Annotated in this window: 56 protein-coding genes and 1 pseudogene; 14 read left to right on the forward strand and 43 right to left on the reverse strand. The window is 67.6% G+C overall.

The window, feature by feature from the left end; translation table 11 throughout:
- Both GFY24_RS33765 and GFY24_RS33770 read right to left on the reverse strand, forming a co-directional pair.
- The coding region (locus tag GFY24_RS33765; RefSeq protein WP_153809183.1) for an acyl-CoA dehydrogenase family protein at positions 1-1405 on the reverse strand (1405 nt) is incomplete at its 3' end.
- A 34-nt stretch (positions 1406-1439) separates the two neighbouring features.
- A complete protein-coding gene (locus tag GFY24_RS33770) occupies positions 1440-6881 on the reverse strand; it encodes a type I polyketide synthase (protein WP_153809184.1) in 5442 nt (1813 codons plus the stop codon).
- Between the two features lie 179 nt (positions 6882-7060).
- Here GFY24_RS33770 and GFY24_RS33775 point away from each other — a divergent pair, with 179 nt between their 5' ends.
- Positions 7061-7759 (forward strand): TetR/AcrR family transcriptional regulator, encoded by a 699-nt coding sequence (locus GFY24_RS33775; RefSeq protein WP_153809185.1) that lies wholly within the window; start codon positions 7061-7063, stop codon positions 7757-7759.
- A 67-nt stretch (positions 7760-7826) separates the two neighbouring features.
- Positions 7827-8186, forward strand: coding sequence for a hypothetical protein (locus GFY24_RS33780; RefSeq protein WP_309231653.1), 360 nt, complete (start codon positions 7827-7829; stop codon positions 8184-8186).
- A 3-nt stretch (positions 8187-8189) separates the two neighbouring features.
- Here the strand turns inward: GFY24_RS33780 and GFY24_RS33785 are convergent, their stop codons facing one another.
- The 6 genes from GFY24_RS33785 to GFY24_RS33810 form a co-directional block, all read right to left on the reverse strand.
- The gene (locus GFY24_RS33785; protein WP_153809186.1) at positions 8190-9437 is read right to left on the reverse strand and encodes an FAD-dependent oxidoreductase; all 1248 of its coding nucleotides are present in this window, start codon (positions 9435-9437) and stop codon (positions 8190-8192) included.
- Complete coding sequence (locus GFY24_RS33790; RefSeq protein WP_153809187.1) at positions 9438-14717, reverse strand: type I polyketide synthase; 5280 nt, start codon at positions 14715-14717, stop codon at positions 9438-9440.
- Positions 14718-14738: 21 nt separating this feature from the next.
- The gene (locus tag GFY24_RS33795; protein WP_153809188.1) at positions 14739-16775 is read right to left on the reverse strand and encodes an AMP-binding protein; all 2037 of its coding nucleotides are present in this window, start codon (positions 16773-16775) and stop codon (positions 14739-14741) included.
- Positions 16772-17713: a menaquinone biosynthetic enzyme MqnA/MqnD family protein gene (locus tag GFY24_RS33800; protein ID WP_228566909.1), complete on the reverse strand. Its 942-nt coding sequence runs from the start codon at positions 17711-17713 to the stop codon at positions 16772-16774. The genes GFY24_RS33795 and GFY24_RS33800 overlap by 4 nt, the downstream gene beginning before the upstream one ends.
- Before the next feature lies 1 nt (position 17714).
- Complete coding sequence (gene ccrA, locus GFY24_RS33805) at positions 17715-18998, reverse strand: crotonyl-CoA carboxylase/reductase (RefSeq protein WP_228566910.1); 1284 nt, start codon at positions 18996-18998, stop codon at positions 17715-17717.
- Between the two features lie 204 nt (positions 18999-19202).
- On the reverse strand, positions 19203-19760 hold the full coding sequence (locus GFY24_RS33810; RefSeq protein ID WP_153809190.1) for a TetR/AcrR family transcriptional regulator: 558 nt from the start codon (positions 19758-19760) through the stop codon (positions 19203-19205).
- Positions 19761-20000: 240 nt separating this feature from the next.
- Here GFY24_RS33810 and GFY24_RS33815 point away from each other — a divergent pair, with 240 nt between their 5' ends.
- From GFY24_RS33815 to GFY24_RS33830, 4 genes are all read left to right on the forward strand, one after another.
- Positions 20001-20792, forward strand: coding sequence for an AfsR/SARP family transcriptional regulator (locus GFY24_RS33815; RefSeq protein ID WP_309231654.1), 792 nt, complete (start codon positions 20001-20003; stop codon positions 20790-20792).
- An 18-nt stretch (positions 20793-20810) separates the two neighbouring features.
- A complete protein-coding gene (locus tag GFY24_RS33820) occupies positions 20811-21563 on the forward strand; it encodes an alpha/beta fold hydrolase (protein ID WP_309231655.1) in 753 nt (250 codons plus the stop codon).
- A gap of 128 nt (positions 21564-21691) precedes the next feature.
- Positions 21692-22570 (forward strand): SDR family NAD(P)-dependent oxidoreductase, encoded by an 879-nt coding sequence (locus tag GFY24_RS33825; RefSeq protein ID WP_194853122.1) that lies wholly within the window; start codon positions 21692-21694, stop codon positions 22568-22570.
- Complete coding sequence (locus GFY24_RS33830) at positions 22567-23592, forward strand: alpha/beta fold hydrolase (RefSeq protein ID WP_153809192.1); 1026 nt, start codon at positions 22567-22569, stop codon at positions 23590-23592. Before GFY24_RS33825 ends, GFY24_RS33830 begins: the two co-directional genes overlap by 4 nt.
- A 191-nt stretch (positions 23593-23783) precedes the next feature.
- Here the strand turns inward: GFY24_RS33830 and GFY24_RS33835 are convergent, their stop codons facing one another.
- The 6 genes from GFY24_RS33835 to GFY24_RS33860 form a co-directional block, all read right to left on the reverse strand.
- Positions 23784-24665, reverse strand: coding sequence for an SGNH/GDSL hydrolase family protein (locus tag GFY24_RS33835; protein WP_153809193.1), 882 nt, complete (start codon positions 24663-24665; stop codon positions 23784-23786).
- 53 nt (positions 24666-24718) lie between these two features.
- Positions 24719-25021: a DUF202 domain-containing protein gene (locus GFY24_RS43895; RefSeq protein ID WP_194853123.1), complete on the reverse strand. Its 303-nt coding sequence runs from the start codon at positions 25019-25021 to the stop codon at positions 24719-24721.
- Entirely contained in the window at positions 25018-25371 is a 354-nt protein-coding gene (locus GFY24_RS33845; RefSeq protein WP_153809194.1) for a YidH family protein, read from the reverse strand. Before GFY24_RS33845 ends, GFY24_RS43895 begins: the two co-directional genes overlap by 4 nt.
- 119 nt (positions 25372-25490) lie before the next feature.
- The gene (locus GFY24_RS33850) at positions 25491-26192 is read right to left on the reverse strand and encodes a hypothetical protein (protein ID WP_153809195.1); all 702 of its coding nucleotides are present in this window, start codon (positions 26190-26192) and stop codon (positions 25491-25493) included.
- A gap of 106 nt (positions 26193-26298) precedes the next feature.
- The gene (locus GFY24_RS33855; RefSeq protein ID WP_153809196.1) at positions 26299-27774 is read right to left on the reverse strand and encodes an MFS transporter; all 1476 of its coding nucleotides are present in this window, start codon (positions 27772-27774) and stop codon (positions 26299-26301) included.
- A 30-nt stretch (positions 27775-27804) separates the two neighbouring features.
- Entirely contained in the window at positions 27805-29007 is a 1203-nt protein-coding gene (locus GFY24_RS33860; protein ID WP_194853124.1) for a DUF1214 domain-containing protein, read from the reverse strand.
- A 79-nt stretch (positions 29008-29086) separates the two neighbouring features.
- On the opposite strand from GFY24_RS33860, the gene GFY24_RS33865 reads away from it, so the two are divergent.
- Entirely contained in the window at positions 29087-29830 is a 744-nt protein-coding gene (locus GFY24_RS33865; RefSeq protein ID WP_153809198.1) for a TetR/AcrR family transcriptional regulator, read from the forward strand.
- 58 nt (positions 29831-29888) lie between these two features.
- Here GFY24_RS33865 and GFY24_RS42485 read toward each other — a convergent pair whose 3' ends face one another.
- The 5 genes from GFY24_RS42485 to GFY24_RS41340 all read right to left on the reverse strand — a co-directional run bounded on the left by GFY24_RS42485 (position 29889) and on the right by GFY24_RS41340 (position 32643).
- A complete protein-coding gene (locus tag GFY24_RS42485) occupies positions 29889-30734 on the reverse strand; it encodes a hypothetical protein (RefSeq protein ID WP_228566911.1) in 846 nt (281 codons plus the stop codon).
- Positions 30735-30770: 36 nt separating this feature from the next.
- Positions 30771-31184: a hypothetical protein gene (locus GFY24_RS42490; protein WP_228566912.1), complete on the reverse strand. Its 414-nt coding sequence runs from the start codon at positions 31182-31184 to the stop codon at positions 30771-30773.
- Positions 31185-31850: 666 nt separating this feature from the next.
- Positions 31851-32168 carry a hypothetical protein gene (locus GFY24_RS42495; RefSeq protein WP_228566913.1) on the reverse strand — a complete coding sequence of 106 codons (318 nt, stop codon included), beginning with the start codon at positions 32166-32168 and terminating at the stop codon, positions 31851-31853.
- Positions 32165-32491, reverse strand: a complete 327-nt coding sequence (locus GFY24_RS33875; protein ID WP_309231656.1) for a helix-turn-helix transcriptional regulator — start codon at positions 32489-32491, stop codon at positions 32165-32167. The genes GFY24_RS42495 and GFY24_RS33875 overlap by 4 nt, the downstream gene beginning before the upstream one ends.
- Entirely contained in the window at positions 32488-32643 is a 156-nt protein-coding gene (locus GFY24_RS41340) for a hypothetical protein (RefSeq protein WP_194853125.1), read from the reverse strand. The genes GFY24_RS33875 and GFY24_RS41340 overlap by 4 nt, the downstream gene beginning before the upstream one ends.
- Positions 32644-32865: 222 nt before the next feature.
- Between GFY24_RS41340 and GFY24_RS33880 the strand changes: the two genes are divergently transcribed.
- Positions 32866-33099 carry a hypothetical protein gene (locus GFY24_RS33880; RefSeq protein ID WP_153809199.1) on the forward strand — a complete coding sequence of 78 codons (234 nt, stop codon included), beginning with the start codon at positions 32866-32868 and terminating at the stop codon, positions 33097-33099.
- On the opposite strand, the gene GFY24_RS33885 is transcribed toward GFY24_RS33880, so the two are convergent.
- The 10 genes from GFY24_RS33885 to GFY24_RS33920 form a co-directional block, all read right to left on the reverse strand.
- The gene (locus tag GFY24_RS33885; RefSeq protein WP_153809200.1) at positions 33068-33511 is read right to left on the reverse strand and encodes a DUF6262 family protein; all 444 of its coding nucleotides are present in this window, start codon (positions 33509-33511) and stop codon (positions 33068-33070) included. The genes GFY24_RS33880 and GFY24_RS33885 overlap by 32 nt on opposite strands.
- Positions 33501-34352 carry a tyrosine-type recombinase/integrase gene (locus GFY24_RS42500; protein ID WP_228566923.1) on the reverse strand — a complete coding sequence of 284 codons (852 nt, stop codon included), beginning with the start codon at positions 34350-34352 and terminating at the stop codon, positions 33501-33503. Before GFY24_RS42500 ends, GFY24_RS33885 begins: the two co-directional genes overlap by 11 nt.
- Positions 34259-34657 carry a hypothetical protein gene (locus GFY24_RS42505; protein ID WP_228566914.1) on the reverse strand — a complete coding sequence of 133 codons (399 nt, stop codon included), beginning with the start codon at positions 34655-34657 and terminating at the stop codon, positions 34259-34261. The genes GFY24_RS42500 and GFY24_RS42505 overlap by 94 nt, the downstream gene beginning before the upstream one ends.
- Positions 34658-34954: 297 nt before the next feature.
- Complete coding sequence (locus tag GFY24_RS42510; protein WP_228566915.1) at positions 34955-35743, reverse strand: hypothetical protein; 789 nt, start codon at positions 35741-35743, stop codon at positions 34955-34957.
- Positions 35740-36846 carry a tyrosine-type recombinase/integrase gene (locus GFY24_RS33895; RefSeq protein WP_153809201.1) on the reverse strand — a complete coding sequence of 369 codons (1107 nt, stop codon included), beginning with the start codon at positions 36844-36846 and terminating at the stop codon, positions 35740-35742. Before GFY24_RS33895 ends, GFY24_RS42510 begins: the two co-directional genes overlap by 4 nt.
- Positions 36806-37966: a tyrosine-type recombinase/integrase gene (locus GFY24_RS33900; RefSeq protein WP_153809202.1), complete on the reverse strand. Its 1161-nt coding sequence runs from the start codon at positions 37964-37966 to the stop codon at positions 36806-36808. Before GFY24_RS33900 ends, GFY24_RS33895 begins: the two co-directional genes overlap by 41 nt.
- Positions 37967-38144: 178 nt before the next feature.
- Positions 38145-38372: an acyl carrier protein gene (locus GFY24_RS33905; protein ID WP_194853126.1), complete on the reverse strand. Its 228-nt coding sequence runs from the start codon at positions 38370-38372 to the stop codon at positions 38145-38147.
- Complete coding sequence (locus tag GFY24_RS33910) at positions 38369-40279, reverse strand: HAD family hydrolase (protein ID WP_153809203.1); 1911 nt, start codon at positions 40277-40279, stop codon at positions 38369-38371. Before GFY24_RS33910 ends, GFY24_RS33905 begins: the two co-directional genes overlap by 4 nt.
- The gene (locus tag GFY24_RS33915; RefSeq protein WP_153809204.1) at positions 40276-41316 is read right to left on the reverse strand and encodes a 3-oxoacyl-ACP synthase III family protein; all 1041 of its coding nucleotides are present in this window, start codon (positions 41314-41316) and stop codon (positions 40276-40278) included. The genes GFY24_RS33910 and GFY24_RS33915 overlap by 4 nt, the downstream gene beginning before the upstream one ends.
- Before the next feature lie 106 nt (positions 41317-41422).
- A complete protein-coding gene (locus tag GFY24_RS33920) occupies positions 41423-41896 on the reverse strand; it encodes a MarR family winged helix-turn-helix transcriptional regulator (protein ID WP_309231657.1) in 474 nt (157 codons plus the stop codon).
- 382 nt (positions 41897-42278) lie between these two features.
- On the opposite strand from GFY24_RS33920, the gene GFY24_RS33925 reads away from it, so the two are divergent.
- The 6 genes from GFY24_RS33925 to GFY24_RS33950 are packed head-to-tail and all read left to right on the forward strand — an operon-like array spanning position 42279 to position 48931.
- A complete protein-coding gene (locus GFY24_RS33925; protein ID WP_194853127.1) occupies positions 42279-43265 on the forward strand; it encodes a ScbA/BarX family gamma-butyrolactone biosynthesis protein in 987 nt (328 codons plus the stop codon).
- Positions 43256-43930, forward strand: a complete 675-nt coding sequence (locus GFY24_RS42515; protein ID WP_309231658.1) for an HAD family phosphatase — start codon at positions 43256-43258, stop codon at positions 43928-43930. Before GFY24_RS33925 ends, GFY24_RS42515 begins: the two co-directional genes overlap by 10 nt.
- Positions 43927-45588: an MFS transporter gene (locus GFY24_RS33935; RefSeq protein WP_153809207.1), complete on the forward strand. Its 1662-nt coding sequence runs from the start codon at positions 43927-43929 to the stop codon at positions 45586-45588. The genes GFY24_RS42515 and GFY24_RS33935 overlap by 4 nt, the downstream gene beginning before the upstream one ends.
- Positions 45585-47204 carry an NAD(P)/FAD-dependent oxidoreductase gene (locus tag GFY24_RS33940; protein ID WP_153809208.1) on the forward strand — a complete coding sequence of 540 codons (1620 nt, stop codon included), beginning with the start codon at positions 45585-45587 and terminating at the stop codon, positions 47202-47204. The genes GFY24_RS33935 and GFY24_RS33940 overlap by 4 nt, the downstream gene beginning before the upstream one ends.
- A 29-nt stretch (positions 47205-47233) precedes the next feature.
- Positions 47234-48121, forward strand: coding sequence for an SDR family oxidoreductase (locus GFY24_RS33945; protein ID WP_153809209.1), 888 nt, complete (start codon positions 47234-47236; stop codon positions 48119-48121).
- 3 nt (positions 48122-48124) lie between these two features.
- Positions 48125-48931, forward strand: a complete 807-nt coding sequence (locus GFY24_RS33950; RefSeq protein ID WP_153809210.1) for an SDR family oxidoreductase — start codon at positions 48125-48127, stop codon at positions 48929-48931.
- Positions 48932-48987: 56 nt separating this feature from the next.
- Here GFY24_RS33950 and GFY24_RS33955 read toward each other — a convergent pair whose 3' ends face one another.
- From GFY24_RS33955 to GFY24_RS34050, 14 genes and pseudogenes are all read right to left on the reverse strand, one after another.
- Entirely contained in the window at positions 48988-49233 is a 246-nt protein-coding gene (locus tag GFY24_RS33955) for a DUF6059 family protein (RefSeq protein WP_153809211.1), read from the reverse strand.
- A 13-nt stretch (positions 49234-49246) separates the two neighbouring features.
- Positions 49247-50095: a 2-oxo acid dehydrogenase subunit E2 gene (locus GFY24_RS33960; protein ID WP_153809212.1), complete on the reverse strand. Its 849-nt coding sequence runs from the start codon at positions 50093-50095 to the stop codon at positions 49247-49249.
- Positions 50096-50123: 28 nt separating this feature from the next.
- Positions 50124-54740 (reverse strand): type I polyketide synthase, encoded by a 4617-nt coding sequence (locus GFY24_RS33965; RefSeq protein ID WP_153809213.1) that lies wholly within the window; start codon positions 54738-54740, stop codon positions 50124-50126.
- 54 nt (positions 54741-54794) lie between these two features.
- On the reverse strand, positions 54795-63824 hold the full coding sequence (locus tag GFY24_RS42520) for an SDR family NAD(P)-dependent oxidoreductase (protein ID WP_375336137.1): 9030 nt from the start codon (positions 63822-63824) through the stop codon (positions 54795-54797).
- Positions 63807-66479 (reverse strand): annotated as a pseudogene (locus GFY24_RS43900) (type I polyketide synthase); the annotation flags it as partial. The gene GFY24_RS42520 and the pseudogene GFY24_RS43900, both read right to left, overlap by 18 nt.
- On the reverse strand, positions 66476-74851 hold the full coding sequence (locus GFY24_RS34010) for a type I polyketide synthase (protein WP_153809214.1): 8376 nt from the start codon (positions 74849-74851) through the stop codon (positions 66476-66478). The gene GFY24_RS34010 and the pseudogene GFY24_RS43900, both read right to left, overlap by 4 nt.
- A gap of 97 nt (positions 74852-74948) precedes the next feature.
- Complete coding sequence (locus GFY24_RS34015; protein ID WP_153809215.1) at positions 74949-75941, reverse strand: 3-oxoacyl-ACP synthase III family protein; 993 nt, start codon at positions 75939-75941, stop codon at positions 74949-74951.
- Between the two features lie 126 nt (positions 75942-76067).
- Positions 76068-77318, reverse strand: coding sequence for an FAD-dependent oxidoreductase (locus GFY24_RS34020; RefSeq protein ID WP_153809216.1), 1251 nt, complete (start codon positions 77316-77318; stop codon positions 76068-76070).
- Between the two features lie 46 nt (positions 77319-77364).
- On the reverse strand, positions 77365-77598 hold the full coding sequence (locus tag GFY24_RS42525; protein WP_153809217.1) for a hypothetical protein: 234 nt from the start codon (positions 77596-77598) through the stop codon (positions 77365-77367).
- A gap of 82 nt (positions 77599-77680) precedes the next feature.
- Positions 77681-79060, reverse strand: a complete 1380-nt coding sequence (locus GFY24_RS34030; RefSeq protein WP_153809218.1) for a cytochrome P450 — start codon at positions 79058-79060, stop codon at positions 77681-77683.
- 12 nt (positions 79061-79072) lie between these two features.
- Positions 79073-80188 carry an alpha/beta fold hydrolase gene (locus tag GFY24_RS34035; protein ID WP_228566917.1) on the reverse strand — a complete coding sequence of 372 codons (1116 nt, stop codon included), beginning with the start codon at positions 80186-80188 and terminating at the stop codon, positions 79073-79075.
- Positions 80185-82455 (reverse strand): thioester reductase domain-containing protein, encoded by a 2271-nt coding sequence (locus GFY24_RS34040; RefSeq protein WP_153809219.1) that lies wholly within the window; start codon positions 82453-82455, stop codon positions 80185-80187. Before GFY24_RS34040 ends, GFY24_RS34035 begins: the two co-directional genes overlap by 4 nt.
- Positions 82456-82467: 12 nt before the next feature.
- On the reverse strand, positions 82468-97602 hold the full coding sequence (locus GFY24_RS34045) for a type I polyketide synthase (RefSeq protein WP_153809220.1): 15135 nt from the start codon (positions 97600-97602) through the stop codon (positions 82468-82470).
- Positions 97603-97844: 242 nt separating this feature from the next.
- A complete protein-coding gene (locus tag GFY24_RS34050; RefSeq protein WP_153809221.1) occupies positions 97845-98237 on the reverse strand; it encodes a DUF4260 family protein in 393 nt (130 codons plus the stop codon).
- Positions 98238-98349: the final 112 nt, after the last annotated feature.

The following is a 98349-nucleotide window of genomic DNA, read 5'->3' on the forward strand; positions in this document are numbered from 1 at the left end:
CACCGCGGTCGCGGGCGATCTTGCGGAAGAAGAAGTCCTGCGCCTGGATGGCGGTGGTGCCCTCGTACAGCGAGTCGATCTTGGCGTCGCGGATGTACTGCTCGATCGGGTAGTCCTGCAGGAAGCCCGAGCCGCCGAAGGTCTGCAGCGAATCGGTCAGGTACTGGTAGGCGCGCTCGGAGCCGACACCCTTGACGATCGGCAGCAGCAGATCGTTCAACCGCGCCGCCATCTCCGGATCGGCACCCGAAACCTGTTCGGCCACAAGGGGATCCTGATGGGCAGCGGTGTAGAGGTAGATGGCGCGCAGGCCCTCGGCGTACGCCTTCTGCATGGCCAGCGAGCGGCGCACGTCCGGGTGGTGGGTGATGGTCACGCGGGGCGCGGCCTTATCGGTCATCCGGGTCAGGTCGGCGCCCTGGACGCGGGTCCTGGCGTAGTCCAGCGCGTTCAGGTAACCGGTCGACAGGGTGGCGATGGCCTTGGTGCCCACCATCATTCGAGCGTTCTCGATGACGTCGAACATCTGCGCGATGCCGTTGTGCACCTCGCCGACCAGCCAACCCTTGGCCGGAACACCGTGACCGCCGAAGGTCAGCTCACACGTCGCCGACACCTTCAAACCCATCTTGTGCTCGACAGCGGTGACGAAGACACCGTTGCGTTCGCCCAATTCACCTGTCTCGGTGTTGAAGTGGAACTTCGGCACGAAGAACAGCGACAGGCCCTTGGTGCCCGGTCCCGCGCCTTCGGGGCGAGCCAGCACCAAGTGCATGATGTTCGGAAACAGGTCATCGGAGTCACCCCCGGTGATGAACCGCTTCACACCCTCGAGATGCCAGGAGCCGTCCTGCTGCTCGACGGCCCTGGTGCGGCCCGCGCCGACATCGGATCCGGCATCCGGCTCGGTGAGCACCATGGTGGCACCCCAGCCCTGTGCGATGGCGATCCTGGCCCACTGCCGCTGCTCCGCGGTGGCATTGTCGTAGAAGATTCTGGCGAACTGCGTCCCGGCCATGCCGTACATGAACGCGGCCGGCTGCGCGCCCAGGACCAGCTCGGCGATCGCCCAGAACGCGGCGCGCGGTATCGGCGCGCCGCCGAGCTCGGCGGGGAGTCCGAGCTTGTCCCACCCGCCGTCGGACAGTGCGCGACAACTCTTCTTGAACGACTCCGGCAGCAGCACGCTGTGCGTATCGGGGTGGAACACCGGCGGATTGCGGTCGGCATCGGCGAACGACTCACCCAGTGGGCCCTCGGCCAGTCGGCGGACCTCGTCGATCATCGCCCGGACGGTGTCCGCGTCGAGATCACCGAACGCACCGGAGTCGAGAATCCGGTCCAGGCCCAGCACCTCGAAGAGATTGAATTCCAGGTCGCCGACATTGCTTTTGAAGTGTGACATTCGAGCTATCCGTTCAAAAGTGCGGGTAGGTCCGTTATTGCGGAATCCGGCCGAGCTCGTGATCGATGAAATCGAAGACATCGTCGACCGATGCGGCCTCGATCTGATCGATGACCTCGGACTGCGGACTGTGCCCGGCCTCCCACGAGGTGACCAGCGACTTGAGCCGCCGCAGGATCCGCGCCCGCTCCTCAGCACCGTCCGGCGCGTCCGCCAGAATGAGCTCCAGCTTGCCGATCTCATCGATAACCTGCTGTGCCACATCGGATTCCGCGGGGGCAGCCTGCGCCAGCAGATACCCGGCGATCGCATCGAGCGTCGGATAGTCGAAGACGAGGGTCGCGGGCAGGCGCAGACCGGTCGCCGCGTTGAGCCGGTTGCGCAGCTCGACCGCGATCACCGAATCGAAGCCCATATCCTTGAACGGCAGGCTCGCGTCGATACTCTCGGGATTCGGCGCCGCGAGCACCGCCGCGATATGCGAGCGGACGGTCCGCGAAACCAGCACGCGCTGATCCTCCGGCGCCAAACCGGCCAATTGCGCGGTGAGATTCCCGCCGGTCGCGGATTTGGTCCGGGCCGCGGGCAGCAGCGACAGCAGCAACGGATCGAGCGTGCCGGTATGTTGCTGATCGCGGAGTGTGCCGATATTGATCGGTGTCGCCAACAGGGCCGGGCGCGTCGTGGCAAGCGCCGCGTCGAACAGCGCGAGACCCGCGTCCGTGGACATCGGTTCCAGACCGCTACGGACGATACGATCCTTGTCTATCTCGCTGAGAGTCCCTGTCAGAGCACTCGTTTCGGCCCAATAGCCCCAGGCGAGGCTGGTCCCCGCCAAATCCTGATCGCGGCGATGAGACGCCAGCGCGTCCAGGAAGGTATTCGCGGCCGCGTAATTGGCCTGCCCCGCATTGCCCAGCATTCCGCTCGCGGACGAGTACAGCGCGAATATCGCCAGATCCAGGTCCGCCGTCGCCTCGTGCAGATGCCACGCGCCGTCGACCTTCGGCGCCAGCACCCGATCCAACTGCTCGACCGTCATCGCGGTCGCCACGGTGTCGTCGAGAACACCCGCCGCGTGCACCACGCCGGTCAATCCGTCGATCCCCCGGACCAGGGCATGCACCGCCTCGGCATCGCTCATATCGCAGGCCAGGATCGATACCTGCGCACCCAGCCCGGTCAACTCCGCCCGCACCCGCTCGGCCTCCGGCGTCTCCGGACCCCGGCGACTGGTCAGCACCAACCGGCGCACGCCGTATTCGGTGATCAGATGCCGCGCCGTCAACGCGCCCAAAGTGCCGGTGCCACCGGTGATCAGCACCGCCCCCGTCGGCTCCGGTACCCGGCCGCCCGCACTCGGCACCCGAGCAAGCCGCGGTGCCAGTAGCGCTCCCGACCGCACCGCCACCTGTGCCGCCGCACCGGCCACCGCCCGAGCCACCACTCCGGTATCGACCGGGCCATCGAGGTCCAGCAGCACGAACCGATCCGGATGCTCGGCCTGCACCGACCGAAGCAATCCCCACACCGCCGCACCGGCGAGATCCGTGATGCGATCGGCACTGTTCGCGGCAACCGCGCCCCGGGTCACCACCACCAACCGCGACTCCGCGAAGCCCGGCTCCCCCAAGAACGTCTGGACCAAACCCAATACCCGTGCCGCCACCGTATGGACCTCGATCGGCACCGCACCCGCACCCGCGGCGATCGGCACCACGACCAGCCCCGGCTGCTGCGCGGCACACGCCACCAAATCCGCCACCTCCGATCCGGGCAGCACCAGCGGCACCGCGCCCGACCGGCCCACCGTGACAGGGACGGGAGCCCATTCCACGCCGTAGAGCTGCCGCGGTCCGCCGGCGCGCAACGCCGCCAGTTGATCGGGCGAGATCGGCCGCACCACAAGCGATTCCACACTTGCCACGGGCGTGCCGAGCGAATCCGCGAACTGCACCTTGACCGCATCGGATCCGGTGGTGCCCAGGCGCACCCGCAGCGTCGTGGCACCGGTGTCGTACAGGCGGACACCAGACCACGCGAACGGCAGCCGCACACCGGCATCGTCATTACCCATGATCGCGAGAATCAGCGGGTGCATGGCCGCGTCGAGCAAGGCGGGATGGACTCCGTACCCGGTCGCGTCGGCCCCCTCGGGCAGGGCAACCTCGGCATAGGTGACCCCGTCGGCCCGCCAGGCCGCCCGCAGGCCCTGGAACATCGGTCCGTACTCGTACCCCTGTGCGGCGAGTGTGTCGTAGAGCCCGTTCACTTCCAGCGGTTCCGCGCCCCGCGGTGGCCAGGTACGGGCCCAACTCGGGTCCGCGCCCGATCCGTCCGCCGGGACCAGGACGGCCGTCGCGTGCCGGGTCCATTCGCCGTCGGCGAGCCGCGAGTGCAGGCTCAGCGCGCGGTGACCGGAGTCGGCGTCGGTAATCCTGACCTGGATCTGGACCTGTTCCCCCGGTTGCAGCGGCAGCGGAGCCTCCAGCATCAACTCCTCGACCTGCGCCGTATCGGTGCGGGCCGCGGCGTGCAGGGCGAGATCGAGAAACGCGGTGCCCGGCAACAGCACCGTGCCGAAGACGGCGTGGTCGGCAATCCAAGGCTGGTCGGTCAGTGACAGCCTGCCGGTGAACAGCCAGCCGTGCCCATCGGGTAGATCGGTGGCGGCACCGAGCAGCGGATGATCCGCCGCGACAATGCCCAACGCGGACGCGTCACCACCCTCGTCCGGCGTCGCCAGCCAATAGTGCCGATGGTCGAACGCATAGGTGGGTAGATCGATAATCCCGCCACCGGGGATGACACCGTCCCACTCCGGACTGTGGCCATAAAGATGAGCCTGTGCCAGGGCGATCATGAACTGATCGAGGCTGCCGTTGTCCCGGCGCAGCGAGCCGATCGCCACGCCGTTCTCGGTACTCGCCGCAGTGTCCGCGACAGCCCCGGTCAGGATGGGATGCGGACTGATCTCGATGAATACGGAGTGCCCGGCCTCGACCAATGTGCTGGTGGCCTGCTCGAACAGTACGGGGCCGGCCAAATTGTCGAACCAGTACCGTGCATCCAGACCCCCGGTATCGAACCGTCCACCGGTCAAGGTCGAGTAGAAGGGCACCTGCCCCGACCGCGGCCGCACCGGCGCCAGCTCGGCCAGAATCCGCTCCTCGAGCCGAACCATATGTGGGCAGTGCGAGGCGTAATCCACCGCGATCATCCGCGCCCGCACCCCGTCGGCCTCGCACCCGGCCACGAAACCCTCCACCTGTCCGGAATCACCCGCGATCACCGTCAGAGCCGGTCCGTTCACCGCCGCCACATGCAGATCCCGCTCGGGCAACGCGTCCAGCCGCTCGCGAACCATGGCCTCGGACAACGAGATCGACGCCATCCTGCCCGTCCCGGCCAGCTCCTTGATCGTTCGCGACCGCAATGCCACCACCCGCGCCGAATCCTCCAGCGACAGCGCCCCGGCCACGAACGCGGCGGCGATCTCACCTTGCGAATGCCCCACCACCGCAGCGGGTTCGATCCCGTACGACCGCCACAGCGCGGCCAAGCCGATCATCACCGCCCACAGCACCGGCTGCACCACATCGACCTGTGCCAGCAACGCCTCATCGTCAGAATTCAAGACCTCCAACAGGTCCCATTCCACGAACGGCGACAACGCCTGCGCACATGCCCGCACCTGGATCTCGAACGCCGGGGCCGACGCGAACAATTCGCGGGCCATCCCCATCCATTGCGAACCCTGTCCGGGAAAAACGAATACGCATTTGCCGGCGCGCTTGGCGGCCGGGCCGTCGGACCGGTGCACGAACGCCGACGGGACCCCGTCGGCGAGCGCGTCGAGCGCGGCGATCACCTCGTCGCGACCGGCCGCGACCACCGCGGCCCGATACTCGAACGCGGCACGCGTGGTCACCAGGGAGTACGCGATATCACGCAGACTCGGTTCGGGATGGGTCAGCAGATGGTCCCGCAACCGCGCGGCCTGGCCGAGCAAAGCCTGTTCCGTCTTGGCCGACAACACGATCGGCAGCACGGCGGGTGCCGGCTCGGGTTCCGCCGCGGCAGGCAGATCCGGCGCCTGCTCCAGGATCACGTGCGCGTTGGTGCCGGAGATACCGAACGAGGACACCCCGGACCTGCGTGGCCGCTCGGCCGATACGGGCCAGCCGCGTTCCTCGAGCAGCAGTGACACCGCGCCGGAATCCCAGTCGATCTCGTCATTGGGCACACCCACATGCAAGGTCTTCGGCATCACGCCGTTCCGCATCGCCTGCACCATCTTGATCACGCCACCGACACCCGCGGCCGCTTGCGCATGCCCGATATTGGACTTCAGGGACCCCAGCCACAGTGGCGAACGCGGATCGCGTCCCTGCCCGTAGGTCGCCAGCAGCGCCTGCGCCTCGATGGGATCACCCAGCGGGGTGCCTGTCCCGTGTGCCTCGACGACATCCACGTCGTCGGTGTTCAACCCGGCGTCGGCCAGCGCCTGGCGGATCACCCGTTCCTGCGACGGTCCGTTGGGTGCGCTCAAGCCATTGCTCGCACCGTCCTGGTTCACCGCACTGCCGCGCACGACCGCCAGCACCCGATGGCCGCGCGCCTTCGCGTCCGAAAGCCGTTCGAGCGCAAGCATTCCGACACCTTCGGCCAGTCCGGTGCCGTCGGCGTCCGAGCTGAACGCCTTGCAGCGGCCGTTCGGTGCCAAACCACGCTGTCGGCTCATACCGAACAGCACATTCGGCCCCGCCATGATCGTCGTTCCACCGGCCAGCGCGAGCGAGCATTCATTGCTCCGCAGCGCCTGCACCGCCAGGTGCAATGCCACCAGCGACGAGGAACACGCGGTATCGACGGTCATCGCGGGACCCTCGAAGCCGAGGGCGTACGACACTCGACCCGACGCGACACTGCCGGTGCTGCCGGTGAGCTGATACGCCTCGGTGTCCGTGGTCCGAGCGCGGCCCCACCCGTAACCGTGCATGATCACGCCCGCGAACATGCCGGTCCGGCTGCCCCGCAGAGCGCGCGGATCGAGACCGGCGCGCTCGAGCGCCTCCCACGAACATTCGAGCAACAGCCGCTGCTGCGGATCGGTGGAGACCGCTTCACGCGGGCTCATCCCGAAGAATTCGGCGTCGAACTCGGCCGCGTCGAGCAGGAACCCGATATCCCGGCAGTAGACCTTGTTCAACGCGTCGGGGTCGGAGTCGAACATCCCGTCCAGATCCCAGCCGCGGTCGGTGGGGAACTCCGTGGAGATGGCGTCGCGGCCGTTGGCGACCAGCTCCCAGAGATCCTCCGGCGAGGCCACTCCGCCGGGGAACCGGCAGGCCATTCCGACGATCGCGATCGGTTCATGGCGCTTGTATTCGGCGTCCTGCAACCGCTTCTTCGCCTGGCGCAAATCGACCGTCGCGCGCTTGAGGTAATCACGGAGTTTGTCTTCGTTGTTCATGCGCAGCGCACTTTCTACTATTCAAACCCGCTGTTGTGTCTCGGATAGTCCCCCGCACCTTTCGAACAAGAATGACTCCCCGGGCTAAAGCCTTGCTAACTGAATTCTTGACTTCGACTGTGCGAGAGCGGGACTCGCGGTGATTGACAGTGCGCGCGTCGCGATGGCACCCTCACGTGATGGCCGGAAGTCCCAGAGAGCGTGCGCGAGCCCGGACCATGGCCGAGATAACACAGATCGGGCGCGACCATCTGACCAAATACGGTGCCGCGGCACTGTCGGTGCGGGCGGTCGCACGCGATCTCGGCGTCGTATCGTCGGCGATCTACCGGTACGTCAAGAGCCGCGACGATTTGCTCACCCTGCTCGTCGTCGAGGCCTACGACGAACTCGGCGACGAAGTCGACGCCGCACTCGCGCTCGCACCCGCCGATGACGCACGCGCGCGATTCCAGGCCATCTGCTGGGCGGTGCGCGCCTGGGCACTGCGCGAACCCGCAAGGTACGCACTACTTTTCGGTTCACCTGTGCCCGGCTATCACGCGCCGCGCGAGCAGACCGTCGGCCCGGGGACCCGGGTGATCGGCGCGCTCATCGCCGTCTATCAGCAGGCGTGGGCCTCGGGTGCGGTGACATTGCCGGCGACCGTCACGGTCCCGCCCGCACTGCGCGCGAACTTCGACGCGATCCGTTCCTCGTTCGACATCGACACCCCGGACCCACTCATCGCGCGCGGCGTCCTCGTCTGGGCCGCGCTGTTCGCCGTGGTGAACTTCGAGGTCTTCGAACAGTACGGGCCCACCACATTCGGCGACCTCGAGGCGCTGTTCGCCCATCATCTCGACGTACTCACCGAAACCCTCGGATTCCCGCTTTAGCCGCGCTTAAGCAGTGCGATCGAGAATGGATCCGGCATCTGATCGGCAGTCGAAAGAAGGAGTCTTCGTGGTGGTGCGGAAGCAGTTCTATCGTGTAGTCGAAGGAGCGCTGAACAAGGGGGTGCGCGCGCTGTCCGACTCGGGCCGGTGGAGCCATCTCGTCGACTGGGGCATCGTGGTGATCACCTACACGGGCCGCCGGTCGGGACGGTCATTCAGCACACCGGTCGGATATCTGGCCGGACCCGGCGCCGACCAGATCACCATCGGTGTCGAACGCCCCGGCGACAAGACCTGGTGGCGCAATTTCGTCGGGGCGGGTGGCCCGCTCTCGGTGCGTTTGAAGGGGACCGAGCGGGCCGCGCACGCGGTGGCCCACCAGGACGGCGGCAAAGTCACCGTGACCGTCCAGCTCGCACAACCCTGACCGTCACCGTCCCAGAAAAGCTCCCTGCCGCCGGAGCTCCCGCTGTACCGCGGCCGGATCGGGGCCGCGGTACAGCAGTGCGGCGGCCACACCCGCGGCGTGACCGGTGGCGAACGCGGTACCCATCGCCCGCAGCGATCCACCGGCGCCCTGATCCCCGTCGACGACGCGACCCGCCGCCAGCAGGTTGACCACGTCCGCGCTCTGCAGGATCCGCAGCGGAATGTCGTAATAGCCGTCATCGGTGACGAATTGCCACTCCGGCGGTTTGCCCCGTCCCGGATGGTATTCGATGGGCCAGGCGCCGAGGGCCACCACATCGTGGAATCGCGCCGAGCCCAGCACCTCGGCGCTGGAAAGGCGATAGCGGCCCGTGATGTGCCTGGATTCGCGGGTCCCGAATTCCGGACCCGTCCCGACGATGTACGCGTCCGCGCAGCCGGGAATCGTCCGCAGCACCTCCAGATACGCCGCGGCCTGCCGGCCGGAGCTGGTGACGGCCCGGCCGTACGACACCGGATCGCGCACGTCATAATCCTCGTCCACGACATAGGCGATGACGTCGCCGGATATCGGCAACCGGGCGACCAGACCCCGGTCGGCGTACAACGGCCCGGCCGCACCGCGCAGTTTCGCGGTGGTGATGGCCGCCGTCATACTCGCCCTCGTCACCTCCGCGCCGGCGGCGATGCCGCCGAAACGCACACCCAGGGTACCGTTCTGCACGCGGCCCGCATTGCCGTAGCGCACCTGCGCACCGGCGAAGGCCGCGAGGTCCGCCTCACCGGTCGCGTCCACGAACGCCGCACCCGAATAATGGTGTACGCCACGATGATCGGCGACATCGATCGCGGTGATGACATCGCCGTCGCGCCGCGCGCCGACCACCTGGCTGAGCAGACGCACGTCCACACCGGCGGACGCGCACAGTGCATCGAGTACCCACTTGACCGACTCCGGATCGAAAACGACTGCGACAGAAGTGAATCGGGTCGGATCCGAGATCGCCGAAACCTTGCGCAGCTGCTGGATCACCTCCTCCGCGACGCCGTACACGACCTGCCTCGGCGGATCCTCGCGCGTATAGATGCCGCAGTACGTCAGGACATTTCGCAATGTCGCCGCACCACCGAGACATGGACCACGTTCGAGCAGTAGCGTCCGGGCGCCGGCACGCGCGGCACCGATGGCCGCCGCCACCCCCGCGGAGCCGCCACCGGCGACTATGACGTCATATCGTTGCGAACTCATTCAGCTCACCGGCTCGACATCGTTCCAGAAGCCCTCGGACAGCGTGCCCGCCGTCTCGCGCCCGAGCGCCATATTCACCAGATCCTCGGCTCGCATCGCCACGATCGTGGCCTCGTCCACGTCCTCGAATCGGTCCACGCTCGGCATGACCGGTGCGTTGGCATCGAGCGGCACGCGCTCCCGCGGTTCGAGCTCCGCGGTGAGATGGGTGGCGAGCGCCACCACCGTCGGATGATCGAAGACCAGCGTCGCGGCCAGCCGCAACCCGGTGGCGGTGGCGAGCCGATTGCGCAGGTCCACGGCGGTGAGGGAGTCGAATCCCAGCTCGTTGAAGGCCCGCTCGGCCGGGACATCGCCGGCCCCGTGATGGCCCAGCACGATGGCCACCTGCTCGGACACCAGGTCCAGTACCGTCCGGTGCCGATCCCGCTCGCTCAGCGCGGCGAGCCGCTCGGCGAGCGCGGGTTCGGTGCCGGATGTTCGGCCGGAGTTCCGCCGGGGAGCACGCACCAGGGTCCGCAACAGCGGCGCCGCGGCTGCCGAACCCAGCACCCGGCGATCGATCCGCAGGGCCGCCACGACGGGTGTTTCGACCGCGCACGCGGCGTCGAACAGGGCCAATCCCTGTTCGTCCGAGAGCGGCAGGACGCCGGTCCGGGCGATTCTCGCCATATCGCCGTCGTCCAGGTCGCGCGTCATGGCGCCGCGCCGAGCCCAGATGCCCCAGGCAATCGACACCGCGGGCAACCGATGCGCGCGCCGGTATCGCGCCAGACCATCCAGGAAACCGTTCGCGGCAGCGTAATTGGCCTGACCCGCCGCGCCCAGAGTGGCGGTCGCGGAGGAGAACAGGACGAATCGCGTCACGGGTAGGTCCGCGGTCAGCTCGTGCAGATTCCACGCGCCGTCCACCTTCGGGCGCAGCACCCGATCGACCTGTTCGGGCGTGAGCGACTCCAGCAATCCGTCCTCGACAATGCCCGCGGCGTGCACCACCGCGGTCAGCGGATGCGCGGTGGGGATGGACCGCAGGGCCGCCGCCAGCGCGGTTCGGTCTGCGACATCGCAGGCGACGACCGAAACCTCGGCAGCCAGGCCGGTGACCCACTGGGGTGCCACCGCCGTGCGTCCGACCAGCATCAGGTGCCGCACACCGCGATTCACCAGATGTTCGGTGAGCAACCGTCCGATCGTGCCGCCCGCGCCGGTCACCAATACCGTTCCGGTCACATCCCAGTCGGCGAGACCGGTGGGCGCGGCCGTCACCAGGCCCGGGGTCCAGGCTCGGCCCGCCCGCACCGCGACCTCCGCATGGCCGCTCGGCATCGGATCACCCACGGCCCCATCGGTATCCACCAGGACGAACCTGCCCGGGTGTTCGGCCTGCGCCGCCCGGACCAGACCGCACACCGCTGCCGCGGCCGGGTCCGCCGTCTCCGCCGCACCCGGAACCGCCAGCCCACCGTGGGTCACGATCGTCAATGGCGGATCGCCCATCCCGGCCGTTGCCAGGCGTGCGCGCAGGCGGTCGAGGGTCGCGGTGACCGCCTGCCGCACACAATCGGCGCCCGCCTGCCGCGGGCGTACATCGAACCGTTCGCCGACCAGTAGATCGGTGTACTCCAATGGTTTCCACTCGACGTGGAACAGGGCGGCACCGTCCGAACGGTGGCCGCGCAGCTGGTCGGCGGCGATCTCCCGCAGGGTCAGTGATCCGATCGACAGGACCGGCCTACCGTGTTCGTCCGTCGCGGCGATCGAGACCGACTCCGGGCCGATCCGGGTGATCCGCACGCGCAGCACGCCGGCCGCGCGGCCCCACATCCTGACATCCGACCAGGCGAATGGCAGCCGAGTCCGCGGTGTGGCCCCGGTATCGACGGTCAGGATGGCATGCAGTGCCGCGTCGAGCAGGGCCGGGTGCATCTCGAAGTCGCCGACCTCGCCCTCCTGCTCGGGCCGCAGCACCTCGGCGAAGATCTCGTCGCCGAGCTGCCATGTCGCGCGCAGTCCTTGGAAGGCTGGGCCGTACCACAGCCCGGAGTCGCCGGGCCCGGGATAGAACCCCGTCGGTGTCGACGGCTCGCCACCCGGCGGCGGCCATACCCCGATCGGCTCCGCCGTTGGTATGCCTGCGCGCTCGGCCAACCAGCCGGTCGCGTACTCGGTCCACTCATACTCCGGCGACTCCGGAGACCGCCCGTGTATGCCGACCGGTCGGCGGCCATCCGGATCGGGACCGCCCACCCGCAGCTGTATCCGCACCACGCCGGTATCGGGCAGGACCAGCGGCGCGACCACGGTCAGCTCGTCCAGGACGGCGCAGCCCACCTCGACACCCGCACGCAATGCCAGCTCGACGAAGACCGCCGCCGGGACCACCGGGCTGTCGAAGACCGTGTGATCGAACAGCCACGATTGTTCCCCGTGCCCCAACTCTCCGGTCAGCAGCAACTCGTCACCGGCCAGTCGCAATGCCATTCCGAGGAAGGGATGGTCCAGGCCCGCCGCACCCGGGGCGGCGGCCGCGTCGCTCCGGGCGTCGAGCCAATACCGTTGCCGCTGAAAGGGATACGTCGGCAGGTCGAGGTAGCGTGCACCAGTCCCGGCAAACAGCACGGCCCAGTCCACCGGGACACCCGCGGTGAACACCGCGGCGACGGCGGCGACCGCGGACCGCACCTCGTCCACTCGCCGGCGCAGCATCGGCACAGCGCACAGCGGGGGCTGCCCATCCGCACCCGACTCGCGGGCCGCTCCGGTGAGCGCCGATCCCGGCCCCACCTCGATCACCGTATCGACGCCCGCGGCCCGCAACCACCGCATTCCGTCCGCGAATCGGACCGTGGCGCGCACGTGCCGCACCCAATACTCCGGAGTGCGCAGCAGGTCCGGATCCGCCGGTTCACCGGTCACATTGGACAGGATCGCCAGGACCGGCGCGTAGTAGGTGAGACCGGCGCAGACCCGGGCGAACTCGCCGAGCATGGGCTCCATCAAGGGGGAATGGAAGGCGTGACTCACCGTCAGCCAGGTGGTCCGCGCGCCCGCGGCCGTCGCCGCCGCGGCGAAATCGGTGAGCGCCCCCGCCGCACCGGAGACCACCACCGACCGGGGTCCGTTCACCGCGGCCACCGTCGCGACGCCGGCGACCTCGGTCAACCACTCCGACACATCGGCCTCGCCCGCCTCCACGGCCAGCATCGCGCCGCCCTCGTCGAGCGCGTCCATCAGCCGGCCTCGCGCGGCGACCAAGGTGGTGGCATCGCCGAGGTTCCACACACCTGCCAGATGGGCCGCGCTGATCTCACCGATCGAGTGACCTATCAGGAAATCCGGTGTCACACCCCAGGATTCGAGCAGGCGATACGAGGCCACCTCCACCGCGAACAGCGCGGCCTGGGCATATCCGGTCCGGTCGAGCAGACGAGCCGCGCCAGTGCCGGGTTCGGCCAGCACGACCTCGGCCAGCGACCGCGGCAGCTTCCCCTCGAAATGCGCGCAGACCTCGTGGAATGCGGTGGCATAGGCCGGGAAGGCGGCGATCAGCCCGGCGCCCATACCGACCTGTTGGGCGCCCTGCCCGGGAAACATCATCGCCAGCGCGGGGGCCGCCGCCGCTTCCCCGGACACCACGAGCGGCGATTCCCGGCCGTCGATCAGGGCGGCCAGCCCGGCCGCCAACTCGTGACCGTTCGCGCCCAGCACCACGGCCCGATGCGAGAGGCGAGCGCGCGTGCCGACCAGTGAATGACCGATATCGAGGGCGGACGGTTCGTCGGGTGCCGTGCTGCGATCCCGCAGGCGAGCGGCCTGGGCCGTCAGCGCCGCGGCGTTCCGCGCCGAGAGCACCCACGGGATCAAGGCCGGCGCCGACACGGTCGCCGCCGGTTCCTCGGGTATCGGCGCCTGCTCCAGCACGATATGCGCGTTGGTGCCGCTCACCCCGAAGGACGAGACCGCGGCGCGCCGCGGTCGGCCGGATGACGGCCACGGGTGCGGCTCGGTCACCAACCGCACCTTGCCCGCCGACCAATCCACATGCGGGGACGGTGCGTCCACATGCAGCGTCGCGGGCACCCGGCCTGCCCGCATGGCCTGCACCATCTTGATGATGCCCGCCACCCCCGCCGCCGCCTGGGTGTGACCGATATTCGATTTGATCGAGCCCAGCAGCAATGGCGCCTCCCGGTCCCGGCCGTAGGTCGCCAGCAATGCCTGCGCCTCGATCGGGTCGCCCAGCGGTGTCCCCGTCCCGTGGCCGTCGACCACGTCGATATCCGCGCCAGCCAACCCGGAACGGCCGAGCGCGTCCCGGATCATGCGCTGATGCGCCGCTCCGCTGGGAGCCGTCAGGCCGTTCGACGCACCGTCGGAGTTGACCGCCGACCCGCGAAGCAGCGCCAGGATTCGATGCCCATTGCGCTTCGCATCGGAAAGCCGTTCCAGCACAACCATTCCCGCGCCCTCACCGAAGGCGGTGCCATCGGCCGCCGCGGCATAGGACTTGCATCGGCCGTCCGCGGCCAAGCCACGTAGCCGGGAGAACTGGGCGAACGATCTCGGTGTCGGCATGATGGTCACGCCTCCGGCCAGCGCCAGATCACACTCCCCCGCGGTCAGTGAGCGAGCCGCGAGATGGACCGCGACCAGCGAGGAGGAGCAGGCCGTGTCGACCGTGATGGCCGGCCCGTGCAGTCCGAGCGCGTAGGCCACCCGCCCGGAAATCACACTGGCGTCGCTTCCCGTGCCCAGGTGCCCCTCCAACTCCGAGGGGAACGCGCGCAGCCGTGCGGCGTATTCGTGGTACATCGCACCCGCGAAGACCCCGACCTGGGAGCCGCGCACCTCCTGCGGGTTGATGCGCGCGTATTCCAGTGCCTCCCAGGCGATTTCCAGCAGCAACCGCTGTTGCGGGTCCATCGCCAGCGCCTCGCGCGGACTGATACCGAAGAACGCGGCGTCGAAATCCGCCGCGCCGTGCAGGAATCCGCCCTGGCGCGCATAACTGCGCCCCGGCCGGTCGGCGTCGCCATCGAACAGGGTATCCAGGTCCCAGCCGCGGTCGACCGGGAAGTCGCCGATCACATCTCGGCCCTGGTCCACCACCTGCCACAGCTCCTCGGGGGAGTTCACATTCCCCGGGTACCGGCAGCTCATCCCGATCACGGCCACCGGCTCGCACCGCGCGTCCTCGAGTTCGGTCACGCGCCGGCGCAACTCCAGCAGTTCCACGGTGGCACGCTCGAGATAGTGCCGAAGCCGCTCCTCGTCCGACATGCGGATCGCCTCCTCAGCGAATCAGAAAGGGTGTCGACGATCCTCGAGATGGCGGTCGAGCAGCGCGAAGAGATCGTCATTGGTGGCCGATTCGATATATGCCGGGATCGGCGATCCGGTCGTCGACTCGATCCGCGGTGCGACCGCGTCGAGGTGATTCGGCGCGGTGGGGTTCACCGCGGTGACCTGTGCCCATACGGTCCGGGCGAGGGCGAGCAGGGTCGGTGCGTCGAATACGGCGGTGGCCGGCAGCCGGGTGCCGAATTCGGCGTTGATCCGCCTGCTCAGTTCCACCGCGCCGAGCGAGCCCAGTCCGATATCGCGTAACGACACCTCGGGCGGCACCGAGCCGACGCGGACGCCGACGATATCCGCCACCTGTGCGGCGACTGCGGCGGTCACCCGCGATCGCGCGACCTCGGGCGGCGGCCCGGACAGGTCCGCGCGGATCGGGCGTGCGGTGACACCGGCCGGATCCGGCGCGGTGGCCGGGGAATTCCCGGACTCGCGCACCTGCGGACGCTCCGGTCGCAGGGCCGCACGGAGCTGAGTTTTGTCGATCTTGCCCATGGCGTTGCGCGGTAGCGCCGGTAACCCGAGGATCCGGGTGGGCAGCTTGTACTCGGCCAGCCGCCGAACGCCGAACCGCCGCAGTTCCGCGAGTTCGGGCGTCATCTCGTCCGCGCAGACGACCACCGCGGCGACGCCCTCCCCCGCCATCGGATCGGGCACACCCACCACCGCGATCTCGATCAGTCCGGGGAACCCCGCCAAGGCCTGCTCGACCTCCGCCGAGTACACATTGTCGCCACCGACGATGATCATGTCCTTGAGGCGGTCCACCAGGAACAGTCGCCCACCGCCATCCAGATAACCGACATCGCCGGTATGAAACCAGCCGTCGGCATCGACCGCGGGGGCCGCCGAGTGCGGGTATCGCCAATATCCGGCGCAGACATTCGGGCCTCGGACGCATACCTCGCCGGTTGCTCCCGGCACCGTCAACGGCAGTCCGGACCGAATATCGACCACGCGAACTTCGGTGTGCGGCAAGGGCATTCCCACCGATCCCGGAGACACCGACGTTTGCCCGGCCGGATCACAGGTCAAGAAAAGGGTTTCCGTCAGCCCATACCCGTTCCGGAGATCGACATCGCGCTCGAGAAACCGTTCGATCAGCTCGGCCGACGCCGACGCGCCCGCGATCACGGCCACGCGCAACCGCGACAGATCCGCAGTGGCGAACCGGGGTGAACGCGTAATGCTCTGCATCATCGCGGGTACCGCGAACACCGTGGTGACCTGGTGCGCCACCAGATCCTCGAGCATCCGCTCGGGATCGAAGGCCCGGCTCACCACGGTCGTACCACCGCACAGCAGGGTGCGCAGGACGAAACAACCGAATGGCGCGGTATGGAACAGGGGCGCCACCACCAGTGTGCAATCGGTGGCCGCCGTCGGCACCACCGCATCGAGATTCGCGCAATTCCACGCGTAGTTGCCGTGACTGAGCAGTACGCCCTTCGGGCGGCCGGTGGTGCCGGAGGTGTACGCGAGCATGGCCGCGTCGGCGGCGGCGCGCGGCACCGCATCGGGCACCGGAACACCCCGCACTCGCGGGGACAACAGCCGACCGTCGGCGGCATCGACGAGAGCGCAGTCCAGAGCGGGCGCCACCTCGGCGGCCACCTCGCGGCGCTGCGGCTCGGTGACCGCGGCACGGGGTGCGCAGTCGGCGAGGATGTACCCCAGTTCCGCCGCGGTGAGGCGCGGATTCACCGGGACGAAGATCGCGCCCAGCCAAGCGGTGGCCAGGTAGGCGACGAAGAAGGCGACGCTATTGCCTCCGAGATAGGGCACCCGGTCGCCGGGGCGCACCCCGTGCGCGTCCAGATAGCCCACCAAATCCTGTGCGCGGGTGAGGAGCTCGCGATAGGTGCAGGTACTATCCAAGTAACGCAACGCGATTCGGTCGCCATCGGTACGCGCAATAGCGGCCACCCGCCGTATCGGACCGAAATCCACTCCATCGGAAGAAGTTTCGATCGCGGTGCTCATTGCGCCTCGAAGAGTCGCGGACTCGGTCCGGCAGGGAATTCCGCACCCTGCCCAGCCAACCGGCGGGCGAACTCGGCGATACCGTCCAGTTGCCGACCACCGAGGGTGAAATCCAATGCGCGGGTGTAATACTCGAACAGCAGCTCCTCGCTGAACTCCTCCCATTGCGCCACCTCACGGCAGATGGTCCGGATCTGTGCCGAACCCAGATCGCGAGCCGTCACCAGCGCGCGATGGGTGCGGGAGACGTCCTCGGGCCGCCGTTCGGCGAAATCACGACGCGCTGCCAGTACGGCGAAGACGAACGGCAAATCGGTCCAGTCCCGCCACAGCTCACCCAGGTCGTACACTCGTAAACCGAGTTCCGCGGCCTGTTGACCGGCTCGCAGAGCGACATCACCGATGACGACGGCCGCCTCGGCGGTCTCCAGCATGGCCGCGAGATCGGATCTGCAGCCGAAGAATTCGGGGCGCACACCGACGTGGTCGGTCAGCAGTAGCCGGGCCAGCTGGATGGATGTGCGGCTCGCGGAACCCAGCGCGACCCGCGCGCCGTCCAATTGCTCGAGCGGCACCTTGCTGATGATCAGGCAGGACATCACCGGGCCGTCACTGCCGATGGCGATATCCGGCAGCATGATCAATTCATCCGAATGCCGCAGGAATTCGTACAGACTGATGGGCCCGATCTCCAGTGCGCCCGAGACCAGAGAATCGCTCAGCCGTTCCGGTGAGTCACGAATCAGCTCGACGTCGTACAGGATTCCGGTACGAGCCAACCCCCACAGCAGCGGCATGCAATTCAGAAAATCAATGTGCCCCAATTTCGGGCGCAGCGGGCGCACCGTGGCACGCGGTAGGAAATTACGGTCCGCCACCTCGCGGCGAAAGTGTATACCCGCCGCCTGGCGGGTGCCGCTCATCGCATTCTCGGCCATTTCATCGAATTCCCGTCTCCGAAACCCGGAATCGTGAGAGTTCGGCACTGTATTTGGCCCGGCGCTCGGTATCGGAGATGCCGAGACCCTCCTCCGGCGACAGGCAGAGCACACCGACTTTCCCATGGTGAACATTGCCGTGGACATCGGCGATGGCCTGGCCGGCGGCCTCGAGCGCATACGCCTTCGACAGGGTCGGATGAATCGCGCCCGACATGATAAGCCTATTGGCCTCCCACGATTCGCGATAATTCGCGAAGTGCGAGCCGACAATCCTTTTGAGATTCATCCAGAGATATCTGTTGTCGAAATGGTGGTCGTAGCCGGACGTCGACGCGCAGGTCACGACGGTGCCGCCGCGGCGCGCCACATACACCGAGGCACCGAACGTTTCGCGGCCCGGATGTTCGAGCACGATATCGGGGTCCGCACCACCGGTCAGTTCCCGGATCTGCGCACCGAATCTGCGCCATTCCTTCGGATCCGGCTCGGTCGCGTTCCGCCAGAATCGGTAGCCCTCGGCCTCGCGGTCGATCACCAGATCCGCACCCATCGCGCGGCATATCTCGGCCTTCTGCGGGCTCGAGACCACACATACCGGAATACCACCACCATTGCGGACGAGTTGGGTGGCATACGAACCGAGCCCGCCGGAGGCACCCCAGATCAGCACGACGTCGCCCTGCTTCATCTGCGCACCGTTGCGGGAGACCAGCTGGCGATACGCGGTGGAGTTCACCAGCCCCGGCGCGGCAGCCTCCTCCCAGGTCAGATGCGTGGCCTTGGGCATCAGCTGATTGGCCTTGAGCAGGGAGATCTCGGCCAAGCCGCCGAAATTCGTCTCATAGCCCCAAATGCGCTGCTCGTGATCGAGCATCGAGTCGTTATGCCCGTCGGGACCCTCCAGATCGACGCTCAGACAATGGGCCACGACCTCGTCGCCGGGCTTCCATTTGTTGACACCGGGGCCGGTCCGCAGCACGACTCCGGAGAGATCGGATCCGAGTATGTGATAGGGCAGATCATGTCCCCGGCCCGCCGCGGTCCGGCCATACTTGGACAGGAATTTGAAGGTCGGAATCGGCTCGAATATCGAGCTCCAGACCGTGTTGTAATTGATCGAACTCGCCATGACGGCGACAAGGACCTCACCGGGACCGATGGCCGGAATCGGCACCTCGTCGATATGAATCGAACGCCGGGGATCCTTTTCCCAGGTGTGTAATCCATCGAAGATGCCGATGTCCGATTCGCGGACGGTGACGGCCCGCATCGAATCGGGCAAAGGAAGATCACCGACACCTTCACCATTACCCGACGTTATCGCGTCTCTGATTGCGTTCAGGCATGTGCTCGCCATGGCGTCCCCGCACCTATCCTTGTCCTGGTCGAACAATTCACGAATGAGCGGGTTGCGTAATGTGTCGCCGACTCGCCTGGCTTCAGTCCACCACAGGGTGCTGTTCCGGCTCTAAAGTCGGAATTAACATCACCAGGTAGCGAGCGCTTGATCCAGGGCGTTCACGAGACGTTCGAAACTGAAATCGACAGACCGCGGGAGCTGAAACCTGTTCGCGTTCTCTATGCTGACGAAACCGTGAAAGGCACTGTGTACGACCCGGGCCGCGTCGACGGCCGATTCACCGGTGATGCCGTACCCCTCGAGCACGTCGTACAGCACCGACATCGCGGCCGCGCCCGCGAGCTGATAGTCCTTGGTGCAGGGCTCCGGTGTGTGGAGGAGATACCGAAAGCATCCTGGGTGGGATCGGGCGTAGCCGCGGTAAGCATTCGCCATCGCACGCAGCGCGTCGATGCGCGCCTTACCCGTCGCGGAACGGCGGAGCGCATCGCCGATATCGCGTAACGCCTTCACCGCCAGCTTGGCCTGGAGCTCGTCGAGGCCGCCGATATGTTTGTACAGACTCGGCTGCGCGACACCCATCCGCTTCGCGATCTCGGTCAAGGTCAGCCGCTGCCCGTCCGCGTCGACGATCTGGGCGGCCTCGTTCACGATCACATCGATCGTGAGGCCCACCCTAGGCATCGTCGACCCACTGGCATGAGTCACCATCGGCGATACGCCGATGCTTGCGTTGCAACATTCGGGAATATCGCATAGCCTACAAGCTATGGCAGCTAGCTTTCAGCTGTCAAGTTTGAGCCTGCCACGCGACCGCCGTGCAGGCCTGCCCGGCGGTCCCGACAGCAATGAGGCGCGGCACCGCCAGTGACTCAGGCAGTTTCACGGCAACGAACGGCAGCATGGTCCGCCGGGGGTTACAAGGTGAGATATGAGCTACTAGGACCAATCCAGGTAATCCGCCGGGATGACGTCCACTTCATCAGCGCCAGGAAGGTTGAAATCCTCCTGGCGACTCTGCTGGCAAAACGGGACCAAGCGGTTCACCGAGACCAGCTCATCATCGAGATCTGGGGTGACGAGCCGCCACGGCGCGCGAGCGCTGCCTTGCATGTCTATGTGTCACAACTTCGCAAATTCCTCGGTCCGGAACACGATGTCGGCCGCCAGTCCTCGGGGAAGGACATGGGCCCCATCATCACCCGGCCGCTCGGATATATGCTCCGGACCCTCAATGACGAAATCGATGTTTCCGATTTCGAACAGCTGGTGAGCGAAGGCCGCGCCGGCTCACTCCGAGGTGACCTCGAGGTCGCGGTTGATCGCCTCGAACGCGCACTGGCACTGTGGCGTTCGACCTCACTGCTGGATCTACGCGCCGGCCCGATCCTCGATTCCTACGCCACCTGGCTCGAAGAGAGCCGGATCGAATGCCTGGAAACACTGATCGCCGCCTACCTCAATATGAACAAGCACCGGGAAGTCGTCGGCCGCCTGTACGTGCTGGCCGGTGAATATCCGATGCGGGAGAATTTCCTCCGATATCTGATGCTCGCGCTCTTCCGATCCGATCGCCGCGCGGACGCGCTCTCGGTCTACCGCGAAGGACGCGAAAGGCTGAAAAACGAATTGGGGCTGGAACCCTGCCGCAGCCTGCAGGAAATGAATTACGCCATCCTCACCGGCGAGGAATCACTCCTCGACATGGCCTGCTGAACGAACGAGGTGGAAACCGTGACATCGGTGGACCGCACGACCTGGATCCGGAGCTATCACGGCTCCCCCGACGCCCCCGCCGACCTCGTGTGCTTCCCGCACGCGGGCGGTTCGGCAAGTTTCTTCTTCCCCGTATCCATTGCGCTGCAACCGGATCGGCATGTGCTGGCCGTGCAGTACCCGGGCAGGCAGGACCGGCGGCGCGAATCTCCGATCGAGGATATCGGCCTTCTCGCCGACCACATCGTCGCGGCCCTGCCGGTCCACGCCGATCATCCGCCGATCCTGTTCGGCCACAGTATGGGCGCGCTCGTCGCGTTCGAGGTGGCCCGCAGGATGGAACACATCCGGGGAGCCGGACCCGCGGCCCTGGTGCTGTCCGGGAGGCGCGCGCCCTCCCGGCCCGGGCGCGACGATATCCACGAACTCGACGACGACGGTGTCGTCGCGGAATTGCGAATGCTCAGCGGAACCGACACCACGCTGCTGGGCGACGATGAATTCCTGCCGCTCATACTGCCCGCCGTGCGCAGCGACTATCGGGCGGTGTCACGCTACGAATGCGCATCCGATGCCACGGTGTCGTGCCCGATCGTCGCCTTCGTCGGCACCAGCGATCCGCGGGTGACGATCGACGACGCGTGGGCGTGGCAGAGCTACACCTCCGGGAACTTCGCCCTGAAGACCTTCCCGGGCGGTCATTTCTATCTGGCCGAACAACGAGACGCGGTGATCGCCGAATTGTCCGCGCTGCTCTCGAATTCCCGGTGAGACTTCCGAATTCGAGATCGCTCAGGTCGGCGCGCCCGCGCCACATCACCCGCGGAGCACGAATATCGCGGCGCCGCAATAATTCTCGGAGGGCAAGAACGATGAACTGTACGCGCAAGCATGCCGTGGTGACGGGCGCTTCGACCGGCATCGGCCGGGCGACCGCGCTACGGCTGACACAGCACGGATTTCACGTATTCGCCACTGTACGGCGAGCGGCGGACGGCGCGGACCTGCACGCGCAGGCCCCGGACACGCTGACCCCCTTGATCATGGACACCACGATCACCGATCAGATAGCCGAGGCGGCGCACGCGGTGCACGAACACGTCGGCGAGCAGGGTCTGCACGTCCTGGTCAACAATGCCGGTGTTCCACTGTTCCAGTCACTGGAGTTTCTCGCGCCGGAACGCCTGCTGCACCATATGGACGTCAATGTCGCCGGCCCACTTCGTGTTTCGCAAGCCTTCCTGCCGCTGCTGCGCACCGGTGCGGGCCGGATCATCATGATCGGATCGACCTCGAGCTGGTTCGTCTCCCCGTTCGGCGGATCCCATTCGGCCACCAAGAGCGCGCTCGCGGCGCTGACCGAGGCGCTGCGCCTGGAACTCGCCGCCTGGAATATCGACGTCGTGCTGATCGAACCCGGCGCGGTGCACAGCTCGGCCTTCGACAAGGTGGCCACCGATCGCGAGACGGCCATCGCGGAAATGGGCGCTGCCGGGCAGGAACTGTACGGCGACGCCTACCGGACCACGATCGACAAAATGCTCGATATGGGTGAGCGGGGCACCGACCCCGATGTCATCGCCGAGGTGGTGCTGCGCGCGGCGAGCAGTAGCCGGCCCAAGCGCCGCTACCTCGCGGGAAGCGATGCCCGGCAACTGGTTTGGGTGACCAAACTCCCCCTCGCCATCCTCGACTCCATCCAGCGCGGCATGTTCGGCATGCCCAAACCCGGCACCGGCGCGGTGCCCACGACCAGCGAAGCGGCAGGTGCGAAATGAACGTTCTCGACGAATTGAAGCAGTTCGCCTCGGTCCACTCACAGCTGCAGGAACTCCCGGAGGGCCTCTGGCAGCAGATCATGGACCGAATCACCAGCGATGACGACGGACCCGGCGCGTGGGTCTACGAATGGTCCACGGTGGCAAGCGAATTCGAGACGGAGGGGGAACTCCTGACGGCGTCGCACTGCTATACGATGGCGCGCTTCCCATTCGTCGACGGTCCCGCCCGCGCCGAGGCGCTGCGCCGATCGATCCGGACCTTCGACACCTGGCGGCTACGCGGCACGAGCCTCGAGAGTATCGACGTGCGGCCGGATGGGACCGACGGCAGCCTGCGGTGCCTGGCCGGCGGCCTGTCCACCCGGGACAAACGCCCACTGCTGTTGTTCATGGGCGGCATCGTCAGTTTGAAGCAACAGTGGGCCTCGGTACTGCATTTGGCCGAAGCGGTCGGGATGGCCGTGGTGCTGTGCGAGATGCCCGGAGTCGGCGAGAACACCGTCCCCTACGACAGGAACAGCTGGCAGATGCTGCCGCCGATCCTCGATGCCCTCACCGACGGCGCCGATGTCGAGCACACCATCGCCATGGCGAACAGCTTCGGCGGGCATCTCGCCCTGCGCTGCGCCGCTGTGGACGAGCGGATTCGCGGGATCGTGTCCAACTCCCCGCCGATCAGCGACTTCTTCACCGATATCGAGTGGCTGCGCGGCATCCCCCGGGTGACCACGGATACGCTCGCGCACCTGACCGGAACGGACCCCGCCGGCCTGCTCGAGCTGCTCCCGGACTGGGCACTGACCGGCACCGAGCTGAAACGACTCGAGATTCCGGTCGCGTACCTGGCGAGTCTGCGGGACGAAATCATCCCGCGCACCGAGGTCGACCATATGCGCAACAATGTGCGCGATCTCGACACCAAGGTCTTCGACGATGTGCACGCCTCGCCGAGTCACCTGGTCGAAGCGCGCGAGTGGATGTTCGCCTCCCTCTTGCGAATTCGCAATACGCTGGCCTGATCCACAGCTGAGCCCGCCCGGTGTCGCGATGAAGCGATACCGGGCGGGCTCATTGCGGGGACGAGCGCCGCACGACCGCGGGCTGGTGGCGAGACATATTCCAAACCTGCGGTATTCACCGATCTGCTGCCTAGTGAACGCGCTCTATGCCGACGGGCGTGTGCTGGTGTCCGCGAACATCTCGGTCGGATCTAGGATTCCAGTGTCTCCAGTACCCGCCGTGCCTGATAGTCCGCCCCGAGCTGGTTCGGGTGGAACGGGACGGCGAGACCTATCGGTGTGTCGGAGTATGGGATCAGGCCCTCCGCCCAGCGGATGCCCGGTGCTTGGCATGCGTCGTGGCCGCCGCTGCTCGTATAAGTATCGACGAAGTCGACGCCCGAGTCGGCGGCGGTACGCGCGAGCATGAGGTGCAGTTCGCGGAGTTTGTCGCTCAGCCAGATGGCGTCGGCGGCGGAGATGGGGATGCGCGGGAAGCAGCCACCGGTAGCGCTGACACCCTGGAAGTAGTCCAGCAGCACGATGCGGGCGTGTGGAGACCGTTCACGGATCCCGGTGATGGTGGCCCGCACTCCGGGGGCGGCGGCCGCGATCGCCTCGCTCATCCGGTCCACGCCGTTGGAGACCATCGCCTCGAGGCAAGGCGTCGCTGCGGGATCAGTTGTTAGACAGGTAGATACGGTCTTGGACAGCTCCGCGTCGTTGCCGCCGATGCCGAGGGTCACCAGATCCGTTGTAGCCGTGAGCCTGTCGAATTGTGGTGGATTGGTGCCCTGTGGGGTTGTCATGTGCTGTGTCCGGGCTCCGCCGCAGGTGGCATCGCGGAATACCGGAATCGACAGTGCGGCCGCCACCTGCTTGGGGTAGTTATGTGCGCTCTGCGCGCAGGTCGCGGGCGTGAACTCGGTGCTGATCCGACTCCCCGTGGCATCGGCGGACCACGAATCTCCCAGTGCCACATACTCCGTATAGCGTGGCGCCGTCGCTGCCGCGGGCGTGGGGTTCGTCAGGACTGCGATCGGCATGATCGCCACCGCGACGGCCATTTTCGCGGTCCGGGTGCTCTCGCTCATCTCTTCTCCATCCAGGTATATGACCGCACCGCTCCGGCGGGTCTTTCGGTGTCTCACAGCAGGGTCGGCAGCACGCAAGACGCTGCGGCGGCGATTCCCGCGCAGAGGAGTGCCCCCGCTATCAGGGGGATCGGACGTGGATCGTCGGCTCGGTGGCGATATCGGTGGCGGCGCAACCGGATAACGGCTGCAATTGCCACGAGAACGACGCTCAGCAGGAGCGTTGCGGCTGACAATGAGGCGCAAGGTCGGCCGGTCGCGGCTCGTGCGAGCCCGGCGCCGACCACTGTCGCGGCGAGCAGGGTGCGCTGCCACGCGAGGATGGTGCGTTCGGCCTGTAGCCCAGGTGGGCTCACGGCGCGACGAGCGCCAGCGCCAGCAAAGCTGCGACGCCTGCTCCCACCACGGTGACCGGGATCAGCGGCGATCGCGGTAAGGGTTGATCGCAGCGCATTGCACCCTGTACGCGTCGCCACTGCCAGAACGCGCCGACCGCGATAATGGCAGCCAGTACGACGCAGACTACTCCTATTGCGTTGTGCAACAACATGCTTGAGGAGTAGAACTGGCTAACAGCGATACCGCCGGCGAGCAATCCCAATGCGGTGCGTACCCACGCCAGGAATGTGCGTTCGTTCGCCAGGGTGAATCGGTAGTCGGGCTCATGGTCCACACGCGCCTCGGCCGCACCATCGTCCCGAACCATTCGACCTCCGGTTTTCGAGCTGACCGACAGGGATGCGGGCCGCGCACCGAGAGTCCTGTGCGCGGCCGTCACCACCTGCGGTGATCTACTGAGTGTTGGCGAATAGGCTGTTCGACAGCCTATTTCGCGGGTGCGGGCGCGGGCTGGGTGATGGTGGTGAAGTACTGGGCCGCCGCCATCAGAATGACGGGGGCGGTGACGAGCAGCTGCCCGGCGATGGTGCCCAGTGCGCCAACGGCGAGGATGCCGCCGATGCATCCGAGCGCCGCAGCGGGCAGGAAGCCACCGAACAGGCCGATGATCGCGGCGGCCGCGACGGTAGCGCCCGCGATGCCGCCCAGGACGCATCCGACCGCCGCACCGCTGAGGACACCGATGGTGCTGCCGATGGCAGCGCCCGCGGTAATCGTGCTCACCAATCGCCCCCAGGCCGCCTGCTCGCGTTCGTACTCCGACCGCCACGGAGCCTGGTTCTCGAAGGGCAAGGCGACCGGGCTGTAGGTGGCGTGTTCGAGGTCGAAGCGCGGGGTCAGGGTCGCGGTGCGGGCACTGATGTCGGCGGTGATCGGGAAGACGAAATCGTCCACCCGGAAGGACAATACGGCGCTGGCGAGTGCCTTGCCCGCCGCATCCGCGACGGTGAGCACGCCATTGTCGGCCGAGAGCGCACCGGCCTCGGTGGTGAGCACCGCTGCGGCGTCACCGAGCGTGGCCGTGTAGCCGATGCTCGGGCTCACCGGCGCCGGAGCCGCGGTGGCGGTGGCGGCCGTGACGGCGAGTGTGCCGATCAGCAGCGTGGAGGCGGTCGAGATATTCCTCATCTGATTTCCTTAACTTGTTGCGGGGGACAGCACGCATCACCACCGAAAGGCATTCCGTTCGGCGGGTGCGGCATTTGGGTGGAACGAGGAGTGCGGGGCAGACGGCTCAGCGGGGTTCTGCACCGCCTGTGGCGGGAGTCCGGCCGTGTCGCATTCGGATCGCGACCGCGAGACCGGCGAGGCCGACCACCGCCGCAACCAGGAAGGAGTGTTGGAAGGCGGTGTCCGAGTAGGTGATTCGCCCGGTCGTGGGGTTCTGTCGCGCGATGTTCTGCGCCATCACGACGCTCAGCACGGTCACCGCGATCGCATTGCCGAGCTGGGCGACGACCCCGAGCATCGCCGCGCCCACCGCGCTTTGTTCGGCCGGTACGGCGTCCATCACCAGATTCGGTCCGGACGCGTAATACAGCCCCATGCCGATGCCGAAAACAGCGGAGAGCGCCATGATCTGCCAGCGATGTTCGGGCAGTGCGGCAGCGGCTGCGAGGCCGGTGATCATCGCGCACACCGCACCGATGAGGGTGAGCCGCGCGCCTCGACGGCGTGCAATGAGGCCGCCGAGGGGTCCGCAGAGCATGGTCAGCACGCCGGTGGGAAAGGTCCACAGGGCAAACGCGGTGGCGGTCAGCCCGACGCCGTAGGTGATACCGGGTTGGGCCGGGGTCTGCAGCAGTTGCGGCAGGAGCAGCCCGTATCCGGCAATCATGAATCCAATGAACAGGTACGCCAATAGCGTTGAGCGCAGCGCGCTTCCGACCAGTAATCGCAAATCGATGGCCGGTTCAGGCACGCGTAACTCCCAGACCACGAATGCGATGAGGAGCCCGGCTCCGCCGATCGAGGTCAGCAGCGTCGGGCCGCTGATCCATCCCCACTTGGATCCCTGACTGATGCCGACCAACACCAGCCCGACCCCCGAGCCCAGGAGCGCGACGCCGAACAGATCCAGGCGCTGCCGCAGTCGCAGCGCAGATTCCGGTACCAGGATCGCCACCACTGGTATCAGCAACGCGGCGTAGCCGAACATGAACCAGAACAGCGATTGCCACCCGTGGTTGTCGATGAACCATCCGGCCACGAACGGCGACGCGAGCGCGCTGACGCCGATACCGGCGGCCACCGTCCCGAGTGCCACCGGAACCCAGCGCCGCGGGAAGATGTCCCGGACCAGCGCATAGGCCACCGCGACCATTCCTCCGGCGGTGCCCTGCAGCGCCCGGCCCGCCAGTAGCACCGAGAAGGAATCGGCGGTTGCGCAGATCAGCGATCCGATGGTGAAAAGCAATGCCAGGGAAAGCATCACGCGCTTCTTGCCGAAGGCGTCGGCGAGTTTGCCGACCAGCGGCAAGCTGACAACGGCGGCCAGACTCACCATTGTCAGCACCCAGCCCAGGTGCAGGGTGCGGAATTCCGCCGCCATGTGTGGAATTGCCGGATACACCAGCATGATTTCCATCGGCGCGAGCTCGGACATCAGCACGATGAACGCGAGTGCCGCACCGAAGCGCCAGCGTTGCCGCCGACTCGGCGGTTCATCACCGGACTGCGAGGGAGGAGGGTTGATCGTGGTCTCGGTCATATTGCTCTCGATCCAGTGAGACGGTCTGCGCTAATGGCTGTTTCGTAAATGCGCGGCACGGCGACGGGCTCGAATCCGCTCCGTGCGCTCGGCGGCGGTGACGGTCGGAGTTGCCTCGGGCAGGTATTTGCGCACGTCTTCGAAGGGCACCAGCTGCATGACCGGACTCGGTACGCTCTCGGTCAGCAGCAGGCGGCCATTGACGGTGCCGTGCGTATGCCCGCCGGTATCAAGCCAATTCGGCACACCCGGGTCCCGGTGGGCGATAACCGCGCGGAAGACGCCGTCGTCATCGAGTTGCGCTTGAACATGATTGAGCGAGGATTGGCGCGAGAACCAGTTGACCGTCTCCCAATACCAGTTCCCCAGGCCGAAACTCCAGTAGTGGCAGTTCGGTGGCGTGAACTCGAGGATGACAGCTTCGTCGGGGGCACAGTGGAAACTGCCCATGCCGTAGGCCTGGTTCTGGAATCCGCCCCACGCGCTCACGCTCAGCGGAGTGAAGTCCAGGGAGTTGGCGGGCGCGTTCAGGGAGGATTTGCACTGCTGATCCCAGAAGGTGCCGGCCTTGTCCAGCCAGCGCACCAGCCGTTCGGTGCGGGCGGCGACATCGGCTTCCGTCAGCGCGGTCGGCGGCGGATACACCGCGTCGACGCACTCGATCACGAGATTGGCCGGGCGCTCTGTCACCCAATCGCTGAAAACCTGACGCACGCACAGTGACTCGGCTGCGGCATCGATGGTCAGCCAATTGCCTGTGTACCCGGCCGGTCGCTCGGGGCCGAGCAGCAATTCGAACGCACCATCGGCATCGGCCACGAGCGAGCGGCTGTCGATATTGGAGTTGATCCGGTAGTCGGGCGCTTCGCAGAAGTGCGGCGAGTGGACCTGAATATCGAAGTAGTGTGCGGTTCCCCGGTCGCCGGAGATCCGGTACGTGCGGTCACCACTGACCGCCGCGAGGGTGTAGATCAAATCAGGGTTGTCGATACCCCAACTGCATGTGGTGTCTGCCCATCGACCGAATTCCGGATACATCGGATCGGCCAGTTCCATACTCAGCAGAGCGCCGGCCGCCAGATAGCGAGTGGCGAAACGCAGCCCCTCGGCTCGCAGGAGCGGGGTATCGGTTGCTGGGTCGTCGAAGACGATCGTGCGGCCGAACCGCTGCCAAGCCTGGCCCACCTGCTCGAATAGCGCACCTGAGCGCACCGACTCCACACGTTCGGTCATGTTTTCCTCCATGTTTCGGCAAAGTCATATGTGACGTGAATGACATAGTCGAGACTGAAAACGGCATTGTCAACCCCTCGTGTCCACTCTCCGGACGGGCTGTTCGACACCGACCGGGCCAGCTATGCTCGGTTTTGAAAATGACACTTTCACCGCACGGGAGGCTGGCAAAGTGACGTCGGCGGAGCAGTCACGCACAAACCCGATCGCCACTGCCGCGATCGAGCGGGTCTTCGACAAGCACCGCGGCGAGTATCTCGCCGAGGCGCAACGCCTGATCCAGGCCTGTAGCGGTCTCATCGCGGAAACCGGACAGGTCGACCCCTCGGTCAATTCGATCCTCGAACGCTCAGGTCTCGGAACTCGCGCGTTCTACCGTCTCTTCAACTCGAAGGAAGAGCTGATCATCGCCGTGCTACAGGACGGCACCAACTGGAAAATGGGCCAGATAGAAGAGCAGATGGCACAGGCCGGCACACCGCTGGAACGGGTGCGCGCGTGGGTCGAAGCCGCGATCTCCCCCTATTTCCGGGATACGGCGCCGGGGCATCGAGCGATCCTGCTCCACACCTACCGGTGGGAAATGATGTTTCCCACCGAAATAGCGGCAATGCGTGACCAGCTCCTACGGCCCCTTGTTCGAGCGATCGCCGAGCTTCGAGGCGAGAACGACTCGACGTCCGCGCACAACGCCGCCGAGATCATCTACGACTCGTTCTTCGGTGTTGCCTGCCGAGCCGAAGCGCAACGGCGATTGGTCGAGGCCCACGAGGTGACAGCTCTTGCCCGACTGGCTGAACTGATAGCCGAACGGTTCGAGTAATCGGCCGCCCGTCATCGAAGCTCGACTGGGTGGTGGCCATCGGAGGTCGTCGTGGTGGTCAGTGGTTTGTGGTCGCGCGTCGTTCGGCCAGGTAGATGTGCCAGTCGCGTTTGGCGGTGCGGACCCACCGCACGGCGGTGCCGGGGTGTAGACCCAGTAGGTCGGCCAAAACCGCCGCGGGCAGTTCGGCGGCCAGGGTGATCATCGCGGTGTTGCGGCTGGTGTGGGGGGTGATGCCGTGCTGTTTGAGGCGGTCGCCGTACACACCGCGACCGATCGGCCAGCGGCGATCGAAGCCAGGGAACATCAGCGGTGAGGACCCGTCCGACACTGGGGGCAGCACCGACTGGTTGAAACGCTCGCGGGGAAGCTGCCCGAGTAGCTCGGCGAGCAACGGCGGAAGCAGCAGTTCGTGGTCGCCGAGGCGAAGGTAGTGGCTACCAGTTCGGTGGAGCAACTGGTCTGCTCGCAAGGCGAGCACATGGCTCATTCGCAGTCCGAACAGCAGGATCAGCGTGCCACCGGCACGAACGTCGATGGGGATCGAGCGGTCATGCAGGCAACGGTGCAGCTGCTGGGTGTAGTCGCCGAGGTCGGTGAAGTCCTTCGGCACGGCCACCTTCAACGCCGGGACGGTGAGGGTCGCCGGCGCGAGCTTCTTGGTAATTGCCCAGCGCACCAAGTCGCGGGCGAAGTAGGGGCGAGACCCGGTTCCACTGGTGAGCCACATGTCGATGTGGCGTTGGGTTAGCGAGTCCAACGCCAAGCCGTGCAGGTCGAGCCAATCCAGGAACTCCAGGGATACGAGGATGGTCTGCCGAATTGCGCCGGCGGCGCCGGGCCCGTACTGGTGACCGTGTCGTCGCGTGCGGCGACGCGCACGATGCAACACATGCCATTGCACGTAGCGATGGATCAGCCGAGCGTGGGTCTGGGGCCGTTACTCGAGAAGTGCCTCCAGCCAGGGGCTGATCCGATCCAGATAATCGTCCCGGTAGGGCAGCACTCCGGTACACATGAGCATCCTGCGTACGAAGTGGACGCTGCGGCTCGGTGGTAAGGCGTCGAGGCCGTCATGGGTGATCGGCGTGCCGTTGCGGGCGAGTTCGCTCAGCAACTGCGCCGCCGAGCTGCGACCCAACCACACCAGCACGCTACGAGGCTTCTCGGCCGCCAGCAGCGCGTCCACCAGGGGCACCAAGTGCGCGGGGAATCGCCCCTGCTCATCGCGCAGTACCGAGCGCAGCCTGGCTTCGGCGCAGCACCGGAGGCAGTCACCATCGGTATAGACGCGGCCGGCCTGGCCACAACGGCGGCAACGGTAGTCGAACGGGCTGCCCGCGCAGGGCCGCACATCATTTCTCCGGCAGCGTTTTTCGCGATGAGGACTCGGATCTCACGGCAGGTTGCGCACACCGCGGGATGCTCTCGGGCAGTGGGGTAGCAGGAGTTGCAAATCGGTCCGATGGGCCAGACGACGGTGATCTGACGGGTTCGCTCACACAGGCAACACAGACCTGTCCGACGAGGGCGGCGTCGAGACTCGCGGGGACGAGATTCGTTGCACCGACGGCTCTTGGGGGTCCAACCGGTGACCGGGGCCCAACACCGGCTGCACAGGTCAGGGTGGGTATCGGTGGCTCGGACAATGATCACCGTGAGGGTGCCGCACTCTCCGCACACACGACGTGGCTGATGCGTGCGGTAGCAGCTTCGGCGCACCGGCCCGGCGGCGGTGTGGGATTGCGCAGGTCGTTGCTCACCGCAGTCGACGCAGGTGTGGAACGGACGCGGGGCGCACCTGGCGCACAGGGCGGTGCCATCGGGTAGTCGTCGCTGTATCCGGCGTGTTCGCCCGCATTGGTTGCATTTCTTGTGTGTGCGTGGGTCATTGCGGTAGCAGCGGGGACAAAGCAGCTCCTCACCGAATCGAACTGCGGGTCGGCGAGTGGAACGCCCGCAACCGGTACAGACGATCAGGGGGCGATCGATGCCGCGGCAGCTATCACAGACCCTGCCTTCAGGGCGCAGGTACGCGAGCAGCACGCGGCGCCCGCACCGGTGCGCACGCTGGTGGTGTGACCGGATATCCGGCGGCCGCGAGGGTACGGGCGAGTCGGACAATTCCCAACGGACAGAACGGATCCGGGTCCAGCAACCCACCTGGACGGTCGGCGAGGTAAGCGTCCAGCTCCAGGACGGTGCGCGGCATATCAGCACGCGCGGTGGCCAGGATCGTGTCCACCGCGAAGGCATCGAGAGTGCTCACCTCATGGAGCACTCGCTCACGCAGCCGCTGCTGAGCCTGCGCGAGCCGCCGCTGCGCGGCCGTGGTCATGACTTCGGGGTCGGCCGGCGGATCGTGGTGCGGTGAGCCGCAGGTGCCGAGCCCTCCGGGCCGGTACCGGTCTTACGCACGGAGATGTTCTCGACCCGGACCTCTATCAAATCTCCGGGACCGCAGCCCAGAATGTCGCACAATGCCGCGAGTACGTCCATCGACAACCGTTGCGGGGGTTGAGCGACCAACCGATAGATCTGCTCACGCGAGAGAGAGATACCACGCTCGGCCAGTGGTGTGGCCAGATCCGAGGTGTGGAACATCTCGTGCTCGGCCATGAGTCGGCGCAGATGCCACGCATAGCCCATCTTCTTGATCACTTCGGACTCTCCCAGATGTCGGGGTCGCGTTTGGCCAGGGCCGCGCGCACGAGCTGGTTGCGGAATTCATCGGAGACATGGGTGTAGATCGCAGTCGTACTGGCGTAGCTGTGGCCCACCTGGTGTTGGATTATCTTGAGCTCCTGGACCATTCAGGGCTCTGGCCTGCGGATTGCCCATGGCGACACTGTCGTTTTAGCCATGAGTGAGGGCATGGTGATCACCTTCTGTGGGGATTGATCGTTATCGAGCTGGAACGATTGCGGCAGGTATTGGACGAGGTCGTCATGTTCGTCGAATGGCCTCGATCAGGCGGGTAATGAAAGCTGGTGCCGGGGCGATGTGACCTGCGAACGCCAGGATGTTGGAGGGGCATGGTCACCGAAACCGAAGCGGGCGCGCTGAGGCGAGCTTTCAATGATTTGCGCTGGACTCTCGTGCGCATCATCGTTGGGGTTGTTCTGGTTATGGCGGCGATGATTGTGCTTGTGTTCAGGATGGATCCGTCGACAGGCAAGGACGCGCCCGCAGTGCCGTTGCCGCCGGTCAGTGCGCCCATTCTGCCCTCGCCAACCACTATCGTCTCGCCGATTCCGTTGCCCGACTGATTGATTCGGGAGGGTGGGGTGTATTTACCCTGTTCGTGGCGGTGCGGAGTTGGCCGAGGGTTTCGGCGAGCTGACGGCGCAAGGTTTCGTTCTCGTCTGCGAGTTTGCGATTGCGTTCGTGCGCGGCTTCCAGGCGCCTGAGCAGGGAGGCGTCGGAGCTGCGTTGCCGGGCCGGAACCGGGGTTGCCGGTGCGCGACGGCCGGCGGCGCGTAGGCGTTCGATCTCGGTGCGGATGTCTGGCTGGGCGTAGAGCCAGGACCTCGAGACATTGGCGGCTGTGGCCACGGATTCGAATGTCACTGCAGTTCCGTTGTTGTCGAGTGTTCTCAGCGCCTGGATCGCTTTGGCTCGTGTGAGTTCGCGGCGGTGCTGCGCGGCGGCGACGATGTGGCGGCTGTTGTCAGCTCGCATCGGCGGATTCCTCGGTGTCATCGTCGTTTTCGAGCGAGGTGATGATGTTGTCGAGGTTGCCGAGGACCTGCTGGTTCATCTCGGCCAAACGCTGCTGGCCGCGGGCCTCCGCGGAGGAGATGATTTGCAGCACCTGCTGACGCTGTTGGCGGTGTTGCGGCAAGAACTCGGCCGTCGTGACGAACATTGGACACGTCAAGCACGAATTGGCGTGCGGGCAGGTCTTTTGAACCGGGAGACCGCAGTAGCCGTTGGGCAGGGCTTGGGTGACCCGCCCGAGCCGTTGTTTGGCCCAATTCGCTTCGGCCAGTGGTCCGTTCGGATCGATGGTGATGGTCTCACCTTTGGTGTTGACCTTGTGGGCGTTCTCCCAGTGTCGGCGGACGGTGGTGTCGTGCAGCCGGGCGTAGTGGGCTGTCATGTCTCCGCTGGAATGGTCGAGCAGCACCCGTACCACTTCCTGTGGGACGTCGCGGTTGATGAGCCTGGTCGCGAAGGTGTGACGCCATTGATGGGGAGTCAAGTGCACGGGTCTGCCGTGTTCATCGCGAACTTCGCAGCGTTCCAACCAATCTCGCAGTTGTCCGCGATAGGAGTGGGTGGTCAGCGGTTTGCGGCCGTCCGGGTTCATTCTCGGTGCCGGGAACAGCCACGGACTTCCGTCGGTCCAACGCTGCAGGATCCGTTGCTGCTGGACGACGATGGCCTGTTCGATTTCCTCGTCGATCGGGACGAGGGCTTCGCGTTTCATCTTCCGGTTGGTGTAGTGCAGGTAGGGTGCGTCGTCGCCGTCTCTGACGACGCAGTCGAATCCGATCGCGCAGGCGTCCCCGATCCGCAGCGCATGAGAATCAGGGTGACCAGGCGGCTTTCGGGGTGGTTCCAGCGATCGAGATTGGCTGGCTGTTCGGCCTGGACCATGATCTGTTCGGCCAGTCCACGAGGCAGCCGTTTGTCAGGCTTGGGGAAGTCATCGGGGTAAAACGCCGCGGTTGTCGGCAGCGATGGACCCCATTCGTGACGGCGGATCGCGTCGAGGAACGCGCTCAGCGATCCGATGTCGCGGCTGCGGGAGTGCAGCGCGCGCGGGTCGGTGGCCAGGGCCGCGAGATAGCGCTCCAGCAGTGCTCGGGTGATGCCGTCCAAGCCGGTGACCTCGGCCGCCGAGGTGATCAAGAATCCGGCGAGCCGAGTGATGGCTTGGACGTCAATGTAGGTTTGATTGTGGCTGCGGCCGACGCTGAGCCGCCAGCGGGCGAACCGCTTCGCCAGATCTCGCAGCTAAAGCTGTGGGATGCCGCCAAAGCGCAATCGCCGGTTGCCTTCCATGCCGACGCGCCGCAGTTCCCAGACGTCCCTGGGAAACTCGGCTTCCCAGCCGGCACCGACATGCAGGTCCTCGGCGCAGCGGTGGGCGTAGCGAAGGAAAGCCAGCTGTCCGTTCTAACCGTGCATGGCCTTGTGCCGGGCGTCGAAGAACTCGGTCCAGCGCTCGATCGACCAGTCCAGAATCGACACCACGTCACTCGCGGCGACCAGTCCCATGACCGGGCGCGCAACCCCGGACGGGGTCTTGATCTGGCGTTCGTCATGGCGACATTGCAGCGCATACTGCATCTCCAGCTTGATCTGGCGGCGGTCGCCGAAGGCGCGGAAATCGAAGCGGTCGTCGCCATAGGACTCACACAACACGATGAAATCGGCGAGCGCGGGCCGTCGAGCGGCTTCCCAGCGCGATCGGTGGCCGCCGCAGAACTGTGAACGACCCTGGGTCCAGAGTGTGCAGTAGGTCAGTGCGCAGATCGGATGATCAGGATCGTTCTCGGGGATGACATCGGCCAGCCATGCAGCCTTGTCCGGTTGGCCGGATCGTTCCCAAATCCCTTGGTGGCGAACGCATAAGCCCCGGCGGGCGCTGCTGAACCGGCAGCCGGGGACCGCGCAGACGGTGAGTTCCTTGCGGCCGAGCCCGACCGGTGACGCGGTGACGGCGAACGTGTCGATGTCGGGGCGGCCCTGGTCTTTCCAGGAGTAGTAGTGGCCCTTACAAAGTCTGCGGGTGCGCGGCTGGCGAACACAACCCGATACGCGGCAGCCGGACGCGTCGAACACCAGCGCACCGCGCTCAGGAACGACGATGTCAGCACGGAACTCCGGCCGCACCACCGCCATCAGCTTGCCGAGCAGTCCTGGTGTCGCAACAGGAGTCTCGGTAATCTCGACCGCGGTCACCAGCGCACCTCCCGCCCGGTGAGGATGCCGGCCTCCGCCAACGCCCGGCGAGCGTCCTCGACGGATAAATGGCCGTAAATGTCGAGGGTTGTGGCCAGCGAGGAGTGCCCTAAAAGACTGCTCACGACCTCGATCGGTGTCTTGTTCCGAAGCAATCGGGTGGCGTAGGCATGGCGACACCAGTGCGGATCGAAGTCGAAGCCGAGCGTCTTGCGCAGTCGTAGCACCAGGTCGTAGACCGCGGCGTAGGTCCACAGGTGTCCGAACGATCCTCCCCAGAGATTAACGAAAACGTAGTCCGAATCCAGGTCCCTGTACTCGCAATGCAGATAGTCCCCGTAGAGCCGCACCAACTCGGCGCTGACCGGAACGATGCGCTGCTGCGGCGACTTCGCGCGAGCGCGGTTGTCGTTGATCCGGCGGACGACGGTCAGTTCCCGTTCGGCTACGGCCAGGTCCTCATGGCGCAGGCCGAGAGCCTCACCGATCCGAATGCCACTGTCCCACAACAGTGCCCATAAGAAGCGATCCCGCAGCCGGGTGCAGGAATCCAGAATGGCCTGCATCTGGGTGGCCGTGATCAGCGTCGGCCGCTTGCGGGCGGCAGCAATTTTCACCGTGCGCCGCCGTTCCGGTTTGCCGCCGCTGAGGTGGTAGAGGAACGGCTTCCATCCCGACCGATGCCGCCGCGCGGGCTGCAACTCGGTGACCAGGTCTCCAAGATCGATGCCATGTCGGGCATGGAAGGTATACAGGCCGCCGACGGCGGAGAGTTTTCGATTGATGGTCACCGCCGAGCAATGATGCTGCGCCGAAGGCAACATCGACACCCCGCCCAGGCGTCCCGTGGGCGGAAGCCGCAGCCAGGAAACGAATTCGCCGAGGTCCTCCAGCCGGACCTCGCGCCAGTCCAAGCTCCGGACGTCGAGGTAGACGAACCAATCCTTCAGATCGTGCGCGTAAGCCTTGATCGTATTCGGGGACCGCTCGATATCGGTCATGTAGGCCAGGTAGCGCTCGATCGGCTCCACCGGCCCGGTGTCGCCGAGAACGGTCCAGGACTCAAGCTGCGAACCGGGCGTCAGCACCCTCTGTACGAGCATCGAACCTCCGAGAAATCTGCGTGATGGACGGCAGCAGATAACCACCTCCACGACGTCGATTCATCTGGTTCTTCTCTGCGTGGTGCACGTGACGGACACCCATTTCTGGGCTGTAGATAGCCTGCACAAACCGCTCCGGATACCCGAACTCGATCAAGTGGGTGATGTAGGAGTGCCGTAGCGAGTGCAGATCCAATTCCTGCGGCAACCCCGCCGCGTCACGGACCGCGGTGAACGCGTCGTTGGCACTGCGGGTAGTGATACGTCCGCACCGTTCGGTCAACCAGACCGCCGGATGCCTGTCGGCACCGAACAATGTCCGCACCTGCGTGAAGTAGTGCTCGAGAACCTCGACGATCCAATCCATCTCCGGCACGGTGAGCACAGTGCGGCGCTTGGGTGGGCTCCCTCGTGAGGACTTGCCCCACCGCACATACAGTCCACCGAACCGGCCGTAGTCCCGTGCACTCGGATTCGTTCGCAGATCAGCCAAATCCAATCCCACGGCCTCACTACGGCGCAGTCCGTACGCATAGACCGTCTTGAGCAGCACCGCGTTCCGCAAGGCCTGTATCGAGCCCTTACGACCCAGCCCGCGCACCCGCTCCACCTCGGAGTCCGCGGTGTCGAACAGCACCTGCACCTCGTCGTAGGTCAGCGCCCGCCGGCCGGGGCGGCCCTCGAACTCGGTGACGTGCACAATCGAGTTCCACTCGTGCAGAATCTGTGTTGGTGTTTCCCCGAATCGGTTCGCGCACAACTCGATCCACCCGTAACGGCGGTCGGTGAGGTAGTCGCAGAACAGACGCAGCGTCAGCTGGTAGCCGCGTACCGTCGAAAAGGCTGGTGACGGGGTTCCCGAGGCAAGATGGGCGAACCATGCCTCGGCTTCGGCCGGTCGCCACTGCCACGGATACAACCCGGTGTAGGTGGCGAACCGGCGTACGACCGAAATCCGCGCCTCGATCGTCTGGGTTCTGAGGAATCGAGCGCGCTGCTGTTCGCACCACCCAGCCACCATCGATTCGTAGACCGCAGTCTCGGGATCGAGGTGAATGACGTTCGGTGCCAGCGTCAAAGCGGTCGTGGCGCTCGCCGAGTCTATCTCGGGGCCGGACATTGACCTGTTGTACCAAATGCAACATTGTTGCGTCTAGTGTCGATGCCTCGACCAGCGGTGAGAGCCCGTGTCGCACACCGATGGGCGCGCCGCGATACCGCGAGTAGGCATCTTCGGCATGGTTGAATCGCTCAAAGCTGTTGCATCAGATGCAATTCCGCTCGATTCCCGCATATCGTCAGCCGGTGTACATCTCGTAGATCTGTTCCAGCGACGCGGCTTCCAGCAGCTCGGGCAGCGGGACACTGCGACCGGTCCGCGCCTCCATCGTGGCGATGACGCTCAGCAAATGGATCGAATCCCAGCCGGGCACCGTATCGAGACTGCCGGTGGCATGTTCGGGGGTCACCGCCGCGAGTCCGATCTCATCCCGGACGATGGCGACGAAATCGTCGATGGTGTTCACAGGGCGGTCTCCTTCTCGGGAACATCGAACAACAGCCGCACGTGCTCGGGTACCGCGAGCACGTCGCGCAGGGGGTGGCGGTAGGTCGTCTCGGCACCGTCATCGCGGTACCGCTCGAATCCGAACCGCGAGTACAGATCTCGTACACCCGCGTTCTTGGCAGTGGCACGGTGGGCGCCGAGAACACTCTCGCAGCCCTGCCCGCGCAGGTGCTCGAGCAGACCGGCCAGGCAGGCCTGCTCGATGCCGCGGGAGAACACCCGGCAGCTGAGCAGGAAATTCTCGATATGGGCGTCCGCGCCCTCGCGGCGCACGAAGATCGCCCCGACCATCCCGTTCTCGCCGAACCGGTCCCGCGCGCGCACGGTCAGCACCAGGGCCGCGGGGTCGGCGAGCAGCGCTTGCACATCGGCGGGCTGCAACCGGAGCGTGGTCATATTGAACTGGTTGGTCCGCAGCGTGATCTGCGAAACCCGTTGGATGTCAGCCACTTCGGCCCGCGTCAACCGCACTTCGATCCGCAATTCTCGAAGGTAGTCGGCCGTCGACTCGAACTCCTGCAGGAAATCACTGCGTGCGCTCTCGCCTCGATACAGTTCGGGACGAGACCGGTCCTCGGTGGTCAACTCGCGGACATCGAACCAGCCGTCCGCCAAGAGTCGCTCCACATGCAGCGCCGGTTCGGCATCGACCTGCACGGTGCTCACCTGCGGCAGCTCGTACCGCATCAAACCGCACTCGTACGGACTGTCGTCGACGAAGACGAAACTGTCCGGATCGAGATTCAGCACCGCCGCGGTCTCGCGCAGATTGTCCGGCTTGGGCAGCCAATTCGCTGTCACCCGAACGAAATCGCCCTCCCGCACCGTCATATCCGGATGGTCGCGGAGCACTTCGCGCACCGGCTCGATATCGTTCTTGCTGATCGCGGTCAGCAGCACACCCTGGCTACCCAGTTGCCGGACGACCCGTTGAAAAGCCCGGAACGCCTCACCCCGATAGCTGTCGGCGACCTGGATTCCCGCCATCCCGTCATCACCGAGCACCCCACCCCACATCGTATTGTCGAGGTCCACCGCCAGCACCTTCTTCGTGCGGCCGGTCAGGTGGCGGGCCAGATGTCCCAGCTCACGCGCGAAACGGCCGAACAGCTCGGGCGACAGATGCACTTTCGCGTAGGTGCTGAGCCGCACATCCTCGGCCGGAATCCCTTCGGCCAGTAGCGGATCCAGATCGATCACCACCGTCGACGGATGCCGTTCGGGCAGTTCGAGCAGGCGGGCATTGGTCCGGCGCCACGCCGCGCCGAGCGCCGCCCGCGACCGATGGTCGACCAGTTGGGCGGCCAGCCGGCGCGGCAGCGGCAGCGTATTGAGTACCAGGGTGGCCCCGCTGGTGGCTTCGAACCTGGTGACCAGCCATTCGATCAGCCGCTCCTTCTCCGCCAGCGCGGCGGCGACCGCCGGAACATCCCACGGCGTCGCGATATCGTCGAACACCATCATGGGGTCCAGCACACAGACCACGAGGTCCGGTCGCGCGGCGAACAGGCGGCTGTCCGGCTCGGAAAGATCGAAGACATAACCGTTGTAGTCCGATACCACCGGACACAGCAGTAAGCCGTGCCTGGCCAGCTCCGCGGTCAGGGCGGGAACCAGTGTATTCAAGGTGCCATGTCCGGTGAGGGCGACATTCAGGACCGGAGTCGAAGGATGCGCTGCGCGAATATCCGCCGGATCGACTCTGGCCAGTAGCTGTCCGGCCAGTCGCAACTGCGCCGGATCGAGTTCCCGCAACAGCGCGGTGATCACGGGGAAATCCGAGGCGAGTCGTCCGGCCCGCTGCAACTCCATGATGCGGTCGAGCGGGGCCGATTGCGGCTCGGCCGGCGTGGTGGCGTCGGTCATGGCTTCTCCACTGCGAAGCCGGCCTCGATCCACTTGCTGGATTCGATGGAAATGCAGACCGCGCGATCGCCCTCGGTCATTTTCGGAATGACACGTTCGAGTTGAAAGAATGGCGTCGCATTGCCGGTGTTGCCGATCTCGCGCACACAGGAGATCTCATGGGAGTCCGAGAGCGCGAGATGATCGACGATCAACTTCGTCATTCGGCCGGAAAGCTGTGGCGGCAGAATGAAATCGATCTCGTTCTCGTTCCAGTCGAGGTCCTCCAGCAATTCCTTCAACATCTCTTTGGCCATGACCGGCACGCTCTGCTCGATCGCCTTGTAATCCTCGGAGACCGCGGCGGCCCCGCCGCGCCCGTCGGCACTGCCACCGGCGCCGTACCACTCCACCACCTGGCCCGGCGACCGGCCCATCCCGACCAGCCGCACCATCGACCCGTGCAGGACCGGGGTCCCGGCGACCGGATCGGTGCTGAGCACCGCCGCACCCGCCCCGTCACCGAAGAGCAGGGTGTTCACGGCATAGGCCGCGTCGGCGGAGGCGAAACCCACATCGGCGTCGTAATGCTTACCGATCGATTCGGCCCCGATCACCAGTGCGGTCCGATGGCGGCCCGTCAGCAACATCTGACGTGCCACATCCAGCGCCTGCAACGCCCCTGAACAGCCCGATTGCAGCTGGAACGAGGCGATACCGTTGATTCCGAGGCGATCCGCGATCACATTCACGGTGGCGGGCATCAGCTGATCTGGGGTGGCGGTACCCATGACGATGAGATCGATATCCTCGGGCGCCAGCGCGGCCTGCCGCAATGCCCGGGCGCCCGAGGCGGTGCCCATATCCGCGACGGTGGTGTGCCGTTCGCCGGTTCGAATATCGAACCCGTAATGCCTGCCTTTTGTTCCGATGAACATATCGACCCACTGCAGCCACGCCGAATTCATGCCGAAGCGCTCGGCGAGGGTGACATTGTCGATGGGGTCCCCGGGCAGGAATGTTCCCACGGACAGAATATGTACATTTCGTTCAGTCATTCCGGACTACCTTCTGCGAATGGTGCTCGGCAGTAGAAATGGTAGAAGCCGTGGCTAAACCCGGACTAACCCCAATCTTTCGATCGAGGCAGGTCGCCGTCGTCCGTCAGGACAGCTGGGAGGGTACGACCGGCGCCTCGGTGGAGTCGAACAGGGTCTGCAACCCGTCTTTGAACGCGGCGCGTTCACCCTCGTCCAGACCCATCAGGAGCCGGTCCTCGAGTTGTGCTGCCGCGGCCCGGGCCCGGCCCGCCAAGGCGGTTCCCGACCGCGTCGCCCGCAGGTCGTACCGGCGGCGATCGGCGGCGCTGCGGCGGCGCTCGAGTAGCCCACTGGACTCCAGATAGTCCACGGCGGCGACCACCGGGGTCGGATCGATACCCAATTGGTCGGCGACTTCGCGCTGCGAACTGCCCTGATTGGCGATGACCAGTTCGAGGATGTGATACGTGCGACCGGTTAGTCCGAATTGCGCGAGCAGCGATTCGATATGGGGTCCCAGCTGTACGCCGAGCTGAAATGCCAGATAGATGACGCTGGACGACAGCGGCGTAGCGATGAGTTTGCTAGGCAGTTGCACGGACGTCGCTGGATCCCGCCAACGCTCTGGGATATCTCGGTTCACCTTCGAGCTCCTTTGTTCGGTGCCTGGCCGGCGGTCGACTGCAATCTTATCTAGATCAACTTCACGATCGATAGAGGCAAATGATACTCGACGATTTCGATCATCTAGATGCGGCACTATTTTTTCACTTGACATGTCCATTATGCCAGGACCGCCCCCTTCCCCGACCCGAGCCGGTTAACAGGGTTTGAACTGTGTCCTTAAGCGAGTCCAAGGTGGCTCTCTTGCACCGGTTTTGGCGTCGATGCTCGCGTTGACAGATAGTCGTTCGTCTCTACGATCAGTAGCTGCGATCATATTTCTGAACCATCGCACCAGCGAGGGAGGCTGGAAGAAAATGACTGTCGTATTCAGAGGCCCTGAGACCGGATCCGACCTGGGGATCGACGAACTCACCTTCGATCGGACCGTGCCCCGTGGCCTTGTCCACCGCGCCGCGGTCGGCGAGGTATTCGTCACCGATGCCGCCGCGATCGGCGAAAACCGATTCAAGGTCGCCGCACAACTGCCCCGCGGTCACGCACTGTACGGAGACCGCATCCAACCGTTGTACGACCCGCTGATGGTGCTGGAGGCGACGCGGCAAGCCGCCATCCTGCTCACGCACCAGTTCTATGGCGTACCCCGCAACTGGGCCTTCATATTTCGCAAGGCGGACCTCGCCATCACCGACCCCGTCGCCATGACCGTGGTCGACCTGCCCGGGCACCTGCTGATCCAGATCGACATGGACAAGCGGTTCTACGCCGACGGAAAACTCACGGGCACCCACATCATCTGCCGGTTCGAACTCGACGGCCGCGCGTTCGGCACACTCATCGGATCGCTGAGCTTCACCCCGCCGGAATTCTTCGCGGTCATGCGCGCCGCCGGCCGGGCCGGGAAGGAGCTCCCGCCACTGGCGGAACCGAACCGCGCCACCCCGATCGATCCCCAGCGGGTCGGCCGGTTCAACCGCCGGAACGTAGTCATCGCCGCGACCGGCGACCGCGAGTTGTTCGAGCTGATCGTCGATCACAGCCACCCGTCCCTGTGCGATCACAAGGTCGATCACGTCTCGGGAATGTTGCTGACCGAAGGATGCCGGCAGGCCGCGGTGAGCTTCGCCGCGCAGTCGGCCCTGGCCGGAATCGCGGTGGATCAGCTCGAACTGCTGCGCTTCCAAGTCGATTTCCGCGACTTCGCCGAACTCGAATTGCCCGTCTACTGTCGCATGACCCGTTGTGCCGCAATGGGATCCGGCCGGGTCGCGGTGGACTTCGATCTGGAGCAGGGTGGGCGGACGATAGCCGGCGCACAAGCGGAGGTCGGATCGTGGATGTAACGCAACCCGTGCTGGTCGTCGACTACGGCGGGGTACTCACCAATCCGATCGCCGAGACGATCGGCCGATTCGCCCGGCACCTGGACATCGCGCCCACTGCCGTGCCGACCGCGCTCGCCCTCGCGGCCGACTGCACCGGCGCGACCCCGATGGCACTGCTCGAACGCGGTGAACTCACCGAGACGCAATTCCTCACCCGCATGAGCGCCGCGCTCAGCGCGGTCACCGGTCGCGTCATCGATCTGTCGAACTTCACCGCGCTGTGGTTCCGGGGCCGGACCGCCAATGCCGAGATGATCGGCCATCTGCTCGAACTCCATCAGCGCGGACAGCGAATCGCGTTGCTGACCAACAATGTTCGGGAATGGCGGCCATACTGGACCGCCCAGGTGCCACTGCACGTCTTCGACGTCATCGTGGACTCCTCCGACGTCGGGTGCCGCAAACCCGAACCCGAGATCTTCACGATCACCACCGACCGACTCGGCGTGCCCGCCGACGAATGCGTATTCGTCGACGACGACGCGGCGAACTGCACGGCGGCCCGGCGGCACGGGATGCGGACCCACCGCTTCGTCGAGACCCGCGCGTGCATCGCCGAGATCGACCGCATGCTGGCCCGGCCCGACCGGAACTCCGGGCTCGCGACGGGAGCACTCCGATGAGCACGACCTTCGGATCACCCGCCCCGGCCGGCACGCAGCACTCCTCCACCAGCGCGCGCTGGTGGACGCTCGCCGCGGTATCGCTCTCGGTGTTCATGCTGTTGCTGGATCTGACGGTGGTCAACGTCGCCTTACCGCCGATCCAGCACGATCTGCGGGCCGACTTCAGCGAGATGCAGTGGGTCATCGACGCGTACGCGCTCGCCCTGGCCGCACTGCTGCTCACCGCGGGATCGATCGCCGACCGGATCGGACGGCGCCGGGTATTCGCCGCCGGTCTGGTGTGGTTCACCGTCGCCTCACTGCTGTGCGGGCTCGCCCAGGGGGTGCTGCTGCTCAATCTGGCCCGCGGCGCGCAGGGCATCGGCGCGGCCGTGCTCTACGCGGTCGGGCCGGCATTGATCGCGCGCGACTTCGTCGGCCGCGAACGCGGTACCGCCTTCGGCGTCTTCGGTGCCGTCAGCGGCCTGGCCATCGCGTGCGGGCCACTGCTGGGCGGGGTGCTGACCGAGTTGAGCTGGCGATGGGTATTCCTCATCAATGTGCCGGTGGGACTGGTCGGACTGATCATCATCGTCACCCGGGTCGCGGAGTCCCGCCTCGACCATGCCCGGCCGATCGATCTGCCCGGCGTATTCACCATTTCAGGTGCGATGTTCGCGCTGATCCTGGCCGTCCTGCGCGGCGAACGCGACGGCTGGACCTCGACCCGCAGCATTGTCACCTTCCTTGTCGCCGCAGCGCTCACGGTGGCCTTCGTACTCGTCGAACGCCGCGCCGAACACCCGATGCTGGATCTGAAGCTGTTCCGCAACAACACTTTCCGGGGTTTGAGTGCGGCCACGTTCTGCTTCAACTTCGCGGTGAACGCGATCATCCTCTACGTGGTGCTCTGGCTCGAGGGCAGTCTCGGCATGTCGGCGATCGCCACCGGACTCCGATTCCTGCCCTTGACCGTGGTGCTGTTCGCTGCGGGCGCCATCGGCGGTGTACTCAGCGCACGAGTCCCGATCCGGGTCCTCATGGGCGGGGCGCTGCTGTTCGCCGGCGTCGGATTCCTGCTGATGCTGCTGGTCGATGTGAACAGCACCTGGGCCGTCCTGCTGCCCGGCATGGTGGTGGCCGGCATCGGCATGGGCGCGCACAATCCGCCGCGCGCCAACGCCGCGGTAGCCCTGGTCCCGCCGGAGGACGCGGGCATGGGCGCGGGCGTCAACGAATCCTTCCAGCAGGGTGGCGTCGCGCTCGGCGTCGCGGTACTCGGCGCGGTCGCACATCACCGCATCGACGCCGTATTCCACACCCGGCTCACCGAATCCGGCAATGACACCGCCTACGGGCACCTGGCCGAACAGGTCGCCGCAGGGGCCGGGCGCGATATCACCACCGCCGTACCCGACCCCGCGCGCACGGCCGTCGCCGACGCCGCCCAGCACGCCTTCCTCAGTGGATTCCACCTCGTCGCGGGACTGGGCGGAATCATCACCCTCCTCGGCGCCGCGATCGCGTTCGCGACGATTCGCCGCCGTGACTTCGTCGTCGATCCCGCCGCACCCGCCTTCGACGACACCCTCGACTCCGCCGCCCCGCGATCCGACGGCGCGGAGCTACCGGACGAACCGAACGAACTGATCTCGATCGATAGAAGGCTCCGATGACGCACCAAGCGCACACCCAGGTTGTCATTGTCGGCGCGGGTCCCGTGGGACTCATGCTCGCCTGCGAACTCGCCCGCCGGGACGTCCCACACCTCGTGGTGGAACGCCGAAGTCAACTCTCGACCCAGCCCAAGGCGCTGGCACTGTGGAACGGCGCCATCGAGGCCATGCTCCGGGCCGGAGTGGACCGCCGCGAATTCGGCGAGGGCATCGCGCTGCGCGGCGGAAGCTATTGGTCGCGCGGACGGCAGATCGCCACGATCGACTTCGCCGGGTTGCGCGAGACCGGCACGCTCGGACCGATCGTGCTGCCACAACCGGAGGTCGAGCGGATCCTGCTCAACCGTTACCGCGACCTCGGCGGGGAGGTGCACTGGGATTCCAGTGTCACCCATATCGACGCCACCGGTGACACGGCGACGGTCTCCACCACCTGCGCCGCGGGCGAACTGGATATCAGCTGCCGCTGGGTCGTCGGCGCGGACGGCTCCCGCAGCACCGTACGCACCCACGCCGGCATCGCGTTCGACGGCGACAGCTACCCCGAGGATTTCGTCCTCGCCGACGCCGTGCTCGCCGAACCCGGCCTGGACGCCGAGGTGCAATACCACCTCGGACCACAGGGCACGCTGGTGGTCGTCCCCCTGCCGCACGGTATGCACCGCGTCTTCCTGTGCCGGCCCGACCAGCCGGACCGTGACAGCGAAACCCCGCGGATCGAGACGATCAACGAGACCCTCGCGCACTGGGGGCTGGACCGGTTCCGGATCGCCGAGGCGGAGTGGACCAGCCAGTTCCGGGTACACCGCCGGGTCGCCGCCGACTATATCCGCGGCCGGGCCGTGCTGGTCGGCGACGCCGCCCACGTGCACAGCCCCGCCGGCGGGCAGGGTCTCAACACCGGTATTCAGGACGCGGCGAACCTCGGGTGGAAACTCGCGCTCGCGCTCGCCGGCGGCGACGAGAAATTCCTGCTCGACAGCTACCGAACCGAACGCCGGCCCATCGCCGAGCAGGTGGCCAAGCTGACCGACCTGCAGGTGCGCGCCTGGATGATGCGTGCGCCGGTCGCCATCGGCGCCCGCGACCTACTGCTGCGGGCAGCCAGCCGCACCGGATTGCTCGGACGGCGCATCGTGCCGTCGCTGGCACAGCTGGACCTCGACTACTCCCGCTCGGCGATGAGCCGGGCGGCCCCCGGCAGTCACGACGCCGGGCGGCCGATTCCCGATGCCCTCCTGGCCGACGGGGCAACCACCGTCCGACTGCGAGATCTGCTCGACGATCCCCGTCCGCTGCTACTGCTGCGCAGCGGTATGACAGATCCGGACACCCCCCATTTCATGCCCTATCTGCAGCGGAGTTTCGACAGGTCGGTCAACATCCGCCTCCTCGCACCCGCGTACGCGCGACCGGAGCCGGGCGTCCTGCGCGATACCGACGGGCTGATCGACCAGTGGCTCGGCACCCACAATGCGGCCCTACTGCGACCCGACGGGTTCGTCCTGGCCACCGGGCGGCTGCGGCACCCGCAGCGACCGGACCAGTCCGCACTCGTCCAGGTGCTGAACCGCACGGTAGGCCGATCCATACCGGCACCACAACACCAGAACTGACCACCAACCCGCACAGAAGGAATAGGCCAATGGTCAACGACAACAAGCGATTCCAGGGCCGCTGCGCTCTGGTGACCGGCGCCTCGGCCGGAATCGGCAAGGCATACGCGGAGGGTCTGGCCGCGCGCGGCGCGAATGTCGTCCTCGTCGCCCGGCGCCGCGACCGGCTCGAAGAGCTGGCGCAGCGACTGCGGGCGGAATTCGGCATCCACGCCGTCGCGGTCGCCGCCGACCTCGCCCACCCCGATGCCGCCACCCAGGTGAAGGCGGAGACCGACGCCCTCGGGCTGGAGATCGACATCCTCGTCAACAATGCCGGATTCGGCACCTACGGACCGTTGCACCAGGTGTCGCCCGCCGCCAATCACGCGCAGGTGATGGTCAATGTCGGCGCCCTGGTCGCCATGACCCACCAGTACCTGCCCGGCATGATCGCCGCCGATCGGGGCACGGTCATGAACGTCTCCTCGATCGCCGCACTGCAACCGATCCCCTACATGTCGGTCTACGGTGCGAGCAAAGCGTTCATCCTGTCGTTCACCGAGGCGCTGTGGCTGGAGACCAGGAAATCCAAGGTCCAGGTCCTGGGTGTCTGCCCGGGCGCCACCGATACCGAATTCTTCGACGTCATCGGTAACGGAGAAGAGACGCTGTTCGGCGGGAAGGTCAGCCCGTCCCGGGTGGTCGACGAATCGATCGCCGCCCTGGACCGCCGCCCACCCTCGGTCATCATCGGCCGGCGCAACAATCTGACGGCGCTGATCCCCCGATTCGTCACGCGGGCGGCGGCGATCAAATTCTCCGGCGCCATGACCCGCCCGCGGACCGAGCACAGCGTGCCTGCCGGTGGCATGGCCAACCCGCCGGCCGGATCCCCGGTCGGCGCACCGATTCCGACACTTCGATCCGGGAGGTAAGTGATGACCGAATCGCCCGCCACAGGCTATGCGCTGATCACCGGCGCATCGAGCGGAATCGGCTCCGCATTCGCCGAGGCACTGGCCGAGAGCGGCCGGGACCTGGTGCTGGTCGCGCGTTCCAAGCAAGCCCTGGTGAGCAGGGCTACCGAGTTGTCGACGCGATACGGCGTGCACGCGGTGCCCTACGCCCTCGATCTCACGCAGCCCGGGGCCGTGCGGGAGTTGGCCACCATGCTCTCCGATGACGGGTTCACCATCGACTTCCTCGTCAACAACGCGGGATTCGGGACCCAAGGACGATTCGACCGGATCGACCCGGAGCGGGACCACGATCAGGTACTGCTCAATGTCGTCACCGTGGTCGATCTATGCCACGCGCTGGTGCCCGGCATGGTGGCGCGCGGGCAGGGCACCGTCGTCAATGTGGGGTCGATGGGAGGGTTTCAACCGGCCCCGTATCTCGCGGTCTACGGTGCGACCAAGGCGTTCATCCTGTCGTTCAGTCAGGCGCTCGCCGGGGAGATCGAGGACACCGGTGTGCGGGTGCTGGCGCTGTGCCCGGGACCGGTGATGACCTCGTTCTTCGATGTGCTCGGCTCGACCCATGCCGCCGTGGGGCAGCAGCTCACCGCCGAACAGGTCGTGGCGGCGGGCCTGCGCGGTCTGAAGCGGGGCCGCCGGGTCGTCGTACCCGGCTGGCAGAACAAGATCACGGCCAACGCGGCCCGGCTGCTGCCGCGCCGGACCATGGTCGCGATCGCAAAACGTTCTGTGGGACTTGATATTTGGGTTCCTCCGGCGAACTGAAACCCCGACGACCAGCTGGCGCGGCGCGGCCCTACCGGCCGCGGCGCGCTCGCGTGTCAGTGCAGCAGGTCGTGCCACAACCGAGCCTCCAGTGCGGTCATCGGTCGCGGATCGAGTTGTTCCGGATGCCCGGGCGCGGGTTCGTCCAGGCAATCGGCCCGCGGGTCCGGCGCCGGCGGCCCGGGCTGCTGCGCGGGCAGCAACACCACATAACCGAAGAACGCGAAGCCACCGGACTTCTCCATACCGGCGAGGAGGAAATTCACGAGCTTACCGAGCAGGCTCATACCTGGTACGGACATCACCGGTCTCCATTCAACCGCGTTCGGCCAGAACGGGTTTCGCGGACTGCTCGACCGCCGGGACCGGGACCACCGCGGGCCCGAACTCCTCCAGCGCGGTCTTGAGCTCCGCGAGCACATCCGCGGCCTCCGCACCATCGATGACCCGGTGATCGAAGGTCAGACTCAGCCGCATCGTCGGCGCGACGACCACCGCACCATCGCGGACGACCGGCCGATCGACCACCCGGCCCACCCCCAGGGTGATGGTCGTACCACCGACCGAATAGAAGCCGTCGACCGGCCGATGCCCCAGCGACGTCAGCGCGAAGGTACCCAGCACCGCGCCCCGGCGGGCCAACGGCCGCGCCACGCGCCGATACGCCAGCCGATCCAGCGGCCACGGAAGCCCCTGCAGCTTGCGCACCGGATCGAACATCGGCATTTTGTCCGGGTCACCGTCCCGAAACGGATCCAGACCACGCTGGATGTCGATCAATTCGGCGTGCTCGAGTCCGGGCAGGATGGTCGCCAGCACCACCCGCTGACCATTCAGCTTCTTGTCCAGCGTGACCTTGCCATTGACCGTGTCGTGCAGGGAAATTCGCGGCCGCGTCGTCCAGCCCTGGATCGCGGCATTGGCCTCCGGATGCCGGATCAGCGTGCGACCGGCCGCGTACAGAATGTAGGTGACCAGCGAGAACCGCTGATCCGCGGCGCGCGCGGCCGTTCGATGCCGCTGCACGGCGGTCATATCGATCTCGGTGTCCAGGAAAACCGGTGAGAATTGGCGAATCTCGCGCAGGAAATTCAATGTGTGCCGGCGCTCGTTGACGATCGGCTGGATTCTCGGCCGCCACTCCGGCCGCTGGGATTTGACCATGATCTTTCCTTTGTTCACGATTCGATGACTACGGGGTGGATTCGGAGACGGGTTCCTCGACGGCGACGCCGTCGAGCAGCTCCAGCAGGGCGCGTGCGATCTCCAGCGGTACCGGCTTCTCATAGAGGATCGGCGGCGAGAGTTGTACCTCGGCCAGCCGCAGCCGATTGCTGAGTTCCAGCGCACCGAACGAGGTGAAGCCGAGATCGAACAGGTTCGCATCACTCGCGACCTCGGCGGCCGAGTCCAGACCCAGCACGTCCGCGGCGGCGCGGCGCACCCACTCGACCACCACCGCCTCCCGCTCGGCCCCGGAAGCACCCGCCAGTAGATGCGCGATCGAGGCCCGCTCCGGCTCGGCGGCGGTGTGCGCGCGATCGGGTCCGGGGACCACACCCCAGAATCGATCCCGGCGATCGGCGCGGCGCTGATCGCCCGGCAGCACGGCGGCGACCACGACCGTGTCCGCACCGGCCTGCCCCACCACGTCCAGCACCCGGCGAGCGGGCACCTCCCACAGTTCGGCCGAGCCGAGCGGACGGGCCGCGCCGTGCGGGCCGGCACCGGTGAGCGGACCCCACGCGACAACCGTGCCGACGGCGCCCCGAGCCCGCCGCGCCCGTACGAGCGCCTCGAAATACGCCTGCACCGGACCCTGATGAGCCAGTTCCGGCACTCCCAGCGTTCCGGAGGCCGGACAGCACAGCACGAACGCGGCGAGGTCGAACCCGCTGGTCAGCTGGTCGAGATTCGAGGCCGCGACCGCGGAAGCTGCCGCGGCCACCAGTCCTGCCTCGGTGAGCTCGGTACTCTCCGGATCGGCGATGTGGTCGTCCACGTGCACGACCGCGTTCAGCGGATGCTCGGCGGGGATCTCGGCCAGTACGGCGGTGAGCGCGTCGCGGTCGGTCACATCACAGGCGACGACACGCACCCGAGGGTCATCCAGCACGCCCCCGATCGCGTCGATCGGCTCCGCGGCGACGACGAGCAGCCGCTGAGCGCCGTTGGCCGCGAGCCAGGACACCGCGGCCCGGCCGAGCAGGGAAGCCACGCCGGTCACCAGGACCGTGCCGGTCGGCGTCCAGCGCGACTCCGCGCCACCCGCGGGCGCGGGCAGCAGGCGTCTGACATAGGCGCGATGTCCGCGCACGGCAACCTGATCCTCATCCGCGTCCGCCAGCACGGTCACCAGGCGACCGAGCGAGACGGCATCGGCGGGGTCCGGCACATCGATCAGGCCGCCCCACCCGCCCGGCGGCTCCGCCAGCAGGGCCTGAGCCAATCCCCATACGGGGGCCTGACCACTCGACGGGACCGGCGGGGTACCGGAGCCGGGTACCGCGACGGCTGCACGGGTGATCACCCACAGCGGGGCCTCGATCCGCGCGGCGGTCAGCGCTCGCAGTACCCGGAGCACCGTCACCGCTCCGCCGAAATGCGTTGCGACACCGGCATTCTCGGCGACGATCAGGACGACACCGGCCGCGGTCGGCAGCGGACCGCCGGCCCCCGCAGCCAGGTCCGCCGGATCCGCGCCATGGTCGGGGATGGTCACGGTCGCCACATCCGCGCCCCCTGTCCGCAGCGCGGCGGCCACCGAAAGCGCGTACGCGCCGGTCGATTCGGACTCGGGAGTCAGCAGCAGCCATGAACCGGACAGCGGCGCGGACTCCGCCGCCGGGAGCGCCCGCCAGCCGATCCGGAAGCGTCGTTCCTCGCGGTCATGCCAGTGCGACAGACCGGGCAGTAGCGCGGCGAGATCGGCCCGCTGTGCCGCGGAGAACCCGAGCAGCTCGGCGAGTCCCTCGGCGTTCCCCGACCGCACCATATCCCAGAAACCGGAGTCGTCGCCCGGGCCGGCGCCCGCAACCGGATCGGTATCCCGGATCCAATACGAGCGGCGTTGAAAAGCATAGGGCGGCAACGATACTCGCTCCGCGTCGGCACCTTCGAATACCGCGGGCCAGTCGATCTGAGCACCGGTGACGAACAGACGGCACAGCGCGGTCAATGCCGACCGCGGCTCGGGACGGCGGGGCTGCAGGACCGGCGTCAAGCTCGGCGGCGCGGAGACCCCCTCGTAGCGGGCCAGCGCCGTACCGGCCATGGCCGTCAAAGTGGCGTCCGGCCCCAACTCGACGAACCGGCCCACACCGGCGCGATGCAGGGTCCCGATCGCATCGTCGAACCGCACCGCCTGGCGAATATGATCACACCAGTAGTCCGGCGAACACAGCTCGGCCACCTCCGCCACCCGGCCGGTGACATTCGAAACAATCGGCGTAGCAGCAGGTTTCAGTGTCAGACCGGCGACCACGGCCCGGAACTCCGCGACCACCTCGTCCATGTGCGGGGAGTGGAACGCATGACTCACCTTCAGTCGGCGCACCTTATGACCCGCGCCCTGGAAGTGGGCCATGACCTCCAGCGCGGCCGCCTCGTCACCCGAAATCACCACCGCGCGTGGGCCATTGACCGCCGCGATCCCGAGACCCGCACGCTCGCGCAGTACGGCCAGAACCTCCTCTTCGGCCGCCTCGATCGCCACCATCGCACCGTCGGCGCGCGCGGACTGCATCAGCCGGCCACGCGCGGCGACCATCGCCGCGGCATCGGGCAGCGTCAGCACACCGGCGACATGCGCGGCGACCAACTCCCCGATCGAATGACCGACCAGAAAATCGGGGGTCGAACCCCACTGCGCGAGTAGCCGATACAGCGCCGTCTCCAGCGCGAACAGCGCGGGCTGGGTATACCTCGTCTGATTCAGCAGATCCGAATCCGGGCTGCCCTGATCGGCGAACATCAATGCCCGCAGCGATCGGTCCAGATGCGGTTCGAATGCCGCGCACACCTCGTCGAGCGCCGCCGCGAATACCGGAAACGCCTGGTACAGGCCCTTACCCATACCGGCGCGCTGCGATCCCTGGCCCGTGAACATGAACGCGGTCGGCCCCTGGCCGGTGGTGGTCCCCTGCACCGTATTGGGCGCGGACTCACCGGCCGCCACACTGTCGAGACCCTGCAGCAGCGCGTCCAGGTCCGCACCCACCAGGGCCGCCCGATGTTCGAAATGCGCGCGGCCGGTGGCGAGGGAGAACCCGACGTCCGCGGGTCGCAGGTCCGGATGTTGCCGCACCCGTTCACGCAGGCGAGCGGCCTGCTCCCGCAACGCCGGTGCGGTGCGCGCGGACAGGACCCACGGGACCATCCGCGAATCGGCGGCCCGCGCGGGGGCTGCCGCGACCGGCCGTTGTTCGACGATGACATGCGCATTCGTGCCCGAAATACCGAACGACGAGACACCCGCACGACGCGGTCTGCCGTCCCGGGTATCCCATTCGCGGGCCCGGGTGAGCAGCTCGACAGCGCCCGTATCCCAATCCACGTGCGGCGTAGGCGCATCCACGTGCAGGGTGCGCGGCATGACGCCGTGGCGCATGGCCTCGACCATCTTGATGACCCCGGCGATACCGGCCGCACCCTGCGTATGACCGATATTCGATTTCACCGAACCGAGCCAGAGCGGACGCTCGGGATCACGATGCCGGCCGTACGTCGCGAGCAGGGCTTGGGCTTCGATGGGATCACCCAGCGACGTCCCGGTGCCATGCGCCTCCACCGCATCGATATCCTCGGCCGCCAATCCGGCATCGGCCAGTGCCTGCCGGATCAACCGTTCCTGCGACGGCCCGTTGGGGGCGGTCAAACCATTACTGGCACCGTCCTGATTCACCGCCGAACCGCGCACCACGGCCAGGATCGGATGCCCATTGGCCTCGGCATCGGAAAGCCGTTCCAGCAGTACCATTCCGGCGCCCTCACCCCAGCCGGTACCGTCCGCCGCCGCCGCGAACGACTTGCACCGGCCGTTCGCCGCGAGCCCGCCCTGCCGGGAGAATTCGACGAACACACCCGGCGTGGCCATCACGGTGACGCCGCCCGCCAGGGCCATCGAACATTCGCCCTTCCGCAACGCCTGAGCCGCCAGATGAATGGCCACCAGCGATGACGAGCAGGCGGTATCGACGGTCAGGGCCGGACCCTCCAGGCCCAGGTTGTACGCGATCCGGCCGGACACCACACTGCCCGCGCTGCCGATCCCGAGTAGGCCCTCGAGGTCCTCATCGGGCAGCCGCACACTGTTGGCGTAGTCGCCGTAGAGCACCCCGGCGAACACTCCGGTACGGGTTCCGCGCATCGCGGCCGGGTCGATCCCGGCCCGTTCGAACACCTCCCACGAGGTTTCCAGCAGCAATCGCTGCTGCGGATCCATGGCGGTCGCCTCGCGCGGGCTGATACCGAAGAATCCGGCATCGAAGGCCGCCGCGTCATAGAGGAATCCGCCCTCGCTGGTGTAACTCTTTCCGCGTGCCCGCTGATCGGTGTCGAACAGATTGTCCAGATCCCAACCCCGATCCTGCGGGAATTCGGAGATCGCGTCCCGTTCGCCGGCGACCAGCTCCCACAATTCCTCCGGAGATGTCACATCGCCGGGGTAGCGGCAGCTCATCGCGACGATCGCGATCGGCTCGCGGCTCGCGGATTCCATCTCCTGCACACGTTGCCGGGTTTGGTGCAGGTCGGCGGTCACCCACTTGAGGTAATCGACCAGCTTCTGTTCCCTGTCCGAGTTCGTCATGGCAGGTGAGCGTCCTTCCGAGCTGTGATCGGTGCGTTGTTCATGTGCGCCGTCCTATCGGCCGGACGCGGGCGGGACGGAGGAGGAGGTGAACGAGCCGAGCTCCCGGTCCAGCGCACCGAACAACTCGTCGTCGGTGGCCGGTTCGAAGACCTCGCCCGCGCCGTCGGGTTCATCACCCAACCTGCGCAGCAGGGCTTCGAGCCGGGTCGCGAAGGATGCTCGCAGCGGGTCGCCGGCCGGGCGGGCGAGCAGGTCGGCCTCGATGCGCGCCAAACCCTCCAGAGCCGGGCCGTCACCCGCCGGGGTGTCCGGGGTGATCCGGGTTCGCACGTAGCCGACGATGGCGTCGATGGTGGGGTAGTCGAAGATCAGCGTCGCGGGCAGCCGCAACCCCGTCACGGCACTGAGCCGGTTGCGGAGCTGGACGGCGGTGAGCGAGTCGAAACCCAGATCCTTGAGTGGACGCTCGGCATCGATATCGTCCGAATCGGCATGGCCGAGCACCTCGGCGATCTGGGTACGGACCGTGCCCAGAATGACCGCCGACTGCTCCGCCGCGTCCAACCCGGCCAACTCCCGGGTCAGATTCGCCACGTCACCGGAGTCCGCGATACCGTGACCGACCAGGTCGCGCAGTACCGCCGGTATCGTCCCGAATTCCCGATCACGCTGGTACACACCGAGATTCACGCGTGCCGGGACGACCGCCGCCCGATCGACCAGCAGCGCCGCGTCCAGTAGACCGAGCGCCTCCGCGGACGGCATGAGCCCCAGGCCCGGACCGCCGGCGCGCAGCGCCGCGAGATCCGTACCCTCGGCGGCCCACTGCCCCCAGGCCAGGCTGACCGCGTGCCGCCCCGCCGCGCGCCGCCGTGCGGCGAGCGCGTCCAGGAAGGCGTCCGCGGCGGCCACGCCGCTCTGGTTCGGATCGCCGAGCACTCCCGCGGTGGTGGAGTACAGCACGAACGCGGCCAGGTCGAGCTCCGCGGTGGCCCCGTGCAGCTGCCAGGCCGCGGCCACCGTCGCCTCGGGCGTCTCGGCCCTGAAGGTGTGGAAGATCGCGGTCAGCGGGTGCCGCGAGTCGACGGCATCGACCATCGCTCGCACGCCGGCACTCTCGCACAGGTCCACCTCGACGATCTCGACCTGCGCGCCCGCCGCGATGAGTTCGCGCCGCAGTTCGTCATCGCCACCGCAGAGCAGCAGCCGCCGCACACCGTAGCGGGTGACCAGATGCCGCGCGGTGGCCGCACCCCGGGGAGCGTCACCGCCGGTGAGCAGTACGGTGCCGTCGGGGTCGAAGGCCACGCCCGGCCCGTCGCCGACGGGCGCACGAGTGAGTCGCGGCACGAACCACTCGCCACCGCGCAGTGCGAGCTGTGGTTCATCACCACCCGCCACCGCCTGCAGCAGATCGGCGGACGGGTCCGCGGTATCGAGGTCGATCAGCACGACGCGACCGGGATACCGGACCTGAAGACCGCGGACCGCGCCCCATACCGTGGCGGCCGCGACATCGGAGACGATCTCACCTTCGTGGACCGGCACCGCGCCCCGGGTGACGACCAACAGCCGGGAGTCGTCCAGCAGGGGTTCGTCGAGCAGCTCGGCGATCCATTCCAGGACACCGCGCGCCAGCTCGCCGGCGGCGGTCCGAACATCCGTGTCCGGGGCGGCGGCCGCGGCGAGCAGCACCACATCCGGGGCCAGGAAGTCGGCGTCGAATACCGGTCGATCGTGGAACGACAGCACCTCCGAGCCCGCGGCGACCAAGGCCTCGGAGAGTCCCGAAGCCGAGTCGACGGCCCAGACCCCGATCGTCGGCGTCTGCTCGGACCGGGCCGCGGACACCCAGTCCAGCTGATAGATCGAGCGCTGACCCGCGGCGCGCGCACTCGCCAGTTGCTGTGGTGAGACCGCCCGCAATGCCAGCGCGTCGACCTCCGCGACCGGCACACCGTGCGAATCATCCAGTCGCAGTGAGACTTCCCCGTCGCCGATCGCGCCTATCCGTGCCCGTATCAGCCCCCGCGCGGCAGCCCGTTGCCGAACACCGTTCCAGGAGAACGGCATTCGTATCTCGGCCCGCTCCTGACCTGGCTCGGCGTCGAACAGGGCGACCAACAGCGCGGCGTCCAGCAATGCGGGGTGGATACGGTGACCGGCGGCGTCGGGCACCGCAATCTCGGCGTAGATATCGTCACCGTCACGCCAGGCCGCACGCAGATTGTCGAAGGCGGGCTGGTACTCGACACCCAGACCCAGCGCCCGCTCCCGCAGTTCGGCGAGATCGACCGGCACCGCGGACGCCGGGGGCACCGTACCCGGCAGACCCGCACCGCGGCGGCCGCTGTCGGCCGTCGCGGCGACCAGAGTGGCACTCGCGTGCAACGTCCACTCCAGGTTCTCCCGGATATCGTCACCGACCGGCCGGGAGTACACCGTCACCGCGCGCCGACCGGTCTGCCCGTCGAGTTCGCGGACCCGCACCTGCAGGTGGCATCGGACGCCGGGCTCCAGCACCAGCGGCGCCTGCACCGTCAACTCCTCGATCTGCGGGGTATCGGTGTCCGCCGCGGCATGCAGGGCCAGATCCAGGTACGCGCTGCCGGGCAGCAGCACGGTGCCCAGAATGCGATGCCCGGCGATCCACGGCTTGGCGGTGGCGGTCAGCATGGCGGTGAGCACCCGGCCCTGCTCGCCCGGAAGTTCCACCGCCGCACCGAGAATCGGATGATTGGCGTCGGTCAGGCCGAGCGAGACCGGGTCGCCGTGGGTGGTGGGGGCATCGAGCCAGAAGCGTTCCCGGGCGAAGGCGTATGTCGGCAGGTCGATCACCCGGCCCGCCGGGATCACCGCGTCCCAGTCGGGGCTGTGGCCGTGCAGATGCGCCTCGGCCACCGCGGCCGTGAATCGCGCCGAACCACCGTCATCGCGTTGCAGCGTGCCGATGGCCACCGCATTGCGGCCGGTCTCGGCGAGGGTGTCGGTGAGCGGCGCCGTCAGCACCGGATTGGCACTGACCTCGATGAACAGCGTGTGGCCGGCCTCGGACAGCGCCCGCACGGTGTCCCGCAGCCGTACCGGTTCGGCCAGGTTGCGATACCAGTAGGCGGCGTCCAGGGTGGCACCGCCGATGAGCCCGCCGGTCACGGTCGAATAGAACGGGATCGCCCCGGCACCGGGCGCGGTGGCGGCCAGATCGTCCAGCACGCGGCCGCGAATCGACTCCACATGCGGTGAGTGCGAGGCGAATGTGGCCGGGAGTACCCGCGCCCGATAACCGTCGGCCTCGCACACGGAGACGAACTCGGTGACGGCATCGATCGGTCCGGCGATCACGGTCGCGGCCGGGCCGATCATGCCCGCCACGTACATGCCGGGCCGTCCCGTGAGCCGGTCGGTGATCTCCTCGGCCGGTGCCGCGACCGAGGCCAGGGTGCCGGTCTCGAGCAGTGGGAGGGCGGCCTGGGCGCGCAGGGTGACGATGCGCGCGGAATCCTCCAGCGACAGCACACCCGAGACGTAGGCCGCGGCGATCTCACCCTGGGACTGACCGACCACCGCGTCCGGATGGATGCCGCGCGCACGCCACAGTGCGGCGAGGCCGATCATGACCGCCCACAGCGTGGGTTGCAGCACCTCCATCCGAGTCAGCGATGCGGCACCCGCGTCGGTGGTGAGCACCTCGTGCAGATCCCAGTCCACGAAGGGTGTCAGTGCGGCGGCGCAGGCGCGCAGCTGCTCGGCGAAGACCGGTTCGGTGGCGAGCAGGTCGCGGGCCATCGCGGCCCACTGCCAGCCCTGACCCGGGAAAACGAACACCAGTCCGCCCGAGCGGGCGGGCAGCGGTCCCGTGACCGGCAGCACTCCGGCGGTCGGCGTCTGCGTGGTCAGCGCGTCCAGCGCGGTGATCGCCTCATCCCGGTCGGCGGCGACGACCGCGGCGCGGTACTCGAATTGGGTTCGGCCCTGGACCAGCGAATAGGCCACATCCCGCAGACTCCGCGCCGGGTCTTCGGCCAGGAACGCGCGCAGCCGCGCGGCCTGTGCTGCCACCCCGCGCGCCGACTTCGCCGACACGACCAGGGGCAGCGCCACGGGTTGCGGTTCCGGTTCCGGCTCCGCGCCCGAGTACACCGGGGCCTGTTCGAGGATGACGTGCGCGTTGGTGCCCGAGATCCCGAAGGATGACACCCCCGCGCGGCGGGGACGGTCACCCTCGACGGACCAGTCCCGGGCCCGGGTGAGCAGCGCGACGGTGCCCTCGCTCCAATCCACATGCGGGGTCGGCTCGTCGATGTGCAGTGTTCTGGGCAGCACGCCGTGCCGCATGGCCTGCACCATCTTTATGACTCCGCCCACACCGGCCGCAGCCTGCGAGTGACCGATATTCGACTTCAGCGACCCCAGCCACAGCGGGGTCCGGGGATCCCGGTCGCGGCCGTAGGTGGCCAGCAGGGCCTGTGCCTCGATGGGATCACCGAGCGCGGTACCGGTGCCGTGCGCCTCGACCGCATCCACACCGTCCGCGGATACTCCCGCATTGGCCAGCGCCTGCCGAATCACCCGCTCCTGCGAGGGTCCGTTGGGTGCGCTCAAACCATTGCTGGCACCGTCCTGGTTGGTTGCCGAACCGCGGATGACGGCCAGAATCGGGTGTCCATTGGCGATCGCGTCGGACTGGCGTTCGAGCAACAACATGCCCGCGCCCTCCGCGAACCCGGTACCGTCGGCCCCCGCGGCGAACGCCTTGCAGCGGCCGTCGAACGCGAGCACGCGCTGCCTGGCGAAGTCGATGAACACATCCGGGCTGGTATTCACGGTGACGCCACCGGCCAGCGCCATACTGCATTCCCCATTGCGCAGCGACTGCGCGGCCAGGTGAATGGCGACCAGCGACGAGGAGCAGGCGGTATCGATACTGACCGCCGGGCCTTCGAAACCCAGGGTGTAGGCGATCCGGCCGGAGGCGACACTGCCGGTCTTGCCGGTCAGCAGATAGCCCTCGACGTCGTGCGCGCCGTTCGACGCCGCGGTCGTCGTGGACGGACCGTACTGCTGGGTGATCACACCGGTGAACACGCCGATCGGCGTGCCGCGCAACGTGTTCGGTGGAATCGCCGCCCGCTCGAGCACCTCCCAGCTGGTCTCCAGCAGCATTCGCTGCTGCGGATCCATGGCCAGGGCCTCGCGCGGATTGATGCCGAAGAACGCGGGATCGAAATCCGCTGCCTCGGTGACGAATCCGCCGGTTGTCGCGTACGTGGTGCCCGCGTGTTCGGGGTCCGGGTGGTAGATCCCGGCGATATCCCAGCCGCGGTTCGACGGGAACGTTCCGATCGCGTCCTGCTCGTCGACCAGCAGCCGCCACAGTTCTTCGGGCGAGTCGACCCCACCGGGGTAGCGGCAGGCCATCGCGACGATGGCGATGGGTTCGGTGGTCGCGTCGACGCGGGTACCGGGCACGACGGGCTGGGCCGGGGCCTCGGCAACGGCGTACAGCTCGGAGTGCAGATGGTCGGCGAGCGTGTCCGGGGTCGGATAGTCGAAGATCAGGGTGGCCGGAAGGCGAAGGCCCGTAACGGCTTTGAGCCGGTTGCGCAGTTCGACCGCGGTGAGCGAGTCGAACCCGAGATCCTTGAACGCCTGATGCGGCGCGATGGCCTGGGCCGAGTCATGGCCGAGGATCGCCGCCACCTGCTCGGTGAGCATGTCGACCAGGGCGTCTCGGCGCTCCGCGACCGGCAGGCTCGCCAATCGGTCGGTGACCGTGGCGGCCACCCGATTCCCGGATGTGGCCGCGGTGCGCGCCGGACTCGTCAGCAGTCCGGAGAATATCCGCGGAAGTGTGCCCTGATCGGCCAGTTCGCGCAGGGCGGAGCGTTCCAGCCGGGTCGAGACGGTGTGCGCGCGGCCACCGGCCAGCGCGGCGTCGAACAGGGCGAGACCGACTTCATTGGTAATGGGTGTCAGGCCCGATCGCCGGATCCGGTCGATATCGCGTTCGGTCAACGCGCCAGTCATGGCACTGGACTCCTCCCAGAAACCCCACGACAAACTCGACGCCACCAAACCACGCGCCCGCCGAAAACCAGCCAAACCATCCAAAAACGAATTCGCCGCAGCATAATTCGCCTGACCAGAATTACCCAGCACACCACTCGCCGACGAAAACAGAACAAACGCCGACAAATCCAAACCCTCCGTCGCCCGATGCAACCACCACCCCGCATCCACCTTCGGCACCAACACCCGATCCAACTGCTCCACCGACATCGCCGAAACCACCGAATCCTCGAGCACACCCGCGGTATGAACCACCGCCGTCAACCGAGGCACACCCGCGACCAACTCCCGCACCACGGCCTCATCGCCGACATCGCAGGCCACCACCTGTACCCGTGCGCCCAGTCCGGTCAGCTCCTCGCACAACTCCCCCGCGCCCGCCGCACCCGGACCCTGCCGGGACACCAGCACCAGGTCGCGAATCCCCCACTCCCGCACCACGAACCGCGCGATCAGACCACCCAGCGTGCCGGTACCACCGGTGATCAACACCGAACCGTCCGGATCCAGCGCGGTGGGAACGGTCAGCACGTGTTTGCCGATGTTCCGGCCCTGCTGCAGGTGCCGGAAGGCTTCGGGAGCGTGGTGAATATCGGTGGCGTACAAGGGAAGTGGGGTGAGAACGCCGCGTTCGAACAGTTCGCGCAGGTCGGTCAGCATCTCCCGATGGCGATCCGGTCCGGCCTCGATCAAGTCGAAGGCACGATAGTGGACACCCGGGAAGAGTTGTGCGATCTCGTCGGCGTCGCGGATATCGGTCTTGCCCATTTCGATGAAACGGCCCGCGTTCGAAGGCAGCAAACGCAGGGATGCGTCGACGAATTCGCCTGCGAGCGAATTGAGTACGATATCGATGCCGTCGGGCACGGCCGCGGCGAAGCGGTCCGCGAATTCGAGGGTGCGGGAATTCGCTATCCGCTCATCGCTCAGACCGGCGGCGCGGAGAACTCCCCATTTACCCGGGCTCGCCGTCGCGTAGACGTCGAGTCCCCAGTGCCGGGCGAGTTGGATGGCCGCCTGACCCACACCGCCAGCGGCGGCGTGAATGAGGATCTTCTCCCCGGTGCGGACGGTGGCGAGATCACGCAACCCGTAGTAGGCGGTGAGGAAGACCACCGGAACGGCCGCGGCCTGGGCGTAGGTCCACCCGGTGGGCATCGGCACCAGCCAGCGGTGATCGACCACCGTGATCGGTGCGGCCGCGGAGGCGGCCAGACCCATCACCCGGTCACCCGCTTTCAGCGAGGTGACATCCGGTGCGGTCTCGAGGACCACACCGGCCGCTTCGCTGCCGATGGTGCCGTGCCCCGGATACACGCCGAGGGTGATCAGGACATCACGGAAGTTGATGCCGGAGGCGCGCACCGCGATGCGCACCTGTCCGGGCCGGAGCGGTGCGGCGGCCTCCGGATGGGTGGCCAGCGTGAGATTGTCGATCGTGCCGGAGCGGGTGATGTCGAGCCGCCACGGTCCGGTGTCCGGTTCGGTGAGCGCCGGGGCGCCGACCGCGATCAGCCGTAGCCGGTGCAAGCCGTCCGGTCGTGCGGCGAGTTGGGGTTCGCCGCTGGCCACCGCCTCGGCCACCAGCTCCGGATCGGCCGCACCGCCGGCACCGAGATCGAGCAGGACGATCCGGTCCGGATTCTCGGTCTGCGCGGTGCGGACCAGACCCCAGAGCGCGGCGGCGGGCAGGTCGCCGACCGCCTCACCGACCCCGGCCGCGACCGCGCCGCGGGTGGTGATCACCAGACGGGTGGATTCGAATGCGGGTTCGGCCAGGAACACCTGCACGAAACGCAGGGCACGCGCGGTGAGCGCATGTGTCGCCGCCGGAATCTCCCCGTCCGGTCCGGCCGCGGGCACCACCAGCACCTGCGGTGCGGTATCCGCGGATTCCCGCAGGATCTCCGGATCGAGGGCGGGCAGGGTGCGTATGGTCAGCGATTCCGGCGGGGTCGCCGCGGCGGGCAGCAACTCCCAGTTCAGCTCGTACCCGGCGGTGGCCGCGCGGGCACCGGCGGAGAGCTTGCCGGCGTCGACGGCCCGCACGGTGAGTGATTCGGCCGCGAGCACCGTGGCACCGGCGGGGTCGGCGACCGTCAATTCGATTGTGTCGGAACCGGTCCGGTCGATGCGGACGCGCAGCGTCGTAGCGCCGGTGGCATGCAGTTGCGCACCGGTCCAGGTGAATGGCAGTTGGACTCCGGCCGCGGGCGTATCACCCTCCTCGGGGAGCAGTAGCGGATGCAGAGCCGCGTCGAGCAGGGCCGGATGCAACCCGTAACCGGCGATGTCGGTGTCCTCGGGCAGCGTGACCTCGGCGTAGGTGGTCCGGCCCGCACGCCATACCGTGCGCAGGCCGCGCAGGGCGGGCCCGTACTCGTAACCGCGTTCGGCCAGCCGGTCGTACACGCCGGTGAGGTCGAGGGGGGCGGCACCGGCCGGTGGCCACTGTGCCGCCCAGTCGTTCGCGGCCACACCGGAGTCTTCGGCGGTGAGGGTGGCGGTGGCGTGCCGTATCCAGTCGGCGTGCTCGGTGCGCGAGTGCAGGGTCAGAGTCCGGTGTCCGGTGCCGGTATCGGCCTCGGTGATGCCGATCTGCAGCTGTACCGGGCGGTCGGCGGTGAGCACCAGCGGCGCCTCCAGCATCAGTTCTTCGACTCGGCCGGTATCGGTGCGCCCCGCCGCGTGCAGGGCGAGATCGAGGTAGGCGGTTCCGGGTAGCAGCACCGTGTCGTATACGGCGTGGTCGGCTATCCACGGGTGGTCTTCGAGCGCCAACCGGCCGGTGAACATCCAGCCTCGGGTGCTCGATATTTCGGTGGTCGCACCCAGCAGCGCGTGCCGCGCCGCTTCCACGCCGAGCGCCGCCGGGTCACCGGCGGCGGCACGGGGGGTGTGCAGCCAATACTGCTGGTGTTCGAACGCGTAGGTCGGCAGTTCCACGGCGGGGGTATCCGGGAATATCCGCTGCCAATCGGGACTGTGGCCGGACAAATGCGCCTGCGCCACTCCGACCAGGAATTGATCCAATCCGCCACGATCACGGCGAATGGAACCCACGACCGCACCCGCGGCGGACAATTCATCCAGAATATCGGTGATCGCGCCACCCAATACCGGATGCGGCGCGGTCTCCACGAAGAGCGAATGCCCGGATTTCACCAACTCCCCCACCGCATCGGCGAAGCGGACATGGTTGGCCAAATTATCGAACCAGTATTGTGCGTCCAATTCCGCGGTGTCTATCCGCGTACCGGTCAAGGTCGAATAGAACGGCACCCGGCCCGACCGCGGGCGAACCGGCGCCAGATCGGCCAGAATCCGCTCCCGCAACCGCACGACATGCGGGGTGTGCGAGGCGTAGTCGACCGCGATCACCCGCGCCTGCACCCCGTCGGCCTCGCATCCGGCGACGAACCGCACCACCTGGTCACGATCGCCCGCGATCACCGTCGACGCGGGTCCGTTCACCGCCGCCACGTACAGGTCCCGCTCCGGCCACGTCTCGAGGCGTGCCCGGACCACTGTCTCGGACAACGAGACCGACGCCATCGTCCCCGAGCCGGCCAGCGCCGTGATGGCCTGCGATCGCAGTGCCACCACCCGCGCCGAATCCTCGAGCGAGATCGCCCCCGCCACATAGGCGGCGGCGATCTCGCCCTGTGAATGCCCGATGACCGCGTCCGGTTCAACCCCGTACGACCGCCACACTGCGGCCAATCCGATCATCACCGCCCACAATGCCGGCTGCACCACATCGACCCGCTCCAGCAACTCTTCATCGCCGGTGCGTAAAACCTCGGTGAGATCCCATTCCACGAATGGCGACAGTGCCGCCGCGCATTCGCGAATTCGATCCGCGAATACATCGGAGACCTCCAGCAATTCGCGGCCCATACCGATCCATTGCGAACCCTGACCTGGAAATACGAATACACGACCACCAGGTACATCGCTGCCCCGGAACATAATCGGTGACGCGCCGCCGATCGCCAGGGAACCCAGGGCCGATATCGCCTCGTCTCGTCCGTCGGCGACCACCGCCGCCCGATATTCGAAATGCGATCGCGTCCTCGCCAGGGCGGACCCCACCCGGTTCGCATCCAATTCCGGATGCTCGGACAGGAAGTCCCGCAGTTTCCCGGCCTGGGCACACAGGCCGCGCTCGGTCCGCGACGACAGCACCCACAGCGCGGCGGGAGCGGCGCTCGCCGGGGCCGGAGCGGTACCGGTCACCTCGGCAGCCGGAGCGGATTGTTCGATGATGACATGTGCATTGGTGCCCGAGATACCGAACGAGGAGACCGCGGCGCGACGCGGCCGGCCGTCGGCGGCGGGCCATTCCCGTTCTTCGGTCAGCAGCGCCACGGCTCCCGCGGTCCAGTCCACCTCCGGCGTCGGCCGGTCGACATGCAGGGTTTTGGGCATTACCGCGTACCGCATGGCCTGCACCATTTTGATGACGCCGCCGACACCGGCGGCCGCCTGCGAGTGGCCGATATTGGTCTTCAGCGATCCCAGCCACAGCGGTGTGCCGGGATCGCGGTCGCGACCGTAGGTCGCCAGCAGCGCCTGCGCCTCGATCGGGTCGCCGAGCGGAGTTCCGGTGCCGTGTGCCTCCACCACATCCACCTCATCCGACCGCAGGCCGGCATTGGCCAGGGCCTGCCGGATCACCCGCTCCTGCGACGGCCCGTTCGGCGCGGTCAACTGACTGCTCTTACCGTCCTGATTGATCGCCGAGCCACGAATCACCGCCAGGATCTCGCGGCCGTTGGCGCGCGCGTCGGAGAGTCGCTCGAGCGCCAGCACACCGGCGCCCTCCGCCCAGCCGGTGCCGTCGGCGGCGGCGGCGAAGGCCTTACAACGCCCGTCGGGCGCCAATCCGCGCTGCCGGGAGAACTCGACGAAGGTCGACGGCGTCGCCATCACGGTGACACCGCCGGCCAGTGCGAGCGAGCATTCCTTGTTCCGCAGGGCCTGCGCGGCCAGGTGCATGGCGACCAGCGACGACGAGCACGCGGTATCGACGGTGACCGCCGGGCCCTCGAACCCGAGGGTGTAGGACACCCGGCCCGAGGCCACACTGCCCGCGGACCCGGTGACCAGCAGACCCTCCAACTCGGCCGGGGAGGGCGTCGGCGAGGTCAGGACGCGGCCACCGTAATCGGAGTACATGACGCCGGTGAACACGCCCGTGGACGAGCCGCGCAGCGCGGCGGGAACGATGCCCGCGTGCTCCAGCGCCTCCCACGAGCATTCCAGCAGCAGCCGCTGCTGCGGGTCCATCGACATCGCTTCGCGCGGGCTCACACCGAAGAACGACGCGTCGAATGACGAAGCCTCGGAAAGGAATCCGCCGACGCGGGTATAGGACTGCCCGCCGTCTGTGCCGAACAGCGAGGCCAGCTCCCAGCCGCGATCCGCCGGGAACTCGTGCACCGCGTCCACACCATCGGACACCAGCCGCCACAGGTCGTCGGGTGATGCCACGCCGCCCGGATAGCGGCACGCCATACCGATGATGGCGATGGGTTCGCGGCTGTCGTCGACCAAGCGCTGAGTGCGATCGCGCAGCCGCTCGTTCTCCAGAAGCGAGGCCCGCAGCGCCTCAACCAGCTTGCTCGAGGGCTCAGTCATGATCGGTGGTACCTCTCGTCTCAGAATTCGTTATTGGTGAGCGCGATCGCGATCAGCGCGTCGATGTCGGCGGATTTGATCTGTTCGAGTTTTTCCCCGGCCGCCGATTCGGATCGGCGATCGATGATCTCCATATCCCGCCGGGGATCGTTGTCGGGTTCGTTCGTGGTCGTACCGCCGCCGAGTTCGCGGTACAGGTATTCGGACATCGCGTCGACCGTCGGATAGTTCAAAGCGAAAGTGCTCGCCAGTCGCAGTCCGGTGGCCGCACCCAGGCGATTTCGCAATTCCACTGCCGTCAGCGAATCGAATCCCATTTCCAGCAGGCCCTGTCCGGTATCGATGCGATTCTGGTTCGGAATGGCCAGGACGGCGGAAATCTGCGAGAGAACGGTGGAGATGATCAGTGTGCGCTGCTCGGCGGCGGCGAGTCCGGCCAGCTGATCCGCCAGCGCCGGCATGGTGTTCCGCACCGTGGTTCGCCGGGTGCTCTTCGGTATCAGCCGCTGGAACAGCGGTGGCAGATCGCCGTTCTCCTGCCGTCGGCGGTATACGGCCGAGTCGAGCCTGGTCGTCAGAAAATGCGACTCTCCGGAATTGACCGCGATATCGAACAATGCGAGCGCGTCGTCCGTGGCGAGCGGTTTCAGGCCGAGCTGTCGAAGTCGGTCGATATCGCGTTCGGTCAACGCGCCAGTCATGGCACTGGACTCCTCCCAGAAACCCCACGACAAACTCGACGCCACCAAACCACGCGCCCGCCGAAAACCAGCCAAACCATCCAAAAACGAATTCGCCGCAGCATAATTCGCCTGACCAGAATTACCCAGCACACCACTCGCCGACGAAAACAGAACAAACGCCGACAAATCCAAACCCTCCGTCGCCCGATGCAACCACCACCCCGCATCCACCTTCGGCACCAACACCCGATCCAACTGCTCCACCGACATCGCCGAAACCACCGAATCCTCGAGCACACCCGCGGTATGAACCACCGCCGTCAACCGAGGCACACCCGCGACCAACTCCCGCACCACGGCCTCATCGCCGACATCGCAGGCCACCACCTGTACCCGTGCGCCCAGTCCGGTCAGCTCCTCGCACAACTCCCCCGCGCCCGCCGCACCCGGACCCTGCCGGGACACCAGCACCAGGTCGCGAATCCCCCACTCCCGCACCACGAACCGCGCGATCAGACCACCCAGCGTGCCGGTACCACCGGTGATCAACACCGAACCGTCCGGATCCAGCGCGGTGGGAACGGGCACCACATCTTTCGCCGGGAGCAACCGCGGCACCAGCAGATCCCCCGAGCGCACGGCGACCTGCGGTTCGCCACAGCCCACGACTCGCGATATCGCTCCCTGGTCCGTCGCATCGGCGGCTGCCGCGTTCGGATCCAGGTCCATCAGCACCACGCGGCCCGGATGCTCGGTCTGCACCGAGCGCACCAACCCCCACACTCCGGCACCGGCCGGATCGGTCACCCCGTCGCCGGTGTCCACCGCGCCCCGGGTCAGCACGACCAGCGTGCGATCCTCCGCGTCCGGTCCGGCCAGGAAGCGCTGGGTGAAATCCAGTACGCGGCCCAGCAATTCGTGCGTGCCCGCGACCATGTCCGCCGGCGTGCCGAACGCGCCCAACGCGATCACGCGGGCTCCGCTCGATAGTTGCCGGTCCGAGTCCGAGAGTTCCGAACCATCCAGGAACACCGGTATCGAGCCGGCATGACCGTTCTGGTTCTCCGCACGCTGCCAGCCGATGCGATATCCGGCATCGTGGTCCCGGCGGTCCACGGCGAACTGTTCGGGATCGGCCGCGAGCATGGTGAGGTCGTCGACCGAGAGCACCGGCATGCCGTCCTGATCGGTCATATCCAGTTGGTGGCCGCCGGTCTCGGCGGGGCTGATCCGCACTCGGAGCGTGCCGACCTTGGTGGCGTACCGGCGCACCCCCGACCACGCGAACGGCAGCCGGACGGCGGTATCGTCCGCGCCGAGCAGTCCCGAAACCAGCGGATGCAAGGTCGCGTCCACCAGCGCCGGATGCACTCCGAAACCGGCCATCTCGACCTCGTCCGGCAGCGTGACCTCGGCGAATGTCACCGCACCGTCCCGCCATACCGACCGCAGGCCCTGGAACAGGGGACCGTATTCGTAGCCGCGCTCGGCCAAGCTCTCGTAGAGACCGGCCAATTCCACCGGTACGGCCTCGGCGGGTGGCCAGTGGCGCGCCCACTCGTGCCGGATTTCGGGGTGGTTGTCCGGGGCCGGTGACACGATGCCGCTGGCGTGCCGGGTCCATTCGTCGCCGACCTCGTCGGCGCGGTGGCGGGCGTATACGGTGAGCGCCCGTTGCCCGGTGTCGTCGGGTTCGCCGACTCGGACCCGCACCTGCGCCTCGCTGTCCGGGTGCAGGGTGAGCGGCGCGTGCAGCGTCAATTCCGCGAGTACGGGCAGGTCGAGGAGTTCACCGGCGTGCAGCGCCAGATCCAGGTAGGCGGTGCCCGGCAGGACGACGGTGTCCAGGACGGCGTGTTCGGCGATCCAGGGCTGGTCGGTCAGGGTCAATCTGCCGGTGAATACCCAGTTCTCGTCCTCGGGGAGTTGCATCGCGGCGCCGAGCAGCGCGTGGTCGGACGCGGCCAGGCCCAGGGCCTCCGGGGCGGCGAGCCGGCGTGGTGCGTCCAGCCAGTACCGTTCGCGCTGGAAGGCGTAGGTGGGTAGTTCGACCGGCCGGCCGTCGGGGAACATCGCACTCCAGTCGATTCCGTGTCCGCGCAGGTGCGCCTGGGTGATGGCGGTGACGAGGGTGGTGGTCTCGGGGCGTCCGGTGCGCAGGATCGGGGCGAGCATCGGTGCCGCGGGTGCGGTGCCGATGTCGTCGCCGGTGACCACGGCGCTGGTCAGGGTCGCGTCGACCATCGCGAGCAGGACGGCGTCGGGGCCGACCTCCAGATAGGAGGTGATGCCGCGCGCGGCGAGCGTGCCGACGCCGTCGGCGAATCTGACCGCCGATCGCACATGCCGCACCCAGTACTCGGCCTCGGTGATCTCGCCCGGTCCGGTCCACCGGCCGGTGAGGTTGGAGATCATCGGAATGTTCGGTTCACGGATCGTCAGCTGGGCGACGGCGGTGCGGAATCGATCGGCGGCGTCATCCATATGCGGGGAGTGGAATGCGTGACTTACGTTGAGCCGCCGCGCTTTTCGGCCGTCGGCGCGGAATCGGGCCATCACCTCCTCGGCGGCGTCGGCATCGCCGGAGATGACCACGGATTGCGGGCTGTTGACGGCGGCGACGGCGAGCCGGCCGGTGTACCCGGCCAGGGCGTCGAGCACTTCGGCTTCGCTCGCGGCGAGGGCGATCATCACCCCGCCCGAGCGCGCCGCCTGCATGGCCGCACCGCGCTCGGCGACCATGGCGACGGCGTCGGTCAGCGTGAGTGCGCCCGCCACATGCGCCGCGGTGATCTCACCGATCGAGTGACCGATCACGGCATCGGGCACCACCCCGAAATGGCCGAGCAGCCGGAACAACGCGCATTCGACGGCGAACAGCCCGGCCTGCGTATACAGGGTCCGATCGAGCAGTTCCGCCTGCGCACCGCCGGGCTCGGCGAAGATCACCGTACGCAGCGGCGTGTCCAGGTACCGGTCGAACAGTGCGCAGATCTCGTCCAGCGCGGCCGCGAAGACCGGATGGGCGGCGTACAGCTCGCGTCCCATTCCCGCGCGTTGCGACCCCTGCCCGGAGAACACGAACGCGAGACCGCCACCGGTGTGCGATCCCGGCCGCAGCACCGCGGGTGACGGTTCGCCGACGCTGAGCGAGGCGAGGTCGGCCAGCGCCTGGGTGCGGTCGGTGACGATCACGGCGGCGCGATGGGCGAATTGCGCCCGCGTGACGGCCAGCGAACAACCGATATCCCGGGAGACGAGCTCGGGCTGCGCGAGCAGGTGCGCGCGCAGCCGGGCCGCCTGATCGTAGAGCGCCTCTTCGGTGCGGGCCGACAGGATCCAGGGCAGCGTGGCCGGTGCGGTGGCAGGTGCGGTGGCAGGTGCGGTGGCCGCGGGCCCCTCCTCGATGATGACGTGGGCATTGGTGCCGGAGATCCCGAACGACGAGATCGCGGCCCGCCGCGGCCTGCCCTCGACGACCGGCCAGTCCGCGGTCTCGGTCAACAGCGACAGCCCGCCGGAACTCCAGTCCACGTGCGGTGTCGGCTCCTGGACGTGCAGCGTCCGCGGCAGGCTGCCGTGCCGGATTGCCTCGATCATCTTCATGACGCCACCGATGCCCGCGGCCGCCTGCGCGTGCCCGATATTCGATTTCATCGACCCCACCCGCAGCGGTCGATCCTCGGCCCGGTCGCGGCCGTAGGTGGCCAGCAGGGCCGCCGCCTCGATCGGATCGCCGAGCGATGTGCCGGTGCCGTGTGCCTCCACCGCGTCCACCTCATCGGCCCCGAGACCGGCATCGGCCAGCGCCTGCCGGATCACCCGCTCCTGAGACGGCCCGTTGGGTGCGGTCAGGCCATTGCTGGCGCCGTCCTGGTTCACCGCGCTGCCGCGCACAACCGCGAGCACCCGGTGCCCGTTGGCGCGGGCGGCGGAGAGCCGTTCCAGTACCAGCACCCCGATGCCCTCGGACCACACGGTGCCGTCCGCGTCGGCGGCGAATGCCTTGCATTGCCCGTCCGGCGCGAGTCCGCGCTGCTGCGAGAATTCGGTGAATATCCCGGGTTCCGACATGATCGTCGCGCCGCAGGCCAGCGCCAGCGTGCAGTCGCCCGCGCGGAGTGCCCGCACCGCGAGGTGCAGTGCCACCAGCGATGACGAGCAGGCGGTGTCGACCGTGATCGCGGGGCCTTCGAAGCCGAAGCTGTAGGCGATGCGGCCCGAGGCGACGCTGGCCGTATTGCCGGTGAGCAGATAGCCTTCGGCGCCCGCCGCCGGTTCATGCATGCGCGGGCCGTAGTCCTGTGACATGGCGCCGACGAACACGCCGACCTGTGACCCGCGCAGTGCGGTCGGGTCGATCGCACCCTGTTCGAACGCTTCCCAGCTGGTTTCCAGCAGCAGTCGCTGCTGGGGATCCATCGCGGTGGCCTCGCGCGGGCTGATACCGAAGAACGCGGCGTCGAACAGGTCCGCGTCGTGCAGGAATCCGCCTCGGTTCACATAGGATTTCCCGGCGATTCCGGGCTCCGGGTCGTACAGCTCGCTCTCGTCCCAGCCGCGGTTGTCCGGCATACCGGTGATGACGTCGCGGCCGTCGGCGAGCAGATCCCAGAGTTCGGTGCTCGACCGCACGCCACCGGGGTAGCGGCAGGACATGGCGACGATGGCGATCGGCTCCCGGGCGGTTCCGGCGGCCGGAGCCGGTGACTCGGCCCGCGGGCTGATGCCGAGCAGTTCGGCGTGCAGGTATTCCGACAGTGCCCGGGGCGTGGGATGGTCGAAGATCAATCCGGCGGGCAATGCGAGTCCGGTGGCGGTACCGAGCCGGTCGCGCAGCTCCACCGCGCCGACCGAGTCCAGCCCGAGGTTCTTGAAGGTCTCCTCGAACGGGATTTCCTCGGCCGAGGCGTGCCCCAGCACCGCCGCGATACCGGCCGCCAGCAGTCGGCGCACGAATGCGGGCCGGTCCGCCTCGGCCAGTGCGGCGAGGTGTTGTCCGACCGTGGCGTCCTCGGATTCGGTTGTGCCGTCGGCGAATTCGGCGGTATTGCCGTTGGGTTCCGCGAGAGCGGGTGCGGTCGAAGAGGCGGGGAGGTTCGCGCCGGGCGCGGTCGCCGGGTCCACCACCCAGTGGTGTTTGCGCTGGAAAGCGTAGGTGGGCAGGTCGACGGCGTGCGCGTCCGGCAGCATGACGCTCCAGTCGGGCTGGTGGCCGTGCAGCTGGGCCTGGGTCACGGCAGTCATGAACTGGTCCGCGTCGCCGCGGTCTCGGCGCAGTGATCCGATCGCGGCGACTCCGTCCACCGTCTCGGTGATCGCGGCGGTGAGTACCGGGTGCGCGCTGGGCTCGATGAAGAGGGTGTGTCCGGCGTCCGCCAGGGCCCGGGTGGCTTGGACGAACCGCACGGGGTTCGCCAGGTTCCGATACCAGTACCGCGCGTCCAGACCGGCGGTGTCGTGCAACTCCCCGGTGACGGTGGAGTAGAACGGCACATCCCCCGTGCGTGGCCGAATGTCGGCCAGCTCGTGCAGGACTCGCGCTTCGATCGGTGCGACGAGAGGGGTGTGTGAGGCGTAGTCGACGGGAATCTCCCGGGCCTGGATCCCCTCGGCCGCGCATTCGGTCACGAAGGCGGTCACCTGGTCGTGCGTGCCCGCGACGACCGTCGACGCGATCCCGTTCATGGCGGCGAGGTACAGGCCGGTGCCGGTTCGGGCGTCCAGCCGGGCGCGTACCTCAGCCTCGGGCAGCAGGACCGAGGCCATGGCGCCGGTCCCGGCCAGGGTCGCGACGGCCTGGGCGCGCAGCGCGACGACCCGGGCCGAGTCCCGCAGCGACAACGCGCCCGCGACATAGGCCGCCGCGATCTCACCCTGCGAGCAGCCGACCACGGCATCGGGCTCGATGCCGTGCGCGCGCCACAGGGCGGCCAGCGAGATCATCACCGCCCACAGCACCGGCTGCACCACGTCGGTGTGGTCGAGTTGATCGTGTTCGTCGGTGGTGAGCACTTCGAGCAGGTCCCAGCGCACATAGGGCGCCAGTGCCTCGGCGCAGTCGCGCAGCTGTGCCGCGAACACCGGCGAACCGGCCATGAGCGCGCGCGCCATTCCGGTCCACTGTGATCCTTGGCCGGGGAATACGAATACTCGTTTGCCTTCGATCGCCTTGCCCTGCAATACGATCGGTGACGGCAGTTGCTGCCCGAACATGTCGAGACCGGCCAGGGCCTGTTCACCGGTGGCGGCCAGAATGGCGGCGCGATATTCGAAATGCGTCCTGGTGGTCGCCAGCGAATAGGCGACGTCGCGCAGTGCGGGTTCGGGCCGGTCGAGCAGCCACGACCGCAATCGCGCGGTCTGTACCCGCAGCCCGCGCGGGGTCCGGGCGGAGACCAGCAACGGCACCGTGGTCGCGCCGGCGGTGGGCCGGTCGGTGTCCGGAGCCGGATCGGCGGCGGGCGCCTGGGCGACGACGAGGTGGCAGTTGGTGCCGCCCACGCCGAAGGAGGAGACTCCCGCGATCAGCGAACGGTCCGGCGCGGGCCACGGCGTGAGTTCATCGTTGACGCGAATCCCCCACTCCGCCAAGGGAATCAAGGGGTTCGGTGTGGTGTAGTTCAGGCTCGGCGGGAGTTCCCGATGCGAAATGCTCAGCACCGTTTTGAGCAGGCCGGCAATGCCGGCGGCGCCCTCGAGGTGCCCGATATTGGTCTTCACCGACCCGACGCGCAGGGCATCCCCCGGTAACCGGCCCGCGCCGAGCGCCGCACCGAGCGCGGCCGCTTCGACGCGGTCGCCGACCCGGGTACCGGTGCCGTGCAGTTCGACGTACTGGATATCGCTCGAGTCGATGCCGGACCGCCGGTACGCTGCGCGCAGCACATCTTCCTGACCGTCCTGCCCCGGTACGGCCAGCCCGGCAGTGGCGCCGTCATTGCCGATCGCGCTCCCCAGCAGCTGGCACAGGATCCGGTCACCGTCCGCGAGCGCGCTGAACAACGGTTTCAGCACCAGGCACACCCCGCCCTCGCCGCGCACGTAGCCGTTGGCCCGGGCGTCGAAGGTGAAGCACCGGCCGTCCGGTGACAGCGCGCCGAATCGGTGCGAGGCGAGCACACTGTGCGGGCCGATGGCAAGATTCACGCCGCCGACGATGGCCAGGTCCGATTCGCCTTGGCGCAGGCTCTGGCAGGCGGCGTGCACGGCGACGAGCGAGGATGACTGCCCCGTGTCGATCACCAGGCTGGGACCGCGCAATCCGAGGAAATACGAGACCCGGTTCGCGATGACGCTGCGCAGCGATCCGGCGAAGGACTGCCGCGTGATGGCACCCGCCGCGCCGGTCAGGGAGCTGTAGTCCTCCCACATCGCACCGACGAATACCCCGGCGCGCCGGCCGCGCAGTGTTCCGGGCCGGATCCGGGCGTGTTCGAGCGCTTCCCAGCTCAGTTCGAGCATGAGCCGCTGCTGCGGGTCGGCCGCGTCGGCCTCGCGGGGTGACATCCCGAAGAAGCCGGCGTCGAACTGCCCGAGGTCGTCGAGGAATCCGCCGAACCGGGTGATATCGATGCCGACGTTCCACCGGTCGGCCGGGGCCTCGGTGATCGCGTCGACGCCGTCGCGCAGTAATCGCCAAAAGCTCTCGGGGTCGGGCGCTTTCGGCAGGCGGCAGGATATGCCGACGACGGCAATAGGCTCGTTATCCATCGCGTTGATCGTCTTTCTTCTTCCCCGGATCACGCCCGGAGGCCAAGGGTGGTGGGTCTTTGTCTGCTGCCCCGGAATTCGGGGACGGTTCGGCGATTCAGCCCCATTCCAGCAAGGCCAGGCCGACGGACATGCCGCCGCCGAATCCGATGAGCAGCACCAGATCTCCGGCGTACAGCGCACCGGATCGTGCCGCGTGATCGAGTGTGATGGGGATCGACGCGGCGCCGGTATTGCCGTACTCGACGAGGGTGCGGTGTACCTGTGCGGCGGGCAGATCCAGCAGCGGGACGGTCTGATCGAGCATGACGCCATTGGCCTGATGCGGAATGAGATGCGTAATGGCTTCCGGCTCGACTTGATGGTCGGAGAGGAATTGCTTGACCAATCCGGGCAGGGCGGTGCCGACGAATTCCCGGACCACGCGACCGTCCATGCCGAAATAGTGTCTGCCGGCGGCGAGTGACTCCTCGGTATGGGGTTCCCTGCTCCCACCCGCCGGCACCCGGATCGCTTCGGTCAGTTCCCCGAAGGTGTGCAGGCGGTAGCCGCGTACCCCCGCGCTCGCGGGCGCGGGTCCCACGACGATCGCCCCGGCACCGTCGCCGAACAGGATCACGGTCTTGCGGTCGGTGGGATCGAGGATGCGCGAATAGATGTCGGCCCCGATGATCAGCCCGTATCCGCCCTGTCCGGCGACGATGGGACAGCCCGCGGCGAGTGCGAATACGAAGCCGCTGCATACGGCGTTCACGTCGAAGCATCCGGCGCTGTCGGCGCCGAGCGCGTGCTGTACGTAGGCCGCGGTGGGTGGTTGTGGCCGGTCGGGTGTGGAGGTCGCCACCACGATGGTGCTCAATTGATCCGCGACGATGCCCGCCCGGGTGAGTGCGCGGCGGGCGGCCGCCACGGCCAGATCGGAGGTGGCCTGTCCTGGCTCGGCCCAGCGGCGCCGCTGGATCATGGTCTTGCGTTGTATCCACTCGTCCGTGACTCCGGCCGCGACCGCGACCTCGTCATTGGTCACCACCCGAGGCGGCAGGTACGCACCGGTGCCGAGCACTCCGATGCCCGGTACCCCGCTAGTCATCGGGTTCCTTCTCGCCGGCGCCGCATCGTGCGGCCGAGCGGGCGGTGCGGCCGAATAGGCTGCCACCACGCATCCGCAAAGACAGTTCTCGGGGTGATCGTTCACGGTGCATCCATCCGTTGGTTGTCACGCGGCCCGGCCGGTGATCGCGGCCGCCGCGGTGTGATCACGCACATCGATCGGGTCGATCACCTCGCCGTTGAGGACTTTGTCGATGATCCAGTACCGCAGTGGCAGTGCGCCGAGTACTCGATAGCGCAATTTCCGCGTGAGTAGTTCGCGCCGATTGCTGACGACGAGGCCTTCCTCTTGCATCGTCTGGAATCGAGTGACCAAATCCTTGTGTTTGCGACGCTCGGCGACGAATCCGGAGAATGTGCTCGCCGAGAGCGGTTTCGTCCCGGATTTCAATGCCGCGGCTATTATCGGTGTAATACGCACACAGTCCTGGACCGACAAATTGATGCCTTGACCGAGAATGGGCGTACACGTATGCGAAGCGTCACCGATGAGGACGAGTCCGTCGCGTGCCCAGGTATCCAGTTCGGCCGTGAAGATTTCCAGGAAGCTGGTGTCTTCCCAGGATTTCACGCTCTGATCCAGCAGCGGGCCGAGACGCGGGTCCAATTCGGTGATTCCGGCCTTGAACGCGTCCAGGCCGGCCTTTTTCACCGCGCTGTATCCGCGCTTGGGCAGGTTGTGCGCGACCCGGAGATCATTGGGAAACGTCGGCATCGAGACCACATGCCGCTGCCGGTCCACGAAGAATTCGGCGTATTGGCTCCAGCCCTCGGGCCGGGGCACTTTGACCCACAGTACGTCCCGGTCCATCGGGGTGATCTTCGCTTCCAGGCCGGCCTGTTTGCGGACCCGCGAGAATCTGCCGTCGGCGCCGACCACCAGGCGGGCGCGGATCACCGTCTCGGATCCGTCGCGCAGCCGGAGTTTGGCGCCGGTCACGGTGCCCGATTCCTCGTCCAGTTCGACCATGGTCGCACCGGCGAGGTAGGTGTACGACGGTTCCCGGCTCGCCGATTCGTTGATGATCCGCAGCAGCGCCGGCTGCGGCATATCCACATGCCGCGCACGGGTTTTCGTGCGTTCATACTCGAGGTCCATCACATGCCGTCCCTCGAGGTACATCCGGATGCCGCGGGTCTCGAGGTATCCGTGCGCCTCCAGCGCGGGGCCGAATCCCAGTGCCCGCAGGGAGGTGACGGACGCGGACACCAGCGTCTCACCACGGAAGGTCCGTTCCAGGGTCGCCTGCTTCTCCGCCAGGACGACATCGACGCCCCGGCGGGCCAGCATGCAGGCGAGCAGTGAACCTGCCGGGCCGCCGCCGATGATCAGTACTTCTGTCTGCTCCGGTACCATTTGGGATGCCTTTCGACTATTGGCCGATAAATGGTGAGAATCGATTTCACTCGGCGCCGGTATGGCAGCGGCGATTCATCGATGTATTGCCGTCGTGGTATACCGTCCGACATCGAACGCCACCGCCATGATCCGAATAATGCGTATGGGTACAGCCACACGCGAAGGTGACATATTCGATCGTGATCCCTTCCGAATCCTTTTCGACATGACAGGCACCTTCGCGCACCGCGCCGCAGGGAGCGAACCTTCTCGAGAAGGAACCGGTCGAAATCAACATCGGTCCGATACTCCGATCTCGGTGAAGCACCACGCACTGCGGTACGAGTCGACTACCTTGAATTCAAGTGTGCGCCGAGGGGCTAAAGGATTGCTTGCCCGGAACTTTCGCGGTGCTGCGCATCGCCGGATCCGCGGCGGGCGGTTTCCAGGCGCAGCGGGAATCCATCGCGGGGCCGCGGTATTGCCATCCGATTCCAGGAGAGTTCGTAATCGGCGTCCACCGACCATTCGAATCGGTTCAGCGCCTGATGCAGAATGGCTTTGATCTGCATGAGCGCGAAGTGCTGCCCGATGCACAGGTGCAGGCCCGCGCCGAACGGCGCCCAGGCCTGTTTGTGCACCCGGTCCTCGCTGCGCTCGGCGCTGAACCGCATCGGGTCGAACAGCTCGGGATCGCGCCAGTATTCGGGCATGTGGTGTACGAAGGCGGGCAGCGCCGCCACCAGTGTTCCTTCGGGGATGCGATATCCGAGCACCGAGGTGTCGGCCACTGTCATGCGGGCGAGCAGTGGCACCGGGGCCTCGAGGCGTAGTGCTTCCCTGATCACCATGTCGAGGGCGCGCAATTCGCCGAGCCGGTCGTAGCGCAGCCCGCCCGGTCCCAGGGCGCGTGACTCGGATCGGCAGCGGTCCATCCATTCGGGATGTTTGGCGAGCTGGTACATCACCGAGGTCACGGTCGTCGACGAGGTCTCGTGTGCGCCGTGGATCATGGCGATCATGTGGTTCACCACCTGCTCGTCGGTGAGCGGCACACCCTCGTCGTCGGTGGCCGCGCACAGCCTGCTCAGCAGGTCCTCGCCCGGATCGGCGCGCTTGGCCGCAACCTGCGCACGCATGATCTCGAGCAGCACGCCGCGCCCGCGCAGTCCGCGTGACCAGCGCAGACCGGGAACCGGCTGGCGGATGAGCGCGGTGCTGGCCCGAATGCAGTCGATGTAGGCGTCGGTCATCCGCTCGGTGTCCGCGCCGAGCCGCATACCGGCGAAGGTGTGGGTCGCGATGCCGAGGATGAGCCGCAGGGTCTCCGGGTAGACGAGGATGTCGCGAGCGCGTTCCCACCTCGACAGGTGTTCGGCGATGGTCGCCTGCATACCGTCCAGATAGGTTTCCATATGCGGCCGTGTGAAGGCCTTGCTGATGATGCGCCGCTGTTGCATGTGTTCCTGCGGACCGAGGTATACGAGCCCGCCCTCGAAGAAAGCGCCATTGACGAAGTTCCAGGCCGGTCCCGGCTCGAAGGCCTTGTCGCGGTTGACAATCGCGACTTCGAGCGCGTCGGGCCCGAGCAGCAGGACCCATTTCCTGCCGAGGAATTCCATCTGTGAGACCGGACCCATGCGTTCCCATCGGCGGCGGGCCCAATTCCGCTGGTTCAACAGGAACGGGATGGTGTCGCCGACGATCGGCAGTGTCCGGTGTGCGGGGATGTCCAGTAGGCCGTTGGTCGATGGGGTCATTGTCGAAATTCCTTACGTTCGAGTGAGTTCGGCGGATACCGGCTCCTCCTGCCGGCACTCTGCGAGAAAGTCGAGGATGTGCCCGAAGACGTCGACGGCCGCGCCGCGGCCGATGAACATGTCCAGGTGCCCGTACGACGGCACCTCGACATAGCGCAGCGGGAGGTCCGGATGTCGCAGTGCGAGTACCTCGTGGCACAGCCGGTTGGAGTCCAGCCACAACCCGTTCCGGCTGCCGGAGATCAGCAGGACCGGGCAGGCGATCCGGTCGGCGTGGTCCAGGGCGTTCTCGGGCAGGGCCCGGTACCGTTCGTCGTTCTCGTTCCAGCGCACCACCGCGTGCTCGGATTCGACCTGCCGCAGATGCGGCAGGATCCAGAGCGGGATGGGGCCGAGTAGTTCGGCGAGCCGATCGTGGGTGCGCGGATCCAGATGATCGTGTTCGAAGAGCGTGCCGCCCATCCCCCACGCTCGATGTACGAAACGGCAGGTGGGGTCGGGGCAGCCGGCGCCTCGGGAGAGCAGTGCGAAGACCGGTGTGTACCGCGACCACAGTCCGACCCGGCGGAAGTCGCTGGGAATGTGGTCGAAGCGGGAACGCAGCAGCTCCCCGCCCACGGTCATCCGCAGGCGCGCCGAGGTGGCCATCTTCGGCGTCAGGAACACACCCTGCGCGACCACGCCAGCGAGCCCGGGCACGAGGCCGGCGGTCATGCTCATCGAGAGCGCGAGCGCGCCGATGCAGTGCGCCACCACGAGCAACGGTCGTGCCCCGATTCGTTCCCGGATATGCGCGACCGCGGCCGGAATGTCGTAGAGGGCGACATCGTCGTAGCTGAATCGGGTGCCGTTCTCGTTGTACGGCAGGCGGCAACTGCCACGCCAATCCAATAGCCACGGCTCGTACCCGTTGTCGATCAGCACTTCGGCGATATTGCGAATCTCGGGGAGCAGGAACATATCCGAGGACGCGGTGTGGCCGTGCAGGAGCAGCACCGCCGGACCCGGTTCCCGTCCGGAGGTCGCCCGGACCCGTCGCAGCGTGAGCACCACCCCGTCGGCGACCGGCAGGGACTCCTGCTCGATGGTCGCGCCGTCGATATGCGGGTGCGGGGGGACCGCGATCATCGCAGCGCCTTTCGTTCGGGGTCGGCGCGCAGCTCCAGCACTTCCGCGCCGGCACGGGTCAATGGCTCCAGCAGTCCCTGGCCGACCTGGGTGCCGAACCAGGCCAGCCAGATCAGCTTCGCTATGCGCCGCTGCCGTTCGGAGAGCCGCGGGTCGAATCGGATGCCGTCGATCTGGTCGGGCACGTAGCTGTCCGCGGGGACGACCACTTCGCCGTGGAAGCCGGCGGGATGGTCCGTGCGGCCGATCTCGACCGTCAGCGCCCGCGCCTGCCGCAGCAGGTCGCGACGGGCCCGCGCGGTCTTCTGCCCCTCCAGCCACCAGGTCTGTCCGCGCGCGTCACGCAGCAGCAGCCGGTATCGCATCAGTGGGCGACCCAGGCCCGCGCGCAGTGGGACACCGTCGCGGGGTCGTATCCAGAGGTCACCGGAGAGCACGGTCAGCGGCTCGGCGTGGATGCCCGGGCAGGTGAGCTCACCGCGCACATCGACGCGGCGTTCGGCGGTCAGCTGGTACATGCTCGCGATCGACAGGGACAGCGACAGCGCGCACGGGTATCGCTGCCCGTCGCCGGCGTGCACCGATCCCAGGATCGTCTCGGGGAACCACAGATACGGGGCGTCGTCCCGATGTGGCAACCGGGCCAGCCCGTCGCGAGCCAGCAGTTCGAAGGTCTTCTGTTGCGCCCGCGCGTCGTAGGGCGCCGGCTCGGGCAGCCGGTGCGCGCGCACGAAGGCGCGGGTGCGCTCACCGGTCGCGGCGGGCGCGGACATCGAAGCCTCGCACAATGCCTGCGCGGTGGGCGACTCCAGCATGCGCGCCAGAAACTCCAACTCCGGAACCGGTTCGGCGCGAATGGAATTCAAAGTTTCCGCACGCCACTGCGGCCAGCCCTGGATGCGGGTGTGCATTCCCGCGAGCGACATTTCCCGGCGGATCTCGTCCAATCCGCGGGGTACTCCGGTGAGGTGATAGTTGTACCCCCACGCACCGGGCTCGCACACGATGGCGGCCGCGATGCGACTCACCCAATTCACGGGTGCGACGTTCAGATGGCGGAAGGCGGGCATGGTCCGGAACCGCGAGAAGGACGCGAGTAACGCGCTGCTGAGATCGTGCGGATTGTGCGCGCCGGTTTCGGTGTGCCCGCCGATCCCGCCGGGCCGCAGCAGGGTGACGGTGACGCCGTGCTCACGGGCCCGGCGCAGTGCGGCCTCGGCGGCCCATTTGGTCCTGTCGTATCCGGCTTTCAACCCGTCGAGGTGCGCGACCGGATCATCCTCGCCCATCGCGGCGATCCCGATCTCGTTGAAGACGGCGATCGACGAGATATGGTGCAGCGGTTTCACTTTGCCCTCGACCGCCAACCGGGCCAGGGTCAGTGGGCCGGCCACATTGGCACTGCGCAGCGACGAGTATCCGCGCAGGAAGTCCACCGCCGCGGCGACATTGACGATCGAGTCCAGGTCCACGGCCAGGGCATTCCAGCGCTCATCCGGCAGGCCCAGGCGCGGGTGGCGGATATCGCCGGGCAGCACCGTCACGCGCCGGTCGATCTCCGATGACCAGCGCATGCCGAACCGCGTCAATCCGGCGGCGAGCCGCTGGGTCGCCGCCTCGGTGTCCTCGCCACGAACGAGACAGACGATATGTGCGTCACTGTGGCGCAGCAGGTCCAGCAGCAGATGGCTGCCGAGAAAGCCGGTCGCCCCGGTCAGCAGGATCCGGCGCGGGGCCGTGTGCGCGGGCGCACCGACGAAGGGCAGGCCGTCCGCGGTCGCGATATCGGCCATGAGTTGACGTAGTTCCTCATCACCGGCGGTGGGTACGGACTCTGCCGGGCGGATCGGATCGAGGACCGGTAGCGATGGCGCGTTCCCGGCAAGCCAGCGTCGGGCCAACTGTCGCGGTCTCGCGTCCGCGAATACGTCGTCGAGGTCGATATCGATATCGAGTTCGCGCGCGATCGTCGCGACGAGTTGAACCGCGTCCACCGAGGTCGCCCCGGCGTCGAAGAAATCGGTGTCCGGGCCGAGTGCGCCGGGCGGTGTGAACCGATTCGCGATCGCGGTCACGGCCGTGGCCAGCCCATCAAGAGTCCACGCGTCCTGAACCGCTGCCGCGTTCGCCCGGGCGAGCGGCACCGCTTCCGGCGGTGCCGGCACCTCCTCGACGCGACCTCTGAGGCGCTCGAGCAGTGCGGAGACGGACCGCCCGCCGTCCTCACGTTCGATCGGGTCGAGGCCGCCCTGTCGTGAAATGACCATGTGTGTCTCCCCTTACCGCTCCCACGACCGGAACGCGCGCAGCCGCTCGAGCGGCACCAGCACATCCGGTTCCCGAATATCGATCTCGCCGCCGAGTGCGGCGATCAGTCGCCGCGCCGGCACGTTCCGTGGCGTGGCGCGGGTGCGCAGCCGCACCCGCGCGCATCCGAGCGTCTCGGCGCGGTCGGCGATCCAGCTCAGCAGCCGTTCCTCGACACCACGCCCGAGCGCCCGGCAGCTCAGGTGCCAGCCGTCCACGTACAGGACGTCCGGCTCGGCGCGCAGCGCCAGGACGCCGATCTGGCCGTAGTCGCCGAACCGGTCGCGGGCCGCGGCCGTCCACACCTCGCCGTCGCGGTGCCAGCGGTCGAGTTCCCCGTCCGCCACCTGATGCAGAGCGAACTGGTTGGTGCGGCGGATCAGTTGCCGCGATCGTTCGACGGTCGAGTCGGCCAGCGCCTCGATATCGACTTCCAGCCCGAGCCGGTCGAGGAAGTCGGCGAACTCCAGTTCGGCGCGCACCGAATCCCGGTCTCGTTCCTGCCGATAGAAGTCGGCGCGGGCGGCGTCCTCGGCGGTGACGGCGTCCGGGATCATCGGCCACAGTGCGGTCAGGAACGGCACCAGTTCGTCCTCGGGCGGACACAGCAGGCTCGACACCTCCGGGAGCGCGGCCCGCACCCCGGCCACTTCGACCGGGTTGTCGTCGAGGAATACGAAACTGTCCAACCCGAGATTCAACTCGCGGGCCAGGTCCCGGATACGCTCGGATTTGGGCTGCCAGCCGGTGGAGATCGCGCTGAAGTGCTCCGCGCGCAGTATGCCGTCGGGCCGGTCGAGCACCGCGCGCACGGTCTCGTCATCGTTATTGCTCACCAGCGTGAGCAGGACGCCGGCGGCGCGCCAGCGCAGCAGTTTGTGCGCCAGTACCGCGCGGGCACCGTCGAGGCCGACGGTTTCGGGACCCGATTCGGCGGCGACCCCGCGCCACAGGGTGCCGTCGCCGTCGAGGACCAGCACCTTCGGTGGCACCGCGCGCACGGCGCCGATCAGGTCCGCCAGGGTCAGCGCGACCGCGGCCTGGAACTCCTCGCCGAACGGCAGATGTGCCAGCGCCTCGGTCCGCTCGTCGAACCGGTTGTCGACGTGATGATGCCGGGTCCAGTCGGCCGCCGCGACCACGGCAACGCCCGGTAGGTCGCGAATCCTGTTGTACAGCAACTGTTCCCACGCCGCCAGCCGGTCGTCGGCCACCCGCGCCGGGAGGAATCCGACAATCAGCGGTATGCCGGTCCGCCCCCGGTGCTCGGCCACTACGGTGAGGTAGACCTCGGCCAGCTCGGCCAGCAGATCGTCGCGGATCGGGCCGAAACGCTCCAGATCCGCTGCTCGCAACAGCATGACTCCGATATCGGTCGCCGGTTCCGCGAACACACCCGACGGATCCCGCAGATTCGCGAGCACCTGATGGTAGGGAGCCTCGCGGATCACGGTGTTGTCGGCCGCGAGCCCCAGCAGTGCGCCCAGGTTTCCCAGCGCGAAGGTGGACGCGAGCGCGACCCGCACCGGTGGGCGCGTCGTAGCCGCGGGCCGGGCCGGGATGTCCGGATCCGCGGCCATCGCCTCGAGCAGTGCGATGAATTCGCCGCCGAGCCGCGAGCACTGGGCCGCATCGATGATGTCGAGATTGTGGTTGAGGACAACGCATTCCAGGTCCGCCATGACGGTGATCATGAGATCGAGGTCGGAGTAGCCGACTCCGGCCGGAACCATTTCCGCGCCGGCGAGCGCGGCATTGGCGCGCAGGAAGTTGAAGTACACCTCGATCATCGGCGCGTCGGCGCGGAACAGATCCGCTTCGGCGAGGACGGCCAGCGCGTCGGAGAAGCTCGCGCCCTTGGCCAGCAGTCGATGCAGTTTGCCGCCGGTGCGCCGCAATACGTCGGCGGCCCGTTCGTCCGCGCGCACATTCGCCGGATACGGCACCGGCACCCCGAAGTATCCGATCGCGCCGGGAGCGTCGATGTGGAATCGGGTGTCCACCGGAACCGCCAGTACGAACCGGTCACACTCCTGCCGACGTGCGAGCAACAGGGTCAGGGTGCCCAGGAAGAACGCGGCGGGTGTGATGCCGAGTTCGCTCGCCCGTTCGGACACCCGGCGCAGGAGTCCCTCGGGGAGTCCGACCGCGAGGGTGCCCGCACGATAGGAGCGCCGGGCCGGTCGCTCATCGGCAAGGTCGAGTCGCCGGGACCCGGTGAATTCCGCACGCCATGCGGCCATCCCGGGATCGTCCCCGGGCGCGCGTTCGCTGTGCTGCGCCTGCAGCAGCTGTTCGATATCGCGATTCGACGCCGCCGCCGTGAGTGTCGCGCCGCCCAGCTCGGCGGCGATCTCCCCGGCGACGAGCAATACCGATTGCGCGTCGCAGACCGCGTGGTGCGCGCCGAAGATCAGCACCTGGTCGCCCGAGGGCCAGTCCAGTAACTCGAATCGCCACAGCGGGGGCACGGCGAGGTCGAATTCCGGTTCCATCAACTCTCGGAGCCGTTGCGCGACAACATCATCGGCATATTCGCCGACCTCCGCCGAATGCGTTACCGCGATGCCGGAGGCGGCGGCGACCGCCAGCAGCCGCCTCTGCTCGGCATCGGTGACGATGGCCGTGCGCAGTGCCGCGTGCCGATCGGCGATGCGCGCGACGATGGCCGTCAAGGCCGCGCGGGTCGTGGTCGTGCCGAGCCGGATGGCCAGGCCGACGGTGTGCGCGGCACCCGGGACACCGTCGCGCGCACTGCGCAGCAGCCGGATCACATCGCGCGTGGCGGGTACCAGCAGGTCACCCGCCACCGGGCTGCCATTGTCCGGCGTATCCGGAACGTCCGGGACCAGCGGCTCGGCCGCGGCCGCGGCGACGAGATGGCGGGCGAACGCGCGCGGAGTGGGATGGTCGAAGACCGCGCCGACCGCGACGGCGATCCCGGTGCTGTCCCGCACCGCGTTTCGCAGCTCGACAGCCATCAGCGAATCGAAGCCGAGGTGCTGGAACGTGCGCTCCGGGTCGACCTCGTTGCCCGCGCGCCCCAGCACCCGGGCGGTGTGCTGCCGCACCAGGTCCGAGGCGACGGTGAGAGCCTGTGCAGGGGCGAGCCCACCGAGCCGCACGAGCGGCCGGCCGGTCGCCGCCGGCGCCGATCCGGCCGCCGCCGCCCGCGGTAGACCCGCTCCGGCCAAGGCGCCGAACAACTTCGGCAGCGCGGGCGCGGCCCGCAGCGCGCCGATATCCAGGCGCAGCGGCAGCAGCGCGGGCTGTTCGAACGCTATGGCGGCGTCGAACAGCGCCAATCCTTCACGATCGGTCATCGGGCGCAGACCCGAGCGCGCCAACCGGGCGCGACCGGCGGTGTCCAGGGACTGTGTCATGCCGGTGTCCCACCACCCCCAGCCGAGGGAGTGCGCGGCCAGCCCGTGGGCGCGCCGATGGGCGGCGAGCCCGTCGAGGAACGCGTTGGCGGCCGCGTATGCGCTCTGCCCGGCCGAGCCCAGTGTTCCCGCCGCCGAGGAGAACAGGGCGAACAGGGACAGGTCGAGCTCCGCGGTCAACTCGTGCAGGTGCAGTGCCGCGTCCACCTTCGGCCGCAGCACCGCGGCGAGCCGCTCGGGTGTGGTGGTGTGCACGGTGGCGTCGTCGATGATGCCCGCACAGTGCACCACGCCCGAAAGCGATTCTCCGGCAATCAATTCGCGCAGTGCGGCGCGATCGGTGACATCGCAGACGGCGACGACGACGTCGACGCCCAGTCCGGCCAGCTCCCGGGACAGTTCGGCGGCGCCGGGCGCGGCCGGGCCCCGGCGGCTGGCGAGCAGCAGCCGCTTCACCCCGTGGGCGACGGCGAGGTGCCGGGCCAGCACCGAGCCGATACCGCCCGGGGCCCCGGTCACCAGCACCGATCCGCCCTCGAGGCCGGGCGCCCGCGGCGCGGCCGGCGCCGGTACCCGGCCCAGCCGGGCCGCGTGGACGACCCCGCGGCGGACGAGGAGCTGGGATTCCCCCGCGGCGGCGTAGGCGGCGGCATCGCAGTCATCGGTGTCGACGAGCACGATCCGTCCGGGATTCTCCAGCTGCGCCGATCGAACCATGCCCCAGACGGCCGCCCCGGCCAGATCGAGCACGTCCTCACCCGCGAGCCCGACCGCGCGCCGCGTCGACACCACCAGCGTGGTGTCGACGCCGAGGGAGCGCAATACCGCGAGCATGTCCAGGGTGGCGGCGTGCACGGCGGCGGCGGTGTTTCCCGGGGCAGGTTCGTGCACGAGGATCTCGCCCGCGGCCGCCGAGTCCGGCACCGGCACCGGCTGCCATGTCAGGTGCAGCAGATCGCGGGGGCTGCTCGCCCCGGCGAGCCGTGCGGCCGAAATCGGCCGGGCGAGTACCGAATCCGCGCGCAGCACCGGCCGTCCGACCGCATCGGCAACGGTCAGGGTCACCGAGTCGGTACCCGCAGGTCGGATCCGTACCCGCAGTGCGGTCGCGCCGCGCGCGCAGACCCGCACACCGGCCCAGGCCAGGGGAACCAGTGTCCGGTCGTCGTCACCGTGGGCGATCAGCATGGCGTGCAGCGCCGAATCCAGCAGGGCCGGGTGCACGAGGTAACGTTCCGCGGTCTGCGCGAGGGCTCCGGTCACGGCCACCTCCGCGTAGAGGTCGTCGCCGTGCCGCCAGGCGGCGCGCAGGCCGCGGAACGCCTCGCCGTATTCGTAGCCGCGCGCTCGCAGGTCCTGATACCGGCCATCGATGTCGATCGCGGTGGCCCCGGCCGGTGGCCATTGCGAAAGTTCCTGTCCCGCAGGGTCTTCGGTCGACACGGCCAGTACACCCTCGGCGTGCAAAACCCACGGTGCGTCCGGTTCCGATTCCGCGCGGGAACGGATGAATACCTTCCGATCGCCGTCCGGGTCACCCGCGTCGACGCTCACCAGGACCTGCAGACCCTCATGCTCGGGGACCACCATCGGCTCCCGCAGCAGCAGTTCCCGCACCGCCCCGGCACCGGCCTCGGCACCGGCTCGCAATGCCATTTCCACGAATCCGGTTCCCGGCATGAGCGCGAGGCCCGATACGACGTGGTCGGCGAGCCACGGATGAGTGCGCCGGGAAACCCGGCCGGTGAGCAGTACTCCACCGGAATCGACAACCGGTACGACCGCGCCCAGGATCGGGTGGTCTCCGGCGGTCAGGCCGAGCCCGGCGGCATCGGTGGGCGGCAGCGGGTCGAGCCAGTAGCGCGAGCGCTGGAACGGATAGGTCGGCAGTTCCACACCGCGCGCACCGGATTCGGCGAAGTGCCGGTCCCACACCGGATTCCCGCCCGAAACCCACAGTGCGGCAACGGATTTGACAAATCGTTCGAGACCACCGTCCCGGCGTCGCAAGGATCCGCCGATGAAGGTATCCGCCGATTCCCCGACCTCGTCGAGGGTTTCCTGCAGTGCGAAGGTCAATACCGGGTGGGCGCTGATCTCGACGAAGGTCCGATACCCGCGCTGGTACGCGGCTCGCACGGCCCGCTCGAAGTGGACCGGTTCCCGGACGTTCCGATACCAGTGAGTCGCGTCCAAGGTCGTCGTATCCAGCTCATCCCCGGTCACGGTGGAGAAGAACGTCACGCTCGATGCCGAACCGGTGATGGTCAGGTCCGTGGCGAGCCGCTCGGACACGGCCTCGACGCACCGCGAATGCGAGCCGTACCGAATCGCCACGCGGCGCGCCCGGATCTGCTCGCCCCGGAACTCGCCGAGTAGTTCGTCGACCGCCGCGGCATCACCGGAGACCACCGTCGAGCTGGGGCTGTTGACGGCGCCGATCTCCAGCCGCCCCGCGAATCGCGTGAGCCGTTCACGGACCCGATCCACCGGTAGCGGCACGGTCACCATCGCGCCGCTGTCCGCGAGCGGGAGCAGGGCGAGCCCGCGCCGCGTCACCAATTCCGCGGCCTCGGCCAGGGACAGCGCTCCGGCCGCGTACGCGGCGACGATCTCACCTTGGGAATGTCCGATGACCGCCGCGGGCCGGATATCGAACTCGGCCCAGAGTCGAAGCAGCGCCACCTGTACCGCGAACAACGCGGGCTGCACCACATCCAGTCGGTCGGCCTCCGGCGCGCCGGGTATCCCGCGCAGTACATCGATCAGCGACCAGTCCACGAATTCCTCGATGGCGCGGGCACATTCGCGCAGTTGATCGGCGAACACCGGCGATGAGTCCAGGAGTTCACACGCCATCCCCGCCCACTGCGATCCGTGTCCGGGGAAGACGAATACCGGTGCGTCGATCGCGGTGGCGGCGCCGCGCACGAGATCCGGGTGCGGTGCGTCGGCGGCCAGCGCCGCGAGACCGGCCAGGAGCTGATTCCGGTCTCCGCCGACCACCACCGCGCGCCGGTCGAATACCGCGCGGCCCGTCACCAGCGTGCGTGCAATATCGGCGAGGCCGAGGTCGGGGTGTTGTTCGAGATGGGTCAGCAGTCGGCGAGCCTGTGCGGACAGCGCCTCGTCGGCGGCGGCGGACAGCACCAGCGGCAGCACGGCAGGCGCGACGCCCAGCTCGGCCACGGGTTCGGCCGGCGCCTCCGCCAGAATCACGTGCGCGTTGGTGCCGCTGATTCCGAATGACGACACCCCGGCCCGGCGTGGCCGGTCACCGGCGGGCCACGGTCGCGGCGCGGTCAGCAATTCGACCGCCCCCGCCGACCAGTCGACGTGTGTGCTGGGCGCATCGATATGCAGGGTGGCGGGCAGGGTTTCGGCCCGCAGGGCCGCGACCATCTTGATCACCCCGGCAATACCCGCGGCGGCCTGGGTATGCCCGATATTGGATTTGATCGACCCGAGCCACAGCGGGGTTTCGCGCCCTTGGCCATAGGTCGCCAGCAGGGCTTGGGCCTCGATCGGATCACCCAGGGCGGTGCCGGTGCCATGTGCTTCGACCGCGTCGACCTCGCCCGCGCTCAGACCCGCGCTGGCGAGCGCCTGCCGGATGACCCGCTGCTGCGCCGGACCGTTCGGCGCAGCGAGCCCATTGCTCGCGCCGTCCTGATTCACCGCCGAGCCCGCGAGCATCGCGAGCACCGGGTGCCCGAGCCGCACCGCGTCCGAGTACCGCTCGAGCACCACCACGCCGGCGCCTTCGGAGAAGCCGGTCCCGTCCGCGGCCTCGGCGAACGCCTTGCACCGGCCATCGGGAGCCAGACCCTGTTTGCGCGCGAAACCGATGAATACGCCCGGTGTCGCCATGACCGTCACACCGCCGGCGAAGGCCAGCGAGCATTCGCCCGCCCGCAGCGCCTGGGCCGCGACATGCAGCGCGACCAATGACGACGAACAGGCGGTATCGACGGTGACCGCAGGCCCCTCGAGCCCGAGCGAGTAGGCGACGCGTCCGGAAACGACACTGCCCGTGCTGCTTTCGGTCAGGTACCGTTCGGCCTCCTCCGATACCCGGCCGGTCAGGCGTCCGGCGTAGTCGAAGTACGTGACACCGGTGTAGACCCCGGTGGCACTGCCCCGCAGGGACTCCGGCGAGATCCCGGCCCGCTCGAGCGCCTCCCAGGTGACCTCCAGCATCAGCCGCTGCTGCGGATCCATCGCGAGCGCTTCGCGAGCGCTGATACCGAAGACGCCGGTGTCGAAGTCGGCGACGCCGTCCACGAATCCGCCTGCGCGCGTGTAGGTTCGGCCTGCCTTGTCCGGGTCGGGGTCGTAGAGACGGTCGATGTCCCAGCCCCGGTCGAGCGGAAACGTGGTCAGTACGTCGCGACCGCCGGCCGCGATATCCCAGAGGTCGTCCATGGATTGCACACCGCCCGGGAAGCGGCAGCCCACCGAGACGATCACCACGGGATCGTGCGCGCCGCCGGCCTTCGCCGCGCCGTGGGACGTGTCCGCCCGCGCGCGCTCCGGCAGCAGCTCGGACACCAGGAAGCCGGCCAGCGCGACCGGTGTCGGATAGTCGAAAATGGCTGTGGCAGGCAGCTTCACACCGAGCGCCGCCTGCATTCTGTTGCGGAGTTCGAGCGCGCCGAGCGAATCGAATCCGAGGTCGGCAAAGCTGGCCTGTGGCCGGATGGCGTGTGTGCCGGTATGACCGAGCGCGGCCGCGGCGTGTTCGCGGACCAGCGTCAGCATCCGCCGATCCCGGTCGGCGCCGTCGAGACCGGCCGGTCCGGCCTGAGTCGTGGCGGACCCCGGGGTTCCCGGGTCGGCGATGCGGCGCGGCACGGCGACGAGTCCGCGCAGGACCGGCGGCAGCGTGATGAGCGCGCGCAGCGCGCGCCGGTCGATCCGAACCGGTGCGGCCACGGGCGGGTTCGCGGTGGTCGCGGCGTCGAAGAGTTCGAGCCCCGCGCGCGCCGAGAGGCCCAGGATCCCTTGGCGGCGCATCCGGCCGTGTTCGCGCTCGCCGAGGTGACTCGACATCTCGCCCGAGTCGGCCCAGAGCCCCCAGGCGAGCGAGAGACCGGGCAGTCCACGATGCCGCCGGTGCCGTGCGAGCGCGTCCAGGAAGGTATTGGCGGCGGCGTAATTCGCCTGCCCGGCACTGCCGAGCAGACCCGCCGCCGAGGAGAACAGCACGAACGCCGACAGCGGAAGATCCTCGGTCAGCTCGTGCAGATGCCATGCGGCGTCGACCTTCGGACGGAAGGCCGCGGCGAGGTGCGCGGGCGTGGTGCGCGCGAACGACGCGTCGTCGAGGTGTCCCGCGGCGTGCACGACACCGGTGAGTGGATGCTCCGGTGCGATCCCCTCGAGCACCGCGGCGAGGCCCGCCCGATCCGCCGCATCACACGCGACGATTCGAACCCGCGCGCCGAGCGCCTCAAGCTGTGCCCCGAGTTCGGCCGCCCCGGGAGCATCCGGCCCCCGGCGACTCAGTACGAGCAACTGCCGAACCCCGTGCGCGGCAACCAGATGCCGGGCGATGAGCCCGCCGATCAATCCGGTGCCCCCGGTCAGCAACACGGTGCCATCCGGTGTCCAGGACACCGATGAAGCGCCGCCGGACCACTCCGACGGCCCGCCGTCCGTTGTCACCGACGGCAAGCCGTTTGCTGCCGCCGAGAATGAGTCGGCGACCGCGGGCAGTGCGGGCGAGCCATCGCCGACCGGACGCGCCGCGACGAGTCGAGGTGCCGACAATGTGCCGCGCACCAGTGCGAGCTGCGGCTCATCGGTGGCGAGCGCGGCGGCGATGGCCTGATCTTCACGGTCCCAGTCATCGACGTCGAGCAGCACGATCCGGTCGGGATGCTCCGATTGCGCAACCCGCAGCATGCCCCAGATCGGTGCGCGCGCAAGGTCTTCCACGCCGCCGCTGACCGCACCACCGGTGGTGACGACGAGTTTGGCGGCAGCGTGATCCTCGGCGAGCCAGGTCTGCACGAGCGCGAGTACCGCCGCGGACTCCGCGTGGGCCGCCTCGGCCACCTGCCCGGTGTTCGGCTCGCCTCGCAGCGACAGCACCCGCGGCACGACGGGATCCGCGCCGGCGAACGCACGGATATCGATTCGCCGAGCCGCCACACCGTGCTCGTCCAACCGGCCCACCTCGACCCAGTCGAGCGTGAACAGCGCCTGATCGGTGTCACCGGGCACGGAGCCGATCTGTTCGACTGCCACCTGTCTGGTGGCGAGTGCCCCGACCGTCGCCACCGGTGCACCGGCCGCATCGGCGAGGGCGATCCGCACGGTCCGATCGCCCATCGCAGTGAGCCGCACTCGCAGAGTGGTGGCTCCGACCGCGTGGATCCGCACCCCCGTCCAGGAGAACGGCAGCAGGACCTGTCCGGGTTCCACTGTGCCGCCGAGGAATTCGATCGCATGCAGCGCGGCATCGAACAGCGCGGGGTGCAGTGCGTACGCCGAGGCGTCGGCACGGGCCTGGCCGGGCAGTGTCACCTCGGCGAAAACTTCTGTGCCGCAGCGCCATACGGCGTGCAGACCACGGAATACCGGCCCGTATTCATAGCCGCGTTCACGTAGCCGCTCGTACAGGTCGCCGATCTCGAGGGGAACCGATCCGGCGGGCGGCCAGTGCTCGAAAACGTTGTCCCGGGCCACCGGTTCCGGTCCACCGGGCGTCACCGTGCCCCGCGCGTGCAGTTCCCATCCGCCGTCCTCCCGCTCCGGACGGGAGTGGATGGTCAGGGCACGTTCCCCTGATTCGCCCGGTCCGCCGAGGGCGACCTGTATCCGGATCGCATCGTCCGCGCCGAGGCGCACCGGTGCGTGCAGTACCAATTCCGCCACGCTCGCGCAGCCGACTTCCCGTGCGGCGCGCTCGGCCAGCTCGAGCAGAGCGGTACCCGGGAGCATGGCCGTGCTCGCCACGGCGTGCTCTGCCAGCTGCGGATGGGTGCGCGCCGAGAGTCGGCCCGTCAGCGTCACACCTCCCGTTTCCGGCTGCGGCACAACGAAATCCACGAGCGGGTGCCCTGCCGGGGAAAGACCGTGCGCACTGTCGGCCGCCGACTGGGGGTCGGTCCAATAGGACTGCGTATCCCACGCGTAGGTGGGCAGTTCGGCCCGGCCGTGTGCGGGAAGCAATCGCGGCCAGTCGATATTCCAGCCCCCGGCGTACAGCCCGGCGAGGGCACGATCCATACAGTCGGGACCGTCCTCCCCCCGGCGTAATGATCCGACGACCACGACCTCCCGGCCCTTGCCCTCGGCAACGCTGTGGATGGCCGTCATGAGCGCGGGGTGCGGGGCGAGCTCCACGAAGTACCGGAACCCGTCGTCGAGCATGCGCTCGAGCGTGGGCGCGAAGCGGACGGTCTCGCGCAGATTGTGATACCAGTAGTGGGCGTCGATCGGTTTGCGCGGCATCGGCTCACCGGACACCGTCGAGTACCACGGAATTGTGGTGGGGTGTGCGGCGATCCCGGCGAGATCCGCCAGCAACGGCGCTCGGATCGGCTCGACATGGGGACTGTGCCCGGCGACGTCGATCCCGAGTCGTTTGACGTAGACGTGTTCTCGTTCGAGGTCGCCGAGCAGCGCCGCGAGTGGCTCCCGCTCGCCGGCGAGCACCGTGGCGGTGGAACTGTTGATCGCGGCGACCGATACCCGGCCACCGAGTCCGGTGAGCCGTTGTTCCAGTTCGCCGGCGGGCAGGCCGACCACCGCCATCTGTCCGCGCCCGCCGATCGTCGCGAGTTGTGCACTGCGCGCGGCGATTACGGCGGCGGCGTCGCGCAGGCTCAGTGCCCCGCAGACGTAGGCGGCGGCGATTTCACCCTGACTGTGGCCGACCACGCCCTGAGCTGTTATCCCGAATGATCGCCACACCGCGGCGAGCGAGACCATCACCGCGAACAGGATGGGTTGCACGACCGCTTCACGGGACAGCGATTCCGGCGCCAACTCCTGCTCGAACAGCAGATCCCGCACGGACCAGTCGAGATGTCCGCGCAGTTCGGCGTCACACCGATCGAATTCCCGGCCGAACACCTCGGATCGGCCGATCATGTCGCGCGCCATGCCGACCCACTGCGACCCCTGACCGGGGAATACGAACGCGAGTTTGCCGGATCCGGGCGCGGCGTCACCCCCGACGACCAGACCGGGCGCGGGCCGCCCATCGACCAGGCCGCGCAACCCGTCCCGCAGTCCGGTCCGGTCGTCGGCGACGATGACCGCCCGACGCTCGAAATGCGGTCGGTGCAGCGCCAGGGATCGGGCCACGCTGGGCAGGGGGGTGAGCGCGTCCGCGCCCAGCCAGCCATTCAGCCGTTCGGCCTGCCCGCGCAAAGCCGTCACGCTCCGGGCGGAGATCGGGAAAAGCCTGGCCGGAGCGATCGGCTCGGACTCGGGCTCAACCGGCCGGTGTGGCGCTTCTTCCAGGATCAGGTGCGCGTTGGTCCCGCTGAGCCCGAACGAACTGACTCCCGCACGGCGAACCCGATGCCCGCGCACCCACGGCTGTGCATGCTGCTGTACCGCCAATCCAATAGTGGCCCAATCGATCTCGGCCGAGGGCTGTTCGGCGTACAGCGACGGCGGCACCATCTCATGGCGCAGTGCGAGCACCGTCTTGATCACTCCGGCGATCCCGGCGGCGGCCTGGGTGTGCCCCAGATTGGATTTGAGCGATCCCACGCCCAGCGGCCGGTCGTCCGGCCGGCCGGGGCCGAATACCCGCCCGAGCGCCCGAGCCTCGACGGGATCGCCGAGGGCGGTACCGGTGCCGTGCGCTTCCACGTGGTCGATATCGCCGGGGGCGAGACCGGACACGGCCAGCGCCGCCCGGATGACCTGTTCCTGTGCGAGCCCGTTCGGCGCGGTCAAGCCCTGACTGCGCCCGTCCTGGTTGACCGCCGAGCCGCGGATCACCGCAAGCACCGGATCACCCGCGCGCACGGCGTCGCTGAGTCGTTTCACCATGACGATGCCGCCGCCCTCGGCCCACACCATGCCGTCGGCCGCGGCCGAGAAAGGCCGGCACCGGCCCGACCGGGACATCACCCGCTGCCGACTGAACTCGACGTGCGTATTCGGAGTCACCAGCAGGGTCGCTCCCCCGGCGAGCGCCGCATCGCATTCGCCCGCCCGGATCGCCTGTACCGCCAGATGCAGCGCAACCAGCGATGAGGAGCATGCGGTGTCGATGGTGACGGCGGGTCCGTGCAGTCCGAGCGAGTAGGCGATCCGGCCCGAGGCGATGCTGGTCGCGGTGCCGGTCCCGACGTGACCGTTCAGCTGCCGTACATCGGCGCCCTGCAGATATCCACTGCCGTAAACGCCCAGGTACACACCGGTCGCGGTGCCATTGAGCAGATGCGGGTTCGTTCCGGACCGTTCGATCGACTCCCAGGCCACCTGCATCAGCAGGCGCTGTTGCGGATCCATGGCGGCGGCCTCGCGCGGTCCGATTCCGAAGAACGCCGCATCGAATCGGTCGATATCGGAGAGGAATCCGCCCCGCAGCGAGTAGGTCTTGCCTGCCGCCTCCGGATCCGGGTCCAGGAGTCCCTCGACACTCCAGCGACCGGCCGGTACGTCCGAGACGGCGTCACGGCCGTCGGCCAATAGTCGCCACAGCGCGTCGGGATCATCGGCCCGGCCGGGAAAACGGCAGGCCATCGAGACGATCGCGATAGCGTCGTCGGGCGCGACGGCCCGGGATTCGCGCGACCGGTCCGCGACGGCGCCGACCGCTGCGGCGAGGTCGGCGATGGTCGGATGTTCGAAGACCAGGCTCACCTCCACCGGCCTGCCGATCCGTTCGGATAGTCGATGTACGAGTTCGACCAATCCCCTGGAGCCCAAACCGAATTCGGCCAGCGGCCGCCTGATATCGATTCGGGCCGGGTCGACCCCGGTGGCGGCGGCGACACCGGCCACCAGCCACTCGCGCAGCGAATCCGGTTCGGCCCGGTGCACCGGATCCACTCGCCGCTCACCCGCGACGGTCGCGAGATCCCCCGCGAGATAGGCCGCACGGCACGCCTGCCGCTGGATCTTGCCGCTACTCGTCTTGAATATCGTGCGCGGGCGAATCAGCACCACCGCCCGCACCGGCAGGTCGTGTGTCAGGCTCACCGCCGCCCGGATGGCGTCCTCGATGACGGCGATACCGGCCGCCGCGTCCGCCTTGATCTCGGCGACGATGATCAGCCGCTCACCATCGTCGGCTTCCTCGACGGTGAATGCGGCGACGCATCCCGCCCGCACCGCCGGATGGGCCGACTCGCACGTCAACTCGATGTCCTGCGGATAGTGGTTCGCGCCGTCGATCACGAGCAGGTCTTTGCGCCGCCCGGTGACGAACAGTTCGCCCTCGGTCACGAAGCCCAGGTCGCCGGTGCGCAGAAAGCCCCGGCGGCCATCGTCGAGCACGGCGCGGAAGACCTCGGCGTTGGTCGTTTCGTGCCCGAGATATCCCCCGGCGACGCTGTCCCCGGCGACCCAGATCTCGCCCACGGCTTCCGCGGCGCATTCGCGGTGCGAGTCCGGATCGGCGATCACGACCGTCATGCCCTCGACGGGCTCGCCACAGCTGACCAATTCCCGGTCGGCGCTCTCGTGCCGGAGGAGTCTCGGGGCACGGTCGAGCGGGGACGCGGTGACGATCAAGGTCGCCTCGGCGAGACCGTAGACGGGCCGTGCGGCAGTGGCCCGGAACCCGGTTCGGGCGAATTTCTCCGTGAAACGCCCGATGGTCGCCGCCCGGATCGGCTCCGCGCCATTGAATGCCACTCGCCAGCGACTCAGGTCGATGCTGTCGAGCAGCTGCGGGGTCGCGCGGCGCAGGCACAGCTCATAGGCGAAGTTGGGTCCGCCACTGGTGTGCGCCCGGAATTCCGACAGCGCGGTGAGCCAGCGCTCGGGACGTTGCAGGAAATGTTCGGGCGACAACAGCACCGCGCTGCCGCCGGAGTAGAGGGTGGACAACACCGGGCCGATGAGCCCCATATCGTGGAACATCGGCAGCCAGCTCGCGTACAGGAAGCCGTCCCAGGACGATACGAGCTCGGGGGTGTGTCCCATCGCCGCAGCGATGGCCCGCTGGTTGTGCAGCAGGTTTCCGTGACTGATCATGACTCCGCGCGGAGTGCCGGTCGATCCCGAGGTGTATTGCAGGAACGCGATCGAGTCGGGGCCGAGGTCGGGGCTGTATGCGGAATCGCCTCCGTCCGTACCGATTTCGTCGGTCGCGATCCAGGACAGGGCCGCCAGTTCGGAGAATTCCCGGGATCCGTGCCGCAGGCCCTCCAGCACTTGCCGGGTGGTCAGTACGACGGCGATATCCGCGTCTTCGATGATCTGGCGGAGCCGGCGCAGTGCGCGATCGAGCTCGTGTGAATGCGGTAGTGGCGCGGGAACGGCGATCACATTCGCGGCGACGCACCCGAGGAATCCGCAGATGAACTCCAGCCCCTGCGGGTAGAGCAGCAAAGCGGGCCGAGTTCCCAGCCGGCGTTCTCGTAGCCGCGCGCCGATTGCGCGTGCGCGGCGGCCGAGTTGTGCGTAGGAAAGATCAGCGCAGGGCCCGTCGCTGTCCCCCGATTCCAGGAACCGGTACGCGACCTCATCAGGATATTGCGCTTCTCGATGCGCCAGCACATCCATGAAAGACCTGTAGTGCATTCGGTTACCACCCTTCCCGAACGGCAATCTCTCGATAAGCAAGCATCGCCGCCGCACCTAAAGCACGCCTTGACTGTTGTTTAACCACTTCCAGCCACGTGGTTCGCCGCTTTGGTGGCGCTTTGGATGGTGGTGCGAGAATCACCTGGCGGGCCAGGAGAGGGTTATATGACGAACACATGAAAAAGGGCCTGCCGCAAAATTGCGGCAGGCCCTCGCGAAGTCTCCTCCGGGTGCGATATTTACCGGTGTCCCGCTTCCCGAAGCATCTCTCGCCTGTGGTTTCCAACCAGGCCGAGATGCGTCTCCTCGAAGGTCTTCCCCTTCAAGCCGAAACCGAGCGCCCGAGCGAGTCCATTGTGCGCGAACCAAATACACGATAGTCCGAGCAGAATGTGATGCCCCGTGATCACGTATGCCAGCGCGGTCATCGCGGGCACGAGATGCATATAACCGAGATTGTAAACGAAGGCGCCGGCCCTGGGGCCGAAGGAATATCCGATCATGAATATGTCCAACAGTGCCAAGCCCACAGGAAAGAGCCAGAGGTTGAAATCATGGACGGCGTAGACCCACAGCGCCAGGACGAATATGGCGAAGCTCTCGATCCGCTGAAGTTCGATTGTCTGTTTCATGGTTTTTCCAAAGGTGTGTCGAGGCCGGTCATACGGGCCAACATGTCCACATGCGCGGCGAACAGCGAATCACGCGCGGGCTCGTCGAGGTAATCCAAATGACCATAGGTTT

The organism is Nocardia sp. SYP-A9097, assembly GCF_009649815.1.
In the GTDB taxonomy this organism is placed as follows: Bacteria; Actinomycetota; Actinomycetes; order Mycobacteriales; family Mycobacteriaceae; genus Nocardia.

Coding starts and splice junctions, on each gene's coding strand:
- GFY24_RS33770 (WP_153809184.1), bottom strand. CDS start 6,881: ATGAACAACGAAGACAAACTCCGTGATTACCTCAAGCGCGCGACGGTC.
- GFY24_RS33775 (WP_153809185.1), top strand. CDS start 7,061: ATGGCCGGAAGTCCCAGAGAGCGTGCGCGAGCCCGGACCATGGCCGAG.
- GFY24_RS33785 (WP_153809186.1), bottom strand. CDS start 9,437: ATGAGTTCGCAACGATATGACGTCATAGTCGCCGGTGGCGGCTCCGCG.
- GFY24_RS33790 (WP_153809187.1), bottom strand. CDS start 14,717: ATGTCGGACGAGGAGCGGCTTCGGCACTATCTCGAGCGTGCCACCGTG.
- GFY24_RS33795 (WP_153809188.1), bottom strand. CDS start 16,775: ATGAGCACCGCGATCGAAACTTCTTCCGATGGAGTGGATTTCGGTCCG.
- GFY24_RS33800 (WP_228566909.1), bottom strand. CDS start 17,713: ATGGCCGAGAATGCGATGAGCGGCACCCGCCAGGCGGCGGGTATACAC.
- GFY24_RS33810 (WP_153809190.1), bottom strand. CDS start 19,760: ATGCCTAGGGTGGGCCTCACGATCGATGTGATCGTGAACGAGGCCGCC.
- GFY24_RS33830 (WP_153809192.1), top strand. CDS start 22,567: ATGAACGTTCTCGACGAATTGAAGCAGTTCGCCTCGGTCCACTCACAG.
- GFY24_RS33835 (WP_153809193.1), bottom strand. CDS start 24,665: ATGAGCGAGAGCACCCGGACCGCGAAAATGGCCGTCGCGGTGGCGATC.
- GFY24_RS33845 (WP_153809194.1), bottom strand. CDS start 25,371: ATGGTTCGGGACGATGGTGCGGCCGAGGCGCGTGTGGACCATGAGCCC.
- GFY24_RS33850 (WP_153809195.1), bottom strand. CDS start 26,192: ATGAGGAATATCTCGACCGCCTCCACGCTGCTGATCGGCACACTCGCC.
- GFY24_RS33855 (WP_153809196.1), bottom strand. CDS start 27,774: ATGACCGAGACCACGATCAACCCTCCTCCCTCGCAGTCCGGTGATGAA.
- GFY24_RS33860 (WP_194853124.1), bottom strand. CDS start 29,007: ATGACCGAACGTGTGGAGTCGGTGCGCTCAGGTGCGCTATTCGAGCAG.
- GFY24_RS42495 (WP_228566913.1), bottom strand. CDS start 32,168: ATGACCACGGCCGCGCAGCGGCGGCTCGCGCAGGCTCAGCAGCGGCTG.
- GFY24_RS41340 (WP_194853125.1), bottom strand. CDS start 32,643: ATGGTCCAGGAGCTCAAGATAATCCAACACCAGGTGGGCCACAGCTAC.
- GFY24_RS33880 (WP_153809199.1), top strand. CDS start 32,866: ATGGTCACCGAAACCGAAGCGGGCGCGCTGAGGCGAGCTTTCAATGAT.
- GFY24_RS33885 (WP_153809200.1), bottom strand. CDS start 33,511: ATGCGAGCTGACAACAGCCGCCACATCGTCGCCGCCGCGCAGCACCGC.
- GFY24_RS33895 (WP_153809201.1), bottom strand. CDS start 36,846: ATGCTCGTACAGAGGGTGCTGACGCCCGGTTCGCAGCTTGAGTCCTGG.
- GFY24_RS33900 (WP_153809202.1), bottom strand. CDS start 37,966: ATGTCCGGCCCCGAGATAGACTCGGCGAGCGCCACGACCGCTTTGACG.
- GFY24_RS33910 (WP_153809203.1), bottom strand. CDS start 40,279: ATGACCGACGCCACCACGCCGGCCGAGCCGCAATCGGCCCCGCTCGAC.
- GFY24_RS33915 (WP_153809204.1), bottom strand. CDS start 41,316: ATGACTGAACGAAATGTACATATTCTGTCCGTGGGAACATTCCTGCCC.
- GFY24_RS33925 (WP_194853127.1), top strand. CDS start 42,279: ATGACTGTCGTATTCAGAGGCCCTGAGACCGGATCCGACCTGGGGATC.
- GFY24_RS33935 (WP_153809207.1), top strand. CDS start 43,927: ATGAGCACGACCTTCGGATCACCCGCCCCGGCCGGCACGCAGCACTCC.
- GFY24_RS33940 (WP_153809208.1), top strand. CDS start 45,585: ATGACGCACCAAGCGCACACCCAGGTTGTCATTGTCGGCGCGGGTCCC.
- GFY24_RS33945 (WP_153809209.1), top strand. CDS start 47,234: ATGGTCAACGACAACAAGCGATTCCAGGGCCGCTGCGCTCTGGTGACC.
- GFY24_RS33950 (WP_153809210.1), top strand. CDS start 48,125: ATGACCGAATCGCCCGCCACAGGCTATGCGCTGATCACCGGCGCATCG.
- GFY24_RS33955 (WP_153809211.1), bottom strand. CDS start 49,233: ATGTCCGTACCAGGTATGAGCCTGCTCGGTAAGCTCGTGAATTTCCTC.
- GFY24_RS33960 (WP_153809212.1), bottom strand. CDS start 50,095: ATGGTCAAATCCCAGCGGCCGGAGTGGCGGCCGAGAATCCAGCCGATC.
- GFY24_RS33965 (WP_153809213.1), bottom strand. CDS start 54,740: ATGACGAACTCGGACAGGGAACAGAAGCTGGTCGATTACCTCAAGTGG.
- GFY24_RS34010 (WP_153809214.1), bottom strand. CDS start 74,851: ATGGATAACGAGCCTATTGCCGTCGTCGGCATATCCTGCCGCCTGCCG.
- GFY24_RS34015 (WP_153809215.1), bottom strand. CDS start 75,941: ATGACTAGCGGGGTACCGGGCATCGGAGTGCTCGGCACCGGTGCGTAC.
- GFY24_RS34020 (WP_153809216.1), bottom strand. CDS start 77,318: ATGGTACCGGAGCAGACAGAAGTACTGATCATCGGCGGCGGCCCGGCA.
- GFY24_RS42525 (WP_153809217.1), bottom strand. CDS start 77,598: ATGTTGATTTCGACCGGTTCCTTCTCGAGAAGGTTCGCTCCCTGCGGC.
- GFY24_RS34030 (WP_153809218.1), bottom strand. CDS start 79,060: ATGACCCCATCGACCAACGGCCTACTGGACATCCCCGCACACCGGACA.
- GFY24_RS34035 (WP_228566917.1), bottom strand. CDS start 80,188: ATGATCGCGGTCCCCCCGCACCCGCATATCGACGGCGCGACCATCGAG.
- GFY24_RS34040 (WP_153809219.1), bottom strand. CDS start 82,455: ATGGTCATTTCACGACAGGGCGGCCTCGACCCGATCGAACGTGAGGAC.
- GFY24_RS34045 (WP_153809220.1), bottom strand. CDS start 97,602: ATGCACTACAGGTCTTTCATGGATGTGCTGGCGCATCGAGAAGCGCAA.
- GFY24_RS34050 (WP_153809221.1), bottom strand. CDS start 98,237: ATGAAACAGACAATCGAACTTCAGCGGATCGAGAGCTTCGCCATATTC.